The sequence below is a fragment of the Bacillus sp. FSL P4-0290 genome (assembly GCF_037975435.1).
GTDB classification, from domain to species: Bacteria; Bacillota; Bacilli; order Bacillales; family Bacillaceae; genus Bacillus; species Bacillus subtilis.
On sequence record NZ_CP150253.1, the window covers coordinates 1,485,945 to 1,601,287 of the forward strand.

Annotated in this window: 121 protein-coding genes, 1 other RNA gene, 3 pseudogenes and 1 other annotated feature (2 of these 126 cut by a window edge); of the genes and pseudogenes, 87 read left to right on the forward strand and 38 right to left on the reverse strand. The window is 41.9% G+C overall.

Features of this window, described 5'->3' with window-relative positions:
- The 3 genes in view from queA to yajC are tightly spaced (at most 36 nt apart) and all read left to right on the forward strand, a layout consistent with a single transcriptional unit that may run on beyond the window.
- Positions 1–564, forward strand: the 3' portion of a protein-coding gene (gene queA, locus MKY10_RS07785; protein ID WP_003229723.1) for a tRNA preQ1(34) S-adenosylmethionine ribosyltransferase-isomerase QueA. 465 nt of this gene lie to the left of the window's left edge; the window shows 564 of its 1,029 coding nt (coding positions 466–1,029); the start codon falls outside the window, past its left edge; its stop codon occupies positions 562–564.
- 26 nt (positions 565–590) lie between these two features.
- A complete protein-coding gene (gene tgt / locus MKY10_RS07790) occupies positions 591–1,736 on the forward strand; it encodes a tRNA guanosine(34) transglycosylase Tgt (RefSeq protein WP_003229725.1) in 1,146 nt (381 codons plus the stop codon).
- A gap of 36 nt (positions 1,737–1,772) precedes the next feature.
- Complete coding sequence (gene yajC / locus MKY10_RS07795; RefSeq protein WP_004398708.1) at positions 1,773–2,039, forward strand: preprotein translocase subunit YajC; 267 nt, start codon at positions 1,773–1,775, stop codon at positions 2,037–2,039.
- Between the two features lie 56 nt (positions 2,040–2,095).
- On the opposite strand, the gene MKY10_RS07800 is transcribed toward yajC, so the two are convergent.
- Positions 2,096–2,485: a TIGR04086 family membrane protein gene (locus tag MKY10_RS07800; RefSeq protein WP_004398667.1), complete on the reverse strand. Its 390-nt coding sequence runs from the start codon at positions 2,483–2,485 to the stop codon at positions 2,096–2,098.
- Positions 2,486–2,682: 197 nt separating this feature from the next.
- On the opposite strand from MKY10_RS07800, the gene MKY10_RS07805 reads away from it, so the two are divergent.
- Positions 2,683–3,339, forward strand: a complete 657-nt coding sequence (locus tag MKY10_RS07805) for a DUF421 domain-containing protein (RefSeq protein ID WP_015251561.1) — start codon at positions 2,683–2,685, stop codon at positions 3,337–3,339.
- Between the two features lie 3 nt (positions 3,340–3,342).
- Here MKY10_RS07805 and spoVB read toward each other — a convergent pair whose 3' ends face one another.
- Entirely contained in the window at positions 3,343–4,899 is a 1,557-nt protein-coding gene (spoVB, locus tag MKY10_RS07810; RefSeq protein ID WP_015251562.1) for a stage V sporulation protein B, read from the reverse strand.
- Positions 4,900–5,014: 115 nt separating this feature from the next.
- Here spoVB and comN point away from each other — a divergent pair, with 115 nt between their 5' ends.
- The 8 genes from comN (at position 5,015) to dtd (ending at position 14,387) form a co-directional block, all read left to right on the forward strand.
- Positions 5,015–5,311 (forward strand): post-transcriptional regulator ComN, encoded by a 297-nt coding sequence (gene comN / locus MKY10_RS07815; protein WP_003229735.1) that lies wholly within the window; start codon positions 5,015–5,017, stop codon positions 5,309–5,311.
- 38 nt (positions 5,312–5,349) lie between these two features.
- Complete coding sequence (gene secDF, locus MKY10_RS07820; RefSeq protein WP_015251564.1) at positions 5,350–7,563, forward strand: protein translocase subunit SecDF; 2,214 nt, start codon at positions 5,350–5,352, stop codon at positions 7,561–7,563.
- A 157-nt stretch (positions 7,564–7,720) separates the two neighbouring features.
- Positions 7,721–8,218, forward strand: a complete 498-nt coding sequence (locus MKY10_RS07825) for a cation:proton antiporter regulatory subunit (RefSeq protein ID WP_015251565.1) — start codon at positions 7,721–7,723, stop codon at positions 8,216–8,218.
- A gap of 75 nt (positions 8,219–8,293) precedes the next feature.
- Positions 8,294–8,617 carry a lipopolysaccharide assembly LapA domain-containing protein gene (locus MKY10_RS07830; RefSeq protein ID WP_003229740.1) on the forward strand — a complete coding sequence of 108 codons (324 nt, stop codon included), beginning with the start codon at positions 8,294–8,296 and terminating at the stop codon, positions 8,615–8,617.
- A 66-nt stretch (positions 8,618–8,683) separates the two neighbouring features.
- The gene (gene recJ / locus MKY10_RS07835; protein WP_044052487.1) at positions 8,684–11,044 is read left to right on the forward strand and encodes a single-stranded-DNA-specific exonuclease RecJ; all 2,361 of its coding nucleotides are present in this window, start codon (positions 8,684–8,686) and stop codon (positions 11,042–11,044) included.
- Between the two features lie 5 nt (positions 11,045–11,049).
- Positions 11,050–11,562, forward strand: a complete 513-nt coding sequence (locus MKY10_RS07840) for an adenine phosphoribosyltransferase (protein ID WP_003229745.1) — start codon at positions 11,050–11,052, stop codon at positions 11,560–11,562.
- Positions 11,563–11,729: 167 nt separating this feature from the next.
- Complete coding sequence (relA, locus tag MKY10_RS07845; RefSeq protein WP_003229747.1) at positions 11,730–13,934, forward strand: GTP diphosphokinase; 2,205 nt, start codon at positions 11,730–11,732, stop codon at positions 13,932–13,934.
- A 12-nt stretch (positions 13,935–13,946) separates the two neighbouring features.
- On the forward strand, positions 13,947–14,387 hold the full coding sequence (gene dtd, locus MKY10_RS07850; RefSeq protein WP_004398689.1) for a D-aminoacyl-tRNA deacylase: 441 nt from the start codon (positions 13,947–13,949) through the stop codon (positions 14,385–14,387).
- Between the two features lie 26 nt (positions 14,388–14,413).
- Here the strand turns inward: dtd and MKY10_RS07855 are convergent, their stop codons facing one another.
- On the reverse strand, positions 14,414–15,970 hold the full coding sequence (locus tag MKY10_RS07855) for an SH3 domain-containing protein (RefSeq protein WP_015251568.1): 1,557 nt from the start codon (positions 15,968–15,970) through the stop codon (positions 14,414–14,416).
- A gap of 132 nt (positions 15,971–16,102) precedes the next feature.
- On the opposite strand from MKY10_RS07855, the gene MKY10_RS07860 reads away from it, so the two are divergent.
- The 5 genes from MKY10_RS07860 (at position 16,103) to MKY10_RS07880 (ending at position 20,821) form a co-directional block, all read left to right on the forward strand.
- Complete coding sequence (locus MKY10_RS07860; protein ID WP_004399157.1) at positions 16,103–16,273, forward strand: YrzK family protein; 171 nt, start codon at positions 16,103–16,105, stop codon at positions 16,271–16,273.
- A 59-nt stretch (positions 16,274–16,332) separates the two neighbouring features.
- Positions 16,333–16,565: a binding site (T-box leader), on the forward strand.
- Positions 16,566–16,654: 89 nt separating this feature from the next.
- Complete coding sequence (gene hisS / locus MKY10_RS07865; RefSeq protein ID WP_015251569.1) at positions 16,655–17,929, forward strand: histidine--tRNA ligase; 1,275 nt, start codon at positions 16,655–16,657, stop codon at positions 17,927–17,929.
- 13 nt (positions 17,930–17,942) lie between these two features.
- The gene (gene aspS, locus MKY10_RS07870) at positions 17,943–19,721 is read left to right on the forward strand and encodes an aspartate--tRNA ligase (RefSeq protein ID WP_015251570.1); all 1,779 of its coding nucleotides are present in this window, start codon (positions 17,943–17,945) and stop codon (positions 19,719–19,721) included.
- A 60-nt stretch (positions 19,722–19,781) separates the two neighbouring features.
- A non-coding RNA gene (ssrS, locus tag MKY10_RS07875) (6S RNA) lies at positions 19,782–19,974 on the forward strand.
- An 82-nt stretch (positions 19,975–20,056) separates the two neighbouring features.
- The gene (locus MKY10_RS07880; protein ID WP_003229763.1) at positions 20,057–20,821 is read left to right on the forward strand and encodes a tRNA threonylcarbamoyladenosine dehydratase; all 765 of its coding nucleotides are present in this window, start codon (positions 20,057–20,059) and stop codon (positions 20,819–20,821) included.
- A 41-nt stretch (positions 20,822–20,862) separates the two neighbouring features.
- Here the strand turns inward: MKY10_RS07880 and MKY10_RS07885 are convergent, their stop codons facing one another.
- Positions 20,863–22,128 (reverse strand): replication-associated recombination protein A, encoded by a 1,266-nt coding sequence (locus tag MKY10_RS07885; RefSeq protein WP_004398500.1) that lies wholly within the window; start codon positions 22,126–22,128, stop codon positions 20,863–20,865.
- A 202-nt stretch (positions 22,129–22,330) separates the two neighbouring features.
- Between MKY10_RS07885 and cymR the strand changes: the two genes are divergently transcribed.
- The 8 genes from cymR (at position 22,331) to MKY10_RS07925 (ending at position 29,116) form a co-directional block, all read left to right on the forward strand.
- Complete coding sequence (gene cymR, locus MKY10_RS07890; RefSeq protein WP_003225879.1) at positions 22,331–22,747, forward strand: cysteine metabolism transcriptional regulator CymR; 417 nt, start codon at positions 22,331–22,333, stop codon at positions 22,745–22,747.
- An 18-nt stretch (positions 22,748–22,765) separates the two neighbouring features.
- The gene (locus tag MKY10_RS07895; RefSeq protein ID WP_003229769.1) at positions 22,766–23,908 is read left to right on the forward strand and encodes a cysteine desulfurase family protein; all 1,143 of its coding nucleotides are present in this window, start codon (positions 22,766–22,768) and stop codon (positions 23,906–23,908) included.
- A 27-nt stretch (positions 23,909–23,935) separates the two neighbouring features.
- Positions 23,936–25,051 (forward strand): tRNA 2-thiouridine(34) synthase MnmA, encoded by a 1,116-nt coding sequence (gene mnmA, locus MKY10_RS07900; RefSeq protein WP_014480424.1) that lies wholly within the window; start codon positions 23,936–23,938, stop codon positions 25,049–25,051.
- An 85-nt stretch (positions 25,052–25,136) separates the two neighbouring features.
- Positions 25,137–25,757 carry a tetratricopeptide repeat protein gene (locus MKY10_RS07905; protein WP_015251572.1) on the forward strand — a complete coding sequence of 207 codons (621 nt, stop codon included), beginning with the start codon at positions 25,137–25,139 and terminating at the stop codon, positions 25,755–25,757.
- Positions 25,758–25,781: 24 nt separating this feature from the next.
- Entirely contained in the window at positions 25,782–28,178 is a 2,397-nt protein-coding gene (locus MKY10_RS07910; RefSeq protein ID WP_015251573.1) for an ATP-dependent RecD-like DNA helicase, read from the forward strand.
- Positions 28,179–28,235: 57 nt separating this feature from the next.
- The gene (locus MKY10_RS07915; RefSeq protein ID WP_010886583.1) at positions 28,236–28,760 is read left to right on the forward strand and encodes a PRC-barrel domain-containing protein; all 525 of its coding nucleotides are present in this window, start codon (positions 28,236–28,238) and stop codon (positions 28,758–28,760) included.
- A gap of 11 nt (positions 28,761–28,771) precedes the next feature.
- Positions 28,772–28,963 carry a hypothetical protein gene (locus MKY10_RS07920; RefSeq protein WP_003225893.1) on the forward strand — a complete coding sequence of 64 codons (192 nt, stop codon included), beginning with the start codon at positions 28,772–28,774 and terminating at the stop codon, positions 28,961–28,963.
- A 21-nt stretch (positions 28,964–28,984) separates the two neighbouring features.
- A complete protein-coding gene (locus tag MKY10_RS07925) occupies positions 28,985–29,116 on the forward strand; it encodes a YrzQ family protein (RefSeq protein ID WP_003229780.1) in 132 nt (43 codons plus the stop codon).
- 34 nt (positions 29,117–29,150) lie between these two features.
- Here the strand turns inward: MKY10_RS07925 and MKY10_RS07930 are convergent, their stop codons facing one another.
- From MKY10_RS07930 to MKY10_RS07945, 4 genes are read right to left on the reverse strand one after another with little or no spacing between them, the layout of a single operon-like run.
- Positions 29,151–29,807 (reverse strand): amino acid ABC transporter permease, encoded by a 657-nt coding sequence (locus MKY10_RS07930; RefSeq protein WP_003229784.1) that lies wholly within the window; start codon positions 29,805–29,807, stop codon positions 29,151–29,153.
- Positions 29,808–29,823: 16 nt separating this feature from the next.
- Entirely contained in the window at positions 29,824–30,474 is a 651-nt protein-coding gene (locus MKY10_RS07935) for an amino acid ABC transporter permease (RefSeq protein WP_029727139.1), read from the reverse strand.
- 60 nt (positions 30,475–30,534) lie between these two features.
- A complete protein-coding gene (gene glnH, locus MKY10_RS07940) occupies positions 30,535–31,356 on the reverse strand; it encodes a glutamine ABC transporter substrate-binding protein GlnH (RefSeq protein ID WP_015251575.1) in 822 nt (273 codons plus the stop codon).
- Positions 31,357–31,377: 21 nt separating this feature from the next.
- Positions 31,378–32,106: an amino acid ABC transporter ATP-binding protein gene (locus tag MKY10_RS07945; RefSeq protein WP_339226382.1), complete on the reverse strand. Its 729-nt coding sequence runs from the start codon at positions 32,104–32,106 to the stop codon at positions 31,378–31,380.
- Positions 32,107–32,261: 155 nt separating this feature from the next.
- Between MKY10_RS07945 and MKY10_RS07950 the strand changes: the two genes are divergently transcribed.
- The 13 genes from MKY10_RS07950 to MKY10_RS08010 all read left to right on the forward strand — a co-directional run bounded on the left by MKY10_RS07950 (position 32,262) and on the right by MKY10_RS08010 (position 45,544).
- The gene (locus tag MKY10_RS07950) at positions 32,262–33,323 is read left to right on the forward strand and encodes an AI-2E family transporter (protein ID WP_009967889.1); all 1,062 of its coding nucleotides are present in this window, start codon (positions 32,262–32,264) and stop codon (positions 33,321–33,323) included.
- 330 nt (positions 33,324–33,653) lie between these two features.
- Complete coding sequence (gene alaS, locus MKY10_RS07955) at positions 33,654–36,290, forward strand: alanine--tRNA ligase (protein ID WP_015251576.1); 2,637 nt, start codon at positions 33,654–33,656, stop codon at positions 36,288–36,290.
- An 84-nt stretch (positions 36,291–36,374) separates the two neighbouring features.
- Complete coding sequence (locus MKY10_RS07960; RefSeq protein WP_003225903.1) at positions 36,375–36,641, forward strand: IreB family regulatory phosphoprotein; 267 nt, start codon at positions 36,375–36,377, stop codon at positions 36,639–36,641.
- A 7-nt stretch (positions 36,642–36,648) separates the two neighbouring features.
- Positions 36,649–37,065, forward strand: coding sequence for a Holliday junction resolvase RuvX (gene ruvX / locus MKY10_RS07965; protein ID WP_003229795.1), 417 nt, complete (start codon positions 36,649–36,651; stop codon positions 37,063–37,065).
- 17 nt (positions 37,066–37,082) lie between these two features.
- On the forward strand, positions 37,083–37,364 hold the full coding sequence (locus MKY10_RS07970) for a DUF1292 domain-containing protein (RefSeq protein WP_003246199.1): 282 nt from the start codon (positions 37,083–37,085) through the stop codon (positions 37,362–37,364).
- Between the two features lie 130 nt (positions 37,365–37,494).
- On the forward strand, positions 37,495–38,577 hold the full coding sequence (gene mltG, locus MKY10_RS07975) for an endolytic transglycosylase MltG (protein WP_015251577.1): 1,083 nt from the start codon (positions 37,495–37,497) through the stop codon (positions 38,575–38,577).
- 151 nt (positions 38,578–38,728) lie between these two features.
- Entirely contained in the window at positions 38,729–39,382 is a 654-nt protein-coding gene (locus MKY10_RS07980; RefSeq protein WP_015251578.1) for an O-methyltransferase, read from the forward strand.
- A 5-nt stretch (positions 39,383–39,387) separates the two neighbouring features.
- Positions 39,388–40,317, forward strand: coding sequence for a peptidase U32 family protein (locus MKY10_RS07985; protein ID WP_015714428.1), 930 nt, complete (start codon positions 39,388–39,390; stop codon positions 40,315–40,317).
- Positions 40,318–40,335: 18 nt separating this feature from the next.
- Positions 40,336–41,604 (forward strand): U32 family peptidase, encoded by a 1,269-nt coding sequence (locus MKY10_RS07990; RefSeq protein ID WP_003229802.1) that lies wholly within the window; start codon positions 40,336–40,338, stop codon positions 41,602–41,604.
- A 6-nt stretch (positions 41,605–41,610) separates the two neighbouring features.
- Positions 41,611–42,246, forward strand: coding sequence for a uridine kinase (udk, locus tag MKY10_RS07995; RefSeq protein WP_003225916.1), 636 nt, complete (start codon positions 41,611–41,613; stop codon positions 42,244–42,246).
- Between the two features lie 250 nt (positions 42,247–42,496).
- Positions 42,497–42,970 carry a transcription elongation factor GreA gene (gene greA / locus MKY10_RS08000; protein ID WP_004399078.1) on the forward strand — a complete coding sequence of 158 codons (474 nt, stop codon included), beginning with the start codon at positions 42,497–42,499 and terminating at the stop codon, positions 42,968–42,970.
- Positions 42,971–43,023: 53 nt separating this feature from the next.
- Entirely contained in the window at positions 43,024–44,778 is a 1,755-nt protein-coding gene (locus MKY10_RS08005) for a penicillin-binding protein 2 (RefSeq protein WP_048654941.1), read from the forward strand.
- A gap of 64 nt (positions 44,779–44,842) precedes the next feature.
- Positions 44,843–45,544 (forward strand): YrrS family protein, encoded by a 702-nt coding sequence (locus MKY10_RS08010; protein ID WP_015251581.1) that lies wholly within the window; start codon positions 44,843–44,845, stop codon positions 45,542–45,544.
- Positions 45,545–45,580: 36 nt separating this feature from the next.
- Here MKY10_RS08010 and MKY10_RS08015 read toward each other — a convergent pair whose 3' ends face one another.
- Positions 45,581–45,784, reverse strand: coding sequence for a YrzA family protein (locus MKY10_RS08015; protein WP_014477495.1), 204 nt, complete (start codon positions 45,782–45,784; stop codon positions 45,581–45,583).
- Between the two features lie 192 nt (positions 45,785–45,976).
- Between MKY10_RS08015 and MKY10_RS08020 the strand changes: the two genes are divergently transcribed.
- The 5 genes from MKY10_RS08020 to MKY10_RS08040 all read left to right on the forward strand — a co-directional run bounded on the left by MKY10_RS08020 (position 45,977) and on the right by MKY10_RS08040 (position 49,776).
- Positions 45,977–46,618, forward strand: coding sequence for a class I SAM-dependent methyltransferase (locus MKY10_RS08020; protein ID WP_015251582.1), 642 nt, complete (start codon positions 45,977–45,979; stop codon positions 46,616–46,618).
- A 20-nt stretch (positions 46,619–46,638) separates the two neighbouring features.
- Positions 46,639–47,334 (forward strand): 5'-methylthioadenosine/S-adenosylhomocysteine nucleosidase, encoded by a 696-nt coding sequence (mtnN, locus tag MKY10_RS08025; RefSeq protein ID WP_009967881.1) that lies wholly within the window; start codon positions 46,639–46,641, stop codon positions 47,332–47,334.
- Between the two features lie 64 nt (positions 47,335–47,398).
- Positions 47,399–48,322: an O-acetylserine dependent cystathionine beta-synthase gene (locus tag MKY10_RS08030; protein WP_014477492.1), complete on the forward strand. Its 924-nt coding sequence runs from the start codon at positions 47,399–47,401 to the stop codon at positions 48,320–48,322.
- 1 nt (position 48,323) lies between these two features.
- The gene (locus tag MKY10_RS08035) at positions 48,324–49,463 is read left to right on the forward strand and encodes a bifunctional cystathionine gamma-lyase/homocysteine desulfhydrase (protein WP_015251583.1); all 1,140 of its coding nucleotides are present in this window, start codon (positions 48,324–48,326) and stop codon (positions 49,461–49,463) included.
- An 82-nt stretch (positions 49,464–49,545) separates the two neighbouring features.
- Positions 49,546–49,776: a YrhC family protein gene (locus MKY10_RS08040; RefSeq protein WP_003237358.1), complete on the forward strand. Its 231-nt coding sequence runs from the start codon at positions 49,546–49,548 to the stop codon at positions 49,774–49,776.
- Positions 49,777–49,811: 35 nt separating this feature from the next.
- Here the strand turns inward: MKY10_RS08040 and MKY10_RS08045 are convergent, their stop codons facing one another.
- Positions 49,812–50,294, reverse strand: coding sequence for a DUF1641 domain-containing protein (locus tag MKY10_RS08045; protein WP_014664782.1), 483 nt, complete (start codon positions 50,292–50,294; stop codon positions 49,812–49,814).
- Between the two features lie 18 nt (positions 50,295–50,312).
- Positions 50,313–53,255 (reverse strand): formate dehydrogenase subunit alpha, encoded by a 2,943-nt coding sequence (fdhF, locus tag MKY10_RS08050; RefSeq protein WP_010886582.1) that lies wholly within the window; start codon positions 53,253–53,255, stop codon positions 50,313–50,315.
- Positions 53,256–53,570: 315 nt separating this feature from the next.
- Between fdhF and MKY10_RS08055 the strand changes: the two genes are divergently transcribed.
- From MKY10_RS08055 to cypB, 7 genes are all read left to right on the forward strand, one after another.
- Complete coding sequence (locus tag MKY10_RS08055; RefSeq protein ID WP_003229814.1) at positions 53,571–53,939, forward strand: DUF2294 domain-containing protein; 369 nt, start codon at positions 53,571–53,573, stop codon at positions 53,937–53,939.
- 261 nt (positions 53,940–54,200) lie between these two features.
- Positions 54,201–55,001 carry a formate/nitrite transporter family protein gene (locus tag MKY10_RS08060; RefSeq protein ID WP_003229815.1) on the forward strand — a complete coding sequence of 267 codons (801 nt, stop codon included), beginning with the start codon at positions 54,201–54,203 and terminating at the stop codon, positions 54,999–55,001.
- A gap of 389 nt (positions 55,002–55,390) precedes the next feature.
- A complete protein-coding gene (locus MKY10_RS08065; protein ID WP_004399102.1) occupies positions 55,391–55,540 on the forward strand; it encodes a YrzI family small protein in 150 nt (49 codons plus the stop codon).
- Positions 55,541–55,696: 156 nt separating this feature from the next.
- Positions 55,697–55,855 carry a hypothetical protein gene (locus MKY10_RS08070; RefSeq protein WP_014477487.1) on the forward strand — a complete coding sequence of 53 codons (159 nt, stop codon included), beginning with the start codon at positions 55,697–55,699 and terminating at the stop codon, positions 55,853–55,855.
- 188 nt (positions 55,856–56,043) lie between these two features.
- A complete protein-coding gene (locus MKY10_RS08075; protein WP_015251586.1) occupies positions 56,044–56,586 on the forward strand; it encodes a methyltransferase domain-containing protein in 543 nt (180 codons plus the stop codon).
- A 221-nt stretch (positions 56,587–56,807) separates the two neighbouring features.
- Positions 56,808–57,392, forward strand: a complete 585-nt coding sequence (gene fatR / locus MKY10_RS08080; RefSeq protein WP_015251587.1) for a transcriptional regulator FatR — start codon at positions 56,808–56,810, stop codon at positions 57,390–57,392.
- A gap of 15 nt (positions 57,393–57,407) precedes the next feature.
- Positions 57,408–60,572: a bifunctional cytochrome P450/NADPH--P450 reductase CypB gene (gene cypB / locus MKY10_RS08085; protein ID WP_061891041.1), complete on the forward strand. Its 3,165-nt coding sequence runs from the start codon at positions 57,408–57,410 to the stop codon at positions 60,570–60,572.
- 243 nt (positions 60,573–60,815) lie between these two features.
- On the opposite strand, the gene MKY10_RS08090 is transcribed toward cypB, so the two are convergent.
- From MKY10_RS08090 to MKY10_RS08110, 5 genes and pseudogenes are all read right to left on the reverse strand, one after another.
- The gene (locus MKY10_RS08090; protein WP_029727149.1) at positions 60,816–61,106 is read right to left on the reverse strand and encodes a YrhK family protein; all 291 of its coding nucleotides are present in this window, start codon (positions 61,104–61,106) and stop codon (positions 60,816–60,818) included.
- A 133-nt stretch (positions 61,107–61,239) separates the two neighbouring features.
- A pseudogene (gene oatA, locus MKY10_RS08095) lies at positions 61,240–63,133 on the reverse strand (peptidoglycan O-acetyltransferase OatA).
- A 110-nt stretch (positions 63,134–63,243) separates the two neighbouring features.
- The gene (rsiV, locus tag MKY10_RS08100; protein WP_003229823.1) at positions 63,244–64,101 is read right to left on the reverse strand and encodes an anti-sigma-V factor RsiV; all 858 of its coding nucleotides are present in this window, start codon (positions 64,099–64,101) and stop codon (positions 63,244–63,246) included.
- Entirely contained in the window at positions 64,101–64,601 is a 501-nt protein-coding gene (gene sigV, locus MKY10_RS08105; protein ID WP_015251591.1) for an RNA polymerase sigma factor SigV, read from the reverse strand. Before sigV ends, rsiV begins: the two co-directional genes overlap by 1 nt.
- 196 nt (positions 64,602–64,797) lie before the next feature.
- On the reverse strand, positions 64,798–65,625 hold the full coding sequence (locus MKY10_RS08110) for a TrmB family transcriptional regulator (protein WP_015251592.1): 828 nt from the start codon (positions 65,623–65,625) through the stop codon (positions 64,798–64,800).
- Between the two features lie 154 nt (positions 65,626–65,779).
- Between MKY10_RS08110 and MKY10_RS08115 the strand changes: the two genes are divergently transcribed.
- Complete coding sequence (locus MKY10_RS08115; RefSeq protein WP_003229828.1) at positions 65,780–66,412, forward strand: LysE family transporter; 633 nt, start codon at positions 65,780–65,782, stop codon at positions 66,410–66,412.
- 95 nt (positions 66,413–66,507) lie between these two features.
- On the opposite strand, the gene MKY10_RS08120 is transcribed toward MKY10_RS08115, so the two are convergent.
- The gene (locus MKY10_RS08120; RefSeq protein ID WP_015251593.1) at positions 66,508–67,896 is read right to left on the reverse strand and encodes an amino acid permease; all 1,389 of its coding nucleotides are present in this window, start codon (positions 67,894–67,896) and stop codon (positions 66,508–66,510) included.
- A gap of 38 nt (positions 67,897–67,934) precedes the next feature.
- Positions 67,935–68,074 (reverse strand): annotated as a pseudogene (locus MKY10_RS08125) (hypothetical protein).
- Between the two features lie 545 nt (positions 68,075–68,619).
- Between MKY10_RS08125 and levR the strand changes: the two are divergent.
- The 7 genes from levR (at position 68,620) to sacC (ending at position 76,409) form a co-directional block, all read left to right on the forward strand.
- Positions 68,620–71,427, forward strand: a complete 2,808-nt coding sequence (levR, locus tag MKY10_RS08130; protein ID WP_061891043.1) for a transcriptional regulator LevR — start codon at positions 68,620–68,622, stop codon at positions 71,425–71,427.
- 189 nt (positions 71,428–71,616) lie between these two features.
- Positions 71,617–72,057 carry a PTS fructose transporter subunit IIA gene (levD, locus tag MKY10_RS08135; protein ID WP_003246144.1) on the forward strand — a complete coding sequence of 147 codons (441 nt, stop codon included), beginning with the start codon at positions 71,617–71,619 and terminating at the stop codon, positions 72,055–72,057.
- On the forward strand, positions 72,057–72,545 hold the full coding sequence (levE, locus tag MKY10_RS08140; protein ID WP_004399158.1) for a PTS fructose transporter subunit IIB: 489 nt from the start codon (positions 72,057–72,059) through the stop codon (positions 72,543–72,545). Before levD ends, levE begins: the two co-directional genes overlap by 1 nt.
- Positions 72,546–72,561: 16 nt before the next feature.
- Positions 72,562–73,371: a PTS fructose transporter subunit IIC gene (gene levF, locus MKY10_RS08145; RefSeq protein WP_003229833.1), complete on the forward strand. Its 810-nt coding sequence runs from the start codon at positions 72,562–72,564 to the stop codon at positions 73,369–73,371.
- A gap of 20 nt (positions 73,372–73,391) precedes the next feature.
- Entirely contained in the window at positions 73,392–74,219 is an 828-nt protein-coding gene (gene levG / locus MKY10_RS08150; RefSeq protein WP_003229834.1) for a PTS fructose transporter subunit IID, read from the forward strand.
- A gap of 80 nt (positions 74,220–74,299) precedes the next feature.
- A complete protein-coding gene (locus MKY10_RS08155) occupies positions 74,300–74,467 on the forward strand; it encodes a hypothetical protein (RefSeq protein WP_119123072.1) in 168 nt (55 codons plus the stop codon).
- Entirely contained in the window at positions 74,400–76,409 is a 2,010-nt protein-coding gene (gene sacC / locus MKY10_RS08160; protein ID WP_236833399.1) for a levanase, read from the forward strand. Before MKY10_RS08155 ends, sacC begins: the two co-directional genes overlap by 68 nt.
- Positions 76,410–76,450: 41 nt before the next feature.
- Here sacC and yraA read toward each other — a convergent pair whose 3' ends face one another.
- The 3 genes from yraA to MKY10_RS08175 all read right to left on the reverse strand — a co-directional run bounded on the left by yraA (position 76,451) and on the right by MKY10_RS08175 (position 78,465).
- Positions 76,451–76,960 (reverse strand): cysteine protease YraA, encoded by a 510-nt coding sequence (gene yraA, locus MKY10_RS08165; RefSeq protein ID WP_003229836.1) that lies wholly within the window; start codon positions 76,958–76,960, stop codon positions 76,451–76,453.
- Between the two features lie 130 nt (positions 76,961–77,090).
- A complete protein-coding gene (adhA, locus tag MKY10_RS08170) occupies positions 77,091–78,140 on the reverse strand; it encodes a formaldehyde dehydrogenase AdhA (RefSeq protein WP_019712532.1) in 1,050 nt (349 codons plus the stop codon).
- 130 nt (positions 78,141–78,270) lie between these two features.
- On the reverse strand, positions 78,271–78,465 hold the full coding sequence (locus MKY10_RS08175; RefSeq protein ID WP_003229839.1) for a carboxymuconolactone decarboxylase: 195 nt from the start codon (positions 78,463–78,465) through the stop codon (positions 78,271–78,273).
- 182 nt (positions 78,466–78,647) lie between these two features.
- Here MKY10_RS08175 and adhR point away from each other — a divergent pair, with 182 nt between their 5' ends.
- Positions 78,648–79,070, forward strand: coding sequence for an aldehyde stress transcriptional regulator AdhR (gene adhR, locus MKY10_RS08180; RefSeq protein WP_004398725.1), 423 nt, complete (start codon positions 78,648–78,650; stop codon positions 79,068–79,070).
- Between the two features lie 262 nt (positions 79,071–79,332).
- Here the strand turns inward: adhR and MKY10_RS08185 are convergent, their stop codons facing one another.
- The 5 genes from MKY10_RS08185 to MKY10_RS08205 are packed head-to-tail and all read right to left on the reverse strand — an operon-like array spanning position 79,333 to position 81,650.
- On the reverse strand, positions 79,333–79,632 hold the full coding sequence (locus tag MKY10_RS08185) for a spore coat protein (protein ID WP_003246006.1): 300 nt from the start codon (positions 79,630–79,632) through the stop codon (positions 79,333–79,335).
- Positions 79,633–79,647: 15 nt separating this feature from the next.
- The gene (locus MKY10_RS08190) at positions 79,648–79,845 is read right to left on the reverse strand and encodes a hypothetical protein (RefSeq protein WP_003229842.1); all 198 of its coding nucleotides are present in this window, start codon (positions 79,843–79,845) and stop codon (positions 79,648–79,650) included.
- Positions 79,846–79,863: 18 nt separating this feature from the next.
- Positions 79,864–81,000: a zinc-dependent alcohol dehydrogenase gene (locus MKY10_RS08195; protein ID WP_003229843.1), complete on the reverse strand. Its 1,137-nt coding sequence runs from the start codon at positions 80,998–81,000 to the stop codon at positions 79,864–79,866.
- Positions 81,001–81,018: 18 nt separating this feature from the next.
- A complete protein-coding gene (locus tag MKY10_RS08200) occupies positions 81,019–81,387 on the reverse strand; it encodes a spore coat protein (protein ID WP_009967868.1) in 369 nt (122 codons plus the stop codon).
- 17 nt (positions 81,388–81,404) lie between these two features.
- A complete protein-coding gene (locus tag MKY10_RS08205; protein WP_003229845.1) occupies positions 81,405–81,650 on the reverse strand; it encodes a spore coat protein F-like protein YraG in 246 nt (81 codons plus the stop codon).
- 248 nt (positions 81,651–81,898) lie between these two features.
- On the opposite strand from MKY10_RS08205, the gene MKY10_RS08210 reads away from it, so the two are divergent.
- The 4 genes from MKY10_RS08210 (at position 81,899) to MKY10_RS08225 (ending at position 83,569) form a co-directional block, all read left to right on the forward strand.
- Positions 81,899–82,285 carry a VOC family protein gene (locus MKY10_RS08210; protein WP_004398984.1) on the forward strand — a complete coding sequence of 129 codons (387 nt, stop codon included), beginning with the start codon at positions 81,899–81,901 and terminating at the stop codon, positions 82,283–82,285.
- Between the two features lie 142 nt (positions 82,286–82,427).
- Complete coding sequence (locus tag MKY10_RS08215; protein WP_119123071.1) at positions 82,428–82,529, forward strand: hypothetical protein; 102 nt, start codon at positions 82,428–82,430, stop codon at positions 82,527–82,529.
- Positions 82,530–82,800: 271 nt separating this feature from the next.
- A complete protein-coding gene (locus tag MKY10_RS08220) occupies positions 82,801–83,160 on the forward strand; it encodes an SH3 domain-containing protein (RefSeq protein WP_004399021.1) in 360 nt (119 codons plus the stop codon).
- A gap of 52 nt (positions 83,161–83,212) precedes the next feature.
- Positions 83,213–83,569 carry an SH3 domain-containing protein gene (locus tag MKY10_RS08225; RefSeq protein ID WP_004398671.1) on the forward strand — a complete coding sequence of 119 codons (357 nt, stop codon included), beginning with the start codon at positions 83,213–83,215 and terminating at the stop codon, positions 83,567–83,569.
- Between the two features lie 407 nt (positions 83,570–83,976).
- On the opposite strand, the gene MKY10_RS08230 is transcribed toward MKY10_RS08225, so the two are convergent.
- Both MKY10_RS08230 and MKY10_RS08235 read right to left on the reverse strand, forming a co-directional pair.
- Positions 83,977–84,792, reverse strand: coding sequence for an alpha/beta hydrolase (locus MKY10_RS08230; RefSeq protein ID WP_003229849.1), 816 nt, complete (start codon positions 84,790–84,792; stop codon positions 83,977–83,979).
- Positions 84,793–84,928: 136 nt separating this feature from the next.
- Positions 84,929–85,192: a CD3324 family protein gene (locus tag MKY10_RS08235; protein ID WP_003229850.1), complete on the reverse strand. Its 264-nt coding sequence runs from the start codon at positions 85,190–85,192 to the stop codon at positions 84,929–84,931.
- Between the two features lie 442 nt (positions 85,193–85,634).
- Between MKY10_RS08235 and csn the strand changes: the two genes are divergently transcribed.
- Positions 85,635–86,468, forward strand: a complete 834-nt coding sequence (gene csn, locus MKY10_RS08240) for a chitosanase (protein WP_003229851.1) — start codon at positions 85,635–85,637, stop codon at positions 86,466–86,468.
- A gap of 272 nt (positions 86,469–86,740) precedes the next feature.
- Here csn and MKY10_RS08245 read toward each other — a convergent pair whose 3' ends face one another.
- Entirely contained in the window at positions 86,741–87,844 is a 1,104-nt protein-coding gene (locus MKY10_RS08245; RefSeq protein ID WP_019712533.1) for a 2-methylaconitate cis-trans isomerase PrpF family protein, read from the reverse strand.
- Between the two features lie 144 nt (positions 87,845–87,988).
- Here MKY10_RS08245 and MKY10_RS08250 point away from each other — a divergent pair, with 144 nt between their 5' ends.
- Complete coding sequence (locus MKY10_RS08250; RefSeq protein ID WP_015251604.1) at positions 87,989–88,858, forward strand: LysR family transcriptional regulator; 870 nt, start codon at positions 87,989–87,991, stop codon at positions 88,856–88,858.
- Positions 88,859–88,972: 114 nt separating this feature from the next.
- Entirely contained in the window at positions 88,973–90,289 is a 1,317-nt protein-coding gene (locus MKY10_RS08255) for a citrate:proton symporter (protein ID WP_046381217.1), read from the forward strand.
- Positions 90,290–90,564: 275 nt separating this feature from the next.
- Here MKY10_RS08255 and MKY10_RS08260 read toward each other — a convergent pair whose 3' ends face one another.
- On the reverse strand, positions 90,565–91,545 hold the full coding sequence (locus MKY10_RS08260) for an aldo/keto reductase (protein WP_044052673.1): 981 nt from the start codon (positions 91,543–91,545) through the stop codon (positions 90,565–90,567).
- A gap of 134 nt (positions 91,546–91,679) precedes the next feature.
- Here MKY10_RS08260 and sigZ point away from each other — a divergent pair, with 134 nt between their 5' ends.
- The 3 genes from sigZ to MKY10_RS08275 all read left to right on the forward strand — a co-directional run bounded on the left by sigZ (position 91,680) and on the right by MKY10_RS08275 (position 93,323).
- A complete protein-coding gene (gene sigZ, locus MKY10_RS08265) occupies positions 91,680–92,210 on the forward strand; it encodes an RNA polymerase sigma factor SigZ (protein WP_015251607.1) in 531 nt (176 codons plus the stop codon).
- Between the two features lie 133 nt (positions 92,211–92,343).
- On the forward strand, positions 92,344–93,099 hold the full coding sequence (locus MKY10_RS08270; protein ID WP_003229858.1) for a metal-binding protein ZinT: 756 nt from the start codon (positions 92,344–92,346) through the stop codon (positions 93,097–93,099).
- A gap of 62 nt (positions 93,100–93,161) precedes the next feature.
- A complete protein-coding gene (locus tag MKY10_RS08275) occupies positions 93,162–93,323 on the forward strand; it encodes a hypothetical protein (RefSeq protein ID WP_003245984.1) in 162 nt (53 codons plus the stop codon).
- Between the two features lie 286 nt (positions 93,324–93,609).
- Here the strand turns inward: MKY10_RS08275 and MKY10_RS08280 are convergent, their stop codons facing one another.
- The 4 genes from MKY10_RS08280 to MKY10_RS08295 all read right to left on the reverse strand — a co-directional run bounded on the left by MKY10_RS08280 (position 93,610) and on the right by MKY10_RS08295 (position 97,542).
- Positions 93,610–93,687 carry a YjcZ family sporulation protein gene (locus tag MKY10_RS08280; protein ID WP_072175780.1) on the reverse strand — a complete coding sequence of 26 codons (78 nt, stop codon included), beginning with the start codon at positions 93,685–93,687 and terminating at the stop codon, positions 93,610–93,612.
- Between the two features lie 576 nt (positions 93,688–94,263).
- A complete protein-coding gene (locus MKY10_RS08285; RefSeq protein ID WP_044052492.1) occupies positions 94,264–94,971 on the reverse strand; it encodes a YrpD family protein in 708 nt (235 codons plus the stop codon).
- Between the two features lie 381 nt (positions 94,972–95,352).
- Positions 95,353–96,150: a glutamate racemase gene (gene murI, locus MKY10_RS08290; protein ID WP_015714374.1), complete on the reverse strand. Its 798-nt coding sequence runs from the start codon at positions 96,148–96,150 to the stop codon at positions 95,353–95,355.
- A 348-nt stretch (positions 96,151–96,498) separates the two neighbouring features.
- Positions 96,499–97,542 (reverse strand): nitronate monooxygenase, encoded by a 1,044-nt coding sequence (locus MKY10_RS08295; RefSeq protein ID WP_019712534.1) that lies wholly within the window; start codon positions 97,540–97,542, stop codon positions 96,499–96,501.
- A 393-nt stretch (positions 97,543–97,935) separates the two neighbouring features.
- Between MKY10_RS08295 and aadK the strand changes: the two genes are divergently transcribed.
- A complete protein-coding gene (gene aadK / locus MKY10_RS08300) occupies positions 97,936–98,790 on the forward strand; it encodes an aminoglycoside 6-adenylyltransferase AadK (RefSeq protein ID WP_046381214.1) in 855 nt (284 codons plus the stop codon).
- A 226-nt stretch (positions 98,791–99,016) separates the two neighbouring features.
- Complete coding sequence (locus MKY10_RS08305) at positions 99,017–99,520, forward strand: DinB family protein (protein WP_033885127.1); 504 nt, start codon at positions 99,017–99,019, stop codon at positions 99,518–99,520.
- Positions 99,521–99,749: 229 nt separating this feature from the next.
- Here MKY10_RS08305 and MKY10_RS08310 read toward each other — a convergent pair.
- Positions 99,750–99,866 (reverse strand): annotated as a pseudogene (locus tag MKY10_RS08310) (TetR-like C-terminal domain-containing protein); the annotation flags it as partial.
- A 465-nt stretch (positions 99,867–100,331) separates the two neighbouring features.
- Here MKY10_RS08310 and MKY10_RS08315 point away from each other — a divergent pair.
- From MKY10_RS08315 to MKY10_RS08360, 10 genes are all read left to right on the forward strand, one after another.
- Positions 100,332–100,703: a YrdB family protein gene (locus tag MKY10_RS08315; protein ID WP_010886579.1), complete on the forward strand. Its 372-nt coding sequence runs from the start codon at positions 100,332–100,334 to the stop codon at positions 100,701–100,703.
- Positions 100,704–100,931: 228 nt separating this feature from the next.
- On the forward strand, positions 100,932–101,495 hold the full coding sequence (locus tag MKY10_RS08320) for a cysteine hydrolase family protein (RefSeq protein WP_015251614.1): 564 nt from the start codon (positions 100,932–100,934) through the stop codon (positions 101,493–101,495).
- Positions 101,496–101,594: 99 nt separating this feature from the next.
- Positions 101,595–101,744 (forward strand): hypothetical protein, encoded by a 150-nt coding sequence (locus MKY10_RS08325; RefSeq protein ID WP_003229864.1) that lies wholly within the window; start codon positions 101,595–101,597, stop codon positions 101,742–101,744.
- 394 nt (positions 101,745–102,138) lie between these two features.
- A complete protein-coding gene (locus MKY10_RS08330) occupies positions 102,139–103,371 on the forward strand; it encodes a cytochrome P450 (RefSeq protein ID WP_015251615.1) in 1,233 nt (410 codons plus the stop codon).
- Positions 103,372–103,642: 271 nt separating this feature from the next.
- On the forward strand, positions 103,643–103,882 hold the full coding sequence (locus tag MKY10_RS08335) for a barstar family protein (RefSeq protein WP_044052493.1): 240 nt from the start codon (positions 103,643–103,645) through the stop codon (positions 103,880–103,882).
- Between the two features lie 333 nt (positions 103,883–104,215).
- Positions 104,216–104,689, forward strand: a complete 474-nt coding sequence (gene azlB, locus MKY10_RS08340; RefSeq protein WP_015251617.1) for an azlBCD operon transcriptional regulator AzlB — start codon at positions 104,216–104,218, stop codon at positions 104,687–104,689.
- Between the two features lie 12 nt (positions 104,690–104,701).
- Entirely contained in the window at positions 104,702–105,466 is a 765-nt protein-coding gene (gene azlC / locus MKY10_RS08345) for an azaleucine resistance protein AzlC (protein WP_015251618.1), read from the forward strand.
- Positions 105,463–105,795: a branched-chain amino acid transporter AzlD gene (gene azlD / locus MKY10_RS08350; RefSeq protein ID WP_003245988.1), complete on the forward strand. Its 333-nt coding sequence runs from the start codon at positions 105,463–105,465 to the stop codon at positions 105,793–105,795. The genes azlC and azlD overlap by 4 nt, the downstream gene beginning before the upstream one ends.
- Before the next feature lie 164 nt (positions 105,796–105,959).
- Positions 105,960–107,282, forward strand: coding sequence for a branched-chain amino acid transport system II carrier protein (brnQ, locus tag MKY10_RS08355; RefSeq protein WP_015251619.1), 1,323 nt, complete (start codon positions 105,960–105,962; stop codon positions 107,280–107,282).
- Entirely contained in the window at positions 107,240–107,557 is a 318-nt protein-coding gene (locus tag MKY10_RS08360) for a hypothetical protein (protein ID WP_015251620.1), read from the forward strand. The genes brnQ and MKY10_RS08360 overlap by 43 nt, the downstream gene beginning before the upstream one ends.
- Before the next feature lie 157 nt (positions 107,558–107,714).
- Here the strand turns inward: MKY10_RS08360 and gltR are convergent, their stop codons facing one another.
- Positions 107,715–108,563: a glutamate biosynthesis transcriptional regulator GltR gene (gene gltR / locus MKY10_RS08365; protein WP_015251621.1), complete on the reverse strand. Its 849-nt coding sequence runs from the start codon at positions 108,561–108,563 to the stop codon at positions 107,715–107,717.
- A 49-nt stretch (positions 108,564–108,612) separates the two neighbouring features.
- Here gltR and MKY10_RS08370 point away from each other — a divergent pair, with 49 nt between their 5' ends.
- From MKY10_RS08370 to MKY10_RS08380, 3 genes are all read left to right on the forward strand, one after another.
- Positions 108,613–109,002: a tautomerase family protein gene (locus MKY10_RS08370; protein ID WP_015251622.1), complete on the forward strand. Its 390-nt coding sequence runs from the start codon at positions 108,613–108,615 to the stop codon at positions 109,000–109,002.
- A 288-nt stretch (positions 109,003–109,290) separates the two neighbouring features.
- Entirely contained in the window at positions 109,291–110,226 is a 936-nt protein-coding gene (gene czcD / locus MKY10_RS08375; protein WP_048655084.1) for a CDF family zinc transporter CzcD, read from the forward strand.
- An 87-nt stretch (positions 110,227–110,313) separates the two neighbouring features.
- Positions 110,314–111,351 (forward strand): NAD(P)/FAD-dependent oxidoreductase, encoded by a 1,038-nt coding sequence (locus tag MKY10_RS08380; RefSeq protein ID WP_048655085.1) that lies wholly within the window; start codon positions 110,314–110,316, stop codon positions 111,349–111,351.
- 121 nt (positions 111,352–111,472) lie between these two features.
- Here MKY10_RS08380 and czcR read toward each other — a convergent pair whose 3' ends face one another.
- Positions 111,473–112,339, reverse strand: a complete 867-nt coding sequence (gene czcR, locus MKY10_RS08385) for a LysR family transcriptional regulator CzcR (RefSeq protein WP_015384170.1) — start codon at positions 112,337–112,339, stop codon at positions 111,473–111,475.
- 125 nt (positions 112,340–112,464) lie between these two features.
- Here czcR and MKY10_RS08390 point away from each other — a divergent pair, with 125 nt between their 5' ends.
- The 3 genes from MKY10_RS08390 to MKY10_RS08400 all read left to right on the forward strand — a co-directional run bounded on the left by MKY10_RS08390 (position 112,465) and on the right by MKY10_RS08400 (position 115,177).
- Complete coding sequence (locus tag MKY10_RS08390; protein ID WP_015714359.1) at positions 112,465–113,430, forward strand: DMT family transporter; 966 nt, start codon at positions 112,465–112,467, stop codon at positions 113,428–113,430.
- Positions 113,431–113,447: 17 nt separating this feature from the next.
- Positions 113,448–113,591, forward strand: coding sequence for a YrzO family protein (locus tag MKY10_RS08395; protein WP_014477437.1), 144 nt, complete (start codon positions 113,448–113,450; stop codon positions 113,589–113,591).
- Positions 113,592–113,872: 281 nt separating this feature from the next.
- Complete coding sequence (locus MKY10_RS08400) at positions 113,873–115,177, forward strand: hemolysin family protein (RefSeq protein ID WP_046381208.1); 1,305 nt, start codon at positions 113,873–113,875, stop codon at positions 115,175–115,177.
- 156 nt (positions 115,178–115,333) lie between these two features.
- Here MKY10_RS08400 and bltD read toward each other — a convergent pair whose 3' ends face one another.
- Positions 115,334–115,343, reverse strand: the end of a protein-coding gene (gene bltD, locus MKY10_RS08405; RefSeq protein ID WP_061891046.1) for a spermine/spermidine acetyltransferase. Its footprint extends 449 nt past the window's final position; 10 of the gene's 459 nt are visible here — the last part of the coding sequence; its start codon lies off the right edge, out of view — the gene reads right to left on this strand; it ends in the stop codon at positions 115,334–115,336.

Below are 115,343 nucleotides of genomic sequence, written 5' to 3' on the forward strand. Positions count from 1 at the left end.
GAACAGCTTGATGACAAAGAGCGCTACCAGACAGTGTATTCAAAAGAAATTGGCTCTGCTGCTGCGCCTACAGCTGGCCTTCACTTCACGGAAGAAATCTTACAGCAGCTGAAAGACAAAGGCGTGCAAATTGAGTTCATCACACTGCACGTAGGCCTTGGAACGTTTCGCCCTGTGAGTGCCGATGAAGTGGAAGAGCATAATATGCATGCAGAGTTTTATCAAATGTCAGAAGAAACGGCTGCAGCCTTAAACAAAGTAAGAGAAAATGGCGGTCGGATCATTTCTGTCGGCACGACCTCGACACGCACGCTTGAGACGATTGCCGGAGAACATGACGGGCAATTTAAAGCATCAAGCGGCTGGACATCTATTTTTATTTATCCGGGCTATGAATTTAAAGCCATTGACGGAATGATTACAAACTTCCATTTGCCGAAATCGTCATTGATTATGCTGGTCAGCGCGCTTGCTGGAAGAGAAAACATTCTGCGTGCCTATAACCATGCAGTGGAAGAGGAATACCGTTTCTTCAGCTTCGGAGACGCGATGCTGATTATATAATTTGAGAACAGGAGGCCTCATCAAAAGTGGCTGAACAACCAATACGCTATGAATTTATAAAAGAATGCAAACAAACAGGAGCGCGGCTGGGCAAAGTGCATACGCCTCACGGCTCCTTCGAAACGCCGGTTTTTATGCCGGTCGGCACACTGGCGACAGTCAAAACAATGTCGCCTGAAGAGCTGAAAGCAATGGATGCAGGCATCATTTTGAGCAACACTTATCATCTATGGCTTCGTCCGGGCCAAGACATTGTCAAAGAAGCGGGCGGGCTCCATAAATTTATGAACTGGGACCGCGCAATTTTAACAGATTCAGGCGGTTTTCAGGTCTTTTCTTTAAGCAAGTTTCGTAATATAGAGGAAGAGGGTGTCCATTTCCGCAATCATCTAAATGGAGACAAGCTGTTTTTATCTCCGGAAAAAGCGATGGAGATCCAAAACGCACTCGGCTCTGATATTATGATGGCGTTTGACGAATGCCCGCCATACCCGGCGGAGTACGACTACATGAAGAGGTCAGTTGAACGGACAAGCCGCTGGGCGGAACGCTGCCTGAATGCCCACAATCGTCAGGATGAACAAGGGCTGTTTGGTATTGTACAAGGCGGAGAATATGAAGATCTGCGGACACAAAGTGCGAAGGACTTGATTTCGCTTGATTTTCCGGGATATGCTATAGGCGGATTGTCTGTAGGTGAACCGAAGGATGTCATGAACCGTGTACTCGAATTCACAACACCGCTCTTGCCGAAGGATAAACCGAGATATCTGATGGGAGTAGGTTCTCCGGACGCACTGATCGACGGAGCGATCCGCGGGGTCGATATGTTTGACTGTGTGCTGCCTACACGGATTGCAAGAAACGGCACAGTGTTTACTGCTGAAGGACGACTCAATATGAAAAATGCGAAATTTGAAAGAGACTTCCGTCCGATTGATGAAGAGTGTGATTGCTATACATGTAAAAACTACACTCGCGCGTACATTAGGCACTTGATTCGCTGCAATGAAACATTCGGCCTTCGATTAACAACTTACCATAACCTTCATTTTCTGTTACACTTAATGGAGCAGGTAAGACAGGCTATTCGCGAGGATCGTCTGGGTGATTTCAGAGAAGAGTTCTTTGAGCGTTACGGCTATAACAAGCCAAATGCGAAAAGCTTCTAAATAAACATAACAGGCTTACAGAAAGGGGTGAAAATGATGACTGGCACTTTAGGTACATTGGTTCCTATTATTTTAATGTTTGCGGTCCTTTACTTCTTGCTGATTCGTCCTCAGCAAAAGCAGCAAAAGGCTGTACGCCAAATGCAAGAGGAACTGAAAAAAGGCGATTCAGTAGTGACAATCGGGGGATTGCACGGTACTGTTGACTCTATCGACGAAAGCAAAGTCGTAATTAAGACTGGTGATAACACACGTCTTACGTTCGACCGCCGCGCGATCAGAGAAGTTTCTGCTGCTGAATAACAGCAGGAGCTATACATAGCAAACAAAAAAGAGCGGGCAAGTGAGCCCGCTCTTTTTTATGTGGAAGACCTGTTTCCCCTCATGTTCACGCCGAAAATCCCGCCCAGCATGCACACCCCTAAAAATCCCAGATGGAAGATCAGCTGTTCTGCTGTAAATGTCTTTCCGAATCCTAAATACTGAAACAATAAGATAATCAGAGAAAAACTTAAGGCGGTCAATGCGCCAATCATCCAGCCTCTTTCCTTGCCTTTCCCGCCTGAAATGAATCCGCCAATAAATAAAGAGAGAAATGAGATAGCGGTGATCAGCCAGTTAAATGATGATTCTTCCAGCGAGGTTGCGGTCAATAAAAGTGAAACCGCTAAACTTGTCAGGAGCATGGCTGAAAATATGGCGATTAAGCCGTAAAGAATGCCTTTTCCAACTTGTTTCGTTTCCTCCATGATTGTCTCCTCTCTGCCTGTATTAAAAGGCTTCTGTTCTTTTTGTTCAAAACCGTCAGACATGCTGATGGCTCGTCTTTGTAAAAATGTATTCCCTTATCCCATGAATTAGACGTAAAAGCTTTGTGAAATGCAATCGGTTTTTCTTACATAAATTGATCATTTTGTTGCAACCTATAATGAGTTGGAGGTGCATAATGGAAGAGCTTCTCACTATTGCGTTTCGCACAGTCGTATTGTATTTTGTGATATTGGTCATTTTTCGTTTCATGGGCAAACGGGAGATCGGAGAGCTTAGTATTTTAGATCTAGTTGTTTTTATCATGATGGCTGAAATTGCCGTTTTAGCCATAGAAAACGTAGACGATCATCTATTTCATACCATTTTGCCAATGCTTGTATTAATGATCATTCAAGTGACTTTGGCATACTTTTCTTTAAAAAACCGAAAAGTCCGCCAGCTTCTTGACGGTAAGCCGACCATAATTATCAAATATGGAAAAATTGACGAAGAAGCCATGAAATCACAGCGTTATAATTTTGATGATTTAATGGTTCAGCTCAGAGAAAATAGCGTCGACAGAGTAGCTGACGTATCATTTGCCATTTTAGAGCCGTCGGGCAAACTGACTATTGTAAAGAAAGAAAATAGCGGAGAGCATCGGCAGCTCGAAATGCCGCTCATTATAGACGGCTTCATTCAAACAGAAAACCTGTCCAGAATCAGTAAAGATAAAAAATGGCTGCTCGAAAGTTTGCAAAAACACGGATACACAAACCCTTCAGATATTTCTTTTTGCTCGTTTACAGACGGAGAATTATTTATTGATGAAAAAGATGGGCACCGCCCGTAACCGTTATCGGACGATTAGACGTCCGATAATGGGAATGCGGCGAAGCTCATCTTTTTTAATTAAACGGAAAACGAGTAGGAGGATTATATAAATGGCGGCGCTCACCGCAATCCATCCGGCTAGATTGACAGCCTCAGATGCTCCAAAGCTTATATATTGTTTGATGGCGGAGCTGATAAATCCGCAAATTACAATAACAGCGAAGCTGAGCGCATACTCCTTGATTTTGATGCTGATCGGCAGCACTTTGCTTACGGTTGCTGCGTGCAATAGCGTGACGAGCACCATGCCTGTCACAATGGCTAATGCCGCGCCCATAATGCCAAGAGAAGGCCTTGTGGCAAGGACAAAAATAAGGCCTGTTTTGACAAGCGCTCCGATTAAGCTGTTCATCATCGCAGCTCCAGCCAAATTAAGCGCCTGCAGCACAGCTTGAAGCGGGCCTTGGAAATAATAAAGCAGAAAAAATGGGGCCATTACTTTTATAAATACAGCTGCGCCTGAGGAACCGTACATCACTCTCATCAGCTCATCTGCAAATACAAATAAAATAACAACTGAAATGCCTCCGCTGAGCAGACAGAGACGCATCGCCTGTTCCAAGCGGTATTCCACCACCTGCAATTTTTTCTGCTCCATTCCTTCACTGATCGCAGGAACAAGCGCGGTCGACAAAGAATATGTAATAAAGCTGGGCAGAGTCAGCAGCGTCATGGCAAAGCCGGTCAGTTCCCCGTATTGCTTTGTTGCGGCAACTGTTGCCACACCGGCGATGGCAAGGCTTTGAGCGACGACGATTGGCTCGAAAAACCAAGAGAGGTTTCCGATAAAGCGGCTCCCGGTCGTTGGAAGGGACACGCTCATTAATTGGGTAAAGGTTTGTTTTCCGTTTTTAATTGACTGGAAAAAATGCTTTCTGATTTTAATTGTCTTTTTATACTTAAAGCAAACGAATAAATAAAGAAGTGATGCCAGCTCCCCTGCCACTGAGGATAGCATTGCCCCCGCTGCAGCATATTCAATTCCGTAAGGGAGAAAAATCGTTGTGCAGACAGCCACGAGTGAAATGCGGACGACCTGTTCAAGGACTTGTGACATAGCAAGCGGGTTCATATTCTGTTTTCCTTGAAAGTATCCCCTCAGCACACTCGATATAGCAATAATCGGCACAACCGGCGTAATGGCCAAGAGCGGATACAGTGTTCGCTTATCTGTCAGCATCGTTTCAGCCATAACCGGGGCGAAAAACAGAAACAGCGGTGTAAAGATGAGGCTGAGCACTCCCGTGATGGTCAGAGACATGACTAAAATATTTTTCGTTTTTTGATGATCTCCGCGCGCACTGGCTTCAGCGACTAGCTTACTGATCGCGACCGGCAGACCGAATTGAGTTAATGTAGTGGCCAAGAAGAAGGTAGGCGCCGCCATCATGTAAAGCCCGACTCCTTCTTCACCGATAAAACGGGCGATAACCACCCGGTTGACAAACCCGAGCATTCTTGTAACCATTCCTGCTGCGATAAGGATAAGAGTGCCCTTTAAAAACGTCTGTTTCGCCATTTTTACCCCCTGCCTTCTCAAACTACCTGGAATCATATACAATAAAGATATGCGTATATATCGTCCAAGCATGACAAGTCTTCTTGAAAAACAATAAAAAAGGAGCGTGGAATTCGTGGAGAAGCATCCAGCCGATCTATATAAAGACCACGTCAGGCCGTTTCTTTACAGCAAACTGGAAGAGTTTAAGATTCTCGGGTATGATGATGTTGAACTCGAAAGTTTGTGGTCATACTTAACAGATAAGAAGTGGAAAAAGAAAACGGAACTGAACATTTATGAACTGGCGAGTGATATTTTATCAGTGAAAATTGGCGAATTTATGAACTATGCAACCGTTGAGTCATTTAAAACGTCTAATTGGCTGGGCAGTGAAGAGGGCCAGGAAGCATTGGAAGAACTGCTGAGATAGCAGGTTGATTCGCACAGGTTTAAGGGAGGATATACATAATGAAAAAAGGACGCTTGATTGCGTTTTTCCTTTTCGTTCTATTGATCGGCACGGGCTTGGGCTACTTTACGAAGCCTGCCGCTAACAATATTACGTTAGGATTGGATTTGCAAGGCGGATTTGAGGTGCTGTATGATGTACAGCCTGTAAAAAAAGGTGACAAAATCACAAAAGACGTTCTGGTCAGCACAGTAGAGGCATTGAACCGCCGGGCCAATGTTCTCGGTGTCAGCGAACCGAACATCCAAATTGAAGGGAATAACCGGATTCGCGTTCAGCTCGCTGGTGTGACAAACCAAAACAGAGCGCGTGAAATTTTGGCGACTGAAGCGCAGCTTTCTTTCAGAGATGCAAATGATAAGGAACTGTTAAACGGTGCTGATCTAGTCGAAAACGGCGCTAAACAAACTTATGATAGCACAACAAATGAGCCAATTGTCACGATTAAGCTGAAAGACGCTGATAAATTTGGTGAAGTGACCAAGAAGGTCATGAAAATGGCGCCAAACAACCAGCTTGTCATTTGGTTGGATTATGATAAAGGTGATTCCTTTAAGAAAGAAGTTCAAAAAGAGCATCCTAAATTTGTATCCGCTCCAAATGTAAGTCAGGAACTAAATACAACTGATGTAAAAATTGAAGGTCATTTCACAGCTCAAGAAGCGAAAGATTTAGCCAGCATTTTAAACGCAGGCGCACTTCCTGTGAAACTGACTGAAAAGTATTCGACATCAGTAGGCGCGCAATTCGGCCAGCAGGCTCTCCATGATACGGTGTTTGCCGGTATTGTCGGTATCGCAATTATTTTCTTATTTATGCTTTTCTATTACCGTCTGCCGGGATTAATCGCGGTGATTACGCTGTCTGTTTATATCTACATTACACTCCAGATCTTTGACTGGATGAATGCCGTACTCACGCTTCCGGGAATTGCCGCTCTCATTTTAGGTGTCGGGATGGCTGTTGACGCCAACATTATTACCTATGAGCGGATTAAAGAAGAGCTCAAGCTAGGAAAGTCAGTCCGCTCTGCCTTCCGTTCAGGAAACAGACGGTCATTTGCGACGATTTTTGATGCGAATATTACAACCATTATTGCAGCGGTTGTGCTCTTTATCTTTGGGACAAGCTCTGTTAAAGGGTTTGCGACAATGCTGATCCTATCGATTTTGACAAGCTTTATCACTGCCGTTTTCTTATCGAGATTTCTCCTCGCTCTCCTTGTGGAAAGCAGATGGCTTGATCGGAAAAAAGGCTGGTTTGGTGTCAATAAGAAACATATCATGGATATTCAGGATACGGATGAAAATACAGAGCCGCATACGCCATTCCAAAAATGGGATTTCACGAGCAAACGCAAATACTTCTTTATTTTCTCCAGTGCGGTCACGGTTGCCGGGATTATTATCCTGCTTGTGTTCAGGCTGAATCTTGGCATTGACTTTGCAAGCGGTGCACGGATTGAAGTGCAAAGCGACCATAAGCTGACGACAGAGCAAGTTGAGAAGGACTTTGAATCTCTGGGTATGGACCCTGATACTGTAGTTCTGTCAGGCGAAAAGAGCAATATCGGTGTTGCCCGTTTTGTCGGGGTGCCAGATAAAGAAACCATAGCAAAAGTAAAAACGTATTTTAAAGACAAATACGGATCAGAGCCAAATGTCAGCACAGTTTCACCGACAGTCGGTAAGGAGCTGGCAAGAAATGCGCTGTACGCAGTTGCTATAGCTTCTATTGGCATCATTATTTACGTTTCAATCCGATTCGAATACAAAATGGCGATTGCTGCCATTGCTTCATTGCTATATGACGCATTCTTTATCGTCACGTTCTTCAGTATTACAAGGCTTGAGGTAGATGTTACGTTCATCGCGGCCATCTTGACGATAATCGGGTATTCCATTAACGATACAATCGTTACATTTGACAGGGTCCGCGAGCATATGAAAAAGCGTAAGCCGAAAACATTTGCCGATCTGAACCATATAGTAAACCTGAGCCTGCAGCAAACCTTTACACGTTCAATTAACACTGTATTAACTGTTGTGATTGTTGTTGTGACATTGCTGATCTTTGGAGCATCTTCTATTACTAACTTCTCAATTGCTTTATTGGTCGGGCTGTTAACAGGCGTTTATTCTTCTCTATACATTGCCGCACAAATTTGGCTTGCATGGAAAGGAAGAGAACTGAAAAAAGATTCGGCGCAATAAAAAATATCAGGCTGTCCTCTGCAGGGCAGCCTGTTTTTTGAAGTTTCATTGAACTTAAAATAGACATTTGCTATAATGACATACGCTTACATTTAAACATATATATGGTGTTAAAAGTGTTTATGACTGGTTTTCAGATATGTAGGAGGGTTTATATATGAGGGTTCGCGAATCAGAGCTGCCGGGCATAGGACAAAAAGTTGAAATGATTACTAGAAACCGTGATAAAATTTCAATTATCATTCATCATGACGGACGGAGAGAGCTTTACTATTTTGACCAAAACGACCATGAGGAATGTGTTGCCTCCGTGCAGTTTGATGACGCTGAAGCAAGGCAAATGTCTGCAATTCTTGGCGGAATGGCATATAAACCGAAAGCATTAGAACAGGTCGAGTCAGCCCTTGATGATTTGATTATAGAGTGGTGTAAAGCAGAGGCGGGAGCGCCTGCCATTCATCAGACGATTGGTGATTTGAATGTGGGTCAGGAATATCATGTGACGGTCATTGCAATTGTTAAAAAGAATCAGGATAAACAACTGAATCCGAGCTCTGAAACAGTCATTGACGAAGGCGATACACTTGTGATTTCCGGTGAGGGAACCGGACTGAAGAGGCTGATCCGGGAAAAATTAACAGCGAAGGGATCTTAACCCAGTGTTAAGCCATGTTTAAAACCAGTCTTGATGGGGAAAGTTACCTCAATAAGAAGTTTGGGGGAAAAGAGAATGAATAAACAATGGACCATTATTTTCGCACTTATTTTCACCTTAATTGTCGCTATTTTCGCAGTCATTAATGTTCGATCCGTAGAAGTTGATTACCTGTTTGGAAGATCAGAATGGCCGCTCATTCTTGTTATTTTGGGCTCAGTTTTAATGGGAGCGCTGATCGTATTTTCTGTCGGCATTTTTCAGGTAATGAAATTGAAGCGGGAAATAAAAACCTTGCGGAAAGAAAATAGAACAGCAATACATAAACAAGAGGATACTCATCTTGCTGATCAGACTGACACACAGGATGCATCAGCCATGATTGAGAAAAAAGACTAGTTTTCGAATATTATTTGAAACCCCTCAGCCTGCTCTAGTATAATAGGGTGGTTGAGGGGTGAATTTATGTTAGCGTCAAAAATGCGATGGGAAATCCAGCGACCAGATCAGGATAAGGTCAAATCACTCACAGAACAATTGCATATAACACCTCTTGTTGCGTCCCTGCTTGTAAAAAGAGGCTTTGATACGGCAGAAAGCGCTAGGCTGTTTTTACATACAAAGGATGCCGATTTTTATGATCCTTTTGAAATGAAAGGCATGAAAGAAGCGGCAGATCGAATAAAACAGGCGATTTCACAACAAGAAAAGATTATGATATATGGCGATTATGACGCCGATGGGGTTACAAGTACGTCAGTGATGCTTCACACGCTGCAAAAACTGTCGGCTCAAGTTGATTTTTATATACCTGACCGTTTTAAAGAAGGATATGGACCTAATGAACAGGCGTTTCGTTCGATTAAAGAACGGGGCTTCTCTTTGATCATTACGGTTGATACAGGAATTGCCGCTGTGCATGAAGCGAAGGTGGCAAAGGAACTCGGACTGGATGTCATCATTACCGATCATCATGAACCGGGACCGGAGCTTCCGGATGTCCATGCGATCGTCCACCCGAAGCAGCCTGGCTGCACTTACCCGTTTAAAGAGCTTGCCGGGGTTGGAGTCGCGTTTAAGCTTGCCCACGCTTTATTGGGTGAACTTCCTGATGAACTGCTTGACCTGGCGGCTATCGGCACCATTGCCGATCTAGTCCCGCTGCATGACGAAAACAGATTAATTGCAACACTAGGACTTGAAAGGCTTCGACGGACAAATCGGCTCGGCTTAAAAAAGCTGATTAAGCTGTCAGGCGGAGACATCGGAGAAGCGAACGAAGAAACTGTCGGATTTCAGCTCGCACCAAGGCTGAATGCCGTCGGAAGAATCGAACAGGCAGATCCCGCTGTTCATTTGCTTATGTCAGAGGATTCGTTTGAAGCGGAAGAGCTTGCCGCAGAAATTGACCAGCTGAACAAAGAGCGCCAAAAAATGGTCAGCAAAATGACGGATGAAGCGATTGAAATGGTTGAACAGCAAGGGCTCGATCAAACTGCAATTGTCGTGGCCAAAGCCGGATGGAACCCGGGAGTCGTCGGGATTGTGGCTTCAAAGCTTGTGGACCGTTTCTACCGACCGGCCATTGTTCTTGGCATTGATGAAGAAAAGGGAATCGCTAAAGGTTCGGCCCGAAGCATCAGAGGATTTAATTTATTTGAGAGCCTTTCTGAATGCAGAGATATTCTTCCTCATTTCGGCGGCCATCCAATGGCTGCGGGGATGACGCTGAAAGCCGAAGATGTGCCGGATTTGCGAAGCAGGCTGAATGAAATAGCGGACAATACGCTTACGGAAGAGGATTTTATTCCCGTACAGGAAGTCGACCTTGCCTGCGGCGTCGAAGACATTACAGTTGAAAGCATCGCAGAAATGAACATGCTGTCTCCTTTTGGCATGCTGAACCCGAAACCGCATGTTCTCGTAGAAAACGCAGTACTGGAAGATGTCCGCAAGATAGGGGCAAATAAAACTCATGTCAAAATGACGATCAGAAACGAGTCGTCCCAGCTTGATTGCGTCGGTTTTAATAAAGGCGAGCTTGAAGAAGGCATCGTACCGGGTTCAAGAATTTCTATTGTCGGTGAGATGTCAATCAACGAATGGAACAATCGAAAAAAGCCGCAGCTTATGATAAAGGATGCCGCTGTTTCTGAATGGCAGCTGTTTGATTTAAGGGGAAAACGGACGTGGGAAGACACAGTTTCCGCCCTTCCATCTGCTAAACGGGCCATTGTCTCTTTCAAAGAAGACTCAACAACACTGCTTCAAACTGAAGGCCTTCGCCGAGAAGTGCACGTCATCAGTTCTAAAGATCAAGCAAAGGCGTTTGACCTCGATGGTGCATATATTGTATTACTGGATCCGCCGCCTTCGCTGGACATGCTCGCACGTTTGCTGGAAGGAAAGGCGCCCGAGCGGATATATTTTATTTTTCTCAATCATGAGGACCACTTTTTATCAACTTTTCCCGCAAGAGACCACTTTAAATGGTATTATGCGTTCTTGCTGAAAAGAGGCGCTTTTGACGTGAAAAAACACGGTTCAGAGCTTGCAAAACATAAAGGCTGGTCCGTTGAAACAATCAATTTCATGACAAAGGTGTTTTTTGATCTCGGTTTTGTTAAAATAGAGAATGGTGTGCTGTCTGTTGTGAGCGGAGCAAAGAAACGCGACTTAACAGACTCACAAACATATCAGGCGAAACAGCAGCTGATGGAACTGGATCAAAAGCTGAATTATTCTTCTGCTGAAGAGCTGAAGGAATGGCTGAATAAGCTGATGAAACAAGATTCAGAGGCTTATGAAAGTACGAGGAGGACATAAAACAGATGGATTTAAAACAATACGTAACAATTGTACCGGATTACCCGAAAGAGGGCGTGCAATTTAAAGATATTACGACACTGATGGATAAAGGCGATGTATACCGCTATGCCACAGATCAAATTGTTGAATATGCGAAAGAAAAGCAAATTGATTTGGTCGTTGGCCCTGAAGCGCGCGGCTTTATTATCGGCTGTCCCGTTGCTTACGCGCTTGGCGTAGGTTTTGCGCCGGTCCGCAAAGAAGGCAAGTTGCCTCGTGAAGTAATCAAAGTGGATTATGGCTTGGAATACGGAAAAGACGTATTAACGATCCACAAAGATGCGATTAAGCCTGGTCAGCGTGTGCTTATTACAGATGACCTGCTTGCGACAGGCGGCACAATTGAAGCGACAATCAAACTTGTTGAAGAACTTGGCGGCGTTGTTGCTGGTATCGCTTTCTTAATCGAGCTTTCTTACCTTGACGGCAGAAATAAGCTCGAAGATTACGACATCTTAACATTGATGAAATACTAAGGATAACCGCATAACGAAAAAGCACTCCATGTCAGGGTGCTTTTTTCCTATTGTTTTGCATTTATTTTATATAATATTTGGCTATTTGAACTTCTGCTCTTTACATCTTTCGTTTTTTTCTTGATAATAAACTACAATACAGTTTACATTTTAAAAAAGGTGATTCCATGGCGAACGAACAAGTATTGACTGCCGAGCAAGTTATAGATAAAGCGCGCAGCTATCTATCTGATGAGCATATCGCATTTGTCGAAAAAGCATATCTGTACGCTGAAGATGCTCATCGCGAGCAATACCGCAAATCGGGCGAGCCATATATTATTCATCCGATTCAGGTTGCGGGGATACTCGTTGATCTTGAAATGGACCCTTCCACAATCGCGGGCGGATTTTTGCACGATGTCGTGGAAGATACAGATGTGACGCTCGATGACCTGAAAGAAGCATTTTCCGAAGAAGTGGCAATGCTTGTAGACGGCGTAACGAAACTCGGCAAAATTAAATATAAATCTCAAGAGGAACAGCAGGCGGAAAATCATCGCAAAATGTTTGTCGCTATGGCTCAAGATATCAGGGTCATATTGATCAAGCTGGCGGATCGTCTTCACAATATGCGGACACTGAAACATCTGCCTCAGGAAAAACAGCGGAGAATCTCCAATGAAACGCTGGAAATTTTTGCTCCTTTGGCGCATCGTCTCGGGATTTCAAAAATTAAGTGGGAATTGGAAGATACGGCGCTCCGTTATTTGAACCCTCAGCAATATTACAGAATTGTCAACCTCATGAAGAAGAAACGTGCAGAACGAGAGCTTTATGTCGATGAGGTTGTCAATGAAGTGAAGAAACGTGTCGAAGAAGTAAATATCAAGGCTGACTTCTCGGGACGCCCGAAACATATTTACAGCATTTATCGAAAAATGGTGCTGCAAAATAAGCAATTCAATGAAATTTACGATTTGTTGGCTGTCCGTATTCTTGTGAATAGCATAAAGGACTGCTACGCGGTGCTTGGCATCATTCACACATGCTGGAAACCGATGCCAGGCAGATTCAAAGATTATATCGCAATGCCGAAGCCGAATATGTATCAATCGCTTCATACAACGGTTATAGGGCCTAAAGGCGATCCGCTTGAAGTGCAGATCCGCACCTTTGAAATGCATGAAATAGCGGAATACGGGGTTGCGGCTCACTGGGCTTATAAAGAAGGGAAAGCAGCCAATGAAGGTGCAACCTTTGAGAAAAAGCTTTCTTGGTTCCGTGAAATTTTAGAATTTCAAAATGAATCGACAGATGCAGAAGAATTTATGGAATCGCTCAAAATTGATTTGTTCTCTGACATGGTGTATGTCTTTACGCCAAAAGGAGATGTAATCGAGCTTCCGTCCGGTTCTGTTCCGATTGACTTTTCTTACCGGATTCACTCTGAAATCGGCAATAAAACAATCGGTGCCAAAGTAAACGGAAAAATGGTTACGCTTGACCATAAGCTTCGGACAGGTGATATCGTTGAAATTCTCACCTCTAAGCATTCCTACGGTCCGAGCCAGGATTGGGTGAAGCTTGCCCAAACATCCCAAGCGAAGCATAAAATCCGTCAATTCTTTAAGAAACAGCGGCGTGAAGAAAATGTCGAAAAAGGCCGTGAGCTGGTCGAAAAAGAAATTAAAAACTTGGATTTTGAATTGAAGGATGTTTTAACGCCGGAGAATATTCAAAAGGTTGCTGACAAATTTAATTTCTCAAATGAAGAGGATATGTACGCGGCGGTCGGTTACAACGGCATCACAGCTCTGCAGGTGGCGAACCGCCTAACAGAAAAAGAGAGAAAGCAGCGCGATCAGGAAGAACAGGAAAAGATCGTTCAGGAAGTCACTGGGGAACCTAAGCCATACCCGCAAGGAAGAAAACGGGAAGCTGGCGTTCGTGTCAAGGGCATTGACAACCTCCTTGTCCGTTTATCAAAATGCTGCAATCCTGTGCCAGGTGATGATATTGTCGGCTTTATCACAAAAGGCAGAGGGGTTTCGGTCCATCGCGAAGACTGTCCGAATGTCAAAACGAATGAAGCCCAAGAGCGGCTGATCCCGGTAGAGTGGGAGCATGAGTCACAAGTTCAAAAGCGCAAGGAATACAATGTTGAGATAGAGATTCTTGGGTATGACCGCCGCGGATTGCTGAACGAGGTGCTCCAGGCAGTGAATGAAACGAAAACAAATATTTCATCTGTCTCTGGCAAATCGGATCGCAATAAAGTGGCAACCATCCATATGGCGATTTTCATACAGAATATCAATCACTTGCACAAAGTCGTCGAGCGTATTAAACAGATTAGAGATATCTACTCTGTGCGCCGCGTCATGAACTAAAGGGGTTAGAAAATGAGATTAGTTGTTCAGCGAGTAACAGAAGCAAGCGTTACAGTGGACGAAGAGGTCGTCGGCCAAATTGGACAAGGCCTTATGGTGCTGGTCGGCATCACTCACGATGATACAGAAGATGATGCAGCTTATTTAGCCGATAAAGTTGTCAATCTCCGTATTTTCGATGACAGTGAAGGGAAAATGAATCTGTCTCTTGTAGATATAGGAGGAGAGATTTTATCCGTCTCACAGTTTACGCTTTATGGAGATACGAAAAAAGGGCGCCGGCCGAACTACATGAACGCGGCCAAACCTGATAAAGCTTTAGGTCTTTATGAAAAATGGAATGACCTGCTTCGTGAAAAAGGAATCAAAGTGGAGACCGGAACGTTTGGAGCAATGATGGATGTTCAGCTTACAAACTCCGGACCGGTCACGCTCATTATGGATTCAAAATAAAAAAAGCTGCCAAAAGGCAGCTTTTTTTATTGGAAGTATTTCTCTAATCCGCTTTCGATCCCATCTGTTACTTTTTCTTGGTATGAATTGCTATGTACAATGGCTTCTTCCTGCGGATGGCTTACATATCCCAGCTCGTACAGCATAGCGGGCTGTCTGTTTTCCCGGAGCACATAATAATCTCCGAATAATACGCCGCGGTCTGGAATGGAAGAACGCTTCACCACTTCTGAGTGGACATCTGATGCGAGTTCCTGATCTTTGGCAGGACTGTAGTAATATGCTGTACTGCCTCTTGTAGAGGTATCCGCATAGCTGTCATAATGAATGCTGATAAAGGCGTCAGCGTTACGGTAGTGAGAGGTAGAGACCCGTGACTGCAGGCTGACAAAGGTATCATCCTGGCGTGTCACATATACATCCGCTCCAGCCGATCTAAGTTTGCTGGCGAGCAGTTTTGCCGTTTTGATCGTCAGGTTTTTCTCGAATTTCCCCGAATACCCGATCGTTCCGCTGTCTTTTCCTCCATGTCCCGGGTCAACAATAATCGTTTTATTGTTTAGAGAGCCGTTTCCAGACGGGGAATCAGAGACTGGCGGTTCACCTGCTTCTTCTGCGCTTTTAGACGTTTGGACCACCCAATTGGCTACATAAGCAGTCTGCCCGTTATCAAGCTTTATTTCATACCAGCTTCCCTTTGAACCGGTAATGGTGTATGAATCTCCTTTGGCAGCGCGCTCAACGATCGAAGCTGATGTTGACGCATCACTTCTTAGATTCGTTCCTCCGTACATGATATAGGCTTTTTTAGCGGAGGATGAACTGCCGGCATTTGCTGAATCATCAGCTGGAACAGAACTAGTCAAAAGGTAATGGCTTGCAACCCAGCCTTTTAGCCCGTTCACCTCAATGTGAGCCCAGCCATTTTTCTCGTTGAGAACCGTCAGTTTCGTTCCGCGATCAAGTTTTGTTATAATTGCCGCGTCATGTGAGGCGGAGGCTCTTACATTTAGCGAAGAAACACCGACTGTGCCCGTCGTTGACTCACCGGAATCCTCGGTTTGGTCACTCTCATCAGACGCTGAACTGCTGCCTCCTGATGTGACATATTCAGATGATACCCATCCGGTGGCACTGTGATAGGATATCTTGATCCAGCCCGAATCTTTATCAATGACAGATGCTTGGCTGCCTTGCGGAAATTTGCCGATGACTTCGTAGGAAGTGCCCGGGCCGCTTCTCATCCGCAGATCGGGGTCTGTTGATGTCACAGTGTCACTGCTTCCTGAGGAGCTTGTGCTGGCCTGGTCTTCCTTTGTAATAAGCCAGGAGACTACCCAGCCCTTTTCTCCAGAACCAAGCTGTATCTGCACCCAGTCTCCATCTTCCTTTAAAATTGGATAGCGTTCTCCCTTTTTTACTTCCGCTGTAATGCCGTAGCTAAGCCCTGGGCCGCTTCTGACGTTCATTTCATCTGTTGCGATGACCGCTTCTCCTTGAGCAGCTGTAACGGATGAAAAGGTCGGGAATAGCGCTGAGGTGAAAATAATACATACAATAAGGACAAAGTATTTCTTGTTCATTGTGTCCTCCTTTCTGATGATCATTAAAAAAGCATTCTTGTTTAATATCGTAAAGTCCTTTCTGATTTTTAAATAAAAATAAAATGATTTGTTTATACTAAGCGTAAATACAATCAAAAAGGTGTGCAAATCATGAAATATCATCCAAAAATGGGACGTGCATTTCACGACGGTGAAGCGAATCTGCATTACAGCGATCACGCAGATCCCGATACGACTGGTTATCTTACGGAAACAGCATCTGAATTTGGTCTTATGTCCAAAGAAGCAGCGCTGAGGAAAAACAACCGGAATAAAGCTTGACAGAGAACCCCAATCCCATTATTATAATAGAAATTGAGTACATAGCAAATGATGAAAGATTTGAACCAATAATGGAGAAGAGTAGGTCAGATTGCATGATTAGAGAGGAACCCGCCCCAGGCTGAAAGCGGATCCCATTGCGTCTTTCTCGAAACAACACTCCGGAGGTTTCCTGCTGAACGCGTGAATAACGCCATTAGGCAGTGAACGTGAACCTGCGTTAAAGGATCGAGCGGGAATATGAACGTATTCCAACTAGGGTGGCACCACGGGTATAACTCTCGTCCCTACTATCATGTATAGTAGGGGCGGGAGTTTTTTTCATTTTCATCATTAACGATCATTGGATATTTTATAAGGAATACATAAGGAGGTCTACCTATGGGATATAACATTCCGAGAGGAACACAGGATATTCTGCCTGGAGAATCAGATCGCTGGCAGTTTGTTGAACAAATTATGAGAGACACTTGCCGCACTTATCAATATAAAGAAATCCGCACACCGATTTTTGAGCATACAGAACTGTTTGCCAGAGGCGTCGGAGAATCAACGGATATCGTACAAAAAGAAATGTATACCTTCGAGGACCGCAAAGGCAGAAGCCTGACGCTTCGTCCGGAGGGAACAGCTGCTGCGGTTCGCGCTTTTAATGAAAACAAGCTGTTCGCAAATCCTGTACAGCCGACAAAGCTTTATTATGTCGGGCCGATGTTCCGTTATGAACGTCCTCAGACGGGCCGTTACCGCCAGTTTTATCAGTTTGGAATTGAAGCGATTGGTTCGAAAGACCCTGCAATCGACGCTGAAGTAATGGCGCTTGCGATGAGTATTTATGAAAAAGCAGGTTTAGAAAACGTTAAGCTTGTCATAAACAGTCTCGGCGATCAAGATAGCCGCAAAAGCTACAGAGAAGCGCTCGTGAAACACTTCGAGCCTCGCATCGAAGAATTTTGTTCAGACTGCCAGTCCCGGCTGCACACGAACCCGCTTAGAATTTTGGACTGCAAAAAAGACCGTGATCATGAGCTGATGAAATCGGCACCTTCGATTTTGACATATTTAAATGAAGAATCAGCCGCTTATTTTGAAAAAGTGAAACAATACTTAAATGATCTTGGCATTTCGTATGAAATCGATCCGAACCTTGTGAGAGGGCTGGATTATTACAACCACACCGCATTTGAAATTATGAGCAATGCGGAGGGCTTTGGCGCGATTACGACACTTGCCGGCGGCGGACGCTACGACGGGCTTGTCGAACAGATCGGCGGACCTGAAGCACCGGGCATCGGATTTGCGATGAGCATCGAACGCTTGCTTGCCGCAATTGATGCTGAAAAAAGAGAGCTGCCTGTTGATAAGGGAATCGACTGCTATATCGTCACACTCGGCGAAAAAGCAAAGGATTATTCTGTTTCATTGGTGTACAAACTGAGAGAAGCAGGCATTTCCAGTGAAATCGATTATGAAAATAAGAAAATGAAAGGCCAGTTTAAAACAGCTGATCGCTTAAATGCCAGATTTATTGCGATTTTGGGTGAAGATGAGCTTGCCCAAAACAAAATCAATGTAAAGGATGCACAGACGGGCGAACAGATTGAAGTGGCACTTGATGAATTTATACATGTGATGAAGGCAAACCAAAAGGGATAAGGAGTGAAACGCATTGTTTGGAAGAACATATTATTGCGGTGATATAACTGAAAAAGCAATTGGCGAATCTGTAACGCTGAAAGGCTGGGTCCAAAAAAGACGAGACCTCGGCGGATTGATTTTTATTGACTTGCGTGACCGTACGGGCATTGTTCAAGTCGTTTTTAACCCTGATGTGTCAAAAGAAGCGCTTGCTGTTGCGGAAGGCATCAGAAATGAATACGTGCTTGATATTCAAGGAAAAGTGGTAGCGCGTGAAGAGGGAACAGTTAATCCGAATTTAAAAACAGGCGCGATCGAAATACATGCTGATGGAGTGAACGTATTAAATGCTGCAAAGACACCCCCATTTGCGATTTCTGATCAAGCTGAAGAAGTGTCAGAGGACGTTCGTTTAAAACACCGTTACTTAGATTTGCGCAGACCGGCTATGTTCCAGACGATGCAGCTGCGCCATAACGTGACGAAAGCTGTTCGCAGCTTTTTAGATGAAAATGGGTTTCTTGATATTGAAACGCCGATTTTAACAGGAAGCACGCCTGAAGGCGCACGTGACTACTTGGTGCCGAGCCGTGTGCACGAAGGTGAGTTCTACGCGCTGCCTCAGTCCCCGCAGCTATTTAAACAGCTTCTGATGGTATCAGGCATTGAACGATATTATCAAATTGCCCGCTGTTTCCGCGATGAAGACTTGCGTGCGGACCGCCAGCCTGAGTTTACGCAAATTGATATTGAAATGTCCTTTATGAGCCAGGAAGACATTATGTCATTGGCTGAGGAGATGATGGCAAAGGTTATGCGTGAAACAAAAGGTGAGGAACTTAAGCTTCCTCTTCCTCGAATGACGTATGACGAAGCAATGAACAAGTACGGTTCTGATAAACCGGATACGCGTTTTGACATGCTTTTGACGGATGTGTCTGACATTGTAAAGGATACGGAATTTAAAGTGTTCTCATCAGCTGTAGCAAACGGCGGCGTGGTCAAAGCCATCAACGTAAAAGGCGGTGCCGGCGATTACTCCAGAAAAGACATCGACGCTCTTGGCGCTTTTGCTGCAAACTACGGGGCGAAAGGACTTGCCTGGGTGAAGGTTGAGGCAGACGGAGTGAAAGGCCCGATCGCTAAATTCTTTGATGAAGAAAAGCAGTCTAAGCTGATTGAAGCACTTGATGCTGCTGAAGGTGATTTGCTGCTGTTCGGAGCGGATCAATTCGAAGTTGTGGCCGCATCACTCGGCGCCCTGCGCTTAAAGCTTGGGAAAGAGCGCGGGCTGATTGACGAAAAATTGTTCAATTTCTTATGGGTTATCGACTGGCCGCTATTAGAGCATGATCCGGAAGAAGGACGTTTTTACGCAGCGCACCATCCGTTCACAATGCCTGTCCGAGAAGACCTTGAGCTGATTGAAACAGCGCCTGAAGACATGAAAGCACAAGCTTATGACCTCGTCTTAAACGGCTATGAGCTTGGCGGCGGTTCAATCCGTATTTTTGAAAAGGATATTCAGGAAAAAATGTTTGCGCTCCTCGGCTTCTCACCAGAAGAAGCGGCTGAACAGTTCGGATTCCTGCTGGAAGCATTTGAATACGGCGCTCCTCCGCACGGCGGAATCGCACTCGGCTTAGACCGTCTCGTTATGCTTCTAGCTGGACGTACGAACCTGAGAGATACGATTGCATTCCCGAAAACGGCAAGTGCAAGCTGCCTGATGACAGAAGCGCCAGGCGAAGTAAGCGATGCCCAGCTTGACGAGCTTCATCTTTCTATCAAGAAAAAAGTTAAGAACTGAATTTGCAGTTCGATTCTTGAAAATCAAAATCGTCTGTGATATGATTTTGACAAGTTAAATAAAGTCCTGATGTGTTAGTTGTACACCTAGTTTTGACCGAACATTTTTTTGATTTGGGAGCCCGCATTTTTAAATGGCGTACATGCCTCTTTTCATTCGGTAAAGAGGACTTACAAGATTTAAAAGAGGGCACCCACCTGCTGAGAGCGGGTTCAAAACAAAGGAAAGCTGCAACGGCACTATTGGGACTTTATTTTTTGTGCGCAGAAAAAACGGCTGCTCATGGATCAGCCATTTTATAGATGAAACCAGAATACGAATGTGGAGTGAGGTTCTTGTTACACCAGTTTTCACGCAATGAATTAGCTATCGGAAAAGAAGGCCTTGAAACGCTGAAAAACAGCACAGTTGCTGTGCTTGGAGTCGGGGGAGTCGGGTCGTTCGCGGCGGAAGCTCTCGCGCGGTCAGGCGTCGGCCGCATTCTGCTTGTCGACAAAGATGATGTCGACATTACAAATGTAAATCGTCAGCTTCACGCGCTGCTTTCAACTGTCGGACAGCCGAAAGTTGATTTAATGAAGGCGCGGATCGCAGACATTAACCCGGAGTGTGAAGTGATCGCGTTAAAAATGTTCTATACGGAGGAAACGTATGAGCAGTTTTTTGACTATGATCTTGACTATGTCATTGATGCGTCAGACACCATTTGTTATAAAATTCATTTAATGAAAGAATGTCTAAAACGGGATATTCCGCTCATCTCCAGCATGGGTGCTGCAAATAAAACGGATCCGACACGCTTCCAAATCGCTGATATCTCAAAAACGCACACTGATCCAATTGCGAAGGTCGTTCGTACGAAATTACGCAAGGAGGGTATCAAAAAAGGCGTTCAAGTGATTTTCTCTGATGAAAGCCCGATTGTTATTCGGGAAGATGTCAGAAAAGAAGTGGGGAATGACGAAGCGAAAATACGTAAAGCAAAAATGCCGCCTTCCTCTAATGCTTTTGTGCCGTCAGTTGCAGGTTTGATTATGGGCGGACATGTTGTCATGGATCTTTTGAAAGACATTGAAATCAAACGTGTGAAGGATAAATAATGCATAAAAACAGCCTTGATGATCAAGGCTGTTTTTTTGTTTTATTTTCTTTTCATTAATTTATCGTACACCTGCTTTAAGGCAGATTCGAACTTTCCAGTCTGTTTCGGCTTATAGTATTGCTTATTTTTCAGAGGATCAGGGAGGTATTGTTGTTCGACCCAACCGTTGTCGTAATTGTGCGGGTATTTATAGTCGATTCCTCTTCCTAATTCCTGAGCTCCTTTATAATGCGCGTCTTTTAAATGCTTCGGGACATCCCCAATTTTTCCGGCTCTGATATCTGCCAGGGCCTCATCGATTGCCAGAATGGCAGAGTTTGATTTCGGTGAGAGGCAAAGCTCAATAACTGCGTTGGCCAGCGGGATTCGTGCTTCAGGAAACCCGACTCGCTCAGCGGTCTGAATAGCGTTCAGCACTCTAGGGCCGGCTTGCGGGCTTGCTAAACCGATATCCTCATAGGCGATAACAAGCAATCGTCTTGCGATGCTCTCCAGATCACCGGCTTCAATTAATCTAGCCAAATAGTGAAGAGCAGCGTTGGCATCAGAGCCGCGGATTGATTTTTGAAAAGCGGACAGTACATCATAATGCGCGTCACCATCTTTATCGTGAGAAAAGCTTTTTTTCTGCAAGCATTCTTCCGCGGTTTCTAATGTAATGTGAATTTCACCGTCTGCTGACTCCTTCGTTGACAACACGGCAAGCTCAAGCGCATTTAAAGCGGAGCGGACATCTCCTCCGCATCCGTGGGCAAAATGCTCCATCGCCTGATCATCAATGGATACAGAATAGGTGCCAAGGCCCCGATGCTCATCATGGAGCGCACGTTCCAGTGCCTGTTTAATCAGTTCAGGTGTTAACGGTTCAAGCTCAAAAATCTGGGTCCGGCTTCTGATCGCCGGATTAATGGCATGATACGGGTTAGCCGTCGTTGCTCCGATCAAAATGATCATTCCGTTTTCTAAATAGGGTAATAGAAAATCCTGTTTTCCTTTATCCAGCCTGTGGACTTCATCCAGAATCAAAATCACTTGGCCGGACATCTTGGCTTCCTGAGCTACGATTTCCATATCTTTTTTATTGTTAATGACAGCATTCAGCTTTCGAAAAGCAATACTTGTTGAACCGGCGATTGCTGTTGCGATTGATGTTTTTCCAATTCCGGGCGGCCCGTACAAAATCATGGATGACAAATGTTTTGCCTGGACCATTCTGCCAATAATTTTATCTTCAGCCACCAGATGCTGCTGGCCGATAATATCCTCTATTTTTGTCGGACGCATCCGATATGCCAATGGCTTCATCTATCATCTCTCCTTACTTAATTACAGGGTAACGGAAAACCGTACATTAGAAAAGGGTAAAGGCCCCTTTCCTTCTGCCTCAATGAAAATTCGCTGAAGGTATGTTATAATAACAGTTGGTCTATAAGATAATAAACGGACGAAACATATAGAAATTACCATTATAAATGTGGAAAATCATGAAATAACAGAGGTGTTCATGTTGAAAATATCAACTAAGGGAAGATACGGGCTCACCATTATGATCGAGCTTGCAAAAAAGCACGGTGAAGGCCCGACTTCATTAAAAAGCATCGCACAGACGAATAATTTGTCCGAGCATTATTTGGAGCAGCTGGTATCGCCGCTCAGAAATGCCGGTTTAGTGAAAAGCATCAGAGGCGCATATGGCGGATATGTATTAGGCAGTGAGCCGGATGCCATTACCGCGGGAGATATTATCCGTGTGCTTGAGGGGCCGATCAGCCCTGTTGAAGTGCTGGAAGATGAGGAGCCTGCCAAGCGTGAGCTCTGGATTCGCATCCGGGATGCTGTAAAAGAGGTTTTGGACAGTACAACATTAGAGGATCTTGCCAGCTATACAGACGGAGAGCAAGAAGCTTATATGTTCTATATTTAGATCAGAGGTGTAAACATAATGGAACGGATTTATTTAGATCATGCCGCAACGTCTCCGATGGATGAGCGCGTGCTGGAAAAAATGATACCGCACTTCTCCGGCAGTTTCGGTAATCCCTCCAGTATTCATTCATTTGGCAGAGAATCTCGAAAATGGGTGGATGAAGCAAGAGCGCAGATCGCAGCAGAAATCGGAGCGGCAGAGCAGGAGATCATTTTTACAAGCGGGGGAACGGAAGCTGATAACTTGGCGATCATGGGAACCGCACTTGCAAGAAAAGATCTTGGCAGACATATCATCACAACAAAAATTGAGCATCACGCCGTGCTTCACACATGTGAAAAACTTGAGGAAGACGGATTTGACATAACGTATCTGGACGTTGACCAAAATGGAAGAGTCAGTGCAAAACAGGTGAAAGAAGCACTGCGTGATGATACAATCCTTGTGACAGTGATGTATGGAAATAATGAAGTTGGAACAGTGCAGCCGATCGAAGAAATCGGTGAGCTGTTAAAGGAACACAAAGCTTATTTTCATACCGATGCTGTTCAGGCATTCGGGTTGCTGCCAATTGACGTGAAAAACAGCCATATTGACCTTCTGTCTGTTTCCGGGCACAAGCTCAACGGGCCAAAAGGGACAGGCTTTTTATATGCTAGTAAAGATGTGAAGCTTTCACCGCTTTTATTCGGAGGAGAGCAAGAAAGAAAACGCCGTGCCGGAACGGAAAATGTTCCAGGCATTGTCGGGCTGAAAGAAGCGATCAAGCTGTCAAGTGAAGAACGTGACGAAAAAAACGAGAAGTATCAATCGTTTAAAGCAATCTTTGCCGACACGCTTAGAGATGCAGGTGTGGCATTCGAGGTCAACGGGGACAAAGAGCATAGTCTGCCGCATGTTCTGAATCTTTATTTCCCCGGTGTGTCAGTGGAAGCGCTGCTGGTTAATCTTGATATGGCTGGTGTCGCTGTCTCCAGCGGTTCAGCGTGCACGGCCGGTTCAGTCCTGCCGTCACATGTTCTGACTGCTATGTTCGGAGAAGAGAGTGACCGGCTGACGTCCTCTATTCGAATCAGCTTCGGCCTCGGCAATACGGCTGAGCAAGTGAAAACTGCTGCCAAACATGTGGCCGACGTTGTCAAACGGCTGACACAATAAGGCGGCTTAGTAATTGGAGTGAATGAAATGGAAAAACGGCCGGAGGATACAAGAGTCGTCGTCGGCATGTCCGGCGGAGTAGACTCATCTGTGGCGGCCCTGCTGTTAAAAGAACAGGGCTATGATGTAATCGGAATCTTTATGAAAAACTGGGATGATACGGACGAAAACGGTTTTTGCACGGCGACAGAGGATTATGAAGATGTGATCCGCGTCTGCAACCAAATCGGAATTCCGTATTATGCCGTAAACTTTGAAAAGCAATATTATGAGAAGGTATTTCAATACTTCCTTGATGAATATAAAGCAGGCAGAACACCAAACCCGGATGTATTGTGCAACAAAGAAATTAAATTCAAGGCCTTTTTGGAGCATGCATTGTCACTTGGCGCCGACTATTTAGCGACTGGCCACTATGCAAGAGTAGACAGAAGCGGCGAAAAAGTCAGAATGCTGCGCGGCATTGATGAAAACAAGGATCAAACGTACTTCTTGAATCAGCTGACAGAAGATACGCTGAGCAAAGTCATGTTCCCGATCGGCGAACTTCAAAAAAGCCGTGTGCGTGAAATTGCCAAAGAAGCAGAACTTGCAACAGCGACGAAAAAAGACAGTACAGGCATCTGCTTTATCGGCGAACGCAACTTCAAAACGTTTCTCAGCCAATATCTCCCTGCACAGCCGGGCGATATGATGACGATGGACGGCGAAGTAAAAGGCCGCCACGACGGGTTGATGTACTATACGATCGGACAGCGTCACGGCCTTGGCATCGGCGGAAGCGGCGAGCCGTGGTTTGCGGTAGGCAAAGATCTTGAAAAGAACATCCTCTACGTGGATCAAGGGTTCCATAACCCGCTTTTATATTCTGACAAAATCACAGCAACAAATATCAGCTGGGTACGTTCGGATATCATGAAGGGCGAAGAGATTTCCTGCACGGCTAAATTCCGTTACCGCCAAGAAGATCATAAAGTAACGGTGCGCATGACTGGCGAGGGTGAAGCGGAAGTCATCTTTGATGAACAAGTCCGCGCTGTAACGCCGGGACAAGCCGTTGTCTTCTATGACGGCGAAGAATGCCTTGGCGGCGGGACAATTGATGATGTGTACAAAGACGGAACAAAATTGTGGTACGTATAAAAGATGAAAAACCTCAACACTGAGTTGGGGTTTTTTAATGAAAGGAAGATGATCGGTGGATTATAATCAACTCGGTATAGAGGCGATGCAGGAAGGCGATTACGAGAAAGCGGCAGAGGCATTTACAAAAGCGATTGAAGAAAATAAAGAAGACGCGATTCCGTATATCAATTTTGCCAACCTGCTTTCATCCGTAAACGAGCTGGAACGTGCGCTTGCGTTTTATGATAAAGCGCTTGAATTAGACAGTAGCGCAGCCACTGCTTATTATGGAGCAGGAAATGTCTATGTTGTAAAAGAAATGTACAAAGAAGCGAAAGACATGTTTGAAAAAGCGCTACGTGCGGGGATGGAAAACGGCGACCTGTTTTACATGCTCGGAACGGTACTTGTCAAGCTCGAACAGCCTAAGCTTGCACTGCCATATTTACAAAGAGCGGTCGAACTGAATGAAAACGATACGGAAGCGCGTTTTCAATTCGGGATGTGCTTAGCCAACGAGGGCATGCTGGACGAAGCGCTCAGCCAATTCGCAGCTGTGACAGAGCAAGACCCGGGGCATGCAGATGCATTTTATAATGCCGGTGTCGCTTATGCTTATAAAGAAAACCGAGAAAAAGCGCTGGAAATGCTGAACAAGGCAATCGATATCCAGCCAGATCATATGCTTGCGCTTCATGCTAAAAAACTGATTGATCCATCATAACAGGCACAGGAGGAGGGACAGCTCGTGCAGCAGCATCCGGATCAGCTTAAACTGGAGGAAGAGCCCTATTTAAAAGGGACAGTCAACACAGTCATCTATCATAATGGCACCAATTTATATACGGTTCTGAAAGTGAAAGTCACAGAGACCTCCGAAGCCATTGAAGATAAAGCCGTATCCGTGACGGGCTACTTCCCTGCGCTTCAAGAAGAAGAGACCTACACGTTTTACGGAAAGATCGTAACCCATCCAAAATTCGGGCTCCAATTTCAGGCGGAGCATTTCAAAAAGGAGATTCCAACGACTAAGGAAGGCATCATTCAATATTTATCGAGTGATTTATTCGAGGGGATCGGCAAAAAAACAGCTGAAGAAATTGTGAAAAAGCTGGGCGACAGCGCCATTAATAAAATATTGGCTGACGCTTCAGTGCTTTATGATGTTCCCAGACTCTCAAAAAAGAAAGCAGACACGCTGGCTGGCGCATTGCAGCGGCATCAGGGACTGGAGCAAATCATGATTTCCTTGAATCAGTTTGGCTTTGGCCCGCAGCTGTCTATGAAAATCTATCAAGCCTATGAATCCGAGACGCTTGAAAAGATTCAGGAAAATCCTTATCAGCTTGTGAAGGATGTAGAAGGCATCGGGTTTGGAAAAGCGGATGAGCTGGGCAGCAGAATGGGTCTTTCGGGTAATCATCCTGAGCGGGTAAAAGCTGCTATTTTGTACACGCTTGAAACGACTTGTCTGTCAGAGGGGCACACGTACATAGAAACGGAACAGCTGATCATTGACACCCAATCTCTGTTAAATCAGTCAGCAAGGGAAGGACAGCGCATCACAGAAATGGATGCCGCTAACGCGATTATTGCCCTTGGAGAAAATAAAGACATTGTCATAGAAGATGGCCGCTGTTATTTTCCTTCGCTGTTTTACGCAGAACAAAACGTTGCAAAGCGTGTGAAACATATCGCTAGCCAAACCGAATATGAGAACCAGTTTCCCGAATCAGAGTTTTTGCTCGCGTTGGGAGAACTGGAAGAACGGATGGACGTTCAGTATGCCCCCAGCCAGAAGGAAGCGATTCAAAAAGCCCTTTCCTCGCCGATGCTTCTTTTAACAGGCGGCCCGGGAACAGGAAAAACGACGGTAATCAGAGGGATTGTCGAGCTCTACGGAGAGCTTCACGGTGTGTCACTAGACCCGTCAGCTTATAAAAAGGATGAAGCTTTTCCGATTGTTTTGGCCGCTCCGACAGGGAGAGCAGCAAAACGGATGAGTGAATCAACGGGACTCCCTGCAGTTACGATACACAGGCTGCTTGGCTGGAACGGCGCTGAAGGCTTTACTCATACAGAGGATCAGCCGATCGAAGGGAAGCTGTTAATTATCGATGAAGCCAGTATGCTTGATATATGGCTGGCGAATCATTTGTTCAAGGCGATCCCTGATCATATACAAATCATCATTGTCGGAGACGAAGACCAGCTGCCTTCCGTCGGTCCGGGACAAGTGCTCAGAGACCTGCTGGCATCCCAGGTGATTCCGACTGTGAGACTGACAGACATCTATCGCCAGGCAGAAGGGTCATCAATCGTCGAGCTTGCCCACCAGATGAAAAATGGATTGCTGCCGAACAATTTGACTGCCCCGACAAAGGACCGTTCCTTTATTCGCTGCGGCGGGTCGCAAATCAAAGAAGTAGTTGAGAAGGTTGTCGCCAATGCATTGAAAAAAGGCTATACAGCAAAGGACATTCAGGTCCTCGCTCCGATGTACAGAGGAAAAGCCGGCATTAATGAATTGAATGTGATGCTGCAGGACATTTTAAATCCTCCTAAAGAAAAACGGAGAGAATTGAAGTTCGGGGATGTTGTCTACAGAACCGGAGATAAAATTTTGCAGCTTGTCAATCAGCCGGAAAACAATGTGTTCAACGGAGATATTGGCGAAATCACGTCGATATTTTATGCAAAGGAAAATACAGAAAAAGAAGACATGGCCGTCGTTTCTTTTGACGGCAATGAAATGACATTTACGAAAAAAGATTTTAATCAATTTACCCATGCGTATTGCTGTTCTATTCATAAATCGCAGGGAAGTGAATTTCCGATTGTGGTTTTGCCTGTTGTGAAAGGCTATTATAGAATGCTCAGAAGAAACCTTCTTTATACCGCGATTACAAGAGCGAAGAAATTTCTCATTTTATGCGGGGAAGAGGAGGCGCTGGAGTGGGGCGTGAAAAATAATGATGCAACTGTCAGACAGACCTCCTTGAAAAACAGGCTGTCCGTACAGGTTGAGGAAATGGATGCCGAGCTTGAAGCTTTGCAAAAAGAGCTCCCGTTCAGCGTACACGACGCCAACATTGGCATGGAAGGCATTACACCATTCGATTTTATGAAAGAAGAACAGCAATAAAATGCTCCCGTGCAAGCGGGAGTTTTTTTTCATTTGCAGTGGAATTGATTTCATCGTATGAGTCTAAGGCGCAAAGCAAAACCTAAGCCTGTTCAACAAAAGGTGGTTGATCACACTTTGAGAACATGCCATGAAGTAGAAGGATTCCCAGTATACTCAGAACGAACTTCTAGTTATCTCGGGACAATTTCCGATATTTGTTTTTCTTTGAAAGGAGATTGTCTTGGGTTTATTCTTGCGCAAAAACGCTTTTTGCATCATCATCATGCGCTATTACGGGCGTGTGATATCTCTTCCATTTTTGATGACCGCATATTGGCTTCGGTCAGTTCAGAACAGCTTTTGCCTCTTCCGAAATCATGCTTCACATACGAGCAGATGAAGATGAAGCTTGTGAAATCGCAAGAGGGGGATATATTGGGGATGCTGGAAGATGTATACTTTTGTTTGGACAGGGGCATAATCGTAGCATATGAACTCTCGGACGGTTTCTTTTCTGACCTGGCGGGAAGCAAGCGCCAGATCCAAAGAGCGGATTCGCTTGTCGAGGTGCGGAAAGACGAGATCGTTCTGAACGGATAGAGGTGTGAGGTATGCTTATATGCCCGAATTGCAAAAGTAAGGATATCGGCAAAATCGGCGTGAACCAATATTATTGCTGGGGCTGTTTTATTGAACTGACAGTGGCGAAAGGGAAGATTGCAACTCATCAGGTGGAAGAAGACGGAACGTTAAGCAGCTTGGATGATTTGTTTTCTGAGGATGAACGCAGCATCAATTTTTAATCATGAAAGGAGATGCGCAGGATGAATCGGACGATGACTTCTCTTTTGGCAATGGGAGCCGGAGCTCTCGTGTACCGAATGGCGACTCAATCTGACATGCTGAATAATCGAAGCATGAAGCGGATGAGAAGAAGAATTACGAAAATGTTTTAATGCAAAAAGGATACTCTCCAAAGAGTATCCTTTTCTATGTTTGCCGGACCTCGAGGCGTCTTGCTGCGAGTGAAAGGCTGTAGTTGACTGCGAAATACATAAGGGCCGCAAGTAAAAAGATCGGGAAAAAATAACTGCCGTCAGCGCTTTGGCCGTTAATAATTTGCGCGTTGTGAATCAGTTCAGGCAGGGCGATCACAACAGCGAGCGATGTATCTTTTAATAAAGAAATAAACTGGCTTACGATGGGCGGAACCATGCGGCGAAGCGCTTGCGGCATAACGATAAAGAACAGGGTCTGTGTATAGCTCAGCCCGGAGGAGCGCGCCGCTTCAATTTGTCCTTTGTCAATTGATTTCAGTCCGCTTCGGATAATTTCAGATAGCATAGCGGATTCAAAAATCGTTAGTGCTGTAATTGCAGCAGCTGTAATTTCAAGCTTAATCCCAATTTCCGGAAGGGCAAAAAACGTAAAGAAAATAATTAACAGCAAGGGGAGGTTTCTGATCGTTTCAACGAGAACTGCAATCAATTGAGAAAGAACGGGAACTTTCGCATAACGCAGGGTGCCTGCGATTAAACCGAAGAAAAAGCTCAGAATGATGGAGATGAAAGCAACGTACAAGGTGACGAGAAAGCCATCCCATAAAAACGCTAAATGCTCCTGTGAATAAGCACCGATGAAATCCAATGTAACTCACTCCTTATCAATAGCTTTTTTCCAGCCGTTTTTCCAGATAGTTAACACCGATGCTAAGCGGAATCGTCAGCACTAAGTAAAAAAGCGCCACGAAAATATAAACATCAAATACAACGAGTGTGCTCGACGAAACTAAATCAGCCTGGTACATAAGATCCAATCCGGCCACAACCCCAAGAATCGAAGAGTTTTTGACTAAGTTTAAAAATTGATTGCCTAAAGGCGGAATGACGATTTTGATTGCCTGCGGCAAAATGATATGGAGCATGGCTTGGCTGTAGGTAAAGCCTGACGAGCGTGCCGCTTCCATCTGCCCTTTTGAAACAGACTGGATGCCTGCTCTGATGGCTTCAGCGATAAACGCAGAGGTATAAATGGTGAGAGCAACCGTTCCCGCTTGAAAACCGTCAAGCCTCAGGCCTGCGTTTGGAAGTCCGAAATAGAAAACAAAGGTAATTAAAAGAAGAGGGATGTTGCGGATGAATTCTACATATGCGGTCCCGAACCATTGCAGCGGCTTAAAGACTGTTATTCTCATAACCGCTACAGCAACGCCGAGGACAAAACTGCCGGCCAGCGCGATAACACTTGCGAGCAAGGTATGGTAAAAACCGTCCATATACATGCCGAAGTTATCGAAAAGAATTGACACATTCATCTGCCTATTCACTCCTTATCAAATTGGGATGAGCATCGCCTGCTCATCCCGGGATGGTTGTTATTCAGCTGGGTCTTCTTTGATCCATTTTTTATAAATTTCATCGTATCTGCCATCCGACTTCATCTTTTTAAGTGAAGCGTTGATTTCTTTCGCGAGAGCAGATTGCCCTTTTTTCACGGCGATCCCGTAAGGCTCATCTGTAAAAGGCTTTCCTGTTAATTGATAATTTTTATTTTCATCGGCCATTCCATATAAAATCGCATTATCTGTGGTGAGGGCATCGCCTTGCCCCGATTTAAGGGCTGTAAAGGCTTCTGCGTAGTTTTCAAATTCTAAAACAGATGCTTCAGGCGCCTTTTCACGAATGTTTTGAGAGGAGGTGGAGCCTTTTACTGCAAGAACTTTTGAGCCTTTGTCAAGATCCTCGACACTCTTGATTTTGCTGCCTTTTTTCACGAGAAGCGATTGCCCGGCCTCGAAATAGACATCAGAAAAGTCAACTTCCTTTTTTCGTTCATCAGTGATCGTCATTGTGGCGACAATGGCGTCGATATCCCCGTTTTGCAGCATAGGAATCCTTGTTTTTGAGGTGACCTCTTTAAATTCAGCTTTTTTCTCATCACCTAAAATGTCTTTAGCGATTTGTTTGGCAATATCAATATCAAAACCCTCAATCTCACCTGAGCTTGGATTTTTAAGACCGAACAGTCGAGTGTCCGTTTTTACGCCGAAGACAATTTTGTCATTGTCTTTAATGGCGGCTAGCGTATCTTTTTTGCTCTCCTTTGAGGCTTCTCCGTTTGATCCCTTGCTGCCGCAAGCGGCAAGCAAGATGACAGCGAATAAAGAAATCAATGCTAAAGAAAAAATCTTTTTCATACAAGCTCCCCCATTTCTGTTTTAATGATTTAAAATACGGCTTAAGAATAAGCGGGCCCGTTCTTCCTTCGGGTTCGCGTAAAATTCAGCCGGCACTGCTTCTTCTAAAATTTTTCCTTCGTCAATGAAGACAATCCGATCGGCAACTTCTTTGGCAAACCCCATTTCGTGTGTCACGACAACCATTGTCATGCCTTCTTTGGCGAGTGTTTTCATGACATCTAGCACCTCACCGATCATTTCAGGATCAAGTGCTGATGTCGGCTCGTCAAACAGCATGACCTCCGGCTTCATCGCCAGTCCTCTTGCGATGGCAACACGCTGTTGCTGCCCGCCGGAAAGCTGGGAAGGATAGGCGTCAGCCTTGTCTGGGATGCCGACTTTTTCAAGATAGTACCGCGCCGTTTCCTTTGCTTGTTCAGGTGATTGTCTAAGCACTTTTACCGGAGCCAGCATGATGTTCTGCAGCACTGTTTTATGCGGATATAAATGAAAGTGCTGAAACACCACCCCGATATTTTGCCGCACTTGATTGATATCAGTTTTTCTGTCGTTAATGGCGGTGCCGTTTACTGTAAGCACTCCCTCATTGATCGACTCAAGTCTGTTGATGCATCTGAGCAATGTGCTTTTACCGGAACCGGATGGGCCGATGATAACAACGACTTCACCTTTTTCGATTTGAAGATTAATTTGTTTTAACACGTGAAAATCTCCGTAATGCTTGTTTACATTTTGAAATGTGATCATCGCAATCCTCCTATCAGAAAATTTGACCAAAAAGTAAATGATCAAACTTTTCTGAAAATTAAAAGTGAAAAAATGTCCATGACTTCTGACTGACTAAAGAAACATAAAGAATAATTCCTTGTAAACCTCAAAAGATATAGGTGAGGTGAAAGCAGATGCTCCAAAAACCGGTGCAGCTTTTGTTGTGGGTGGCTATTTGTTTGCTGGTTCTGTTAACAGTCTATGTCTTTTTTATGCTTGATATGTTATGGTCACCCTTTTGGCTCGTCATAAAAACGATCTTTATTCCCTTGATCATTTCTATTTTTATATCTTATTTATTGCTTCCGGTCACAGAATGGCTGCATGGCAAAGGATTGCCTAGGACTTTGAGCATCTTGGTCATTTATGTTCTTTTTTTTGGCGGGATTGGCTGGGCGTTGTATAAAGGGGTGCCTGTTTTAATCGTGCAGCTGACGGATTTGTCAGAAAATATACCCATGTTTGCCGAAACGTATAACGGGCTTCTTCTTCATGTGCATAACCATACGGATGACTGGCCTGATGGTATGCATCACCGTATAGATAAAATGATCCGCCAGACGGAGGCGTTTTTTGCGGGAACGATCGAGGGTGCGATCAGCGGGATCCGCAATGTGCTTGATTACTTCTTAATTGCTGCAACAATCCCTTTTCTCGTGTTTTATATGGTGAAGGACATTGAGTTAATGAAAAAGACAGTATGGTACTTGACTCCGAAGTCGTGGAGAAAGCGGGGCAGCGCCTTTTTGCGGGATGTGGATGATTCGCTTGGCGATTATATCCGCGGCCAGCTTTTGGTCTGCTTGATTCTTGGCGTGATTGCAGGCATTTCGTTCTGGGTATTTGGGCTTCCGTATCCGCTGATACTTGGCCTTATCTCTGGGGTAACGAATGTCATCCCGTATTTTGGCCCTTTCATCGGAGCTGTTCCTGCGTTGTTAATTGCGATGACGATCTCAGTCAAGGCGGTTCTTGTTGTGGTGATTACGGTGTTTATTCTGCAGTTTATGGAAGGAAATATCCTCAGTCCGTTCATTGTCGGCAGAAGCCTTAAAATGCATCCGGTCGTTATCATGCTTGCACTCCTTGCCGGAGGGGAGCTTGCGGGTATCGTCGGGATGATTCTGGCTGTTCCTGCGACGGCTGTTTTAAAAGTAATGATGATCCATTTTTTGCGGATGAGGACGGAGCATTGACATCGGCGTGCCGCTTGTCTATAATTTCTCGTAGAATACATACGAATCTCGAGTGACGGATCTGAGTACGCCGAAGCCCTGTTAAAGAGAGAAGCTCCATAAGCTGAAAGGAGCTTTATCAGAAGATCGGAGGAAGCTAATCCTGAGTGCAGTTAATCACTGCCGCTTATCCTGCGTTACAGGGTTAAAGGTGACGGGCGAATGAATGCCCGTAATCAGGGTGGTACCGCGAGACAGCTCTCGTCCCTGTGTAAACGTTGGTTTGCATAGGGGGAGGGCTTTTTTGCTGTCACTGAAGAGAATTTCGATTTTTATAGAGGAGGAAATACAATGAAACACTTAACTTCTGCGGAAGTGCGTCAAATGTTTTTGGATTTCTTTAAAGAAAAAGGACATGCGGTAGAGCCAAGCGCGTCATTAGTGCCTCATGAGGATCCTTCACTGCTTTGGATCAACAGCGGTGTTGCGACGCTGAAAAAATATTTTGACGGCCGTGTCGTGCCGGAAAATCCAAGAATCGTAAACGCTCAAAAAGCGATCAGAACAAACGATATAGAAAATGTAGGTAAAACTGCGCGCCATCACACTTTCTTTGAAATGCTCGGAAACTTTTCCATCGGCGATTATTTCAAAGAAGAAGCCATTACATGGGCTTGGGAGTTTTTAACGAGCGACAAGTGGATTGGCTTCGACAAAGAGCTTCTCTCTGTTACGGTTCATCCTGAAGATGAAGAGGCATATGAGTTTTGGGCGAAAAAAATCGGTATTCCTGAAGAAAGAATTATCCGTCTGGAAGGGAACTTCTGGGATATCGGTGAAGGGCCGAGCGGACCGAATACGGAAATCTTTTACGACCGCGGTGAAGCATACGGTAATGATCCAGAAGATCCGGAGCTTTACCCAGGCGGGGAAAACGACCGTTACCTGGAAGTATGGAACCTTGTGTTCTCAGAGTTCAACCATAACCCTGACGGCACGTACACACCGCTTCCAAAGAAAAATATTGATACAGGCATGGGTCTTGAAAGAATGGTATCTGTCATCCAGAATGTTCCGACAAACTTTGACACCGATTTGTTTATTCCGATCATCAAAGCAACAGAATCGATTTCTGGTGAAACATATGGCAAAGACAATGTGAAAGACACTGCGTTTAAAGTGATTGCTGACCATATCAGAACGGTTGCCTTTGCTGTCAGTGACGGTGCGCTGCCGTCAAATGAAGGCCGCGGCTATGTATTAAGACGCTTATTACGCCGTGCCGTGCGTTATGCCAAAACGATCAACATCCATCGTCCGTTCATGTTTGATTTAGTGCCGGTTGTCGCAGAAATCATGGCTGATTTCTATCCTGAAGTGAAAGAGAAAGCGGATTTCATCGCAAAAGTCATTAAAACCGAGGAAGAACGCTTCCATGAGACCCTTAATGAAGGGCTTGCGATCCTGTCAGAAATGATCAAAAAAGAAAAAGACAAGGGCAGCAGCGTTATCTCAGGTGCTGATGTGTTTAAACTGTATGATACGTATGGATTCCCGGTTGAATTGACTGAAGAATACGCAGAAGACGAGAACATGGCGGTTGATCATGAGGGTTTTGAGGAGGAAATGAACCAGCAGCGTGAACGGGCAAGAAACGCCCGCCAGGATGTCGGCAGCATGCAGGTGCAGGGCGGCGCACTGCGCGACGTGACAGATGAAAGCACATTTGTCGGCTACTCTCAAACCAAAGCTGATGCCAATATCATTGTGCTTCTTCAGGACGGCCAACTAATCGAAGAGGCTCATGAAGGAGAAAGCGTTCAAATCATTCTTGATGAAACACCGTTCTATGCAGAAAGCGGCGGCCAAATTGGCGATAAAGGCTATCTCCGAAGCGAGCAGGCAGTTGTAAGAATTAAAGATGTTCAAAAAGCGCCGAATGGCCAGCATGTGCATGAAGGTGTTGTGGAGAGCGGCACTGTTCAAAAAGGCCTGCATGTTACGGCTGAAGTTGAAGACCATATGAGAAGCGGCGTCATTAAAAACCACACGGCAACGCATTTATTGCATCAGGCTCTAAAAGATGTTCTTGGAACTCATGTCAATCAGGCGGGCTCTCTTGTAACGGAAAACCGTCTTCGTTTTGACTTCTCGCACTTTGGCCAAGTGACAAAAGAAGAGCTCGAACAAATTGAAAGAATCGTAAACGAAAAGATCTGGGCGAGCATCCCGGTCAGCATTGATTTGAAACCGATCGCTGAAGCAAAAGAAATGGGTGCGATGGCACTGTTCGGCGAAAAATATGGCGATATTGTCCGTGTCGTTCAAGTTGGAGATTACAGCTTAGAGCTGTGCGGCGGCTGCCATGTCAGAAATACAGCAGAAATCGGCTTGTTTAAAATCGTTTCTGAATCTGGAATCGGCGCAGGCACAAGACGGATTGAAGCTGTAACGGGACAAGGCGCTTACGTCGAAATGAACAGCCAGATTTCTGTATTGAAGCAGACCGCTGACGAGCTGAAAACAAATATCAAAGAAGTGCCGAAACGGGTCGCGGCTCTGCAGGCTGAACTGAAGGATGCACAAAGAGAAAATGAATCTCTTCTTGCAAAACTAGGCAACGTGGAAGCAGGAGCAATCCTGTCGAAAGTAAAAGAAGTTGACGGCGTAAACGTGCTTGCGGCAAAAGTAAATGCAAAAGACATGAATCATCTCCGCACTATGGTCGATGAACTCAAAGCAAAGCTTGGCTCTGCGGTGATCGTGCTTGGTGCGGTACAAAACGATAAAGTTAATATCTCTGCCGGTGTCACAAAGGACCTCATTGAGAAAGGACTTCACGCCGGCAAGCTGGTTAAACAAGCTGCGGAAGTTTGCGGCGGAGGCGGCGGAGGCCGTCCGGACATGGCGCAGGCAGGCGGTAAACAGCCGGAAAAATTAGAAGAAGCTTTGGCTTCTGTAGAAGATTGGGTGAAATCCGTTTTATAATTCGCCCATGTAGTGTAGAATGATGGTAAGATTAGGACCCCAGGCTGAACTTTGCCTGCGAATTTGGGAAAGAGGTGCAAAACGGTGAGCTCGTTTGATAAAACGATGAAATTTAATTTCTCCGATGATTCTGCTGAGACTAACGTAAATGAGGTGCTGATTACAGTGTATGACGCGCTTCAGGAAAAGGGCTACAATCCAATCAACCAGATTGTCGGATACTTGCTGTCAGGTGATCCCGCTTATATTCCTAGGCATCGTGACGCTCGCAATTTAATTCGCAAACTTGAAAGAGACGAATTAATCGAGGAATTGGTAAAGTCTTATTTAGAACAGCATAAAGAGGCGTAAATAAAGAATGAGAATATTAGGACTCGATTTAGGAACCAAAACACTCGGTGTAGCTCTGAGCGATGAAATGGGCTGGACTGCTCAAGGCATTGAGACCATAAAGATAAATGAAGCAGAAGGCGATTATGGTTTATCCCGTTTATCTGAACTGATAAAGGACTATACTATAGATAAAATCGTGCTCGGCTTTCCTAAGAACATGAACGGAACAGTCGGCCCGAGAGGCGAAGCCAGCCAAACATTTGCGAAAGTGCTTGAAACAACGTACAATGTTCCTGTTGTGCTGTGGGACGAGCGTCTTACCACAATGGCGGCTGAAAAAATGCTGATTGCAGCTGACGTCAGCAGGCAAAAACGAAAAAAAGTCATTGATAAAATGGCGGCTGTTATGATTTTACAAGGATATCTTGACAGCTTAAATTAAAGCCAGAGGTGAAGAAAATGGAACACGGCGAAAAAAATATTACAATTGTTGACGATCAAGGAAATGAACAGCTTTGTGAAGTGCTGTTTACATTTGAAAACGAAGAGTTTGGCAAGTCTTATGTCTTGTACTATCCAATCGAATCAAAAGATGACGAAGAAGTAGAAATTCTTGCTTCCAGCTTCACGCCAAACGAAGACGGTGAAAACGGTGAGCTATTCCCGATTGAAACTGACGAAGAATGGGATATGATCGAAGAAACACTAAACACATTCTTAGCGGACGAAGACGAAGAGTAAAACATCGCGCCAAACCAAAGCCGGAGCTATACTGCTCCGGCTTTTTTCTGCTTTATGCAGGCCTCTTTTTGTAATAAATTGCCGAAATACAATGAATCATGTAGTATAAGAGCTGATGGGAGGAGACCTAATGTATATCAATCAGCAAAAAAAATCGTTTTTTAATAAAAAAAGAATCATACTGTCTTCCATTGTTGTGCTGTTTCTCATCATTGGCGGGGCATTTTTATATGGGAAATCATTGCTTGAACCTGTTGAAAAAGACAGTAAAACGACAGTTAATATTAACATTCCGAGCGGTTCGTCTGTTTCAGCCATCGCATCGATATTAAAGAAAAATGATGTCATAAAAAGCGAGAAGGCGTTTCAGTACTATGTGAAATATAAAGGTGCTTCCGGGTTTCAGGCCGGATTCTACCATCTGAATAAAGGTATGGATTTAGATGCCATTATTCAGAAGCTGACAAGCGGGGCTACAGGTTACGCTTTTCAAATCACAGTGACTGAGGGAGCACAGCTGACCCAAATCGCGTCTGCTATTGCTGATGAAACAAAATACTCTAAAAAACAAGTCATAGCGAAGCTGGACGATGAAACATTTATCAATCAGCTGAAGAAAGAATTCCCGGACACTGTGACAAATGATGTTTTCAATAAAAACATTAAGCACCCGCTTGAAGGGTACCTATTCCCGGCTACATACCCTTTTAACGATCCGGACACATCACTTGAAGACATTATCAAGGCAATGATTAAGCAGACAAATTCTTATGTGGAAACATATAAATCAGAAATGAAGAAAAACAAACTTTCTGTGCATAAGCTGCTGACGATGGCTTCTTTGATAGAAGAAGAAGCGACTGAAAAAGCCGACCGCCACAAAATTGCGAGCGTCTTTTATAACCGCCTGAAAAAGAAAATGCCGCTCCAAACAGATCCGACCGTGCTGTACGCGGCAGGCAAGCATAAAGATCGGGTTCTTTATAAGGATCTGGAAATCGATTCACCATACAATACGTATAAAAACACAGGGCTGACGCCAGGGCCGATTGCCAATGCCGGCATGTCGTCATGGGAAGCGGCGCTGCATCCGGATAAAACGGACTATCTGTATTTCTTGGCCAAATCAAATGGTGAGGTCGTATTTACAAAAACGCTAAAAGAGCATAATAAAGCAAAAGAAAAATACATTTCCTCAAAAAATGAGAAATAAAAGGAGAGCAAAAAGCTCTCCTTTTGTTCGCTTTCCGCAAGGTTTTATGATAAAATATATCGGGTTGTTTACCGAAGTATCATGATGTATTCAGAGAGTGTCCTGCGCATAAGACTGGGGCACTCCTTTTTAGAACGGGAGGCTGTTTGTAGTGACTGACCGGTATGAACAAATAAATGACTATATAGAAGCATTATTAAAGCCTCGGCCGGATAACGTGAAGAAGCTTGAAGCATATGCAGAAGAACATCATGTCCCGATCATGGAAAAAGCGGGCATGGAGGTGCTGCTTCAAATTTTGTCTGTGAAACAGCCGAAAAAAATACTAGAAATTGGAACGGCCATTGGTTATTCAGCCATTCGAATGGCGCTGGAGCTGCCGTCTGCTGAAATATATACAATTGAACGCAATGAGAAACGGCATGAAGAAGCGGTAAACAATATCAAGGAATTTCAGCTTGATGACCGGATTCATGTTTTTTACGGAGATGCGCTTGAATTAGCCGACGCCGTTCATGTAACCGCGCCTTACGATGTCATTTTTATTGACGCTGCAAAAGGTCAGTATCAAAACTTTTTTCATTTATATGAACCGATGCTTTCACCGGACGGGGTGGTTATAACAGACAACGTGCTGTTTAAAGGTCTGGTGGCAGAGGATTACAGCAAAATAGAACCGAAGAGAAGGCGCAGGCTTGTAGCAAAAATTGATGAATATAATCATTGGCTGATGAATCATCCGGATTATCAAACTGCGATTATTCCTGTCGGGGACGGACTTGCGATTAGTAAAAAGAAGAGGTGAACGTCATGAAAAAACCAGAGCTCTTAGTGACGCCGACAAGTACAGCGGACATTTTGCCGCTCATACAGGCTGGGGCAACTGCGTTTTTAGTTGGGGAACAGAGATACGGCTTGAGATTAGCCGGAGAATTTTCTCGTGAAGATGTAACAAAAGCCGTAGAGATTGCTCACAAAGAAGGAGCAAAAGTATACGTTGCTGTAAATGCAATTTTCCATAACGATAAAGTGGGTGAGCTTGGCGAATATCTGGCTTTCTTAGCAGAAGCCGGTGTCGATGCAGCGGTATTCGGTGATCCTGCCGTGCTGATGGCTGCCCGTGAATCTGCGCCTGATCTGAAGCTTCATTGGAGCACAGAAACGACAGGCACCAACTATTATACATGCAACTACTGGGGACGCAAGGGTGCGGCGCGTTCTGTGCTTGCCAGAGAATTAAACATGGACAGCATTGTTGAGATTAAAGAAAATGCTGAAGTCGAAATTGAAATCCAGGTGCATGGAATGACGTGCATGTTCCAATCGAAGCGTTCTTTGATTGGAAACTATTTTGAATATCAGGGCAAAGTCATGGACATTGAAAGAAAGAAAAAAGAATCAGGCATGTTTTTACACGATAAAGAACGCGATAATAAATATCCGATTTTCGAAGATGAAAACGGCACTCACATCATGAGCCCGAACGATGTGTGCATCATTGATGAGCTCGAGGAATTGATAGATGCCGGAATTGATTCTTTCAAAATCGATGGTGTTTTGAAAACGCCTGAATACCTAATAGAAGTCACCAAAATGTACAGAGAAGCAATTGATTTGTGCGTGGAAAACCGTGACGAATACGAAGCGAAAAAGGAAGACTGGATCGAACGCATTGAAAGCATCCAGCCTGTAAACAGAAAAATTGATACCGGATTCTTCTTCAAGGAAACGGTTTATTAATCAAAAGGAGGTTAAGCTATGACTGCCGTAAATGATAAAATATCCACAATCGTTAATGGAAAGCGTGTGATTACGAAAAAGCCGGAGCTTCTCGCACCTGCGGGTAATCTTGAAAAGCTGAAAATCGCTGTTCATTACGGAGCGGACGCGGTCTTTATCGGGGGACAGGAATACGGGCTGCGCTCGAATGCCGATAACTTTACGATCGAAGAAATTGCAGAAGGCGTTGAATTCGCAAAGAAATATGGCGCGAAGATCTACGTAACAACGAATATTTTCGCTCATAATGAAAACATGGACGGGCTTGAAGACTATTTAAAAGCGCTTGGAGACGCCAACGTTGCCGGTATTATTGTGGCAGATCCGCTTATTATTGAAACATGCCGCAGAGTGGCGCCGAATGTTGAGGTTCACTTGAGCACACAGCAGTCTCTTTCAAACTGGAAGGCTGTCCAGTTCTGGAAGGAAGAAGGTCTCGACCGCGTCGTGCTGGCACGTGAAACTAGCGCTCTTGAAATCAGAGAAATGAAAGAAAAGGTAGATATCGAAATCGAATCCTTCATTCATGGCGCAATGTGTATTGCATATTCCGGCCGCTGCGTGCTGAGCAATCACATGACAGCGCGGGATTCCAACCGCGGAGGCTGCTGCCAGTCATGCCGCTGGGATTATGATCTCTACCAAACAGACGGTGCCAACGCCGTTGCTTTGTATGGTGAAGAAGATGCACCATTTGCGATGAGCCCGAAAGATTTGAAGCTGATTGAATCCATTCCAAAAATGATTGAAATGGGGATCGACAGCTTAAAGATTGAAGGCCGCATGAAATCCATTCACTATGTAGCAACTGTTGTCAGCGTATACCGCAAAGTAATCGATGCTTATTGCGCTGATCCAGAAAACTTTGTGATTCAAAAAGAATGGCTTGAAGAGCTTGATAAGTGCGCCAACAGGGACACTGCGACAGCTTTCTTTGAAGGAACGCCAGGCTATGAAGAGCAAATGTTCGGCGAACACGCCAAGAAAACGACATATGATTTTGTCGGCTTAGTGCTGAATTATGATGAAGATACACAAATGGTCACGCTTCAGCAGCGCAATTTCTTCAAAAAAGGCGACGAAGTGGAATTTTTCGGTCCAGAAATCGAAAACTTTACACATACGATTGAAACCATTTGGGACGAAGACGGAAATGAGCTAGATGCTGCCCGCCATCCCCTGCAAATTGTCAAATTCAAACTAGACAAAAAGATTTATCCGAGCAACATGATGAGAAAGGGGAAGTAACAGCCCATGGGTAAGAATCCAGTAGTCATTGGAATCGCAGGAGGTTCCGGTTCAGGAAAAACGAGTGTCACACGGTCCATTTATGAACAGTTTAAAGGACACTCAATTTTAATGATCCAGCAGGACCTTTATTATAAAGACCAAAGCCATCTTCCGTTTGAAGAAAGGCTGAACACAAACTATGATCATCCGCTTGCGTTTGATAATGACTATTTAATCGAGCATATTCAGGATCTATTGAATTACCGCCCGATTGAAAAGCCGATTTATGACTATAAGCTTCACACACGTTCAGAAGAAACGGTTCACGTAGAGCCAAAGGATGTTATTATCCTTGAAGGCATTCTTGTTCTTGAAGACAAAAGGCTTCGTGATCTGATGGATATCAAGCTTTATGTTGATACGGACGCTGACTTGCGTATCATCAGACGGATTATGAGAGATATTAATGAGCGCGGACGCTCTATTGATTCTGTCATTGAACAATATGTGTCAGTGGTCCGTCCGATGCATAACCAATTCGTCGAGCCGACGAAACGATACGCTGATATTATTATCCCGGAAGGCGGTCAGAATCACGTCGCAATTGATCTGATGGTCACAAAAATTCAAACCATTCTTGAACAAAACGCGATTTTGTAATACCATAGCATAGACATAAATAACTCTGACCATATTATGTATAGGCAGGAAGGGAATGTGCGAATTCCCTTCTTTCCCTGTTTATAAACGCGAAATATTTGCAGAACGACACGATTCAGTTTAAGATAAACAGTACCTATATGGGAGAGAAGAACGAGGACTGCCCTGTGTTCTCATTCTTGTATTTTTTAGTTTATGCTCTCATACATAATCGAAGATGTTGAGGGACAACCAGAAGGAGTGAAGGGACATGGCACAAGAGAAAGTTTTTCCTATGACTGCAGAAGGAAAACAAAAACTTGAACAAGAATTAGAATATTTGAAAACGGTTAAACGAAAAGAAGTAGTAGAGCGAATCAAAATTGCGAGAAGCTTCGGAGACCTTTCCGAGAACTCTGAATACGATTCAGCGAAAGAAGAGCAGGCATTTGTAGAGGGCCGCGTGACGACTCTTGAAAATATGATTCGCAATGCGAAAATCATTGAAGATGACGGCGGCTCTAACGTTGTCGGTTTGGGTAAAACCGTCACTTTCGTCGAACTGCCTGACGGTGATGAAGAATCATATACGATCGTCGGAAGCGCGGAAGCTGACCCGTTTGAAGGGAAAATCTCAAACGATTCACCGATCGCAAAAAGCCTCTTGGGCAAAAAAGTAGATGAAGAAGTCACAGTACAAACACCGGGCGGAGAAATGCTTGTGAAAATTGTGAAAATTTCATAATATCTGTTTAGCAGCGAAACACCTCGTCCACAATGTGGGTGAGGTGTTTTTTTATGAAGATATCGAAACGAATGAAGCTGGCAGTCATCGCTTTTTTGATTGTATTTTTTCTGCTTCTGCTGAGACTTGCAGAAATCCAGCTGTTTTTCACAGAATCATTTTCTAAAAAGAAAATTAATTTGATTCAAGAAAGTGTGAAACAGCGGACGGAGGAAGTGCTCATTTCAGATGGAAGAGGCTCTTTTTTAGATCGAAACGGGCGGGCGCTGACGGGACAAAGCGAGCCTGCGGTTGTTTTGTTCCCTTTTCTGCTGACGCAGGATTGGCCGATCAAAAAAGTTGCGGACATCCTCGGCATGTCAGAAGATGATTTGCGCCAGATACTAGGTAAGGCAAAAAAACCGGTCATTTTGCAGCAAAAGAAAATCAAAACACTTTCAAAACAATCTATCACAAAAATCAATTCTTTGAAATATCCCGGCATTTACGGCGTATATATGGAGAATGAAGACAAGCCCAGCCTTGCTTCACATACGATAGGGAGCACGAACCAAGATCCGGCGCTGCTTCGCAAGAAATATCCTGACAAGGAGAGCCTTCCGATTACAACAGAAATCGGAACAACCGGTTTAGAACGGACATTTGACGAGTTTTTGCTTCCGGAACAAGACACAAAGCTTTTATATCATGTGGACGGAAAAGGAAACCCTTTGTTTGGCATGGACGTCAAATATACAGCTGAAGCCAATACATTTTATCCGCTCCAGATCAAAACAACGATCGATCAAAGCATTCAAAAAGCGATGGAGGAGGTATTGGATGAACAGGGGCTGAAAAAGGGAGGAGCTGTGCTGCTGGATATCGAAAATAGCAGTGTTCTGGGAATTGTAAGCAAACCAGATGCAGACGTGTCCCGGCAAAACACACTTCAAAATTATATGCTGACGCCAATCTATCCCGGATCAGTTTTTAAAACAGTCATTGCCGCAGCTGCAATCGAAAATAATATGGTGAAGCCTAGTCAAACCTTTAATTGCAATTTAAACCTGTACGGGGAACCGGGGGACGACAAAGGAACCTTGTCTTTTGATGAAAGTTTTGCACAAAGCTGTAATTACACATTTACGAGTCTTGCAGAACAATTAATGAAAAAAGACAGCTCGGTTATTGAAGATATGTCCGAGAAGCTGGCTCTCACTGATCGGGCAGGCTGGGAGGGAAAACTGTACCACGAAACCGATTTCCGCCAGCTGTATAACGAAAAAAGCGGCGTGATTTGGGGGGATGAAAAAGACAAATCAGTCAAAAAAGCCATTGCGCAAACAGCAATCGGGCAGAAAAATGTAAAGGTAACGCCGCTGGAGGTAGCCAATATGATGGCGACAATCGCCCGCGGCGGAGAAAAACGGCAGGTGAAAATTGCCGAACAAATTGAGTATAAGAACGGCACAACGCTCGTTACGTTTAAAGATCAGAAGCTCAAAGGGGAAACGATAGACAAATATACGTCACAGCAGCTTCAAAAAATACTGCGGCGGGTAGTAGAATCTCCTTCCGGAACGGGCAGAAGGTTTCAAGATCTTCCGTATACTGTAGCAGGGAAGTCGGGCACAGCCCAGACAGGCAAGCTTTCAAAAGAGAAGGAAACGCTCTATGAAAAATGGTTTGCCGGATATTTTCCCGCGGATAAGCCGAAATACGCTCTGGTTGTTTTACACATGGATACACCGGGAGATAAGGCTCTGACAAATTCGGTGTTTTATGATATTGTTAAAAAAGTACACGAAATTGAAATCAATCAGAAATAGAACAACTTCTCAGCACATGTTAAAATATATGCTGAGCCAAGAGGGATAAAGGAGTGCAGAATTATTGAGCAATAATCAATCTCGTTATGAAAATCGTGATAAACGCAGAAAAGCCAATTTAGTGCTTAACATTTTAATCGCAATCGTATCCATACTAATTGTCGTAGTAGCAGCGAATCTCTTCATTAACAGTCCTTCTAGCAAAGATGTCAGCAAGGATTCTGAAACGGCGCAAAAACAGGAATCTCCGGCTTCAGGAAAGACGGAAAAGAAATCGGATGAGGATATAAAAGACAGCAAGAAAGATACATCTGACAGCGAAAAGGATTCTGAGAAGTCTTCTGACTCTGATTCCAAAAAAGATGATTCTCCTTCTAAAAAAGATGACTCTGATTCAGATTCAAGCTCAGATTCAGCCGGTGACGGGCTTAAAGATGCAAAAGTAACAGAAGGCGGCTCATCGAGCGATGTGGAAAAAACGTATGAAAATCCTGACTGGAAAGCAGTCGGAACTGAGCAGACTGGCGAGCATGCCGCTACTTATGATTCAAGCTCACAAGACTGGGCTGAGATGCTGAAAGCCATTTCATACGCAACTGGTGTCTCAACAGATAACATGACGGTGCTCTGGCTTGGAAATAACGGCAGCCCTCAGGATGCCAAAGGCAAGATTTTGGACAAGGCGACTGGGAATAAATATCAAGTCACGATTACATGGGTCGATGAAAAAGGCTGGAAGCCGACAAAAGTAGAAAAGCTAAAATAAACAAAAGCAGCCGGGTTAAAACCGGCTGCTTTTGTTTTAGGCTTCAGCTGCGAAATGAACTACCGCGCTGTACAATATTCTTCCTTCTGCCACAGCAGTTTGGTGTGAAACAGATTTCACCCGGAGCATGATGGCTTTATTGTTTTCAATTTGTGTATTGATTTTCTTTTCAAGCTCCTGCAATGAAGCCGCTTCAAAAAATTCCACTTTGTCTTTAATCAGATCTAATTGAAAATTCATGTCTTGACCCTCCAGCTTTCACAAGTCATATGAAGTATAAGCTTTTTTGCGGTCAATGCGCAATATGAGATGGCATAAAATACACAAAGTGTTTTAGTACCTGCTTTTCAGAAGATGTGGTATTATAGGAACTGTTCCATCATTAATTCATAGTATGCTTATAGGAATTATTAAATATGGAGTGTGACAAATATGGGACGTGAATTTATCCCTCTCTTTGAAGATTGGGCAGCAACTTATGATCAAACAGTAAAAGGTTTAGATATTCAGTATAAAGAAGCGTTCAGAGGCTACGATCATATCCTTGATGCCATCGTCAGCAAATCTGGAACGCATGTGTTAGAATTTGGCCCGGGGACAGGGAATTTGACAGCTAAGCTGCTCGATGCAGGCAAAACTGTATTTGGAATCGAACCTTCTCCAGCAATGCGTAAACTGGCTTCTGACAAGCTCTCAGGCAGGACGGAAATCGTTGATGGAGACTTCCTGACATTCCCTGAGCCGCCATTTCAGGCTGATACGATTGTCAGTTCATATGCTTTTCATCATTTGACTGACGAAGAAAAGCGGGCTGCCATAAAGCAATATGGCAAATACCTTCACTTGCATGATAAAATAGTGTTTGCCGATACCGTCTTTGAAAATGCGCAAGCGTATCAACAGGCTATCGATAAAGCCCGTTCTCAAGGCTTTTATCAGCTTGCAAATGATTTAGAGACAGAGCATTATCCAACATTGGATGCGTTGAAAGAAATGTTTACAGCTGAAGGTTTTGCAGTCCGATTCACTCAGCAAAACGACTTCGTGTGGATAATGGAGGCGATCAAACGGTAAAGTGAAGGGAATGTGAATAGATGAGACTAGCAGTCATCGGAGCAATGGAAGAGGAAGTTACCATCTTAAGAAACAAACTTGAAAATGCAAAAACAGAAACGATCGCACACTGTGAATTTACAACAGGCGAATATGAAGGAACTGAAGTGATTCTTTTAAAATCAGGAATTGGAAAAGTAAATGCTGCGATCAGCACGACGCTTCTGCTTGACCGTTACAAGCCTGATTATGTCATTAACACAGGCTCAGCCGGCGGATTTCATCATACATTGAATGTAGGGGATGTTGTTATTTCCACTGACGTTCGCCACCATGATGTAGACGTAACGGCTTTTGACTATGAATACGGCCAAGTGCCGGGTCTTCCGGCTGCTTATGCGGCGGATGAAAAGCTGATCAGCATCACTGAAGAAGCGGTATCTGAACTCGACGGCATTCAGGTTGCAAAAGGAACAATTGCAACAGGCGATTCTTTCATGAACGATCCGAAGCGGGTTGAAGAGGTGCGTGCGAGATTTTCTGATCTGTACGCGGTTGAAATGGAGGCTGCGGCAGTGGCTCAAGTGTGCCATCAATTTAAAACGCCGTTTGTCGTCATCAGAGCGTTATCTGATATTGCAGGAAAAGAATCACATGTTTCATTTGACCAATTTTTAGAGCAGGCGGCTGTCCATTCAACAGAGCTTGTGTTAAAGGTGATCAAACGAATTCATTAAAACGGGGAGAACGTTCTCCTCCGTTTTTCTCTAAAAACAACCTCTATTAAGGAGGAGGACATATATGACAGTGATTACGGACATTACCGAGCTGATTGGGAATACACCGCTTCTCCGCTTGAAGAACTTTGATGTTCCAGAAGGAGTCGCGGTGTATGCCAAGCTTGAAATGATGAATCCAGGGGGAAGCATCAAAGACAGACTGGGAGATATGCTGATTCGTGACGCGCTCGATTCAGGCAAAGTGAAACCCGGCGGAGTGATTATAGAAGCTACGGCAGGCAATACAGGGATCGGCCTTGCGTTAAGTGCCAGAAAATATGGGCTGAAAGCGATTTTCTGTGTCCCTGAACATTTCAGCAGAGAGAAACAGCAAATTATGCAAGCGCTTGGCGCATCAATCATTCATACACCGCGTCAAGACGGAATGCAGGGAGCCATTCAAAAAGCCATTCAGCTGGAGACTGAAATTGAAAATTCTTATTGCGTTTTGCAATTTAAAAACCGAGTAAATCCATCGACTTACTATAAGACGCTTGGACCTGAAATGTGGGAAGCGCTTGACGGGAATATTCATACATTTGTCGCAGGGGCAGGATCAGGGGGCACATTCGCAGGGACAGCTTCCTTCTTAAAAGAAAAAAATCCAGCAGTCAAAACGGTGATTGTTGAACCGGAGGGCTCGATTTTAAACGGAGGAGAGCCCCACGCTCATAAAACAGAGGGCATCGGCATGGAGTTTATCCCCGATTATATGGATAAGAGCCATTTTGACGAGATCTACACCGTAACAGATGAGAATGCGTTTAGACTTGTGAAAGAAGCGGCAGAAAAAGAAGGCCTGCTGATCGGAAGCTCTTCAGGTGCAGCGCTTTATGCAGCATTGGAGGAAGCGAAAAAAGCATCGGCGGGAACTAACATTGTCACAGTATTTCCTGACAGCAGCGATCGATATATCAGCAAACAAATATACGAAGGAGGCATCTGATATGAAGAAAAAAACATTGATGATACATGGCGGAATCACAGGTGATGAGAAAACAGGCGCAGTTTCCGTGCCCATTTATCAAGTAAGCACGTACAAGCAGCCGAAAGCAGGGCAGCATACAGGCTACGAGTATTCAAGAACGGCCAATCCGACTCGAACCGCTCTCGAAGCACTTGTGACAGAACTGGAAGGCGGGGAAGCAGGTTATGCGTTCAGTTCAGGAATGGCTGCCATTACAGCGGTTATGATGCTGTTTAACAGCGGAGATCATGTCGTGTTGACTGATGATGTGTACGGCGGAACATACCGCGTGATGACAAAGGTGCTTAACCGTCTTGGCATTGAATCAACATTTGTTGATACGAGCAGCAGGGAAGAAGTTGAAAAAGCGATTCGCCCTAATACAAAAGCCATTTATATTGAGACACCGACAAACCCGTTGCTCAAAATCACCGACTTGACGCTCATGGCTGATATCGCAAAAGAAGCGGGTGTTCTGCTTATCGTAGACAACACCTTTAACACTCCTTATTTTCAACAGCCGCTTACTTTAGGCGCTGATATCGTACTTCACAGTGCGACAAAATATCTTGGCGGACACAGTGATGTCGTCGGAGGTTTAGTTGTGACAGCTTCGAAAGAGCTTGGAGAAGAGCTGCATTTTGTGCAAAACTCCACAGGCGGCGTGCTCGGCCCCCAAGATTCCTGGCTGTTAATGAGAGGAATCAAAACGTTGGGACTCAGAATGGAAGCGATCGATCAAAATGCGCGGAAAATCGCAAGCTTTCTTGAGAATCACCCTGCTGTCCAAACGTTATATTACCCTGGTTCTTCAAATCATCCCGGACATGAGCTTGCAAAAACGCAAGGATCGGGCTTCGGCGGCATGATCTCCTTTGATATTGGCAGTAAAGAACGGGTTGATGCATTTTTAGGAAATCTGAAACTGTTTACCATTGCTGAAAGCCTGGGGGCGGTTGAAAGCTTAATTTCTGTTCCTGCAAGAATGACACATGCCTCTATTCCGAGAGAACGCCGGCTTGAGCTCGGCATTACGGACGGCTTGATCAGAATTTCTGTAGGAATTGAAGATGCGGAAGACTTGTTGGAAGATATCGGCCAAGCGCTTGAAAATATATAACAAATGGATAGAATTACTTTCTCTGTAAGCCGCCGGATTATATTATAATAGTCGTATACTATGAATCTGGCAGGTGATTCTTTTGAACAAAAATAGAATGAAATCTTTAAAAGAAGACTACAAGCATTTTGCGTTTACATTGCTTGCAGTCAGCACTTTTTTATATATAGGCGCAGTTCTCCCTGATCAAGGCTTAACATTAGGCCAGAAATCGACTATGTTTTTAGCGGATTGCGTATTTTTAGCCGGTGCCTTCTTTTGCGCTGACCGTTCACTTATTTACAAGAAGCGTTTGGAAGAAGCCGACGAATAAAAAAACAGCCATCATCAAGAGATGGCTGTTTTTTGTTATTTTTCTCGAAGTTCTTTTCCCATGCCTTTTAAAAACTGAAGACCGAAGCCGACGGCTCTGTTGATGTCAGGATCGTTCATTGCTTTTAACAGGTCGAGAATCCCGACTTTCTTGTCTTCTTTTAAAAAGCTTTGTGCCTGTTCAGTCCCAGCCATTACGCTTTCTAAAAGCTTTGCTGTAAACTCAGGATCGGCTTTTGTCAATGCGCCTCCGGCGGCCATCATCGTGTTGATGAGGTTGGTGACAGGCTCGCGGGAAACTTGGCCAAGCGCAATCTTGGCAATGTCTTCCTTCGCTCTGAGCATGCTTGTTGCCGCATCAAAAATTCCAAGATCATTGAGTTCATTCATTAACGTCATCGTTTTAGAGACGGCGTCCTCATTTTCCGCCAGCAGCTCTTTCAGTTCTTCTATTTTTTCAAGCTTCATTTGCTCAGCTGTTTTTGTTTCTTTTTTGATCGTCGTAATCGGAGTGGCCATTCGTTTTCCTCCTATCGTTTAATCAGTCAGATGGACATAGCCAGGGCGGTTCCATTTTCTTTCTGCTTCGACTCCGTTTTGCGGATGCCGTTTTTTGTTGCGCGGATTTGTTTTTGGAAGCGGCGCTGTTTCACAGCCGCCAAGCACTTCCATGCGGACCTTTGTCTGTTTATAAGCAGGCGTGTTCGTCCGTTTATCAGCTGCAGGGCCTGTCAAGAAGTTAATCGCTGACTCCTTGTCTGTCGAGTTCATTGGCAAATAGAGTTCATTTTTCCGTACCCGGTCTGTGATCAGCGCGTTCAATTTGACTGCTCCGAACGGAGAAACGAGCCGTACAAGCGAACCGTCACAAACACCTCGCTCTTGTGCAAGCTCAGGTGAAATCTCAACGAATACATTCGGCACTTTCGCTTGGATGCCTTTCGATTTATTTGTCATGTTTCCTTCGTGGAAATGCTCCAGCATCCGGCCGTTATTGATATGAAGGTCATATTCCTCCGGAAATGCCGCTGGCTCGGTCCAATCAGAAAGGGCAAAGCGGGCTTTTTTGTCAGGGAAATTAAATCCGTCTTCATACAGAAGCGGTGTGCTTTCACCTGTGAAGCTGCCCCATAGGAAGCTGTTCCAGCCTTCAAGCACCTCATAGCTTGCTTTGGCAAACAGAGGAGAAAGACTCGCCATTTCAGAGAAAATGTCACTTGGATGGCTGTAATTCCAATTCGCTCCTAAACGGTTTGCCACCTCTTGAATAATCCACCAGTCCGGTTTTGCGTCACCAAGCGTCGGAAGCGCCTGATACAATCGCTGGACACGGCGTTCTGTGTTGGTAAATGTTCCGTCTTTTTCAAGTGAAGGAGTGGCCGGCAAGACGACATCAGCATATTGAGCTGTTCTTGACAGGAAGATGTCCTGTACCACGAAGAAATCAAGGCTTGATAAAATATCATGCACATGGTTCGCGTTTGAATCGACCAGTGCCATATCCTCACCGACAAGATACATAGCTTTCATTTTTCCTTCTTCAATGGCATGAAGCATTTGAATATTATCTAAACCAGGCTTTCCATCAATCTCGACACCATATGCCTCTTCAAATTTAGCGCGTGCTTTGTCATCTGTAATATGCTGATATCCCGGCAGCCAGCCAGGCAATGTTCCCATATCACATGCGCCTTGCACGTTATTGTGTCCGCGCAGAGGATAAGCGCCGGCACCTGGACGGCGATAGTTGCCCGTAGCGAGAAGCAGGTTTGAAATGGCTGCTGATGTATCAGAACCGCCTGTGTTTTGTGTGACACCCATTCCCCAAAGGACACAAGTGCCGTCAGCATCACGAATCATTTCAGCAATTTGAATGATGTTTTCTTTTGAAAGGCCTGTGATGCGTTCTGCATAATCAAGCGTATACGTTTTAAGGGTTTCTTTATAATCTTCAAAGTAATTGACGTTCTCATCAATAAACGCCTGATCGTGCCAGCCTTGGTCGATCATATATTTCGTAACAGCCATCAGCCAAACTTGGTCTGTGCCTTGTTTAGGGCTGATGAACAGATCAGATCGCTCAGCCATCTCATTTTTACGCAGGTCAGCAACAATCAGTTTTTGACCGTGGAGCTTGTGTGCCCGTTTGACGCGTGTTGCGAGCACTGGGTGTCCTTCCGCCGGATTGGCACCGACAATGATGACCAGGCCTGCTTTGGCAATATCTTTAATCGTGCCGGCGTCACCGCCCATGCCGACAGTGCGGAACAATCCGTCTGTAGCAGGAGACTGGCAGTAGCGTGAGCAGTTATCGACGTTGTTTGTTTCAAATACCTGACGCGCTAGTTTTTGAATGACGTAGTTTTCTTCATTCGTAATTTTAGAAGAAGAAATAAATCCGACAGAGCCTTTACCGTACTGCTCTTTAATTGATCCTAATCTGCTTGCGACAAGATCGAGGGCTTCTTCCCAAGAAGATTCCACAAAGGCTCCGTTTTTACGGATTAAAGGCTTTGTGATCCGTTCTTTTGAATTGACGAAATCCCAGCCGAATTTCCCTTTGACACATGTGGAAATCGCGTTAACCGGGGCATCAGAAACAGGCTGGATCTTTAAAATATCCCGTCCTTTTGTCCATACTTCAAATGAACACCCGACACCGCAGAACGTACATACAGTTTTCGTTTTTTTCGTTCTCGTTTCACGCATTGCCGCTTCGACTTCAGAAATGGCAAAAATGCTGCCATACCCCGGTTCAACATTTTTCACGAGATCAATCATCGGTTCCATGACGTCCTCTTTAATGCCTGTCATAAAACCAGCCTGCCCGAGCATTGATTTTTCCATCAGTGCATTACATGGACATACTGTGACACACTGACCGCAGCTGACACAGGAAGATTCATTGATCGGAACTCCCTCATCCCAAATGACGCGAGGGCGTTCGCGTTCCCAGTCGATTGAGAGTGTTTCATTTACCTGAAGGTTTTGACAGACCTCAACACACTGGCCGCAGGCAATACATTGGTTTGGATCATAGCGGTAAAAAGGATGAGACATATCAACCGCGCAAGAAGGATCTTCTTTTGGCGTGTATGGGTATTTTTGATGCTCGATCCCCATCATTTCCGCTGTATTATGCAGCGTACAGTTTCCATTATTGTTATCGCAAACTGTACAATACAGCAAATGATTTTCAAGAAGGCGGTCCATCGCTTCGGTTTGCGCTTCTTTCACTCGATTTCCTGAAAGATCAATAGACATCCCGTTCTCTGCAACCGTCGCGCATGAACGAACCAGCTTGCCGTTTGCCTCTACTATGCAAGTATCACAAGTTTGAATCGGGTCAACCTCTGGTACGTGGCAAATCTGCGGGTACTCAATTCCGTTTTCATTTAAAATATCTAAAATTGTGGCCCCTGCTCGTGCTTGAATTTCTGTTCCGTCTACACGGACACTGATCGACTTAACGTCCATCATATTCATATTCCCCTCCATCTTTCTTTCAAGAAGTCAAAAAAAGCCATGTATAGATACACCTGCCCTTAATTCTAAGAAGGTGTAAACACACATGGCGGAATAGTTCACTAGCAAGTCTTACTAACAGACCAATCCTTGATTTTTATAAAACGATAGACTCATAACAAGATCCTATTACAAATCCATCAACACTGCTTTTATTATAATGTGATATTTATTATAATACAATATGGCAGGAAAATTTTAACCAAGTGAAATGTCCTGAGGGGAACCGGGAAAAGTCTTTATAAGGCAATATCGGAAGGGGTAATCAGCATGTCTAAAAAAATTCATGAATTCAATGATATTATTCGAAAACTTCGCAAAGAATTGTTCGGAAAAGGGCCTGAGAGAATTCATACTGTATTTGTAGAAAACATGGCAGTTTCAACACTATACGGAAATCTGAGTGCAAGCGAGCAGTTTATCGCCCGCACGCCTGAAGGAAGAGAGATGGTACATGCGGCCCGGACAAGCCTAATTCAAGACCTTTATTCCAAACAAACACCGGAAGGAATGGAGGAACTCATGGGAGCTAAGCTAGTCCATTTGTTTTCTGATATTAAAATTGAGGAAAACATAGCTGTATCTGTATTTGTTTTTGACCGAAAAATAGATGAGCAAAAAGAAGTTCTGCAAAGCTAGTATATTTGTCATTGACACAAATTTGTCACATTTGATATGATGTTGCTACAGTTATAGAAGGCTAAAGCAATGGAATGTATGCACGAACTGTATATATTCTCTTTCAATATCTTCATACTGCTTGATATTGTTGTATGGGTATGCATACAAGTTAGGCAGCATTCAAACGCCTGGTTTGACACAGGTTATTTGAGTGCTGCCTTTTTTATTGCCTTTCTTGCATAACTGTGAGAAAAGAAGAAGTAATGGAGGCGTTTTATTATGGCTTTTCGAAAACCGGATGAAATAGCGGAAGCAGCAATTGAAGCAGGGATGAAAAAAATAAAGCTCCCGCTGCCGTCACTGCTTGTGCTGGGGTTTTTAGGCGGTGCATTTATCGCGCTTGGGTATTTGCTTGATATCAGGGTAATTGGCGATCTTCCGAAAGAATGGGGGAGCCTGTCCAGTTTGATTGGTGCAGCAGTATTTCCAGTCGGCCTGATCCTTGTCGTTCTCGCTGGCGCTGAACTGATCACAGGCAATATGATGTCAGTTGCGATGGCGTTATTTTCGAGAAAAATATCAGTAAAAGAGTTAGCGATTAACTGGGGAATCGTCACAATTATGAACTTAATCGGCGCATTGTTTGTTGCTTACTTTTTCGGGCATTTGGTTGGATTGACTGAAACAGGTCCTTATTTAGAAAAAACGATTGCCGTTGCCCAAGGAAAGCTTGATATGAGCTTTGGCAAGGTTCTCATTTCCGCCATCGGCTGTAACTGGCTTGTATGTCTTGCAGTGTGGCTTTCTTTCGGCGCCCAAGACGCAGCAGGAAAAATCCTTGGCATCTGGTTCCCAATCATGGCTTTTGTGGCTATCGGATTTCAGCACGTTGTCGCCAACATGTTTGTGATTCCTGCTGCCATTTTTGCAGGCTCATTCACGTGGGGGCAGTTCATCGGAAACATCATTCCGGCTTTTATCGGTAATGTCATCGGCGGAGCTGTATTTGTCGGTCTCATTTATTTTATTGCATATCATAAGAAAGACCGCTCCAGAAAAGAAATGAAGCAGGTGTCATGACCAACGGGCAAATCCATTCGATGATTTGCACAATTCCCGTCCATTTTTAGAAAAAGATGTTTACAAAATGGAATTTGGTGGATATACTTACAAAGTAAGAAAAAAGCAAAGGAGGCTGAACCAAAATGACAATGAGACAACGACGTCAACCTGTACGTGATACACATGTAAAAGTTCATGGTTTATTCAGCCTGTGGAAGAGTTCGTGTCCTTCCTTAACCGATGCTTATCGCACGCATTAAATTCGGAATAGTCGGACATACGCAACTCCCCGCAGGCAGTAGAGGCATTGGTGTCTTCTTTTGTCTGCGGTTTTTATTTGCCCGCGGCAGAAGGGTTGTGCCGCGGGTTATTTCGCTTGATGCGGACTTTGAAAGGGGGTGAGCGATATGACGATTAACCTATTCTTTTTAACGTTAACGATTAAAAAACGGTTTAAAAGCCTGGAAGAATTCGAACGAGAACAGCAGATTGAGCAGATTTATGATGAAATGAAAGAGTCTCAGTTAAAGCATCTTTATTTAACGAACTGGCGCTAAAAGCAACGAAAAAAACTGAAGGGGGAATGGCATATGCTTAGAAGGGAATTATTGATGCATTATACAATGGAGAAGGACCAAGTTTAGCGAAATAGCTGTCAAGAAAATGCGCGCCTGCATATAGTAAATCAACGTTATTGTGAGGCAGGTGATGGCATGATGAACGATTATCAAAAAAGACTGCCGTCGATTGGCCATGGTTATGCGTCCATGCCGCATTCCTTCAAACATGGTTATGGAAATCCATTCCGACAGCAGAGGCTGATGGCAATGCAGCAGCAAAGGCTGTTTGCATTCCCTTATCATTGGCATTAGAAAGAGGGCAGAAAACATTTTGTTTTCTGCTTTTTTTGCGAAAAAAAATGAAAAAGTTTAGTTCTATTGAAACATTTTTCAATACATTGCCGTCTAGTTGGTACCTTCCTTCACTTTTAGAAATGAAGATGATGTTTATTTTTTTAAGATAATAAATAAACATAGGAAACCAAAAGCAGGTGTTTAAAATGCTAGAAAATAAACTCTATAAACGATCGGATTTTTGGAAATTATTTTCTCGGAAATATAAGCTAACCAAAACAATTGAGCATATGATGATTGACTCTATAGATATACAAGAAAATGACAGAATTTTAGAAATTGGAATTGGAAACGGCACTGTCTTTAAAAGCATAACCAAGAAACTAGAAAAGGGAAGCCTAAAAAGCATTGATCCTTCAAAACGAAAGGTAAGACAGATATCACGTGCGAATAGAAAGAACATGGGGAACGGGGAGGTTTTTCATGGCTATCCAGAGGACATTCCCTTTGATGACCGTACCTTTAATAAAGTCTTTTCTTTACATACGGTTCAAAGCTGCACCAATATTAGGCTTGCATTAAGAGAAATTTACAGGGTGCTTCAAATTGACGGCCGGTTTTATATCAGTATTGACACAAATACCGGTGAAAAAGAGAAAACGTATATTCAACTGCTGAAAGACCAGCATTTCAGGGATCTTTCTGTTATCAGGCGTGATTCCTGTCTATGTATTGTGGCTGTTAAATAAAAAATTTCTCGGGAAATATATCCAAGATCCTTACATTTAGATTTGGGTATATTTTCTTAATTTTTTATTTTTTGCATATACTTTATATTAAAAAAAGTTTTTTTCATTTAAACTTATAACAGAAGAGAGAACAAAGAGGTGATTTCAGATAGGGCAGACATTCTTTGTGAACAAAAGGAATGAATATTCATTCCGCAACGAATCGGAGGTTGTAACATTATATGCTATCCGCATCCAGCAGTAAATACGACATGATTATGAAAGCGTCGGTCTCACTTTTTACGGAAAGGGGTTTTGACGCTACCACTATTCCTATGATAGCTGAACGTGCTCATGTAGGGACAGGAACGATCTATCGTTATTTTGACAGCAAAGAAACACTCGTAAACGTGCTGTTTCAAGAAAGCATCCAGCGATTTACGGAAAAACTGAAGCAAGACGTTTCAGAATTGCCTGTCAGAGAAGGCTTTCACCACGTATTTTGCTGTCTCGTTCAGTTTACGAAAGAGAGCGACTATGCGCTTTTTTTTCTTGAAACCAAAAAAGACGCTCATTACTTAAATCATACAAGCAAAGAAATGATAGAAAATCTGACTCAAATGCTTGATGACTATTTTAATAAGGGAAAAGCGGAAGGCGTGATTCGCAGCCTGCCCTCTAATGTGTTAATTGCGATTGTATTAGGGGCGTTTCTCAAGATATATCAGCTCGTTCAAACAGGTGATATAGAGATGGACACTGATTTAATTACTGAATTGGAACAATGCTGCTGGGACGCCATTAAGCTTCATTCATCACAAAAATAGGAAAGGGAGATGTTAATGAAACAGGCAAGCGCAATACCTCAGCCCAAAACATACGGACCTTTAAAAAATCTTCCGCATCTGGAAAAAGAACAGCTTTCTCAATCCTTATGGCGGATAGCTGATGAATTGGGACCGATTTTCCGTTTTGATTTTCCGGGAGTATCCAGTGTTTTTGTCTCGAGCCACAATTTTGTGGCTGAAGTATGTGATGAAAGCCGCTTTGACAAGAACCTTGGCAAAGGCTTGCAAAAGGTGCGTGAGTTCGGAGGAGATGGCTTATTTACAAGCTGGACGCACGAACCGAACTGGCAAAAAGCCCACCGCATTTTGCTGCCGAGTTTTAGTCAAAAAGCGATGAAAGGCTATCATTCTATGATGCTGGATATCGCAACCCAGCTGATTCAAAAATGGAGCCGGTTAAACCCTAATGAAGAAATTGATGTAGCGGACGATATGACACGTCTGACGCTTGATACGATTGGGTTATGCGGGTTTAACTATCGATTCAACAGCTTTTACCGTGATTCACAGCATCCGTTTATCACCAGTATGCTCCGTGCCTTAAAAGAGGCGATGAATCAATCGAAAAGACTGGGCCTGCAAGATAAAATGATGGTGAAAACGAAGCTGCAGTTCCAAAAGGATATAGAAGTCATGAACTCCCTGGTCGATAGAATGATAGCGGAGCGAAAGGCGAATCCGGATGAAAACATCAAGGATCTCTTGTCTCTCATGCTTTATGCCAAAGATCCAGTAACCGGTGAAACGCTGGATGATGAAAACATAAGGTATCAAATCATCACATTTTTAATTGCTGGACATGAGACAACAAGCGGGTTGCTTTCCTTTGCGATTTATTGTCTGCTTACACATCCGGAAAAACTGAAAAAAGCTCAGGAGGAAGCGGATTGCGTGTTAACGGATGACACGCCTGAATATAAACAAATCCAGCAGCTCAAATACATTCGGATGGTTTTAAATGAAACCCTCAGACTGTATCCAACAGCTCCGGCTTTTTCTCTATATGCGAAGGAGGATACTGTTCTAGGCGGGGAATATCCGATCAGCAAAGGGCAGCCAGTCACTGTTTTAATTCCAAAACTGCACCGGGATCAAAACGCTTGGGGACCGGATGCGGAAGATTTCCGTCCGGAACGGTTTGAGGATCCTTCAAGTATCCCTCACCATGCGTATAAGCCGTTTGGAAATGGGCAGCGCGCTTGTATTGGCATGCAGTTTGCTCTTCAAGAAGCGACAATGGTTCTCGGTCTTGTATTAAAGCATTTTGAATTGATAAACCATACTGGCTACGAACTAAAAATCAAAGAAGCATTAACGATCAAGCCGGATGATTTTAAAATTACTGTGAAACCGCGGAAAACAGCGGCAATCAATGTACAGAGAAAAGAACAGGCAGACATCAAAGCAGAAACAAAGCCAAAAGAAACCAAACCTAAACACGGCACACCTTTACTCGTTCTTTACGGTTCAAACCTTGGGACAGCTGAGGGAATAGCCGGTGAACTGGTTGCTCAAGGCTGCCAGATGGGCTTTACAGCTGAAACGGCTCCGCTTGATGATTATATCGGCAAGCTCCCTGAAGAAGGGGCAGTCGTCATTGTAACGGCTTCTTATAATGGGGCGCCGCCTGATAATGCTGCCGGCTTTGTAGAGTGGCTGAAAGAGCTTGAGGAAGGCCAATTGAAAGGTGTTTCCTATGCGGTATTCGGCTGCGGGAACCGGAGCTGGGCCAGCACGTATCAGCGGATTCCCCGCCTGATTGATGACATGATGAAAGCAAAGGGGGCATCGCGTTTAACAGCGATTGGGGAAGGTGACGCCGCCGATGATTTTGAAAGCCATCGCGAGTCTTGGGAAAACCGCTTCTGGAAGGAAACGATGGACGCATTTGATATTAACGAATTAGCCCAGAAAGAAGACAGGCCTTCATTATCGATTACTTTTCTCAGTGAAGCGACGGAAACGCCGGTTGCTAAAGCATATGGCGCGTTTGAAGGGATTGTGTTAGAGAATCGAGAACTCCAGACAGCTGCCAGCACGCGTTCAACCCGCCATATTGAATTGGAAATTCCGGCTGGTAAAACATATAAAGAAGGCGATCATATCGGAATCCTGCCGAAGAACAGCAGGGAGCTTGTTCAGCGGGTTCTCAGCCGATTCGGTTTGCAGTCCAATCATGTGATAAAAGTAAGCGGAAGCGCTCATATGGCTCATCTGCCGATGGATCGGCCAATCAAAGTAGTGGATTTATTGTCGTCCTATGTAGAGCTGCAGGAACCGGCATCAAGGCTTCAGCTTCGGGAGCTGGCCTCTTATACAGTTTGTCCGCCGCATCAAAAAGAGCTGGAACAGCTCGTTTCAGATGATGGCATTTACAAAGAGCAGGTACTTGCAAAACGTCTTACCATGCTTGATTTTTTAGAGGATTATCCTGCCTGCGAAATGCCGTTTGAACGGTTTTTAGCACTTTTGCCATCACTAAAACCGAGATACTATTCCATTTCAAGCTCACCGAAAGTTCATGCAAATATCGTGAGCATGACGGTAGGAGTTGTGAAAGCCTCAGCATGGAGCGGCCGAGGTGAATACCGGGGTGTTGCCTCTAATTACTTAGCAGAATTGAATACAGGTGATGCAGCAGCCTGCTTCATTCGTACACCGCAGTCCGGATTCCAGATGCCGGATGAGCCTGAAACGCCTATGATTATGATCGGGCCGGGCACAGGAATTGCACCATTCAGGGGCTTTATTCAGGCAAGATCGGTTTTGAAGAAGGAAGGAAGCACCCTTGGTGAAGCACTTTTATACTTCGGCTGCCGCCGCCCGGACCATGACGACCTTTACAGAGAAGAGCTGGATCAAGCGGAACAGGACGGTTTGGTCACAATCCGCCGATGCTACTCGCGCGTCGAAAACGAACCAAAAGGATATGTCCAGCACTTGCTCAAGCAAGATACGCAGAAATTGATGACACTCATTGAAAAAGGGGCTCATATTTACGTATGCGGTGATGGATCGCAAATGGCTCCTGATGTAGAGAAAACTTTGCGATTGGCGTATGAAGCTGAAAAAGGAGCAAGTCAGGAAGAATCAGCTGAATGGCTGCAAAAGCTACAAGATCAAAGACGTTATGTGAAAGACGTTTGGACAGGAATGTAAAATATAAAATCCCGCCAATCTGATTGGCGGGATTGCTTTGCATATGAGAAAACCGGCACGATAATGAAATCTACTGAAAAGGATGTTATAGGGAGTATCGCGCCGGCCTTATTATTCATATCGTCATGCAGAGGCAAAAGTTTAGTTCTTTTTACCTTATTTTTAAAAATAAATAGTCTAAAAGTCTTGTTTTCGATTTTCAACTCAGGCTTTTGGCATTTTGTTCTTTCTTATTCCTTAAGATCAGTCATCTGTTGAAGATTGATGCTTGAATTGCCGTTCCACATGTTTACGGTAATGAAGGTCATGAATCAGCCGAATGGTCGGCCTGATTAACAGCAGCAAACTTCCGACCGCAAACAGCCATATCCCTGCCGACTTTAAACGGTCATAGAAAAAGAAAAAGCTTCCAACGAGGAACAAAGCACCGATGATAAAATCGTTTACTGTATAAAGAACCTTATATCGTTTTTTGAAAAAAAGCTCATATCGTTTCAGCTCTTTTTGGATGTCATGTTCTTCATTTCCTTTCATTATCATCCCTCCATTCAATTTTGGCTTACCCTTACGTAAACGGCATGTAAACATAAGGGCTGCCTTGCTGAAAGAAGACATAATCAACGATCAGAAACTAAAGTAAAAAAGTGATCCGTATAGGATCTCTTTTTTACGATTTCATCGCCTGAACAATAAGAGCAGTCAAAGCTTTTGCCCCTTTAGGAACCAAGTGAACACCATCAGGGGTAAAATATTCCGGATGCCGAAGGGCTTCTGTATGCCAGTCAACTAACGTAACATTTTGATGTGCGCTTGCCTGGTGCTGTAAAGATTCATTAACCTTGCTTTCCCATTGGCGGGGAACCCGTGTATTGACGAGATAAATATGGGCTTTTGAGAAAGATTGAAGCAGTTGTTCGATTTGGCTGTTTGTAAAGTAGCCATTGGTTCCAAGCTCAATGATGACAGCCTTGTTGGGCTGATTAAAAGACTTGTATTACTTTGCGAGTTCCAAAGCTTGAGACATTTGTCTTCCCACCTTTCCATCAATCGTCACATTTGAAAGTGACTGATGCAGGTGTGAAGAAATATCAAGCATGACGGAATCGCCTATAGCTAACACTTCTTTCGCAGTGTCTGCGGGTTCTTTCGACTGTTGAGATTGCGTGTCTTTCTTTTTATGAGTCTCTTGCCCATTATTTTTATTTTCCTTTTGTCCTTGCTTGGAGCCTGGTGTTTTTTGTTCAGGATTGTGTTTTTTATCTGCTGCAGCATCCTTTTCATCCCCAGAAGCTTGGCTGGTGTCAGCATTTGTTTCTTGTGAGCTATAGGTCCATTTGGTAGGGTGCTTTTGCTCGCCGGCTAGCCCTGACAGCCCGCCTGCAAAAATAAGTATAGCGAAAATGATGAAACCAATTGACATTTTGCTGATGACAGATGTCGTTTTCCATTCCTTGATTCTATGTATAAAAACACGGCGGAAAAATGACCTAAATCCCTGTGTCCGTATCGGCTTCTCAATAAAATGGTAGGAAAGCTCGGCAAGTATACATGTCACAATGACCTTTAGCACGATATGCCAAAAAACAGGGTTTCCGATTTCTTGAACTGGCGTGGACAGGGTAGTGCCAAAGATAAATTCCGTAAGACCTCGTTCCAAGCCACCGAAGCGGCCTCCATGAAAGCAGATTGCCTAAAAAGCTGCTCGGATGGCAAACACATGCAATAAGGATTGCGGCAGTCACGCTAATGAATAGCATTCCGCCTCTGTAAAGAAAAGGCTCGTATTCATCTGTGAAATAGACACACAACACTAAAATACAAAATGCCAAAAATTCAGTGGCGTGCAAAGTGTGCTTCAGTTTGCTTGGCAGCCTGTTGGAAGACAGCCTTTTCATCGGCCATACCAAAGCCAAGGCACATCCGATGAGAAGTTCAAACGAACGAGTGTCTGTGCCATAGTAAACGCGGCTCGGATCTCCGCCAGGTTCATACAGTACGCTCATCATCACGGCTGAACAAAGCACAAGCAATGATATCACCGCAGCCAATCTGGCGCGGCTTTTCATTATGTACATTCCAACAACTAAAAACATCGGCCATATGATATAAAATTGTTCTTCAATCGCCAGCGACCAAAGGTTTTTTAGAGGTGATGGGGAACCGAAACTATCAAAATATGATAGCTTGTGAAAAATAAACCACCAATTGCTCATATAAAAGAGAGAAGAGATCGCATCTCCACGTACAGTGTGTAATAGTTCTCGATCAAACAATACGACCCACACAACAGTGGAAAAGATCATAAGGTAAGCCGCTGGCATAAGCCGCCGAATGCGGCGCACCCAAAAATCCCGAAAATCAAGATTGATATCATTTCCATATGCCGGTAATAGAATAGATGTAATCAAATATCCGGATAAAACAAAAAAGATATCAACTCCGATAAAACCACCGTTAGCCCAATTGAAATTTAGGTGATAAGCGATAACTGACAGGACGGCGAAAGCCCGAAGGCCATCAAGTCCAGGAATGTATCGATGATGCTGTGTCTTGTGATACATGGGTATTCCTCCAATAGTATGCAAATATTCTCGTTGTTTTTGGTAGCGAGGTTACGACCTCGAATAGAGAAGAGAGAAAACATCCATAATCTTAGATGGATGTTTTTATTTTATCGAATATAACGTTCTCCCACGAGCAAGTTTGAAATGACGCCGGTTGGAATTGTAAACTCTGTAACGCCCATATAGCCGGGGGCGACTTCATATTCGTCAAATGAGATCACAAGTTTATGGTCTTCAGTAATGTAAAACGTCTGATCAGGAAGAATCGTTTTGAACGGTTCTGCATCTTCGTCAGTGAGCCAATATATTTTATTTGGATCTTCCTTCATTTGCTGTTTCATTTGTTCTTTGATGTTTTGACTGATGACTTTGATATAGCGCTCATCTTTGAATAAGCTTTTTAATGTAAGTAAAATATCATTCTTTTTGTCAATTGTAATATAACGGCTTTGTGTGTAGGAAGATGCTTGTGTTGTTTCAATATTGCGCCGGATAGAGAGTAAATCTGGCGTGTCTGTGACCGTCTCGTAATCACTGTAGATGCTGAGATGCCCTTTTTTGTTTTTGGATGTGGACTGTATAAACTCTTTATACAGCTGCTGGCTTTCTTTCAAGTATTTCTGGTTAATGCTGTTTTCAAGCTCTTTATTAGAAAGCCCGGACAAAGCAGGTGTTTTGACATCAATGCTTGATTGGTCTTTTTCCTCTTTGATTTCAATAAAGGTGATCGCTTTGACGATTTTGCCGATGACAGGGATCTTGGACATAGCCTGAGCGGCGTCCGGGTTGATATTAACAAGCGCAGTGAATAAAATAGCTGCAGCGATTGCTGCTGATGTCGGCCACATGACGATTCTTTTCTTTTTTGGTTCTTGCTGAAGGGCTTTTTCAACAATGATATCCAATTCTTTAGGAATCTGAACATTTTTATATTCTTCTCTTAATTGCTGTAATCTCTTATCCATTAAGAAAGATCCTCCTTCGTCAATTGAATGCGCATCAGCTTCAATGCTCTGTATAGGCGCGTTTTGACGGTATTCGTGTTTTCTCCTGTAATTTCCGCAATTTCTTCTAATTTGAGGTCTTCAAAAAAACGTAAAATAATAATGGTTTTATAGCGGTACGGCAATTCGTCAAGCGCTTCATGGAGATCAGTATCCTTGTAATGGTCTTCCTTTCCTTTGCTTAAAAATTCTATCGTTTCGTCGTCCATCACTCTTATCTTTTTTTGTTTGCGCAAAAAATCAATGGCTGTCCGTACTAAAATTTTATAAAACCAGCTTTTTATCGTCCCAGGGTTCCTGACCGTTTCAACTGAGCTCAGCGCTTTTTTTATAGATTCCTGAACAATATCTAATGCGTCATCTTGATTTTTCACATAACTGAAAGCCAACCTGTAGAAATCTTGCTTATGGTCAGTTATGCATGTGACAAGCAACGCTTTTGTTGTTTGTTTTTTCTTCATTGCAATAAAGGGCTCCTTTTTGAATATACGTATATCGTAGGCTGTTACCTAGGATAGACGCGGCAGGCTGAAAAATAGTTTGCGCAGAATCACATTTTTTTAAAAGAGAGAAGTAAATCAGCATGGGGGGTTTATGCATAAAAAAACAAGGCTTGTTTTGTACAAGCCTTGTTTTTGGGGTAAGAGATGCCAAACATTATTCCAAATAATGTTTCTTGAAATCTGAGTGAATAGAAAATTTACGGCGCAACTGGATGAGATTTTTCCCGAAGCTCTCTTCTAATAGCTCTCTATGCTTTTTCAGAATTTCCATGAGGTACAGATCATGAATGATCACTTCAGTAATAGGCATGACTAAACCTACATGCATCGTCCATGCAGCACGGCTGTCGTTGCCAAGTGAGACAATGCCCGCTACTACTTCTGAATCGTCTCCGCTATAGACAAGCCACCGTCCGTCATACTCTTCTGTAATTTCACTGCTCATATCATGAAGGTAAACATTGGCAAAATCAGATACGATGTCTCCGTACGCAATAATGGTGACAATAACGCCTTGATCTGCCGCATGTTTGAGCTCTGATTCTATCTCCTCAAAATCCTCTTTCCATATTTCTAAGAGGATTCTTTTTTTGGCGGATAAGATACAAGCCTTCACCTTTTCAAGAATTTCACTGCGGCCGGTGATATTCCAGATGTTTTCCCGGTCATTAGCAGTCTGCTCGAACTTTTCAAAATATTTCTCAGCCTGATCAAAATGCTCTTCCGCTTTGAGCCGGCGGTTTTTAATCAGTTCTTTTGCGGGGACTGGAACATACTGAGGCGTATTTCCATGACTGACAAAAACATCTCCCCTTATGACAAGGCTTTCCAATACTTCATAAATTTTAGAACGGGGAACTCCGGATTTTTTGGCAACGGCATAGCCTGTTAAAGGTGATTCTTGCAATAATGCCAAATACGCTTTCGATTCATATTCTGTAAAATTGAGGTTTTTTAAAATGTCTAACATATTTTCTTTCATATATCCTCCAATATAAAGAGCAATCGCTGCCTTAGTAATCGCTATTTTAACAAACCATATTGATTTATTCCAAACACATTGATACACTTTTTATAAGTAGTTACTTTTGTAGTCACTATATGATTAAGGGGATTTTTTAAAGGGGGAGAGAACAATGCACAGCTTACTCGCATACATACCGATCGCTGCCATGATGGTTATCATACCGGGGGCAGATACGATGCTTGTGATGAAAAATACGCTTAGGTATGGCCCGAAAGCCGGCCGTTATAACATTCTCGGATTGGCAACAGGACTTTCCTTTTGGACGGTGATTGCCATTTTAGGATTATCAGTGGTGATCGCAAAGTCAGTGATTCTTTTCACAACGATCAAATATTTGGGAGCGGCATACTTAATTTATTTAGGTGTAAAAAGTTTTTTTGCTAAAAGTATGTTTTCGTTAGATGACATGCAATCCCAAGCAAAAAATATGGCAAGTTCTCCGAAACGTTATTATAAAACTTCCTTTATGCAGGGATCACTCAGTAACATTCTCAATCCTAAAACTGTTTTGGTGTATGTTACAATCATGCCCCAATTTATCAATTTGAACGGAAATATAAACCAGCAGCTTATCATTTTAGCTTCAATCCTAACCTTATTAGCGGTGTTGTGGTTTCTGTTTCTTGTTTATATTATTGATTATGCAAAAAAATGGATGAAAAACTCGAAGTTCCAGAAAGTGTTTCAAAAAATTACCGGAATAATATTAGTAGGTTTCGGCATCAAAACTGGTTTGAGTTAACACTTAAATGAAGTGAATGAAATTTGAAACCAAAGTTTAATTTAGTGTTTGACACATATAAAAAGACAAGGGAGTGAGTATCCCTTGTCTTTTTTTTATTTCACCTTATGTCCTCTGCGGGTTTGCACCTTATACAAAATAATCAATAAAACAAACCAGACCGGGGTGACAAACAAAGCAATACGTGTATCATTCGCCAGTGCCAATATGACAAGAATGAACGCGAGAAATGCAAGTGTTAAATAGTTGGATAATGGGTAAAAAGGCATTTTGAATTTGTTTGCTTTCGCTTCATGCTGTCTTGTTTTTCGATATTTCAAATGGCAAATCACCGTGATGCCCCAAATAAAAATGAAGCATATTGTAGAAACACTTGTAATCAGTGTAAAGACTTGCTCGGGCATTAAATAATTCAGACTAACGCCAATCAGAATGGCGACGGATGAAAAGAACAGCGCATTGCTTGGCACGTTAGAAGAAGTTAATTTCTTTAATAGTCCAGGTGCGTGATGATCCTTTGCAAGTGAATAGACCATTCGGCTTGTGCTGAATAAAGCGCTATTTGCAGCTGACGCGGCTGATGTTAATACAACAAAATTGATCAAACTGGCAGCCACAACGATGCCTACTGCAGAGAAGACCTGAACAAATGGGCTTTCGTTTGGATTCAACACATTCCAAGGATAGATACACATAATCACGAAAAGTGCGCCAACATAAAAAAGTAAAATCCGGACAGGGATTTGATTGATGGCTTTAGGGATCACTTTTTGGGGATTTTCTGTTTCACCTGCTGTCAATCCAACAAGTTCAATACCCACGAAAGCGAAGACGACCATTTGGAACGATAGGATAAACCCATGCCATCCATTTGGGAACATGCCGCCGTGGCTCCAAAGGTTGGTGAGGCTGGCAGGGCCGGAAGCTGCGGAAAAACCTTTCGCAATCAGGAAAATACCAGTTACGATCAGAGCCAGTATGGCAATGACTTTGATCAATGCAAACCAAAATTCTAATTCTCCGAAAAGTTTAACGGTGGCAAGGTTCATGATCAGCAGGATAATAAGCGCAAGAAGACCCGGCAGCCATTGAGGCACATCGGGAAGCCAATATTGCGTATAAATGCCGACCGCCGTTAAATCAGCCATCGCGAGGGAAATCCAACAGAACCAGTAGGTCCACCCAGTGATAAATGCTGCCATGTTTCCTAAATAGTCCCTTACAAAATCAACAAAAGAGTGGTATCCCGCATTTGATAAGAGCAGTTCTCCGAGCGAACGCATAATGAAAAAGCAAAATACGCCGGTGATCAAGTAAGCAAATAAAATGGATGGTCCTGCAAAATGGATGGATTTACCTGAACCTAAAAATAAACCTGTACCGATTGCACCTCCAATCGCCATTAATTGTATATGCCTGTTTTTAAGGCCTCTAGACAATTTCTGTTGCTGGCCAAAATTGTCTTTGCTAGAATTGCCTATCAATTTTATTTTCCTCCAGTAATAAAAAGATGAGTAAAGTTTTATCGGATATTATAACATTTAAAAGAATAGATACTTTTATTTTTAAATTTTAAAACTATTTTAAGTGCTGTTACATGTCTTGTGGCTCTATTTTCACTCGTGATTCTACCTGAATAGCAGAGTAAAACAGGAAAGTCATTTGGACAATCTGACAGGCTAGTTTTAATCGGTAACGATTTGTATAATTGCATACCCACTATGTTTGAGGCCTACAGGGGGGATCAAATCGAGAGAATCGGAGATAAAGTTTTTAAGCTTACAGATTCCTTAACTTTGCAAAAATGACGAAGTTTTGCAAATTGTAATACTGTGGCGGTCACATAGAGTGCCCGTCTTTTTAGTTGTGAGCGAACTTAAGGGGTTATATTTGGGTAATTTGTCATGATCTATAAGATTCATTTTTTGTCATTGATGATTTTGACATCATTACATTCCCCGAGAATGATAAACTGTTTACTGATTATTACTTTTGAAGGGGACTGGCCCTCGAGAACTGAGCATCTATCATACTAATATGAGATGCAAATGATTCAACATGTAAACATATACGCATAAAAGCCAGTTTTGTCAATCTGCTATAGAGACCTTTTTAAACGTGTATCAGCAGATAATCTCAACGCGGACTATAAAGTTTCGAAATATTCTTGTTAATGGCTTATCTAATAAGGACAAAGGATGATAGACGTGAGAAGAATAGATAAAATATACCATCAGCTCAAGCATAATTTTCATGATTCAACCTTAGATCATCTTTTAAAAATACAAGGGAATTCAGCAAAGGAGATTGCCGAGCAGCTGAAAATGGAGCGGTCCAATGTCAGCTTTGAATTGAACAATCTCGTCCGGTCCAAAAAGGTCATCAAAATTAAAACGTTTCCTGTAAGATACATCCCAGTCGAGATAGCAGAAAAATTATTCAACAAGAAATGGGATACAGAGATGATGGAAGTGAAAGACCTTCAGGCGTTTTCCGGAAATTCAAAGCAAAATCATCAACACATTTCCACGAATCCCCTAGAGCTTATGATAGGGGCAAAAGGGAGTTTGAAGAAAGCGATCTCCCAGGCAAAAGCAGCTGTCTTTTATCCGCCGACCGGTCTGCATATGCTCCTCCTAGGGCCGACTGGTTCCGGTAAATCCCTTTTTGCGAACCGAATTTACCAGTTTGCCATTTACTCTGACATATTGAAGGCCGGCGCACCATTTATTACATTTAACTGTGCAGACTACTACAACAACCCTCAATTATTGCTTTCTCAATTATTCGGACACAAAAAAGGTTCATTTACAGGTGCTGCCGAGGATAAGGCGGGTTTAGTCGAACAGGCCAATGGGGGCATTCTTTTTATGGATGAAATCCACCGTCTCCCTCCCGAGGGACAAGAAATGCTGTTTTATTTTATTGACAGCGGTTCTTATAACAGGCTTGGAGAATCTGAACATAAACGAACATCGAACGTATTGTTTATTTGTGCGACTACAGAAAATCCGAGTTCTGCACTATTGAAAACGTTTTTGCGAAGAATCCCAATGACCATTCATATTCCTTCGCTTGAAGAACGATCGCTTAAAGAAAGAGTGGATCTGACGACGTTTTTATTAGGGAAAGAAGCAGAGCGAATTAAGAAGAATCTGAGTGTGCATATCGATGTCTATAATGCGCTTATTCACTCTGCGAAATTTGGGAATGTCGGACAGCTGAAATCAAATGTCCAGTTAGTTTGCGCACACGGATTTTTGCATAACCTTGACAGAAATGAAGTTATTGAACTGACTGTTCGCGATCTGCCTGATGAAATCAAGCAAGAATGGATGTCCAGCAGCAAAAACATGCAAAGAAGCAAAGCCATTTCTGAATATGTCAATATTACAACGATTATCTCTCCGATTGTAGAAGATGAAACAACAAAAATTGACGAAGACCTCTCATTTAACTTATATCATTTGATTGAGGAAAAAGTGAAAACGCTTATGAAAGAAGGTTTATCCAAAAAGGATATTAACCAATACATCTTGACTGATGTCCATTTGCATGTCAGAAGTTTTTTTCATCATCAAGCTTTTCAAAAAGACAGCCTGCTGACATTCGTTGAAGATGACGTGATTCAAATGACAAAACAGTTAAAAGAAATAGCTGAACATGAGCTGGATTGCACATTTGACCGCAAGTTTATTTATTTCTTGAGTATGCATATTGACGCATTTTTAAAGCGAGGAAAGCAAATTGATGTTTTAAATACACAGGAGACGGATGAAATTCGTGATACCCATGTGAAAGAATATCGGGTGGCGATGATTTTTAAAGATAAAATTCAGGAATATTTTAAAGTGGCTATTCCTGAAATAGAAGTCATCTACTTAACGATGTTAATCCATTCCATCAAATCGTTAAAGGAGAACAAAAGAGTCGGTATCATCGTGGCTGCTCATGGAAACAGCACGGCGAGTTCAATGGTTGAAGTCGCGACAGAACTGCTAGGGAGCACGCCGATTGCAGCAGTCGATATGCCGCTTTCTGTTTCACCTTCGGACATTCTTGAATGCGTAGCAGAAAAAATGAAACAGGTTGATGAAGGTGAAGGTGTTTTAATGCTGGTAGACATGGGGTCGCTTGCAATGCTGGAAAGCAGGCTGGAGGAAAAGACAGGCATTTCCATTAAAACGATCAGCAATGTTACGACTTCAATGGTGCTGGATGCTGTCAGAAAGGTCAACTATTTGAATTTAAATTTGCATGCGATCTATCAATCGGTCACGAAGGATTTTATCGAGTTGTGGGAGCGTCAGCCAGCGGCATCCGGCAAAAAGAAGGCATTGGTATCCATCTGCACGACGGGTAGCGGAACGGCCAAAAAGCTGGAAGACATTCTAACCACGATCGTAAACAAGGCCTCCGATACCCCGATTCACATATTGACCGTATCATCGATTAAGCTGGCCAACAGCATAAAAGAAATCGAAAAAGAGTATGAAATCCTTGCGACAGTCGGAACGAAAGACCCTAAAATCAATGCTCCGCATGTATCTTTAGAAGTGTTAATTGAAGGGGAGGGAGAGAAGCTGATTCAACAGGCGATTACAAAAGGAAGCATCCCCTTGAGCAATGGATTGAACGAAGCAAATATGATTGTCAGGGAGCTTTGCGAGGATAGCCTGAAAAAATACCTTGTCTTCTTGAATCCCCACCATGTGATCGACATGTTATTGGAGTGGCTGCAAACCGTTCAAGATGAGCTGGGGGTCATTTTCAATAATGCGGTTTTGATCAAAGTCATTATGCACACGGCTTTCGCCTTTGAAAGGGTAATTAAGCAGAATCCGATCGCTTTCTCAGAGGAAGAAGAGATCAATGATCAGCTGAAGGAAATGGTGTACGTGACAGAGCGAACATTAGCCCCTTATGAAGAAAAGCTCGGACTTCGCATAAGTGATGATGAAAAATTATTTATAGCCGCCATATTTGCTGAAGAAGTGCATGGCCAGCTGTTTTAAAAACAGTTTTTTCATATGAACCTGTATTAAATGGAACACCATTTTAATACAGGTTTATTTTTTTCGTTTTAAGTGTTTCAACAACAAATTGCTATTGGCTGAAATAACAATGAAAACGCTTAACACAACTGTGTTGGCACGATCCTTGCATTATATATGGATGTACAAAACAGGAAAGGAGCAATAGATATGATTTCAGTTATTATCAGCGGTCATGGAGATTTTCCCATAGCATTAAAAGAGTCTTCAGGGATGATATTCGGTGAAGAAAATAACCTGATTGCAGTGCCGTTTTTTAAAGGGGAAGGAATACAAACGCTGCAAGAAAAATATCATCAGGCGCTCAAGGATATCCCGGAAGAACATGAAGTGCTTTTTTTAGTCGATATTTTTGGAGGGACGCCATATAACGCGGCAGCTTCCTTTATTGCTGAGGATCAAAGAATGGATATGGCAGCCGGCGTAAACCTGCCGATTCTGCTGGAGGTATTAAGCCTGAGAGAACATCTGGCTCTCAAAGATTTGCTGAACAACTTAAAAGCAATGAGTCAGCAAAGCTTTCAAGTGTGCAGTGAACATTTAGAAAAAGTAAAAACAGCCAATCAAGATACAAGAGAGGATGAATTATGATGAACATTGTGTTAGCAAGAATTGATGACCGCTTTATTCACGGCCAAATCCTGACAAGGTGGATAAAAGTCCATGCAGCCGACCGAATCATCGTTGTCTCCGACGATATTGCTCAGGACGAAATGAGAAAAACGCTGATCCTTTCTGTTGCGCCTTCAAATGTAAAGGCGAGTGCCGTCTCGGTTTCTAAAATGGCAAAAGCATTTCATAGTCCGCGCTACGAAGGGGTAACGGCAATGCTCTTGTTTGAAAATCCGTCCGATATTGTATCTCTTATAGAAGCAGGTGTACCGATCAAAACCGTAAACGTCGGGGGAATGCGTTTTGAAAATCATCGCAGGCAAATCACAAAATCAGTCAGTGTCACAGAACAAGATATAAAGGCATTTGAAACATTAAGTGACAAGGGCGTGAAACTGGAATTGAGGCAGCTGCCTTCAGATGCCAGTGAGGATTTTGTACAGATTTTACGGAACGTAACAAAATAATCAAGGGGATGAGAATATGTCTTCATTACAAATTATTTTGTTGTTAATCATTGCAGCAATCACCGGAATCGCAAGTGTATTGGATGAAGGGCAGACACACCGGCCGCTAGTGGCCTGTACGTTGGTTGGCTTGGTGCTCGGGGACTTAAAAACGGGAATTATTCTTGGAGGCACACTGGAGCTGATGGCGCTCGGCTGGATGAACGTCGGGCTTGCCATGGCACCTGATACAGCGATCGCCTCTGTCATCTCAACCATTTTAGTTATTACCGCTGATCAAGGAATTGGCGAAGGGATTGCTGTCGCTGTTGCTTTAGCAGCTGCGGGTCAGGCGCTGACGATTTTTGTTCGGACGATCACTGTCTTTTTCATCCACCGCGCTGATCAATATGCAAAAGCGGGAAATATAAAAGGAATTGAAATTATGCATATTACCGCGATGGTGTTTCAAGCTTTGCGCGTCATGATTCCTACATTGATTGTTGCTTTAATTAGTGTCAGCGCTGTTCAGGCGTTCCTGGGAAATATTCCTGATGTCATTACAAAAGGACTGCAAATAGGCGGAGGCATTATTGTGGTTGTCGGGTATGCCATGGTGATCAATATGATGAATATTCCTTATTTAAAGCCATTTTTCTATATTGGTTTCTTATTAGCGGCGTTTACCGATTTTAACTTAGTGGGATTTGGAGCCCTTGGTCTCTGTCTGGCGCTTTTATACCAGCAGGTGATGCAAAAACAAAGCGCTCACGGAGCAGTCGCGGCCGCATCAGACAGTGGCAGTGTTGCTGTTTATGATGACGATGATGATGATCTTGATGCCTAAACGATGAGGGGGAAGAAAAAATGGAGAAAGAAAAACGATTAACGAAGAAAGAAATTTTCAGCATGTTTATTCGTTCAAATTTTTTACTCGGTTCCTTTAACTTCGAACGTGTGCAGGCAATGGGATATTGTTATGTCATGATACCGGCGATCAAAAAATTGTACGGTCCCGGAGCGAAAAGAAACGAAGCCTTACAGCGGCATTTGGAATGGTTTAATACACATCCGTGGCTGACAGCGCCTATATTTGGCGTGACGGCAGCCATGGAAGAAGAAATGGCGAACAATAAAGGAATTGACGGAAAAGCGATAAGCGGAATGAAAATCGGTTTGATGGGACCAATAGCGGGCGTAGGCGATCCAATTTTTTGGGGAACGATTCGTCCTGTCTTAGCTGCGCTAGGAGCCTCCCTTGCTTTAGGAGGAAACATTGCCGGTCCTTTGCTATTCTTTTTCTTGCTGAATGCCATAAGATTAAGCACAAAATATTACGGATTAAAGTATGGCTATGTGAAAGGAATGGAGATTCTTCAGGATTTAGCGGGGAATCGCATTCAAAAGCTTACAGAGGGCGCTTCGATTCTCGGGTTATTTGTTATGGGGGCTCTCGTGTCCAAATGGACCACCATCAACATTCCAATCGTTGTATCCAGGATTAAGGATGAAAGCGGAAAAGTAGATGTTCAAACGGTACAAAACGTGCTAGATAGCATTATGCCGGGGGCGCTGCCTCTCGGATTAACGTTATTGGTGGCATGGATGCTTCGCAAAGGGGTGAATCCACTTCTCATTATTTGCGGCATCTTTGTCATCGGGATTCTCGGGTATTGGGCTGGATTCTTAGCATAAGGTGTGTGAAGGAAAGAGAGAGAAACTGCAGCAGTCTTTTCATATATAAATCATTCGGATAACAGTGAAACAGAGGAGAATTGCCAGAAACGGACCAGCTTGCGCAGCAGTCTCTCTTGAAAGTGTTCAAACATGAAGAGAGGAGCGAAGGAACAAATGAAAAAGAGACTGATTCAAGTCATGATCATGTTCACCCTGCTGTTGACTATGGCATTTTCGGCAGATGCAGCCGATTCAAGCTACTATGATGAGGATTACCGTCCTCAATATCACTTCACACCGGAGGCAAACTGGATGAATGACCCAAACGGAATGGTATATTATGCTGGGGAATATCACTTGTTCTATCAATACCATCCATACGGGCTTCAGTGGGGGCCCATGCATTGGGGGCATGCCGTCAGCAAAGATTTGGTTACATGGGAACACCTTCCTGTTGCGCTGTATCCGGATGAAAAAGGCACGATCTTTTCTGGAAGCGCAGTTGTAGATAAAAATAACACAAGCGGTTTTCAAACAGGCAAAGAGAAGCCGCTTGTGGCCATTTATACACAGGATCGGGAAGGCCATCAAGTGCAAAGTATTGCCTATAGCAACGACAAAGGAAGAACATGGACGAAGTACGCTGGCAACCCTGTCATTCCAAACCCGGGTAAAAAAGATTTTCGCGATCCAAAAGTCTTTTGGTATGAGAAAGAAAAAAAGTGGGTGATGGTGCTTGCGGCCGGTGACCGAATCCTCATTTATACATCAAAAAATCTGAAGCAGTGGACGTATGCAAGTGAATTTGGACAGGATCAAGGAAGCCACGGGGGAGTATGGGAATGCCCGGATTTATTTGAGCTTCCGGTAGACGGCAATCCGAATCAAAAGAAATGGGTCATGCAGGTCAGTGTCGGAAACGGAGCGGTCTCGGGAGGATCAGGCATGCAATATTTTGTAGGGGACTTTGATGGAACTCATTTTAAAAATGAAAACCCGCCAAACAAAGTTCTCTGGACGGATTACGGCAGAGACTTTTATGCGGCTGTATCCTGGTCTGATATTCCATCCACAGACAGCCGCCGGCTATGGTTAGGGTGGATGAGCAATTGGCAATATGCGAATGATGTTCCGACATCCCCATGGAGAAGTGCAACGTCCATTCCAAGAGAGTTAAAATTGAAAGCGTTTACCGAAGGGGTTAGAGTGGTCCAAACACCGGTGAAAGAGCTGGAAACCATTCGCGGAACCTCTAAGAAGTGGAAGAATCTGACCATATCGCCTGCAAGTCATAATGTGTTAGCGGGGCAATCTGGAGATGCCTATGAAATAAATGCAGAATTTAAAGTAAGCCCTGGTTCAGCTGCTGAATTTGGTTTTAAGGTCCGAACAGGTGAAAATCAATTTACGAAGGTCGGCTATGACCGAAGGAACGCCAAATTGTTCGTTGACCGGAGCGAGTCAGGCAACGACACCTTTAATCCGGCCTTTAACACCGGAAAAGAAACAGCCCCGTTGAAGCCGGTAAATGGGAAGGTTAAGTTGCGCATTTTTGTTGACCGCTCCTCGGTTGAAGTATTTGGGAATGACGGAAAGCAGGTCATAACGGATATTATTCTCCCAGACCGATCAAGCAAAGGGCTTGAATTATATGCTGCAAATGGCGGTGTAAAGGTAAAATCTTTAACGATACACCCTTTAAAAAAGGTATGGGGAACGACACCTTTTATGTCCAATATGACTGGCTGGACGACTGTAAATGGCACGTGGGCAGACACAATTGAGGGGAAACAAGGGAGGTCGGACGGCGATTCCTTTATCTTGTCTTCAGCATCCGGGTCAGACTTCACTTATGAATCTGATATCACCATTAAGGATGGAAACGGAAGAGGGGCAGGAGCACTAATGTTTCGCTCTGACAAAGATGCCAAAAACGGTTACCTTGCCAATGTGGATGCGAAGCATGACCTAGTGAAATTCTTTAAATTTGAGAACGGTGCTGCTTCTGTCATTGCTGAATACAAAGCACCGATAGACGTTAATAAAAAGTATCATCTGAAAACAGAGGCCGAGGGCGATCGCTTTAAAATCTATTTAGATGATCGTCTTGTGATTGATGCACATGATTCCGTATTTTCAGAAGGCCAATTTGGCTTGAATGTGTGGGACGCGACTGCTGTCTTTCAGAATGTAACGAAGGAGTCTTAATTTTAAAAAAGGCACAGACCCGAACAGTCTGTGCCTTCTTGTTATTTTAACAAGTTTAAAGATTCGCGGTTAAATGCTTCCAAATCATCAGGTGTTCTGCTTGTGACAATGTTGTGGCTGACGACTACTTCTGCATCTTTGTAGTTTGCACCGGCATTGATTAAATCTTTGCGGATGCTGCGGTAGCCTGTGATATCTTTGCCTTTTAGAAGATCCGTATCAATCAGTACTTGCGGGCCGTGGCAAATTGCGAAAACAGGTTTTTTGTTTTCGACAAATGCTTTTGCGAATTCACCCGGACGGTCATCTGCACGAAGCAAATCCGGAGAGAATCCCCCAGGAATTAAAAGTGCATCAAAGTCACTTGCATCCACATCAGAGATGGCTTTGTCAATCTTTACTTTCTCGCCATGCTTACCGGTAACTTCTTTGCCGGCTTCCAAATCGATAGCCACAACACTGTAGCCAGCTTCTTCGTATGCTTTTACCGGACTTGTATATTCGATGTCTTCGAATTGGTCTGTAACAAGAACTGCAATTTTTTTGCTCATAAAAAACCCTCCTAATAACTCTCTATTCATAGAATAACAGGAAGATTGACCGGCCTTCAAAATATTTGCTTAAAGAGATCATTTTTCGTGAGTTTCAATAAAAGCGGCAGCCCATATAAGGACTAACCTATTACAATGTGGAAATATCAATCACAAATCGATAACGGACATCGCTTCGGAGGATACGTTCGTATGCCTCGTCCACTTGGTCAGCTCCGATGACTTCGATTTTAGGTTCGATGCCATGCTCAGCTGCGAAATCCAGCATCTCTTGAGTTTCTTGAATTCCGCCGACTAGAGAACCTGCAATGCTGCGGCGCCCCATGATTAGGGAAAACACACTGTATGTGTCCGGCTTGGCAGGAGCTCCAACGTTTACAAGTGTCCCGTCTATACGAAGCATTGATAAATAGGCATCTACATCGAGATTTGCCGATACCGTATTTAAGATCACGTCAAAACGCCCGGCCAATGCAGTGAATGTGGCTGGGTCACTTGTTGCAAAGTAATGATTTGCACCGAGTTCCAGAGCTTCCTCTTTCTTATTCATGGAACGGCTCAGGACGGTTACTTCTGCACCCATCGCATGTGCAAATTGAATTGCCAAATGTCCAAGGCCACCTACGCCTACAATCGCAACCTTTTTACCAGGGCCAACATTCCAGTGTTTCAGCGGGGAATACGTTGTGATACCTGCACACAACAGCGGACTGGCAACATCCATTTCCAAACGATCTGGTATGCGAACAACAAATCTGTCAGTGACAACGATTTTTTGGCTGTACCCGCCATAAGTGGGGTTTCCGTCGTAGTCTACTGAGTTATACGTTTGAACAACACCCTTCGTGCAGAATTGTTCCTCTGCGTTGAGACAGTATTCGCATTCTCCGCAAGAGTCAACAAAACAGCCGACACCAACGCGGTCCCCGACAGCCAACTTGGTGACTTTTGTTCCAACGGCTGTTACAACACCGGCTATTTCATGTCCAGGCACCATTGGGAAGATGCCACCGCCCCATTCATCAAAAGCGCTATGAATGTCTGAATGGCAAATGCCGCTGAATTTAATATCGATTAAGACATCGTGCGGCCGTAATCCTCTTCGCTCAATCGTCGTTTGTTCAAATTTGGCTTTTGCATGTGACACGCTTAATACACGGGTTTGATGTTGATTACACATACGAACCTATCCTTTCTTCATCATAAGTGTTGTAAATAAAAACATGCACTTATTTATGTTTTATGGTGTCTTCAACATAACGATAAACCTTAAAGTCTGCTTTAAGGCAAGGGTTTTTTAAAAAAACCATTTAAAATGAACCTGATTTATAAGCTGAGAAACAGTCAGTAATTAATGCAGAAACTGTAATCATGCTGCGATCCCGGGATGAAAGTTCTTCTTCTCTTGCCCAAATGTCACCGAATAGAACATCATCATGAAGTTCAGCAAACTTTGGCGCAAATTCTCCTAATTGTTCTCTTCCGGCAGTGTGTTTATTTGCCATTCAGCAATCCCTCCAACTACACTGTTTTTAGTGCATGGAGAAGTATAGAGTTTAAAGTGTGCTTTAAGGCAAGTCCCGAATATATAAACCCAGATTCAGCAGCTAACCACTTGTTTTGAGCTTGACTTAAAGTTAACTTTAAGTGTTACCTTCACAACATACAGGATAGAGAGGTGAAGATCATGAATATTGCTCAGGTGGCAAAGCAGTTTGGCCTGACAGCCGCAACACTCCGATATTACGAACGTGTAGGATTAATCCCGCCTGTAAAACGAAAAGACAGCGGCATTCGCGACTATGATGAAGAAGATATCAAATGGATTGAATTCATTAAATGCATGCGAAATGCGGGACTATCGATAGAAGCGCTAATTGAATATACAACATTATTTACCGAAGGTGACCGTACGGTAGAAGCTCGAAAAAATATCCTGGCTGACGAACGACAGCGGCTGATAGAGAAGCGGAAAGAAATTGATGAAACAATTAAGAGATTAGACACAAAAATTAAAGATTATGATGGGAAATTGCGTGAAAATGAGGCAAAGCTCAAAAGCAGGCCTAAAACGGAAAGTCTTCACGGATCAGTGGAGCAAAGAAGGTAGCATTCTTTGCGTGTGAAGAGGGCAGGTCAAAAACGAAGGATTTTGTTTCTGGCCTGTTTTCTCCATCAAGAGATCGCATAAAAAGAGGTGGTTACGATTCCTTATTTGGATTGGAGAATTTGCAAACATTATCGGAGATCAGATGGAGAAAAGCGGTTAATCTATTTACGGTCATAGGACCCGAACAAACAGTGCTCATTTTGAAGCTGAGGAACAGTTGTGGCCAATCAATACTGTTCCTCAGCAAATCAGTCATTGTATGTTAAAGGGTTGGCAATTGAATGGCTGTATCAATATTTTTTAAATTCAGCTTGACTTGTTCGTCAGGGTTCCAAGGATGGTACCAGCCTTTTTCCATCATATAGCTTGAGAGTTGTTCGTGCATATCGAGTGCTTCTTCCAAATGGCGGATAAGGACCTCTTTTACTTCAGGCGTTCCGGCTTCAGTGGCTGCCATCGCATAATTTCTGACTCCGTTCTTTGCTGAAATTAATAAGTCCATAGCAATGATTTGGTCTGTTAGAACATTCATGCCAGTCAGATATTCTATGATAGGATTCATGATTTATTCATCTCCTCATTCTTGCTTTGCATTAGATAAAATAGAGGCAAATTCCTGCAACTGGCGTGTGGTGATATCAACATCTTGCTGCATGATTTCTTTCAGCTTCGGATCAGATACCAGTGCTTTCATTGTTTTAGATTTCGTCAAACAAAGTGTCTTAAATGCAGTCATTTCCTGAACCTCAAGCACTTCGTGTAAGGCGTATTCCATTTCTGTAACCTCCGTTTTTTAAGGCTTTAACACAACTTTGATACAATCATCCATTTTTGAATCAAAAATGTCATAGCCATGCTTGGCTTCACTAAGCGGCAGGACATGGCTGACAACATCTCCCGGATCAATTTTGCCTGTCGATACTAGTTCAAACATGTACGGCATATAGTGGATCACTGGAGCCTGTCCAGAGCGTATATTGACGTTTCGCTGCATAATATCTCCTAACGGAAAACCGTTATATCTGCCTCCATACACACCTGTAATTTGTATGGTTCCTCCTTTGCGAACAGCTTGGGAAGCAATGACCAATGCACTCATCGTTCCGCCATGAAGCTTTAAGCCGCTGGCAAGGAACTCGAGATCGCTCATTTTACCATCCATCCCAACAGCGTCAATGACTACATCCGCTCCGCCTTTCGTGATTTCCTTTAAATAATTCCCTGTATTCTCATGGTCTTCAAAATTAACGATTTCTACTTTGTTTGTACGTTTCGCATGCTGTAAGCGATAGTTTACATAGTCAACTGCTATGACGCGTTTTGCGCCTTTTAGCCAACAAAACTTTTGAGCAAACAGGCCGACTGGTCCGCAGCCGAGAACGATAACTGTATCGCCTTTTTTTACGCCGGCATTATCCACACTCCAAAAGCCGGTGGTCATGGCATCGGCAATCACGCTTAATTTCTCATCGGGTTCCTCACAAGATTCAGGGATTTTAAAATGGGTAAAATTCGCAAACGGCACTCTTAAATATTCAGCTTGCCCGCCTGGATAACCGCCAGTTTGCCCTGAATAGCCGAAATAAGCACCCATTTCCCCATTGTCATTAGACTGATCACATTGGCTTTCCAGCTGGTTTTTACAAAAAAAGCATTCCCCGCATGCTATATTAAAGGGAATAATTACCCGATCTCCCTTTTTTAGTTTAGTCACCCCAGAACCAACTTCTTCGACGATTCCCATCGGTTCATGGCCGATGACATAGTCTTCTTGCATATTCGGAATGAATCCATGGATTAAATGTAAATCTGATCCGCAAATGGCTGTACTGGTGACTTTGATAATCATGTCATCGGATTTTTCAATCTTTGGATCGGGGACATCTTTGACAACAACATTTTTAATGCCTTGATACGTTACTGCCTTCATGCTGTAAAACCTCCAGTGTTAGTGTTCATCAGGTGTCCGGTCAAACATCCCTTTACGATTTGTTTCATCAGGAAAGAGGTTCATATTGCCGACCATGATCGTGTTTTTTGCAGAGAGCTGATCCAGCTTATACTGTTCGCTCAGCTCATATGGATGGAACCACTTTTTGCTGATCATCAGTTCCGTAATCTCTTGGTGCATCGCAATTCCTTGCATCAGCTGTTTCCGAAGCAGTGCTCTTACATCTGGTGAAGCGGTTTCTGTCAAAGCTACAGCAGTATTCCTTACGCCTTCCTTAGCTCGTATAAGAAAATCCATCGCGAATGTAGTGTCTGCTAGTTCAGGCACATTCAGCGAATTAATGGGGTCTAAATGATCATTATTCAAAGAGGCTTACCTTCCTTTCAATTGATGATTGGCGTTGGGCGGCTTTGAGGGACAGGGGCCTGAAATGAGGCACGCTCATAAACCGCTTGTAATTCAGTAAGGTCTTGAATGGATTGCTGTACATCTTTTTCCATCAAGTCCTTCAGTTCTTGGTCAAACACAAGCCCTTGCATTAACTTTGATTTCGCTATACAAAGTGTTTTAAAGTTCACGATTTCATGTAAGTCAACAGCCTCATGAGCTGCCAATGTTTGATGATCCATATTGATGTAACCTCCTTTTATCAACGTTACATTTCCCGAAATGAAGTTGAAGCATACAGAAAATACACTCGGTATCATTTTTTGTTTTAAGAATCGCTGTTTTTGCTCGTTCTTATGACATGGACTAAACTGCACTTAAATCTGAAATAAGGGTGAAGTATGGAAACTTGACATAGTGCTGTCAGGTTTCTTTGGTATCATTAAATTGGATGACCAGTAAAAGTATGGTTTTATAGGAGGCACTCGATATGAAGCTGTTACAAATTAGACTGTTGGTGAATGATTTTAAGAAAAGCGTCGAGTTTTATAAAGATTCATTAGGACTTCCAATAAGTTGGTTAGAGAATGAAATGGAATATGCACTCTTTGATAATGGGGAAACGAAAATAGAGCTTTTATCTCGAGAAACGATGGCTGAAATCGTTGGAGAGGAAAAAAAGTCCTTGGAAGGAGAAGCTCAATCAAAATTTTTGCTTCAGTTTAAGGTAGAAGATGTTGATAAAACGTATGACGATTTACACGAAAAAGGAGTTAAATGTGAGAATAAACCGCATGATCGCAAGGAATGGAGTGCCCGAGTTGCTCACTTCAGAGATCCAGATCATAATCTGATTGAAATATATAAAATGTTATGATTTTTTGACTCGCAAAATCATAGAATAACGTTTGATAACGTACCTAATCATTTTTACACGCCCTGGTAAAAGAAAGCAAAGTCATAATAGGTTGCGGACACTGAACTTGCAGCATTTACGCTGATTTGTATGGTGTCCGTTTTTGATTGGTGAAAAAGGTGGAGTATCTATGAATCGAGAAGAAGCGTGGATACAAGGAAGCAGTACACTGATTGAGTTAATTGGTGGAAACGAAGCCGCTTGATCCATGTCCTTTTTCCTGATTGTCAATCGTGATTACCGACTGGACAAATGATTAAGAGCCAAATGTAACACACCATCAATATCAAGCCTGACTACCATTTATTTTGTATCCTTAATTGTCGAAAACATAGGAATAATTCCACTTTTGAAAGATCTAGTTTATGGTACATTGATAAATATATGGGAGGGGAGGGGGCATGGTATCTGAAAGTAAATCCTTAACTGGATGTAAGAAAGTCAAACGTACGGCATTTATAAGGGGAGGGTATAAGGTGAATAAGTTAAAGAGGCTAAGTATGCTAACGGTGATGATTGCATCTGTGTTCATTTTTTCTAGCCATGCACTTGCGGCTCAGTATTATACGGTTTCAACAAGCAGCGGTGCTCCTGTCAACATGCGCAGCGGCCCAGGTACAAGTTGGGGAATTGTAACGACCATTCCGAGCGGAACCCGCATCCCGATCTATTGCTACAAAACCGGTACAACTGTAACTGGAAAGTATGGAACGAGCAATATTTGGAATTACACAGAGCGGACGCTTGCCAGCGGGGAGATCGTTCCTGGATTTGTCTCTGATACATATATGTATACAGGCTCAGACGGTCCGGTTGTTCCTAAATGCAGCTGGTAGCCTATGTTCTATCGTTTCTTAAAATGAAGGAATTGAAGAAAGAGGGATGACATTGACTAAACTGAAAATGCTGAGTATGTTAACCGTGATGATTGCATCTTTATTCATTTTTTCCAGTCAGGCACTTGCCGTTCAGTACTTTACTGTCTCAACAAGCAGCGGTGCGCCTGTCAATATGCGCAGCGGTCCTGGTACAAATTATCCTATTATGCTTTCCATTCCGAGTGGCTCCCGTGTTCCTTATTATTGTTACGCTTATGGAACGACTGTTACAGGGAAGTATGGAACGAGTAATATCTGGGACCAAATCCAGTGGAAAGATTCCCGGGGTGTCGTGAATATTGGATATGTGTCTGACACATATGTGTACACAGGTTCAGACGGCCCTGTCGGTTACAAATGCAATTAGCTAAATACTCCGTACAATAGAATCTCTTCTTAAGGGCCTATCTAGGACGAACCATACCAACAACAATAGTTGGTATGGTTTTTGCTGCGATGAAGTCTTCCATACCTGCATTTGTGGTGATTTTCAAAAGAGATTCATGATGTTAGACACTGGTTGTTGTTGAGGACAAAATAACGAGCCGCTTTAGAGTTGTATCTAATGGTATAAAATACGGAATTAAGATAGGAAATAATCAATAGGAGAACGTAATGTACAAACCTATTTTTCGATGAAATCCCTAATATCACTTTGGTTAAACATCTCACATTGCGTTCTCGTTAGTGAAAAGTTCTTTTTACGCTTCGTGAAATCTTCTCCAATTCCATAGTTAGTTTCACCTGTCCTATTTTGAAAATTTTAATCAATCCTTAACACGTATGTTTCTTTTCTTTTTCTAACATGTCGTGTAACCTCTCAGAAAATTCTTTATGGTACATTGTGTACCCCGTATGATTTCCGGGGAATTCAACCCATTCTGTTTCCAATTGTTCCGCTAGGGCGTTCGCGCAACGATAAGGAAAAAGCTCCCGAGAAGCACTTCCGCCAGCTGGGAGTATCTTCATCGGTGAAGATGTAAACACAGTTTTTAATGCTTCGAAATCTAATGTATAGCTGAGAATTCCTTGAATTTCATACTCAGTGAAATACGTTGAATTGCCGAGAAGCCGCTTTGTCAGGACAGCCTTTGATTGTTCGTCTGTCTCTAATCTTGACATTAATTTAATGACTTCACTTCGATGATTTTTCTTAAGGTCTTCCATGAATTGCTCGGCTTGTTTCAGCTCATTTCCATGCAGAAGCTGCAATAAGATTGGTTCGTGTGGGATCATGACATGTACTTGTTCGGGATGGCGTATGCACAGATCAAGCCCGATAACAGCCCCGGAGCTGCTTCCAAATACATAGGCCGGCTTATTGGTGATTTTGGCTAGAAGACGGTGAGCATCGTCACTGTGTGTTTCCACACGGTAACCCTCAATCTGATTGGCGAGATTGCTGCGGGAATGGCCGCGGCGATCATAAGTAACAACCGTGTACCAGTTAGCCAGATGATTGGCAACATGATGGAACTTGTCGGCATCACCGCCTCCTCCGTGGACCAAAAGAATGATTGGACCAGAGCCACGCACCTGATAGTGGATGTTCGCGCCGGGTACTTGCAACGTTCCATTGTTTATCGTCATTTGTAGGACCTTCCTTTCTTCTCATCTCCCTTAACTTTACACAATTGGCCAATGGTATCATATGCAGGAAATAACTAAGAAACAAACTCGCCATATAAAAAGCACTGATTATTTTTTATCAGTGCTTCCGTTTTGTTTATTTAGAGTAGACAATTTTTTTTATTGTTTCAATAGAGAGGTGATATTCATCAGATAATTGATGAATGGTTTTGCCGTTTTTAAATGCTTTTTTAATAGAAGCGTTTCTGTCATCGATCAGCTTTCTTGTTCCTGAACACGCACCCCATTTTTGATGAGAGGATTCAGGTTTAGGGATATATATTGTTTTTCCTTGAACATACTTTTGAATTTCCGATATCAGCTTTTCAGGTAAAATAGCGGTTGCTTTTACATATGCCATTTCTGCCAGCTCCTTATTTTTTTATGTCAAATAAGGTGCAAAGCCACTATATCAGAAAAGCTTACTTGGGCGATCTTTTAGAAAGTCTACCCCATGCAAAGTATCGCCTTCCCAATAGTAGGCTTTGCATGGGACGTTGCGGAATCTGGCATTCTCATCTTGCTTGCCATTACATCACCTCCCTAACGATTTTCGATGATCACTTCCATTATAAAATAGAGTAAAGCCTTATGGCATCTTGTTAATGAAAGTTGAAGCAGTATGAAAATCAAGGGACCTTCCCAGTGAGAGGGGCTAAGGCTGATTGGCAATGAATAGAGTAAGATTCAAGCTATATTACTTTAGATTCAAAATATTGACAAATTGATGTATTTTCAACAATAGGGCAGTTTCTTCATGTATACTGAGTCTGTATTTACAATATTTAGAAAGGGGAAGTGAAATGAAAATCAGTATGCAAAAAGCAGATTTTTGGAAAAAAGCAGCGATCTCATTACTTGTTTTCACCATGTTTTTTACCCTGATGATGAGCGAAACGGTTTTTGCGGCGGGACTGAATAAAGATCAAAAGCGCCGGGCGGAACAGCTGACAAGTATCTTTGAAAACGGCACAACGGAGATCCAATATGGATATGTAGAGCGATTGGATGACGGGCGAGGCTATACATGCGGACGGGCAGGCTTTACAACGGCTACCGGGGATGCATTGGAAGTAGTGGAAGTATACACAAAGGCAGTTCCGAATAACAAACTGAAAAAGTATCTGCCTGAATTGCGCCGTCTGGCCAAGGAAGAAAGCGATGATACAAGCAATCTCAAGGGATTCGCTTCTGCCTGGAAGTCGCTTGCAAATGATAAGGAATTTCGCGCCGCTCAAGACAAAGTAAATGACCATTTGTATTATCAGCCTGCCATGAAACGATCGGATAATGCCGGACTAAAAACAGCATTGGCAAGAGCTGTGATGTACGATACGGTTATTCAGCATGGCGATGGTGATGACCCTGACTCTTTTTATGCCTTGATTAAACGTACGAACAAAAAAGCGGGCGGATCACCTAAAGACGGAATAGACGAGAAGAAGTGGTTGAATAAATTCTTGGACGTACGCTATGACGATCTGATGAATCCGGCCAATCATGACACCCGTGACGAATGGAGAGAATCAGTTGCCCGTGTGGACGTGCTTCGCTCTATCGCCAAGGAGAACAACTATAATCTAAACGGACCGATTCATGTTCGTTCAAACGAGTACGGTAATTTTGTAATCAAATAAGCAGTGAGGAAAAGAAACCGCTGCAGATGAACTCAATCTAAAAGATACCAATGATGTTGGTATCTTTTTATTTGCAGTAAAAAGTATTCAATTTTCTCTATAATGATTATGTCATGCTTGAGGCAGATACATGAAAGGACCTTGGCGATTTCATAAAAAACAATATAGAGGCTTTTTTAAAGCCATGCAAGATTACAATGGATCTGTGCAAGAAGGCGCATTCAATCCATCTATTAACGATGGAAAGGGGGGAGGCTTTTTGCACAGTCCATCTACATCATTTGATAGTCTCCATGCGTATAAACTGTTCCGTCCATAATACGTCGTGCGGTACGGACGATCTTTATACCAGTGGGCTCCACCATTGTTTCAATAATACCAGAAGAATGAGCTAGCCGAACCTTTGTAGAGTGGTTTTTTGCTATTCTTGCAGGGATTGCACCTTCCACTGAAAGGGCTCTTGTTGTACATATCGCTCCAGTGACAGCCAGTGCTTGATGTGGCTTTTGCATGGACATCATCCTGATGTGTAAGTCCATCTCAACGCTTGAATGCCAAGCACCTGTACTATCTTTATATTTCTCTGGTTTTGCTACTATAGCCAGTTTGGGGACAGCCGGCGATAACTTTGTAGCTGAAAATCGACTGGCAAAGCCGCATTTCTCTGCCGCAATGGATCTTAATTCTTCAAATTGAGCCAACTGTAGATCAGTAAATTCTTCTGCAAGTTCCGTTCCATCCAGGCCGATACTGCTCGCTTCCACAAAAACTAATGGATTTGCATAGTCGATAATAGACACCTCTATTTGGCCTTGACTTGTATCTAAAAACTCCGAACTATTTCCAGTAGGCAATAAATGACCGGTAACTGAACCAGCGGCATCATGAAAGTTTAAATAGATTGGAGATCCAGATCCAGGTACTCCAGATATCGTAACATCTCCGTCATATTTGACCTGACCGTCTTCCACTTCTACTTCCGCAATGATCATTTTATTCGTATTGGTATTCAGGATCCTTACCGCAGTCATTGGTTCTGTCGCTTTTACAAGTCCTTCTTCGATAGCAAATGGACCAACAGCAGCGGAGATATTTCCGCAGTTCCCTTTAAAGTCCACTTTTTCTTCTGAAATGCTGACTTGACCGAAAGTATAGTGAACATCAATATCCGAAGTATATGCTTTCTTTATTATTGCCACTTTACTAGTAAGGGAATTACCGCCACCCAAACCATCTATTTGTCTTTTATCAGGACTTCCCATGACATCAAGCAAAAAGGGCTCCCATTCGTTTTTATTGTTAGGCATGGCTGATTCGTGGAAAAAAACGCCTTTGCTTGTTCCGCCTCTCATGATTGTTACATTCGTCTTGACCATCGTCATCATCCTCATCTTAAAGGTAGTATTTTTTATGTTTTTTAGTGTAGAAGGTAAAAAAATAAAAATAAAATATAAGTTTTCTTAATATTCGATAAAAAAACTTTTATAATTGTGAAAGAAGGACTAGAAAGGAAGATGAAAATGGATGAGAAAGATTGGATTTTATTGAAAATTCTTCACGAAGAACAAAGTGTAACAAAAACAGCAGAACGATTATTTACATCACAGCCTTCCATCACTTATCGGTTGAATAAGATTGAGGAGATTTTCGGAATTGAATTATTCACCAAAAGGCATAAAGGAATTACCTTTACTGCGGAAGGAGAACACTTGGTTGCTTATGCAAGAAGAATGCTACAGGAACTTCAAGATACCAAAGATCATATCTCTAATCTAAGCAAAGAGGTGCAAGGACATCTAAGGCTGGGGGTATCAAGCAATTTCGCTCAATATAAGCTCCCTAAGTTATTAAGGGAATTTTCCACTATGTATCCTAATGTCCAATATAGTGTACAAACAGGCTGGAGCACAGATGTCATGAAATTATTAGATGCTGGTATTGTACAAGTCGGTATACTGAGAGGAAGCCATCGCTGGAAAGGGGTGGAGGAACGGCTGACACGGGAAAAATTACATATCATCTCAAAAAAACCAATAACGATAGAGCAACTTCCTTTTTTACCTTTTATCAAATATAAAACGGATGCTTCTTTAAAAACGATTATAGAAGATTGGATGCATACGAATCTAAAACAAGCCCCCATTATTGCAATGGAAGTGGATCGACAAGAGACTTGCAAAGAGATGGTAAAGCATGGTCTTGGTTACTCCATAGCACCAGAAATTTGCCTGCAGGAATCTGATCATTTGTACACAATGGAACTGTATAATGCTAAGGGTAAGCCTCTAATGAGAGATACTTGGCTAATGTACGATCAAAAATCATTAGGAATCAAACTCGTTAAAGCATTCATTGATTTTTTAAAGGGTGAACAAATGGTAACCATTTAAAGTTATGATAGAATTTTTTTTGAAACACAGTAAAAAAATATTTATTTAACTTATTACACCGTATAAGATATGTTAATCAAAAGTCATTTGAAAGCGCATTCTTGGAGGTGTAATATGCTTACTATTTTAGGTTTTTCGATGGTAACTGTTTTTACAATATTAATAATGACAAAGAAAGTCTCGCCTATTGTTGCCTTGACCATCACTCCCATTGTTTTTGCTCTTATTGGAGGTTTTGGTAAGGGTATTGGCGACATGATTTTAGAAGGAATTCAAACAGTTGCAAGTTCAGCGGCATTGCTATTGTTTGCTATTCTTTTTTTCGGAATTTTAATTGATGCAGGTTTATTTGATCCGCTAATAGAAAAAATTTTATCTATAGTAAAGGGAGACCCTGTGAAAATAGCGATAGGGTCTGCCGTCTTGGCAATGCTTATCGCTTTAGATGGGGACGGTACAACAACCTATATGATAACAGTCTCAGCAATGTTACCTTTGTATAAAAGAATTGGTATGAATCCCATGGTTATGGCGACATTAGCAATGCTGTCGTTGAGTATCGTTAGCGGAATGACTCCATGGGGCGGACCAGCTACAAGAGCGATTTCAGTGCTGGGATTGGATCCTTCAGATTTCTTTGTGTCATTACTTCCGACCATGCTTGGAGGTATTGCTTGTGTGATATTTCTGGCTTTTCTAATGGGAAGGAAAGAGAGGAATCGAATAGGCATCGTTCAATTAGAGCCTAGACATATAACAAAGGACAGCTCTCAATCTTATATGGCTGCTACTTTGGAGAGCGAACAATTGAAAAGGCCACGCTTAATATATCTTAATTTATTCCTCGTTATAAGTATCATGGTGTTTATTGTGCTTGGAACTAAGCATCCGTCAGTTTTATTTTTAATTGGTTTTGTTCTTGCCCTTACTATAAATTATCCGAATGTAAAAATGCAGAAGGAGCGAATCGCCGAGCATTCTGGTAATGCCATAACCGTGGTATTATTGGTATTTTCAGCAGGAGTATTTGCTGGTATATTATCCGGGACAAAGATGGTGGATGCCATAGCAGGATCATTGGTATCCATCATCCCCTCATCAATGGGAGAGTTTTTCCCCATTATTGTAGCACTCACTAGCATTCCGTTTACTTTTGTTTTATCAAATGATGCATATTACTTTGGTATGGTACCTATCTTTGCAGAAGCTGCCTCAGCATATGGTATAGAACCAGTAGAAATAGCAAGGGCTTCTATAATGGGGCAGCCGGTTCATCTGATGAGTCCATTAGTTGCGTCAACACTACTGTTAGTAAGCATGCTTAAAATGGACTTGGGATCATTTCAAAGGTTTGCCGTTAAGTGGGCTGTAATTACATCATTAGTTATTACGTTGTTAGCAATCATTACAGGGGCTATTACTATTTTGTAAAGAAACAATAATAATATTTAGACTGCCAATGAATCATTAGTTTGATTGATTTAAATACAGCTGAAAGGGGTCCCAAGCTGATCAAGCCAGTTGTCTCTCCAGTTACTCTATTGTTTAGGGTTCTTTTTTAGAAGTGGCAGCATTTTTGTCGATGTTTAGCCAGCATTTTCAGCATGATGTGGAAAAGACAAGAGACAAACATGCTCTTGTCTTTCTTAATATGATAGTTCAGTATAAATATTTAAGAAAAATGTCAGTATTGAGTAATGAATGTATCACCAGGCGTATGCCTCAGGTGTCTCTCCTCCAGGTCCGGGAAAGATATCATTTAACATGCGGAGAATCTCCTTATCCAGACTGATTTCAACGGCTTTTATCGTATCACGCAGCTGCTCAACCGTTCGTGGTCCGATGATCGGCGCAGTTAAAACTGGATTTGCCAGCACCCATGCCAAAGCCACATTTGCTTCTTTTTCTCCTAGTTCTTTGCATAAATCTGAAAATTTCTCGAGTTGCAAACGATGTTTTTCAATTAAATCTGCTCTTTTTGCTGTACGAGTTCCGACATTGCTTTTCAATGCCTTCCCGCCAAGAAGCCCTCTTGCAAGGGGACTCCACGCCACTACTCCTAAACCAAGATCCCGTGCAGCCGGCAGCACTTCCATCTCAGCTGTTCGTTCTAATAAACTATACTTATGCTGTTCAGTGACGAGTCCCATGAATCGCCGTTTTTCAGCTTCAGCTTGCGCTTTAACTAAATGCCAGCCTGCAAAATTACTGGATCCAATATAGTCTACTTTGCCGGAGCGAACCTGAGTCTCAAAAGCTTCCCATATCTCATCCCACGGTGTCCGCCTATCGATATGATGCATTTGGTACAATTCGATATGATCTGTCTTAAGCCGCTTCAGTGATCCTTCCAGATGACGTCTGATTTTGTATAGAGACAAGCCCCTCATATCATTTGGCCCGTCATTCGGATCAGAAATCGGTTCATATACTTTTGTCGCCAGAACAACTTTTTCGCGGCGCTGTCCTCCTTGTGCAAACCATTTTCCAATGATGCTCTCTGTCAATCCTGCGTTTTTGCCCCAGCCGTAAATATTGGCAGTATCAAAAAATTGGATGCCGTTATCAAGCGCTTCATCCATGATACGGAACGCAGTCTTTTCGTCTGTATCAACTCCAAAATTCATCGTGCCTAAACATAAACGGCTCACCCGCAATCCTGTTCTCCCTAAATAGGTATACTCCACAACAAACCTCTCCTTTATCATTATTTTTGGCAACAGCTGCAATACAATTGATTCAACAATTGTTTGCTCTTTGTTACGATTAAAAAGACGAAGCAAATGTAAAGCAGACGCAAAATTATAGGAGGTTTTTTCAAATGAATATAGAGGATCTATGGGATCAATTTCATCAGCCGTTAAAAACATATATTTCACATAGGGTTAACGATCAATCTATCGTTGATGACCTCTTGCAAATCGTATTTATGAAAATACAAGTGCATCTCCCAAATCTGATCGATGAACAAAAGATCGACAGCTGGATTTATCGGATCACTAGAAATACGATTATTGATTTTTACCGTACAAAAAAAACAAGCGAAATATTGCCTGATGTTCTACATTTTAATGACAGTGCAGAGGAAGAAAATTTCACCAAGGAAGCAACTGTGTGTATTCGATCGACCATCAAACGGTTGCCTGAAAAGTATCGAGAGGCGCTCGAGTTAACTGAATTCCAGGGGTTATCACAAAAAGAGTTGAGTGAAAAGCTCGGCATTTCTTACTCCGGAGCAAAATCAAGGGTACAACGCGGACGTGGAAAATTAAAACAGCTGCTTGAGGGGTGCTGTCATATTGAAGCGGATCGATATGGAAATATCGTAGACTTTCGTATTTTAAAGGAATAACTGATGAACATAGTCAGTTATTCCTTTAAAATAGGCCATCCGCATGAAGAGCATTTTTCCTTTGATGTTTGCAAGAGATGTATGTATAATATAAATCGTAATGTTTTCGATTTAATGAAAAAGGAGTGTTGGAATGAACATTTTATTTTCAAAACGGCTAGGCATATTAACGATTGGTTCATTACTAGTTTTGGCAGGATGTCAGACTTCCGGTTCTTCTGCAGGTGAGTCTAATCAAACAACATCATCCTCAGCAGTTGAAGAAGACTCTTCCAAAACGCAAGAGCAAACATCTGACAGTCATACACACGAACATTCTCACGATCATAGTCATGCGCATGATGAAGAAACAGAAAAAATATATGAAGGCTATTTTAAAAACAGCCAAGTAAAGGATCGCTTACTTTCTGATTGGGAAGGAGATTGGCAATCTGTATATCCATACCTGCAAGATGGTACTCTTGACGAAGTGTTTTCATATAAATCAGAACACGAAGGCGGCAAGACAGCTGAAGAATATAAAGAGTATTATAAAAAAGGCTATCAAACAGATGTTGACCGTATTGTAATCCAGAAAGATACTGTAACGTTCTTCAAAAATGGAAAAGAATATTCTGGTAAGTATACGTATGACGGATACGAAATTCTAACCTATGATGCGGGCAATAGAGGGGTAAGATACATATTCAAACTAGCTAAAAAAGCAGAAGGGCTGCCTCAGTATATTCAGTTTAGTGATCATAGTATTTACCCGACTAAAGCTAGTCATTACCATCTCTATTGGGGGGACGACCGTGAAGCTTTACTTGATGAAGTCAAAAACTGGCCTACTTACTACCCGTCAAAAATGGATGGACACGATATTGCCCATGAGATGATGGCTCATTAAATGATGATTACTCTATGAAAGTTGTTCTGCCATAGCCATTTTTTCTGTGGAGAATTGATAGAATGGGGAAAAAACTGATTGAGACCATTCAGTATCCGCCATATTATTGTGACGTGGCATACCTTGAGTCATCTCACATGAAGAGTAGAAGAAACCTATTTCAAAATAAAAAATCATTGGATGTATGGCAGTGGATTACGCTTGAAATCTATTGGCTTATATGAAGCAAAGAAGAGACCCAAAAACCGCAAAGCTTCTTCAAGAAAGCTTTGCGGTTTTTTATATGTCTAAGCCTCGATTCATCTCACCATAAAAATGCATTTCAACTTTCTCTTTTGATCGACAATAGTCCATAAAGGGAAGAATATTTCCCTCACAAAGAAGTCGTGGCAGTAATCTCCATAGGTGTGTTTGCATGGCCCACTTTAATGGTTTTGTTTAAATCTAATAAAAAACAGACGCCATAAAGATTTCTTATGGCGTCTGATGGATATGAGGTAAGGTGTGTTCTTAATAGCCACCAAAGAAAGATGTCCCAACGATGATTAATAGGATGAATAGAACTACGATTAATGGAAATGACCTCATAACATCACCTTCCTTAAAAGAGGATAGTACATGATATGCAGATCGAGCTTATTCGATAGTGATGCTAGTTTAATTGATGTAAAAATATTTTTAAGGCTGGACTGCTAACTGATCTTTATTAGTTATTGGATCATACTTATGATTTTGGAATGAATCCGTTTCAAAGTGATGTGTTGTTCTCGGCCAATCGTTGGCTAATCTTCCTGATGCAATCGAGCTATATGAAGCCATCCCTCTTTTATGAAAGTACACCCAAAACTTCTCTCTCTTGCAGACCCTTAATCATTTGACTTGCATATCGAGCGTAAGCATGCCTCATCTAAAAATAAAGTGCACCATCTGCTATTTGTTTTAACATTTTTAAGACAGTGATGCACACCTTTTGCGTTGAGCAAATGGAACAGGCTCAGAAGGGGCGAGCTGCTCCTTACTTCACCCAGATAAAAGACGGGGATAGACGGCATGCACCGAAGCTAACTGAAAGTTAAATTGAAATGAAAAAAGGGGCATGTTAAGCCCCCTTTAAGACTATCGAGAGCTTCTCAATAGCCTAACGCATTGTATGTTTAACATGTTTTAATTTTTCACAACGGATAAACTGACACTGTTGCCTGAGACTGTTACTTTAGCGAAGTCTTGTGTATCAATTACAGGTGTTATTGCTTTGTTGTCGATGGTGATGTTTGTAAAAGATGTTGAAAAATTTGATTTGATAGATTGGCGTGAACCAGTTGTAGCAACTGTAGCAAGCGCTTTCCATTTGGAGATGGAGCCGACATTTGTTTTGCTGATTTCTGAAATGAGACGGCCGTTGTATCCTGCATTGTTTGTGCCCCAGTATGTAGCGCGTGTATTGCCGTTAAGGTTTTTGTAGATGGTAAGTTGTACGGTGCTGCCGGGACGGAAGCCTTTCGTATTCGTAAATTGGCTTCCTCCTTCGAGGTACTGAACCTGATCCTGTCCTTTTGAACCGACTTTCATATATGGTTTCCATACGTTATATTTATCACTGTACTGAAACCCGATATCGGATTCTGTGCCCCCGCTAAAGCCAGAGTAGATGTAGGCTGTCCCATTTGAAACCTGAATGGAGCTAGGAAGCTGGATTTTTGTAACAAAAATGGCACCAGTGCTGTTCAAGTAAGCCCTTCCGCCGATTCCATCAGTTAGCTGTGATGCAGCTTCTGCGGTTTTTGGGCTAATAATACCCGGCACGTCTACTGCACATGTGCCAAAAAGCAGAGTTGCCGTAAGCGCACCCGCGAGCAGTCCTTTTTTCATCATCATTATTTCCCCCTATCATTATAATTAGAAAACGCTATCATCTTGTATTATAAAACATTATGAAAATAATTCCATAATCAACATGAAAATAGACACAGAATTTACACATTATGACTTTGTGTATCTGGCAAACGGTCGATTTCTAATCTCGAAAAATGTCCTGTGAAGTGTAAATGTTACGATAACTTTTCAATCGAGACTTGTGTTTTATTGAAATAGAAAAGCTATAAGAGATGGGGGAGAAATAAGAGGGGAAAGAGCGAAAACACTGTAATCAGATATGTGTGTATAACTCAATTGTTTGTTAGAAAAAAAGTGGGCTTTTTAAGCCCGCTTCTTAGTTCATGTTTCTCTTCAGGAGATTGTCTTTTTCATTTACATTCAATGTCCAACATGACTCCTTTGAGTTTCATCTAATATTTCAAACAATCTTTTGTACTTTGATATGACTACTTGGTCCACAATTTTATGGCCAGAATTGAAAAAGGTGATTGAGCCCGATCCTTTACCAAGCTGGTTACGATCTGCAAGAACTTTTTTCAACTGTTTTGCAGTACCGACACTGCCTGAAATCATATCAACTTTTATCCCAAATAGTTTTTCAAAACTGTTTTTGAAAAACGGAAAATGAGTGCATCCTAACACAATCGTTCCATATTGTTTCAGATCAAAAGAAGATAGTTCGTTCTTTAGATATTTAATGATTTTGTCTTCACTAAAATCAAAGTTCTCAGCAAATTCAACTAGTCCTGGAAGAGCTAAGCAATCAACAAGGTCATGGTGATCAATTTCTTTAACTAGATTATGAAATTTCTCTTCTTTAAGCGTCAAATTAGTAGCAACTACCAGAACTCTTTTTCTTTCCTCTGTACATTTATTTATAGCAGGCTTTACAGCGGGTTCGATTCCGATTATCGGAAAGTCGAAGTTTCTCCGAAGATCCTCTATCGCAATGCTAGTAGCTGTATTACACGCAATAACAAGAGCTTTGATATTTTGACTGGCCAGAAATTCAGCTGCATTGAAAATATATTCTTTAACTTTACCCTTTGATTTTTCACCGTATGGAACGTTTAACGTATCTGCATAAAAAATGTAATCTTCATAAGGAAGAACTTTTATGGCCTCATACAATACAGTCATGCCACCAATTCCTGAATCAAAAAATCCTATTTTCATCACTTCTCACGCTTTCTGTCTCATTCTTTTTTTATCATATGACTTTATATCATCTGCATCAAACGAAAAAGAACCATTTTACTATTCGAATTTAATATGGGAGTTATCGATTTTTCGAATAGGGAGCAAAACTTGAGAAGGGGAGATAAGATCGAAATGTTGGTAATGTATTGTGGTTGTGGTGAAATTATCAAGATCGCATCGTATCAATGTGATGATTGATAACCCGATTCAAATTAGCTTTGAAAATGTAGGAGTATTTAGATTTCCAGAGTCAGTGGATGAAATTACGAAAAAAAAGCAAACTGCCTGTCGAAGTTTGCTTTTTGCTCTATCAATGAGGTGCGCCTATATTTTTATATCCTCTTGGCAAAGCTGATTTAAAAGCTGCTTAACCGAAATTTCCTCAGTCAATGACCGTATCCCTTGACCTGCCCATAAAGACATCTGATCATGGTTATTTTGAAGTGAAGCCTTCTGTCTCATTGCCTTCGTTAGTGTATTTTGATAAGGGTACGGAAGGGTTTGTGTCTCAAACTGTTCTTTTTCTTCCATCCATTTATTTACGATTCCTCTGGCCTCTTTACCTGAAAATAATGTCGTAAGCTTTGTATCTGCTTCGTTTGCTTCTAGTATTTTCTGTTTATGTACTGGATGTGCGTTACTCTCGTGACAAATTAAAAAGGCAGAACCGATTTGAACGCCTTGGGCTCCAAGGGTTAAAGCTGCTTTTACTCCTCTGTGGTCTATCATTCCCCCAGCAGCTATGACAGGTACGCTCAGTGCATCTGCTGCTTGTGGAATCAGAGCCATTAAACCTACGGCAGATTCACCTTTGGAAGGTAAGAATGCTCCGCGATGTCCACCGGCTTCACTTCCTTGAAGGACTACTATATCCATTCCCCGTTCTTCCATTAACAATGCTTCTTCTACTGTTGAAGCGGTTCCTATTAAACAGCATCCAGCGGTTTTTAGCTCCTTTACTGCGTCTTCAGGCGGCAGATCAAAAGTGAATGAGCAAGCCTTAACCTTATATTTTAAAATTAGATCAATTTTTTGATAGAAGTCATCCCACTCTTCTTGTACAGATGTGAATTGATTTACTTGATTAGCTAACGGTATGTTTTCTTTCCACTTTTTAATCTGATCTTCTGGTGGCATCTCTAGACCTAGCGGAACAAACACATTAATTTGAAAAGGAGCGTCTGTCAGCTCAAACATTTCTTTTATCTGTTGTTCTAGCAGGTCTGGCGTAAGATACCCCGATGCTAAGCTGCCAAGAGCACCTTGATTCGAAACTGCAGATGCAAGTCGGGGCGTTGTAATACCGCCAGCCATTGGAGCTTGAATAATCGGTTTTGTTAAGGAAAACTTCTTCATAAATTCATTCATACCGAATCCCCCCGTTAAGACATGATTTTTGAAAAAAGTGTCATTTTAAAATTTGCTCAAAAACTCGTATTCGCTTAAATATATTGTTTTCCTTCTTTTTGTCAATCTCTCATACCAGTTAACATGTCGATAAAGCAGGGGAGATTAAAGTGTGTCAAAGAGTGTCGTCCCATGGCGGCTCTACAAAAAACTGAATATTCATGTAGTCCTTCATAGTTGATATCTGATTTTGAGATGTCTTGCATCTTAATTTTGAATGATATATAGAAGGACTTCATGTAAAATAAAGCTTAGAAGAATACATCACATTCAAGAGTAAAAAAATCTATAAGACGTACAGATCAATATTCGGTTTTACAGTTAGATATTAAGGCTGAAACGGAGGAACATGCGATGCGAAGTGAGCAGGAAATGATGGACATTTTTTTGGACTTTGCTTTGAACGATGAGAGAATCCGATTGGTCACTTTGGAAGGGTCACGTACAAACAGAAATATCCCTCCTGACAACTTCCAAGATTATGACATCTCGTATTTTGTAACTGATGTAGAATCTTTTAAAGAAAATGATCAGTGGCTCGAAATCTTTGGGAAGCGCATTATGATGCAAAAACCAGAAGATATGGAGCTTTTTCCTCCCGAATTAGGTAATTGGTTTTCATACATCATTCTTTTTGAGGATGGCAACAAATTAGATCTAACCCTTATTCCAATTCGTGAAGCAGAAGACTATTTTGCTAATAACGATGGTTTGGTTAAGGTATTGCTTGATAAGGATTCGTTCATCAACTATAAAGTGACCCCAAATGATCGCCAATACTGGATGAAAAAGCCGACTGCAAGGGAATTTGATGATTGCTGTAATGAGTTCTGGATGGTTTCGACTTACGTAGTAAAAGGATTAGCAAGAAATGAAATCCTTTTTGCCATTGACCATTTAAATGAAATTGTACGTCCTAATTTATTGAGAATGATGGCCTGGCATATCGCATCTCAGAAAGGGTATTCATTTAGTATGGGGAAGAACTATAAATTTATGAAACGGTACCTTTCAAATAAAGAATGGGAGGAACTCATGTCTACATATTCTGTGAATGGGTATCAGGAAATGTGGAAGTCTTTATTTACTTGCTATGCATTATTTAGAAAGTATTCAAAAGCTGTATCAGAAAGTCTTGCATATAAGTATCCTGATTACGATGAAGGCATCACTAAGTATACGGAAGGTATTTATTGCTCAGTAAAGTAATAAGAATATAGGATTGTTTTCATATGATATTTGATTCTCGCTGACAATGGAGACCAAGGAGTCACCATGTTTGTAAAAAGATGCGTAAATCGTTATGTTTAAGAATGTCTACGCATTTTACTATGATTATTCTTGTCCAAAATTTTTGTTCTTTTTAACGAAACGAGGCATTATAATTAACCTATAGGCACATTAAAAAAATAATAGAATGTAAAGGAGGATTTTTGTGTTCCAAACCTTAGACCATTTTTTGAAATCTTGGGAGTTCGAAGCAGATGCTACACAGAAACTATTAAATAGTCTGACTGATGAATCACTTAAACAAGAAATAACTTCACAAAATTGGACTCTAGGCCGTATTGCTTGGCATACTGTTGCTGCCATTCGCATCATTACCTCAAACACAGACTTAACGTTCCATGCCCCAGCTGAAGATTATCCTGTTCCAACTTCGGCTCAGTTTATAGCTGACAGCTATCATCAAGCCAGTAATACATTTGTACAGGCATTAAAAACCCAATGGACTGACCATACACTTCAAGAACGTATCAACTTTATCGGACAACAATTGCCTAACGGTTCACTTTTGATGTTTTTAATTCAACATCAAAATCACCATCGGGGACAAATGACTGTTCTTATGAGACAAGCAGGGTTAACTGTTCCAGGTATTTATGGTCCAGCAAAAGAAGAATGGGCAAAATTTGGTTTGGAAGCCCCGAAAATGTAATCAACCTTTTTATAAAAAAGTTACGCTATGACAACATATAAGAAGATGTTTTGATCTATCTTTTTTCAAAACATGTTCTTTTTTTGTTCGTTTACCAATGATAAGAACATATTCGAATCATTTTTATTCCAAACCACTTCAAATGACAACGTTCTTCCGCTTTATTGTTGGCCTATTCCCAACGATGTAAGTATAATTTTTAATGCTGTCAAATCTTCGATACACATATCTATAGATTCCTCTCTAACAAAACCCCCGCTTTTTCTGCCATCACTCGAGGTGGGGAAGGCATTTCATTTTTCAACCACCATTCGACTACTCCTACGTATGCATTTGCAACAAATTCAGCAGCGATCGATGGTTCAGAAATTCCAATGAAACATTCAGGTGTTGCTCAATTTTTGAATAAAAGCAGCTGCGCCAAAAGGAAGCCTATTGGAAGAGTCTAGCTGAGTTGGAACGTCTTCTCAAAAGGGAAGGCAATTTATTTACTGTAATTCATACAATGAGTAAAGCCTCCCAGGTATAATCTTTACTTCGTTCGACAAATTCTGCAAATTGTAGACAACTTCCTGATTATTTGGATAATTAACTGAATAGGAGGGGAAAAGTTGTCATATTTCATTATACTTATCATCGTTCTATTATCGGAGCATTGGTAACAGCAGCAGTCGGTATCATCTCTTCAAAAGTAGAGGTAATCTCGCCGAAAACTACAATAGAATCTAAAGAGGAAGAACAGAAAAGTTTTTATACGCTGAAATAAAGCAGAGAAAGAGCATCTCCTGCGGGGGTGTTTTTTATAGAGGAGTTGGAAAAACTGAATCAGACTAATTTACTTTTAAGATTCACCCTTGAAATTGCTGCACTAATCTCCTTAGGGGTGTATGCTTGGATAAGCTTTAATGGTTATTTTAAATATGTTTTAACTTTGGTTTTACCTATTGCAGTTATGATTGTCTGGTCTGTATTTGCAGTACCTCATGATCCTAGTCGAAGCGGACAAACTGTAATAGCTGTAAACGGAGTAACAAGGTTAGTTATTGAATTATTGATCTTTGCAATGGCTGTTGCAGCGCTTTATTTTAGTTATTTAAAACCAGTTAGTATTGTCTTTTTATGTCTTATAATACTCCACTACATCATTTCAGCTGAGCGTATCAAATGGCTTCTAAATCAATAGTTTTTCATTTCAGCACTCGTTATTAGAGTGTTTTTTATTATTCTCTGTAGAGCCAGTGATTCTCAGATTAGATTTGAAGGTTAACGGCTTGGGCACAGTTGCAGTATAGAACGCATTTTCCAATAAAGAAGGCGCTCATTTGAAATTCATCATTAAACAATTGTACAAAAGTAAAATTTGTATTTAGAATGTAGTAATAAATAGAAATTCTACGTAGGAGGGTATCTTGTGGAAGAAAAGAAAGCTTTAATCATTGTGGATGTACAAAAAGCCTTCGATGATAAAAAATGGGGGGAACGGAATAACGTAAAGGCGGAAGAAAACATTAGTAAAATACTAAAATTATGGAGAGAAAAAGGATGGACAGTCATATACATACAACACACTTCTGATAAACCTCATTCTTTATTCCATCCAAAGAATGAAGGGTTTGCGATAAAGGAAATAGTTAAGCCTATGGATGAAGAAGTCATTATAACCAAGACAGTAAATAGCAGCTTTATTGGTACGAATTTAGAAGAATTCTTAAAATTAAATGAAATAACCACTGTAGTCATAACTGGTTTAACCACGCCTCACTGTGTATCAACCACCACAAGAATGAGTGGTAATTTAGGGTTTGATACATACCTGATTTCAGATGCAACAGCAGCCTTCGGAATGAGAGACCAAAATGATACATATTATGATGCGGCGACTATTCATAATATATCTCTAGCTACATTGCATGATGAATTTGCCACAATATTGACAACTGATCAATTAATAAATGATTTTATAAAAACTCACTGATGAAAAACATTTTGGCACAGTAAAACGGCAGGCGCCTTTCCAATAGGAAGGGCGCTTTAATTCGATTTCCTGCTTTACTTGCTCAAAGGAGATGTATCAATGTTTCTTTATCGACAAGCAAGAGCAGATGAAGTAAGCAAAGTGGCAAAGCTATTCCATCAATCTTTCAATCAATATCCTTTTATGGATTTACTCGTAAAACGCGAAAAAAAGATCATTCATTTATTTTTGAAATGCATAAAGTACTGACAAGAGCATATTTTAAAAAGCATTTCTTTTTTGTTGGCATTCAGAATGGTGAAATGGTTGTTGCCGCTCTATTAAAACATCGTGATAAACCCGACATTAAACTTGATCGATTATATAGCAGCAGGGGGGATAACATTAATCAAAATGGGGCTAAAAAATTTTCCAAATCCTTAAAAGAGCCGGCATAGAAGTATTAGGAGTTTCGCCATTTTATCAGGGAAAGAGTTTAGGCAGCAAAATGATTAATGACTGTCTCATATCTTTTATTTCAAAATGCGGGGACGGCATTTTGGCCCTTATCATGAATACTGATCTCAATGGATCATTTTACAAATCGTCCTGATTTTATATTTAAAGATTATCATAACCTTTCATAAAGATGGAGGTCGAATGAATGTCTTCAAAAGAAAAAAAGAGTGTAACCATTTTGACGGAAAGTCAATTGTCTTCGAGAGCATTTAAAGATGAAGCGTATGAATTTTATAAAGAATTGCGAAAATCACAGCCTCTCTACCCATTATCTTTAGGAGCTCTGGGGAAAGGCTGGCTCATATCGAGATATGATGATGCAATACATTTATTAAAGAATGAAAAATTAAAGAAAAACTATGAAAATGTATTTACCGCAAAAGAAAAACGTCCTGCTCTATTGAAGAATGAAGAGACTTTAACAAAACATATGCTTAATTCAGATCCCCCTGATCACAACCGCTTGCGAACTCTTGTTCAAAAAGCATTTACGCATCGGATGATTTTGCAGTTGGAAGACAAAATCCAGCATATCGCAGATTCTTTATTGGATAAAGTGCAGCCCAACAAATTCATGAACCTAGTAGACGATTATGCGTTTCCATTGCCGATTATCGTGATAAGTGAAATGCTCGGCATTCCCTTGGAAGATCGTCAAAAATTCAGAGTATGGTCGCAAGCAATTATTGATTTTTCAGATGCCCCTGAAAGACTTCAGGAGAATGACCACTTGTTAGGGGAGTTTGTTGAATATCTGGAATCCTTAGTTCGCAAAAAAAGGAGAGAACCTGCAGGAGATTTAATCAGTGCATTAATTCAAGCGGAAAGTGAAGGCACACAATTAAGTACAGAAGAATTGTACTCGATGATTATGCTGCTTATCGTTGCAGGTCATGAAACAACCGTAAACTTAATCACCAATATGACATATGCTCTGATGTGTCACCATGATCAACTAGAAAAGCTCCGCCAGCAGCCGGACTTGATGAATTCAGCCATAGAAGAAGCATTGCGGTTTCACAGCCCTGTTGAGCTAACGACAATTCGCTGGACGGCTGAACCGTTTATACTGCATGGGCAGGAGATTAAACGGAAAGATGTGATCATCATTTCTTTAGCATCAGCAAACCGTGATGAAAAGATATTTCCAAATGCCGACATATTTGATATTGAAAGAAAGAACAACCGCCATATTGCTTTTGGCAATGGCAATCATTTTTGTCTTGGTGCACAGCTAGCCCGCTTAGAAGCAAAGATTGCGATTTCCACCTTATTACGCCGCTGTCCAAATATACAGTTAAAAGGCGAAAAGAAACAAATGAAATGGAAAGGGAATTTTCTGATGAGAGCACTCGAAGAACTGCCGATTAGTTTTTAATTTTTTGGGGATATGTGATTTTCAAACATATCTTGTTTTACTCCTCAATTAGATTAAACGATAGTAAAAGCTGTAACATAAAAATTTGATATGATAGCTTTTTAAAAACAAAGTTTAGCATTATTTATGCCTACCGGGCATGAAGATGTCTTGCAAACACCAATAGTTTCATCCTATCGGTGTTTTTTATTTGTTTTCAGCCTCATTTGGACAAACAGCTGTTACATAGTAAACGTTTGTTAAGATAAAATAATGGAGGGCATAGTTTCTAATGAGAAAAATAATGATAGATGGAAAAGACTTTGAAAATATAGAAGTTTTACATGATGTTTTAAAAGATAAATCTTTATGGGATTGCCTGACAGGGTGGGTGGATTTGCCGCTCACTTTAGTCTTGAAAAATTTTGAGTTCAGCAATACATTTTTAGGTTCATACGCAGATGATGTATTAGAAGTTTTACAAGAGGCTCAAGAGGAACTAGAGGACGAATTTAAAATAATAATAGAGTAGACTTTCTGTTTTGTGAATTTTAACAATTTTTGTTCGCAGAAAAAGGCAATAGGGCACCGCAAATTCAATTTTCGGTGAGACCACAATAACTTTTTGGCTTCTGATAAGTTTCTTATTATGTTGGTATCAAGTCACACAAGTACATAACTCTCCCATGACTTCTTTCTGATGTAAGTTAATTTCATTATGAGGTAATCATGGGGATAATTTTATTCTGTGAATAATATTTTAAAAGGAATTAAATTTAAAAAATATTTGATTATCGAATGAAAATTCGTTATTGTTTAAATTGGATGAAATGTAATTCTGTTAAGTCGTATTGGGGGTTGTGAAATGGGTATTATGCTTGATGAAACTGATAAGGCCATCTTAAGAGAATTGCAGGAAGATGCTTCAATATCAAATCTAAATTTATCTAAGAAAATTGGGCTTTCACCATCAGCTTGCCTTGCAAGAACAAAGAACCTAGTAGAAGCAGGTATAATTAAAAAGTTTACGACTATTGTTGATGAGAAAAAACTTGGAATCGAAGTCACAGCACTAGCTCTCATCAACTTATCACCCTTAAATAGGGAGACAATTCATTCATTTTTAGAGGATATAAACAAATTCCCACAGGTTCAAGAATGCTACACACTTACAGGAAGCCATGACTATATGCTCAAGATTGTGGCGAAGGACATGGAGAGTTATCGGAATTTTATCATTGATTCATTAATGCAGAACCCTGCTATTAGTGGAGTTGACACAAGCATAGTCATGAGTACAGAAAAAAGAACTGTCAGTGTGCCAATTGATGAAATGTAGGAGGTTGTTGATTTGAATAAAAATAAAGAATCGTTACATTTAAGCTCTCCTGCTATAAACACTCATATGAATAAGAGAAGTCAAATATGGGCTGCATTTCGTTCTGCATTCCCATATACAATTCCGATTTTTGCGGGGTTTTTGTTTTTGGGGATAGCTTATGGAATCTTTATGCATTCTTTGGGATTTAGCGCAATCTATCCAATCATCATGAGTTTTATGATATTTGCGGGCTCAATGGAGTTTGTTGCAGCGAATTTTTTACTTGGTGCGTTCAACCCTATGAATGCTCTTTTTTTGACGTTAATGGTCAATGCCAGGCATTTGTTTTATGGAATTTCCATGTTGGATAAGTACAGGGGGACTGGAAAGAAAAAGCTTTATCTGATTTTCGGAATGTGCGATGAATCATTTTCTATCAATTATACCGCTAATGTTCCGGCGAATGTTGACAAGGGCTGGTTTATGTTTTTTGTGACACTGCTTAATCATTTATATTGGGTCGCGGGGGCAGCGATAGGAGGTATTTTTGGGTCGTACGTGAAGTTTAATACCGAAGGGCTTGATTTTGTGATGACTGCTCTGTTTATTGTGATATTCATAGAACAATGGATGAAAGAGAAAAAGCATTACAGTGCTCTCTCAGGACTTGGACTTTCAGTAGCCTGTCTTATCCTTTTTGGCGGAAACCAATTTATTATTCCTGCTATGCTCGCCATTTTAGGGGTACTGACTGTTCTGAGAAAACCATTGGAGAAAGCTGAGGTTTCCGTATGACGATGACTATGACGCAGCAAATGATCACCATTGCAATGGTCGTGCTAGGAACAATGCTGACACGGTTCCTTCCATTCATGATTTTCCCGTCTGGCAAACCGACACCGAAATATGTACAGTATCTTGGTAAAGTGCTGCCATCAGCGGTAATCGGGCTTTTAGTCATTTATTGTTTGAAAGATGTGAGTCTGCTTTCTGGAAGTCATGGCATTCCTGAATTGGTTGGAGCAGCTGCTGTTGTACTGCTTCACTTGTGGAAGAAAAATATGCTTCTTTCCATAGCGGGGGGAACCGTTGTTTATATGGTTTTGGTGCAATTGGTTTTTTAACCGATATCGGAAACTATCAAAATGATCATGCTTTTATTGAACTTGATAAAAATATATAAAACTGACACAAGCTTATTTTGGAATCAACACTGTGCCAGTGCAAATAGCATCTGTAATGTTTCCTGGCTATTCAAGAAGTGTCTACTTTAATCGGAGGATGTATAATGTCAAAAAAAGTGTCTGCTTCCTATATCATCATTATAGGATTAATGCTATTTGCATTGTTTTTTGGAGCAGGAAATCTCATTTTTCCGCCTATGCTTGGTCAATTGGCCGGGAAAAATGTATGGATCGCTAATGCAGGTTTCTTAGTGACCGGAGTTGGATTGCCATTACTGGCTATAACAGCATTTGTTTTTTCGGGTAAACAAAACTTACAGTCGTTAGCCAGCCGTGTTCACCCGGTGTTTGGCATTGTATTTACGACGATTCTCTATTTGGCAATCGGGCCTTTTTTCGCTATCCCGAGATCAGGAAACGTATCGTTTGAAATTGGGGTAAAACCTTTTTTATCAAATGATGCAAGCCCTGTCTCATTGATTATATTTACAATATTATTTTTCGCATTGGCATGCTTGTTATCACTCAATCCTTCAAAAATTATTGATATAGTTGGAAAATTTTTGACGCCAATTAAGCTGACATTTATCGGATTGCTTGTAGTGGTAGCTCTTATTCGCCCAATTGGAACCATTCAAGCACCATCAAAAGGGTACACATCACAAGCGTTTTTTAAAGGATTTCAGGAAGGATACCTCACTCTGGATGCCCTTGTAGCATTTGTTTTTGGAATTATCATCGTGAATGCATTGAAAGAACAAGGAGCTTCTACCAAAAAACAGCTGATGGGTGTTTGTGCAAAAGCAGCCGCGATTGCAGCTGTACTCTTAGCAGTTATGTATACAGCCCTTTCCTATATGGGGGCTTCCAGCGTTGAAGAACTGGGGATTTTAGAAAATGGAGCAGAGGTTTTGGCTAAGGTTTCATCCTATTATTTTGGATCTTATGGTTCAATCTTATTGGGCTTAATGATTACAGTGGCGTGTCTGACGACAAGTGTCGGACTGATCACAGCGTGTTCTTCTTTTTTTCATGAATTATTTCCGAACATTTCTTATAAAAAAATTGCTGTCGTTTTATCAGTGTTTAGTACACTTGTCGCAAATATAGGATTAACCCAGCTCATTAAGGTGTCAATGCCTGTCTTACTGACGATGTATCCTATCGCGATTTCCTTAATATTTTTAACGTTTTTGCATTCTGTATTTAAAGGGAAGACAGAAGTGTATCAAGGCAGTTTATTATTCGCATTCATCATCAGCTTATTTGACGGTTTGAAGGAGGCGGGAATAAAAATTGAAGTTGTGAATCATATTTTCACTCAGATTCTTCCTATGTATAACATAGGGCTGGGGTGGCTCATTCCAGCTATTGCAGGGGGAATATGCGGCTATATACTGAGTATATTCCGAACAAAAACAAGTTGATCAATCAACAGCAATATCACTCAGATCTGCAGGATCTCCTCCATCAGTGGATACTTCAACTGTTACAATTGGATGTTCTGCCCCTGTCCAACCGAAAATATCAATCTTTCCGTTGTCACCCGAAATCTGTAGGTGAATATTTAATAGTTGTGAGAGCGATTGACTCTTTAGGAAATAGTCAGCCTTTAACTTCAAGACGCAACCAAGTGTCTAGGGCAATGATCTTCGTTCAAAATTCTTTGAATGAGGAAAATCTACATTCTAATATCGACTAGGTGTCACAATTCAGAGTGCAAAATCACGAAGAAAAAGCAAACTACATACCGAAGTTTGCTTTTTTGCTCTATACAAACAATGAGATGCGCCTATATTTTTATATCAGACAACTGATCAGAGGTATTTTGAGGCGAAGCCAGCCTTCCATCCATTTATTTACGATTGATCTGGCCTCTTTACCTGAAAATGATCCCTCATATGCGTTAAAAAAGCAGATAAAGCAGGGGTAATTAAAGTGTCTTTCCGCCTTATAAACATGGTTGATACGAAAGAATATTTGTCAGAGATAGTGTGGCTGCGAATGCGGCCTTCTTTTTCATGCGAAGCAATGATTGAACGAGGCAGCAGTGAAATCCCCAAGCCGGCGCTTACACAGCCAATGATCGCTTCAAGTATGCCAAATTCCATTAATTTTATAGGTAATAAACCTTCTTCTTGGAGGATATGATTGAGCTTTGCTCTGTAAGAGCATCCTTTACGGAATACAAGCATTGTTTGTGTTTGAACATCCTGAATGGAAGAAATCACAGGGTGTGAAGCGCTTGTAACAAGAACCATCTCTTCATCCAATACCTTTTCTTGAACTAAATCAGGGTGTTCAATAGGCCCTGAAATAAAAGCGCCGTTTAACTCATAATGTAAAACTGCTTGTATTTGTTGTTCCGTAGGGCCGGTTACTAGGTTCAAATCAACATTTGGATAGAGGTTATTATAATGTGCAAGGAGTTGAGGAAGCCAAACTGCAGCTGTTGTTTCCATTGATCCTATACGCAGTGGCCCAGAAGGCGCGGATGATTCGCCCATGGCTGCTCTAGCTTCTTCAATAGTATGTAGAATTTTCTCTGAGTAAGAAACAAGAATTTGCCCTGGGGGAGTAAGTGTGATTCCTCGACTATGGCGATAGAATAATTTTGTCTGTAAATCGTTTTCTAGTTGTTGTATCTTATTCGTTACGTTCGATTGTGCATAATTTAAAGTCTGAGCAGCCTTGGAAATAGCTGACACATTAACGAATGAAATTAAAAAGACTGTTGTAGTAGAAGGAGGGGATTTTATGCCATTACTTCGTTTTGACTTAATAGAAGGGCGAGATCAATCAAGTTTGAAAAAACTTTTAGATGTCGCTCACAATGTTGTAGTAGAGGCTTTTGATGTGCCTCAACTAGACCGTTATCAAATTGTTCATGAACATCCAGAAAATCATATGATTATTGAGGATACTGGGTTAGGATTTAACCGAACTAAAAATCTTGTTGTTCTTTCAGTTACAAGTAAATCCCGACCGGAAGAGAAGAAACAAAAATTTTACAGGCTGTTAGCTGAAAGACTGGAATCTGAGTGTGGTATCGCATCAACTGATTTAATTGTATCTATTGTTGAAAATGATAATGCTGACTGGAGTTTTGGACTTGGTGAGGCCCAATTTTTAACAGGTAAATTGTAGTTGAATACTACCCTCAAATGCTTGATTGAAGAAAAGGATAGAGAAACTAGGGTAGCGGAGCAAACCATGTGTTTGCTCCGCTTTTTTATGTTTATAAAAGAATAATTAAGGAGGTATTGTGGATTTCTATAAAAAATATTTTGACATTTCAGTAAAGAGCAGATATATTTATATATGAACACATGCTCATATATAAATATTGTTTGCATTATGTTAGAATGCTTCATAACAGATTTGAAATAATAAATACATATGTATCAATAAACTTTAGGTAAGGAGGAGTTTTTTATGGGTCACAATCATAATGAAGGAGCAAATAAAAAGGTTTTATTGATCTCTTTTATCATGATTACAGGTTATATGATAATAGAAGCTATAGGTGGATTTTTAACAAATAGTCTGGCGCTTTTATCTGATGCAGGCCATATGCTGAGTGATTCAATTTCATTAATGGTTGCCCTGATTGCTTTTACATTAGCTGAAAAAAAGGCAAATCACAATAAGACATTCGGCTATAAACGATTTGAGATTCTTGCAGCTGTGATAAACGGTGCTGCCTTAATTCTTATTTCTCTTTATATCATTTATGAAGCAATCGAACGCTTCTCTCATCCACCAAAAGTAGCAACAACCGGCATGCTTACAATTAGTATCATCGGGTTAGTTGTGAATCTATTGGTCGCTTGGATTATGATGAGTGGCGGAGATACAAAGAATAATCTGAATATAAGAGGAGCTTATTTACATGTAATAAGCGATATGCTCGGCTCTGTAGGTGCCATTTTAGCTGCCATACTCATCATCTTCTTTGGATGGGGCTGGGCAGATCCATTGGCTAGTATCATTGTGGCTATTCTTGTTCTAAGAAGCGGTTACAATGTGACTAAAGATTCTATTCACATATTAATGGAAGGAACTCCAGAAAATATCGATGTCTATGATATCATTCGTACAATTGAAGGGACAGAGGGAATTCAAAACATTCATGATTTACACATATGGTCTATCACAAGCGGATTGAATGCTCTTTCTTGCCATGCAGTTGTTGACGATCAACTGACCATTTCAGAAAGTGAAAATATTTTACGCAAAATTGAACATGAACTTGAGCATAAAGGCATTACGCACGTAACCATTCAAATGGAAACCGAAGCGCATAATCACGACAATGCGATCCTTTGTCAGCCCAAAATGGAGAAGCCGCGTGACCACCATCACCATTAAATTTTTTATCTAACTTTATAGTGAGGAGATCAACTAGCATTTTGCAGATTCTGTCTACTGACAATTTGAAATTGGCGGGGTGATAATGTGTACGACACTATAGTAATCGGGGCTGGTCAAGCAGGGATCTCGATAGGATATTATCTAAAGCAGTCCGATCAAAAGTTTATTATTTTGGATAAAAGTCATGAGGTGGGGGAGAGCTGGAAAGATCGGTATGACTCATTAGTTTTATTTACTTCTCGAATGTATAGCTCTTTGCCTGGAATGCATCTTGAAGGAGAAAAACATGGATTTCCTTCAAAAAATGAAATTGTTGCTTATCTAAAGAAGTATGTTAAAAAATTTGAAATTCCAATCCAATTACGGACAGAAGTAATAAGTGTCCTAAAAATAAAGAATTATTTCTTAATAAAAACAAATCGGGAAGAATATCAAACGAAGAATCTTGTCATTGCTACAGGGCCTTTTCATACCCCTAATATTCCATCAATATCAAAGGATTTATCCGATAATATTAATCAACTACACTCATCACAATATAAGAATTCAAAACAATTGGCATATGGAAATGTACTAGTAGTTGGTGGTGGGAATAGTGGTGCTCAAATAGCTGTTGAATTATCCAAAGAAAGAGTTACATATTTAGCCTGTAGTAATAAACTAGTTTATTTCCCTTTAATGATCGGAAAAAGAAGCATCTTTTGGTGGTTTGATAAATTAGGAGTTTTACATGCAAGTCATACATCAGTAGTAGGCAAATTCATTCAAAAGAAAGGTGATCCAGTATTTGGGCATGAATTAAAACATGCAATAAAACAGAAGGAGATCATCTTAAAAAAAAGAGTCATTGCCGCAAAGCAAAATGAAATCATTTTTAAAGATTCATCTACATTAGAAGTAAACAATATTATTTGGGCTACTGGTTTCAGGAATCCCTTATGTTGGATAAATATAAAAGGTGTTTTGGATAAAGAAGGTCGAATCATACATCATAGAGGTGTTTCACCTGTAGAAGGATTGTACTTTATAGGGTTGCCTTGGCAGCATAAGCGAGGTTCAGCGTTGCTTCAAGGTGTAGGAAATGATGCTGAATACATTGTAAAACAAATGAACGGTGGATAAACGAAGCAGAGCAGTGACTCACATGTTTACTGCTCTATTTTATTGTGAATAAGGGTAGCGAAGTGGAGATGCGCTTTCTCTTTTATTTAAGAAGTTAGAATATAGAAAGAGAAAAATCACTTTAAGACATACTCATATTTTTATGTTCAACAATGGTCTTAAGGAGGCTGCGCATTGAATTTGTCAGGTACGCATCTTTATGGCGTATAAAGATTGTTGAGATACAGCTATCTTTCTCAGGCAATGGGTGGCAATAAACCTTACCTTGTGCAGCTAGATGCATAACAGCAGATTCCGGTACCACTGTTATACCGAGTCCAAGTGCAACACTATTTAAGATTGTCTCTAGGATGTTAAATTCCATCATTCTGTTTGGGAGCACACCTTCATCTTTGAGCCATTGTTCAAGCCTAGACCGATACCCGCACCCCTGGTTAAAAACAAGAATCGGAGTCGTTGAAAAATCCTCTATATTAAACGTTTTGTTACTGGTTACAAGAGTAAGTTTTTCAGTATAAACATCATACTGTTCCAGAATAGAATGTTTCAAAGGGCCTGAAATAAAAGCTCCGTCTAATTCGTGATTCATGACCTTTTTAATAAGTTCCTCTGTTAGACCAGCCTGCAATGATAAATCCACATTAGGATACTTTTTATAATAGGAAGCTATGATGGTCGGCAGTATCCTCACTGTTTCCACTGTACCGATTTTTAATATTCCAGACGGTATATCAGTATCTAGAAAGACTTGCTCCAGTTCTTCAACATCTTTCAAAATTTTGTTAACGTATTCAATCATTTTTCGGCCCTCTGGGCTTAGTGAAACCCCTTTTTTATGGCGATTGAAAAGAGGTGTTTTGAGCTCATTCTCTAATTGCTTAATCCGCGCAGTTACATTAGATTGTACATAATTTAACTCTTTTGCAGCACCGGTAATACTCTTGTGATGGGCTACGCATTTGAAAATTTGTAAGTCTCGCAGTTCCATGAAGATCCCCCCTTCATTAAAGTATCATTATCAATGATGTTTTTCATCACTTTTGTTCATTTTACTTGATGCTTACTTCTTTTTATAATTCTCATTGTAATTTTAAAGAAAAGGAGGGGAATTCAATGAAAAAAGGTCAATTATTCATTGGTGCCCTTACATGTTTAGTAGCAAGTATGTCTTGGGGCGCGATGTTTCCAGTTGCAGATCATGCATTAGAATTTGTTGATCCGTTTTATTTTTCATTTATTCGCTACGGTGTGGTAACGATTATGTTAGTGATTTTATTATTGGTGAGAGAAGGAAAAAAATCATTTTATTTAGAGGGTAAAGCAAAATGGATCATTTTATTTGGGGTGATGGCGTTTACTGTATACAATGTTCTTATTTTTTTAGGTCAAAGGTTGATGGGGAAGTCTGGAATTATGACAGCATCCATTGCCGAGGCACTCATGCCGATGCTTTCAATTGTTATTCTATGGGGATATAAACATGTGAAACCTAAAAAATACACAATGATCAGTATATTGATTGCCTTTTTGGGGGCTTCGATGGTCATAACCAAAGGTAATATAAGTTTCTTTTTTTCATTAGGGGATCATCTATTCTCGATACTCTTTATATTCATTGGTGTTTTAGGGTGGGTTGTCTACACAATGGGGGGACAGATATTCCGAGAGTGGTCCACACTTCGTTATTCAACTTTGACATGTTTATTCGGCACAGCTATAACAGGAATCATGACAGCTATACTTACCGCGCAAGGTTACGTGTCGGTACCGAGTATTAAAGTGATTGCAGCAATTAAGTATGATTTTTTATTTATGATTACTTTACCAGGTATCATAGCCCTCCTTAGTTGGAACTATGGCATTAAAATCCTATCATCCATTAATGGGATTTTATTTATTAACTTTGTCCCCATTACTACATTGTTAATCATGGTGATCAAAGGATATAACATAACTGCATTTGATATAGTAGGAACACTGTTTGTCATTATTGGACTCATTTTAAATAACATATATCAGCGTAAGGAAGATTATAAGCAGGTATTACAAAAAGAAAAAACAAATTTGACTATCACTTAGACGGTGGGGGATTTAAAATGTTTGAAGGTTTATTGTTTTTCATTTCAGCTGGAATTGTCTGTGAACTTGCTGCAATTAATAGAAATGGCCGCAAAAATATAAAGCAACAGGCGGAATTGATTCAAATTTTAAAAGAAAACCTTAATAAAGACATTAAATAAATCAAGACGGTTGGATATTATTGAAACACACCAGAAAATTCAGGTGTGTTTTTATTTTGCTTTCTATTTTAAGTCTTAAAACGTCACCAATCGCTAGTTGAATACTACGGGAACCACTCTCCATACGGAAAAAGATGATTATTTACATCATTCAGAGTTGATTTTAGGTTCTTTTGAACTTATAATGTTATATATACTGTTTTTTGTTTATTCAGAAAAAACGGGTTATAAAAATAAATATTTATATCGGAGGTGTACGCCTTACTAGGTAAGGCAAATCATTGACAACCATTAACCTTATAATCTTTACTATTTTAATTGTCTTAACAGCATTTTTTGTTGCGACTGAATTTGCGATAGTAAAGATCAGGTCATCAAAAATTGACCAACTCATATTAGAGGGAAAAAAAGGTGCCGTATCAGCCAAAAAGGTCATTACTCATTTGGACGAATATTTGTCAGCTTGTCAATTAGGGATCACGGTTACAGCGTTGGGAATTGGCTGGGTTGGAGAATCGACTTTTGAAGTGATTTTGCACCCCTTATTTGCTCATTTTCATGTAAGTGAAACAGTCTCACATGTATTGATCTTAGTGATTGCTTTTGTGATGGCGACTTTTTTGCACGTTGTAGTTGGAGAACTTGCTCCTAAAACACTCGCTATCCAAAAAGCGGAAACCATCACTCTTTTGACTGCAAAGCCAATTATTTGGTTTTACCGCATCCTGTTCCCTTTTATATGGTTTTTAAATGGTTCAGCCCGGTTTATAGTAGGACTCTTCGGTTTGAAACCTGCATCAGAACATGAACTTGCTCATTCTGAAGAAGAACTGCGCATCTTACTGTCTGAAAGCTATAAGAGCGGTGAAATCAATCAAAATGAGTTGAAATATGTAAATAATATTTTTGAATTTGATGAAAGAATCGCCAAAGAAATTATGATTCCGAGAAGAGAGATCGTAGCGATTTCTAGTGAGGATTCTTATGAAACTATTGTTAAGACCATTAAGACAGAGAGCTATACAAGGTACCCAGTCCTAAATGGAGATAAAGATTCAATCATTGGTTTTATCAATGCTAAAGAATTTTTGTCAGCTTATATTGACACAGACCAGAAGATAAAAGAGGATTTCAAGTTAGAAAATCATATCAACCCTGTTATCCATGTTATTGAATCCGTTCCAATTCATGATTTATTGGTAAAAATGCAAAAAGAGCGAACACATATCGCTATTCTTGTGGATGAATATGGCGGCACTTCAGGTTTAGTCACTGCTGAAGATATTCTTGAAGAAATTGTCGGGGAAATCAGAGATGAATTTGATAAAGATGAAGTGCCTAATATTAGAAAAGTAAATGATAATCACTATATCTTAGATTCGAAAGTGCTCATTGAAGATGTAAATGATTTATTGGGAACGACGTTAGCAAGTGACGAAGTGGATACAATAGGCGGCTGGTTTATGACTCAACAAATAGACGCTGCAGTTGGGTCCGTTATAGAAGCCGATGGGTATATTTTTAAAGTGCACAAAACAGTTGGCCGGCATATTAATTATTTAGAAATTGTCCGGAAAAAAGAATAACATCTGGATAAAACACATGAGATTTTGACTAATAAGATGCTTAAAGCCTGAGATGAAATTTTCATCCAGGCTTTTTTAAACAATGATCTTACAGTTTAAGTAGGTAATCATTATCGAAGTTCAAACGTTTCTCAGCAAACAAGGAGGCTTGGATATCTATAGCTCT

Excerpts from the sequence above, each read along its gene's own strand:
- yajC (WP_004398708.1), top strand. The coding sequence starts at position 1,773 with ATGACTGGCACTTTAGGTACATTGGTTCCTATTATTTTAATGTTTGCG.
- MKY10_RS07800 (WP_004398667.1), bottom strand. The coding sequence starts at position 2,485 with ATGGAGGAAACGAAACAAGTTGGAAAAGGCATTCTTTACGGCTTAATC.
- MKY10_RS07805 (WP_015251561.1), top strand. The coding sequence starts at position 2,683 with ATGGAAGAGCTTCTCACTATTGCGTTTCGCACAGTCGTATTGTATTTT.
- spoVB (WP_015251562.1), bottom strand. The coding sequence starts at position 4,899 with ATGGCGAAACAGACGTTTTTAAAGGGCACTCTTATCCTTATCGCAGCA.
- secDF (WP_015251564.1), top strand. The coding sequence starts at position 5,350 with ATGAAAAAAGGACGCTTGATTGCGTTTTTCCTTTTCGTTCTATTGATC.
- MKY10_RS07825 (WP_015251565.1), top strand. The coding sequence starts at position 7,721 with ATGAGGGTTCGCGAATCAGAGCTGCCGGGCATAGGACAAAAAGTTGAA.
- MKY10_RS07830 (WP_003229740.1), top strand. The coding sequence starts at position 8,294 with ATGAATAAACAATGGACCATTATTTTCGCACTTATTTTCACCTTAATT.
- recJ (WP_044052487.1), top strand. The coding sequence starts at position 8,684 with ATGTTAGCGTCAAAAATGCGATGGGAAATCCAGCGACCAGATCAGGAT.
- MKY10_RS07840 (WP_003229745.1), top strand. The coding sequence starts at position 11,050 with ATGGATTTAAAACAATACGTAACAATTGTACCGGATTACCCGAAAGAG.
- relA (WP_003229747.1), top strand. The coding sequence starts at position 11,730 with ATGGCGAACGAACAAGTATTGACTGCCGAGCAAGTTATAGATAAAGCG.
- dtd (WP_004398689.1), top strand. The coding sequence starts at position 13,947 with ATGAGATTAGTTGTTCAGCGAGTAACAGAAGCAAGCGTTACAGTGGAC.
- MKY10_RS07855 (WP_015251568.1), bottom strand. The coding sequence starts at position 15,970 with ATGAACAAGAAATACTTTGTCCTTATTGTATGTATTATTTTCACCTCA.
- MKY10_RS07860 (WP_004399157.1), top strand. The coding sequence starts at position 16,103 with ATGAAATATCATCCAAAAATGGGACGTGCATTTCACGACGGTGAAGCG.
- hisS (WP_015251569.1), top strand. The coding sequence starts at position 16,655 with ATGGGATATAACATTCCGAGAGGAACACAGGATATTCTGCCTGGAGAA.
- MKY10_RS07885 (WP_004398500.1), bottom strand. The coding sequence starts at position 22,128 with ATGAAGCCATTGGCATATCGGATGCGTCCGACAAAAATAGAGGATATT.
- MKY10_RS07895 (WP_003229769.1), top strand. The coding sequence starts at position 22,766 with ATGGAACGGATTTATTTAGATCATGCCGCAACGTCTCCGATGGATGAG.
- mnmA (WP_014480424.1), top strand. The coding sequence starts at position 23,936 with ATGGAAAAACGGCCGGAGGATACAAGAGTCGTCGTCGGCATGTCCGGC.
- MKY10_RS07905 (WP_015251572.1), top strand. The coding sequence starts at position 25,137 with ATGCAGGAAGGCGATTACGAGAAAGCGGCAGAGGCATTTACAAAAGCG.
- MKY10_RS07915 (WP_010886583.1), top strand. The coding sequence starts at position 28,236 with ATGAGTCTAAGGCGCAAAGCAAAACCTAAGCCTGTTCAACAAAAGGTG.
- MKY10_RS07920 (WP_003225893.1), top strand. The coding sequence starts at position 28,772 with ATGCTTATATGCCCGAATTGCAAAAGTAAGGATATCGGCAAAATCGGC.
- MKY10_RS07925 (WP_003229780.1), top strand. The coding sequence starts at position 28,985 with ATGAATCGGACGATGACTTCTCTTTTGGCAATGGGAGCCGGAGCTCTC.
- MKY10_RS07935 (WP_029727139.1), bottom strand. The coding sequence starts at position 30,474 with ATGAATGTGTCAATTCTTTTCGATAACTTCGGCATGTATATGGACGGT.
- glnH (WP_015251575.1), bottom strand. The coding sequence starts at position 31,356 with ATGAAAAAGATTTTTTCTTTAGCATTGATTTCTTTATTCGCTGTCATC.
- MKY10_RS07945 (WP_339226382.1), bottom strand. The coding sequence starts at position 32,106 with ATGATCACATTTCAAAATGTAAACAAGCATTACGGAGATTTTCACGTG.
- MKY10_RS07950 (WP_009967889.1), top strand. The coding sequence starts at position 32,262 with ATGCTCCAAAAACCGGTGCAGCTTTTGTTGTGGGTGGCTATTTGTTTG.
- alaS (WP_015251576.1), top strand. The coding sequence starts at position 33,654 with ATGAAACACTTAACTTCTGCGGAAGTGCGTCAAATGTTTTTGGATTTC.
- ruvX (WP_003229795.1), top strand. The coding sequence starts at position 36,649 with ATGAGAATATTAGGACTCGATTTAGGAACCAAAACACTCGGTGTAGCT.
- MKY10_RS07970 (WP_003246199.1), top strand. The coding sequence starts at position 37,083 with ATGGAACACGGCGAAAAAAATATTACAATTGTTGACGATCAAGGAAAT.
- mltG (WP_015251577.1), top strand. The coding sequence starts at position 37,495 with ATGTATATCAATCAGCAAAAAAAATCGTTTTTTAATAAAAAAAGAATC.
- MKY10_RS07985 (WP_015714428.1), top strand. The coding sequence starts at position 39,388 with ATGAAAAAACCAGAGCTCTTAGTGACGCCGACAAGTACAGCGGACATT.
- MKY10_RS07990 (WP_003229802.1), top strand. The coding sequence starts at position 40,336 with ATGACTGCCGTAAATGATAAAATATCCACAATCGTTAATGGAAAGCGT.
- udk (WP_003225916.1), top strand. The coding sequence starts at position 41,611 with ATGGGTAAGAATCCAGTAGTCATTGGAATCGCAGGAGGTTCCGGTTCA.
- greA (WP_004399078.1), top strand. The coding sequence starts at position 42,497 with ATGGCACAAGAGAAAGTTTTTCCTATGACTGCAGAAGGAAAACAAAAA.
- MKY10_RS08005 (WP_048654941.1), top strand. The coding sequence starts at position 43,024 with ATGAAGATATCGAAACGAATGAAGCTGGCAGTCATCGCTTTTTTGATT.
- MKY10_RS08015 (WP_014477495.1), bottom strand. The coding sequence starts at position 45,784 with ATGAATTTTCAATTAGATCTGATTAAAGACAAAGTGGAATTTTTTGAA.
- MKY10_RS08020 (WP_015251582.1), top strand. The coding sequence starts at position 45,977 with ATGGGACGTGAATTTATCCCTCTCTTTGAAGATTGGGCAGCAACTTAT.
- mtnN (WP_009967881.1), top strand. The coding sequence starts at position 46,639 with ATGAGACTAGCAGTCATCGGAGCAATGGAAGAGGAAGTTACCATCTTA.
- MKY10_RS08030 (WP_014477492.1), top strand. The coding sequence starts at position 47,399 with ATGACAGTGATTACGGACATTACCGAGCTGATTGGGAATACACCGCTT.
- MKY10_RS08035 (WP_015251583.1), top strand. The coding sequence starts at position 48,324 with ATGAAGAAAAAAACATTGATGATACATGGCGGAATCACAGGTGATGAG.
- MKY10_RS08045 (WP_014664782.1), bottom strand. The coding sequence starts at position 50,294 with ATGGCCACTCCGATTACGACGATCAAAAAAGAAACAAAAACAGCTGAG.
- fdhF (WP_010886582.1), bottom strand. The coding sequence starts at position 53,255 with ATGATGGACGTTAAGTCGATCAGTGTCCGTGTAGACGGAACAGAAATT.
- MKY10_RS08055 (WP_003229814.1), top strand. The coding sequence starts at position 53,571 with ATGTCTAAAAAAATTCATGAATTCAATGATATTATTCGAAAACTTCGC.
- MKY10_RS08060 (WP_003229815.1), top strand. The coding sequence starts at position 54,201 with ATGGCTTTTCGAAAACCGGATGAAATAGCGGAAGCAGCAATTGAAGCA.
- MKY10_RS08065 (WP_004399102.1), top strand. The coding sequence starts at position 55,391 with ATGACGATTAACCTATTCTTTTTAACGTTAACGATTAAAAAACGGTTT.
- MKY10_RS08070 (WP_014477487.1), top strand. The coding sequence starts at position 55,697 with ATGATGAACGATTATCAAAAAAGACTGCCGTCGATTGGCCATGGTTAT.
- MKY10_RS08075 (WP_015251586.1), top strand. The coding sequence starts at position 56,044 with ATGCTAGAAAATAAACTCTATAAACGATCGGATTTTTGGAAATTATTT.
- fatR (WP_015251587.1), top strand. The coding sequence starts at position 56,808 with ATGCTATCCGCATCCAGCAGTAAATACGACATGATTATGAAAGCGTCG.
- cypB (WP_061891041.1), top strand. The coding sequence starts at position 57,408 with ATGAAACAGGCAAGCGCAATACCTCAGCCCAAAACATACGGACCTTTA.
- MKY10_RS08090 (WP_029727149.1), bottom strand. The coding sequence starts at position 61,106 with ATGAAAGGAAATGAAGAACATGACATCCAAAAAGAGCTGAAACGATAT.
- rsiV (WP_003229823.1), bottom strand. The coding sequence starts at position 64,101 with ATGGATAAGAGATTACAGCAATTAAGAGAAGAATATAAAAATGTTCAG.
- sigV (WP_015251591.1), bottom strand. The coding sequence starts at position 64,601 with ATGAAGAAAAAACAAACAACAAAAGCGTTGCTTGTCACATGCATAACT.
- MKY10_RS08110 (WP_015251592.1), bottom strand. The coding sequence starts at position 65,625 with ATGAAAGAAAATATGTTAGACATTTTAAAAAACCTCAATTTTACAGAA.
- MKY10_RS08115 (WP_003229828.1), top strand. The coding sequence starts at position 65,780 with ATGCACAGCTTACTCGCATACATACCGATCGCTGCCATGATGGTTATC.
- levD (WP_003246144.1), top strand. The coding sequence starts at position 71,617 with ATGATTTCAGTTATTATCAGCGGTCATGGAGATTTTCCCATAGCATTA.
- levE (WP_004399158.1), top strand. The coding sequence starts at position 72,057 with ATGAACATTGTGTTAGCAAGAATTGATGACCGCTTTATTCACGGCCAA.
- levF (WP_003229833.1), top strand. The coding sequence starts at position 72,562 with ATGTCTTCATTACAAATTATTTTGTTGTTAATCATTGCAGCAATCACC.
- levG (WP_003229834.1), top strand. The coding sequence starts at position 73,392 with ATGGAGAAAGAAAAACGATTAACGAAGAAAGAAATTTTCAGCATGTTT.
- sacC (WP_236833399.1), top strand. The coding sequence starts at position 74,400 with ATGATCATGTTCACCCTGCTGTTGACTATGGCATTTTCGGCAGATGCA.
- yraA (WP_003229836.1), bottom strand. The coding sequence starts at position 76,960 with ATGAGCAAAAAAATTGCAGTTCTTGTTACAGACCAATTCGAAGACATC.
- adhA (WP_019712532.1), bottom strand. The coding sequence starts at position 78,140 with ATGTGTAATCAACATCAAACCCGTGTATTAAGCGTGTCACATGCAAAA.
- MKY10_RS08175 (WP_003229839.1), bottom strand. The coding sequence starts at position 78,465 with ATGGCAAATAAACACACTGCCGGAAGAGAACAATTAGGAGAATTTGCG.
- adhR (WP_004398725.1), top strand. The coding sequence starts at position 78,648 with ATGAATATTGCTCAGGTGGCAAAGCAGTTTGGCCTGACAGCCGCAACA.
- MKY10_RS08185 (WP_003246006.1), bottom strand. The coding sequence starts at position 79,632 with ATGAATCCTATCATAGAATATCTGACTGGCATGAATGTTCTAACAGAC.
- MKY10_RS08190 (WP_003229842.1), bottom strand. The coding sequence starts at position 79,845 with ATGGAATACGCCTTACACGAAGTGCTTGAGGTTCAGGAAATGACTGCA.
- MKY10_RS08195 (WP_003229843.1), bottom strand. The coding sequence starts at position 81,000 with ATGAAGGCAGTAACGTATCAAGGCATTAAAAATGTTGTTGTCAAAGAT.
- MKY10_RS08205 (WP_003229845.1), bottom strand. The coding sequence starts at position 81,650 with ATGGATCATCAAACATTGGCAGCTCATGAGGCTGTTGACTTACATGAA.
- MKY10_RS08210 (WP_004398984.1), top strand. The coding sequence starts at position 81,899 with ATGAAGCTGTTACAAATTAGACTGTTGGTGAATGATTTTAAGAAAAGC.
- MKY10_RS08230 (WP_003229849.1), bottom strand. The coding sequence starts at position 84,792 with ATGACGATAAACAATGGAACGTTGCAAGTACCCGGCGCGAACATCCAC.
- MKY10_RS08235 (WP_003229850.1), bottom strand. The coding sequence starts at position 85,192 with ATGGCATATGTAAAAGCAACCGCTATTTTACCTGAAAAGCTGATATCG.
- csn (WP_003229851.1), top strand. The coding sequence starts at position 85,635 with ATGAAAATCAGTATGCAAAAAGCAGATTTTTGGAAAAAAGCAGCGATC.
- MKY10_RS08245 (WP_019712533.1), bottom strand. The coding sequence starts at position 87,844 with ATGGTCAAGACGAATGTAACAATCATGAGAGGCGGAACAAGCAAAGGC.
- MKY10_RS08250 (WP_015251604.1), top strand. The coding sequence starts at position 87,989 with ATGGATGAGAAAGATTGGATTTTATTGAAAATTCTTCACGAAGAACAA.
- MKY10_RS08255 (WP_046381217.1), top strand. The coding sequence starts at position 88,973 with ATGCTTACTATTTTAGGTTTTTCGATGGTAACTGTTTTTACAATATTA.
- sigZ (WP_015251607.1), top strand. The coding sequence starts at position 91,680 with ATGAATATAGAGGATCTATGGGATCAATTTCATCAGCCGTTAAAAACA.
- MKY10_RS08270 (WP_003229858.1), top strand. The coding sequence starts at position 92,344 with ATGAACATTTTATTTTCAAAACGGCTAGGCATATTAACGATTGGTTCA.
- MKY10_RS08275 (WP_003245984.1), top strand. The coding sequence starts at position 93,162 with ATGGGGAAAAAACTGATTGAGACCATTCAGTATCCGCCATATTATTGT.
- MKY10_RS08280 (WP_072175780.1), bottom strand. The coding sequence starts at position 93,687 with ATGAGGTCATTTCCATTAATCGTAGTTCTATTCATCCTATTAATCATC.
- MKY10_RS08285 (WP_044052492.1), bottom strand. The coding sequence starts at position 94,971 with ATGATGAAAAAAGGACTGCTCGCGGGTGCGCTTACGGCAACTCTGCTT.
- murI (WP_015714374.1), bottom strand. The coding sequence starts at position 96,150 with ATGAAAATAGGATTTTTTGATTCAGGAATTGGTGGCATGACTGTATTG.
- MKY10_RS08295 (WP_019712534.1), bottom strand. The coding sequence starts at position 97,542 with ATGAATGAATTTATGAAGAAGTTTTCCTTAACAAAACCGATTATTCAA.
- aadK (WP_046381214.1), top strand. The coding sequence starts at position 97,936 with ATGCGAAGTGAGCAGGAAATGATGGACATTTTTTTGGACTTTGCTTTG.
- MKY10_RS08325 (WP_003229864.1), top strand. The coding sequence starts at position 101,595 with ATGTTTCTTTATCGACAAGCAAGAGCAGATGAAGTAAGCAAAGTGGCA.
- MKY10_RS08330 (WP_015251615.1), top strand. The coding sequence starts at position 102,139 with ATGTCTTCAAAAGAAAAAAAGAGTGTAACCATTTTGACGGAAAGTCAA.
- MKY10_RS08335 (WP_044052493.1), top strand. The coding sequence starts at position 103,643 with ATGAGAAAAATAATGATAGATGGAAAAGACTTTGAAAATATAGAAGTT.
- azlB (WP_015251617.1), top strand. The coding sequence starts at position 104,216 with ATGGGTATTATGCTTGATGAAACTGATAAGGCCATCTTAAGAGAATTG.
- azlD (WP_003245988.1), top strand. The coding sequence starts at position 105,463 with ATGACGATGACTATGACGCAGCAAATGATCACCATTGCAATGGTCGTG.
- brnQ (WP_015251619.1), top strand. The coding sequence starts at position 105,960 with ATGTCAAAAAAAGTGTCTGCTTCCTATATCATCATTATAGGATTAATG.
- MKY10_RS08360 (WP_015251620.1), top strand. The coding sequence starts at position 107,240 with ATGCGGCTATATACTGAGTATATTCCGAACAAAAACAAGTTGATCAAT.
- MKY10_RS08370 (WP_015251622.1), top strand. The coding sequence starts at position 108,613 with ATGCCATTACTTCGTTTTGACTTAATAGAAGGGCGAGATCAATCAAGT.
- czcD (WP_048655084.1), top strand. The coding sequence starts at position 109,291 with ATGGGTCACAATCATAATGAAGGAGCAAATAAAAAGGTTTTATTGATC.
- czcR (WP_015384170.1), bottom strand. The coding sequence starts at position 112,339 with ATGGAACTGCGAGACTTACAAATTTTCAAATGCGTAGCCCATCACAAG.
- MKY10_RS08390 (WP_015714359.1), top strand. The coding sequence starts at position 112,465 with ATGAAAAAAGGTCAATTATTCATTGGTGCCCTTACATGTTTAGTAGCA.
- MKY10_RS08395 (WP_014477437.1), top strand. The coding sequence starts at position 113,448 with ATGTTTGAAGGTTTATTGTTTTTCATTTCAGCTGGAATTGTCTGTGAA.